The organism is Paenibacillus marchantiae (genome assembly GCF_028771845.1).
GTDB classification, from domain to species: Bacteria; Bacillota; Bacilli; order Paenibacillales; family Paenibacillaceae; genus Paenibacillus; species Paenibacillus marchantiae.
The window spans coordinates 3,575,631-3,690,973 of sequence record NZ_CP118270.1 but is presented as its reverse complement, the minus strand read 5'-3'; the positions used below and the strand labels follow the sequence as shown (position 1 = coordinate 3,690,973).

General features: G+C 45.6%; 112 protein-coding genes (1 of these 112 only partly in view). 2 read left to right on the top strand and 110 right to left on the bottom strand.

The window, feature by feature from the left end; translation table 11 throughout:
• Positions 1–132: 132 nt before the first annotated feature.
• From PTQ21_RS16915 to PTQ21_RS16420, 100 genes are all read right to left on the bottom strand, one after another.
• A complete protein-coding gene (locus tag PTQ21_RS16915; RefSeq protein WP_064639032.1) occupies positions 133–702 on the bottom strand; it encodes a cysteine hydrolase family protein in 570 nt (189 codons plus the stop codon).
• A 64-nt stretch (positions 703–766) separates the two neighbouring features.
• A complete protein-coding gene (locus tag PTQ21_RS16910) occupies positions 767–1,570 on the bottom strand; it encodes an NUDIX hydrolase (protein ID WP_062326181.1) in 804 nt (267 codons plus the stop codon).
• A 58-nt stretch (positions 1,571–1,628) separates the two neighbouring features.
• The gene (locus PTQ21_RS16905) at positions 1,629–2,054 is read right to left on the bottom strand and encodes a PaaI family thioesterase (protein ID WP_274566425.1); all 426 of its coding nucleotides are present in this window, start codon (positions 2,052–2,054) and stop codon (positions 1,629–1,631) included.
• Positions 2,055–2,299: 245 nt separating this feature from the next.
• A complete protein-coding gene (locus tag PTQ21_RS16900) occupies positions 2,300–2,764 on the bottom strand; it encodes a YlbF/YmcA family competence regulator (RefSeq protein ID WP_371129216.1) in 465 nt (154 codons plus the stop codon).
• Positions 2,765–3,017: 253 nt separating this feature from the next.
• Complete coding sequence (gene miaB / locus PTQ21_RS16895) at positions 3,018–4,574, bottom strand: tRNA (N6-isopentenyl adenosine(37)-C2)-methylthiotransferase MiaB (RefSeq protein ID WP_072732421.1); 1,557 nt, start codon at positions 4,572–4,574, stop codon at positions 3,018–3,020.
• 308 nt (positions 4,575–4,882) lie between these two features.
• On the bottom strand, positions 4,883–5,455 hold the full coding sequence (gene pduL / locus PTQ21_RS16890) for a phosphate propanoyltransferase (protein WP_053783855.1): 573 nt from the start codon (positions 5,453–5,455) through the stop codon (positions 4,883–4,885).
• Between the two features lie 233 nt (positions 5,456–5,688).
• Positions 5,689–6,654 (bottom strand): dipeptidase, encoded by a 966-nt coding sequence (locus tag PTQ21_RS16885; RefSeq protein WP_063566356.1) that lies wholly within the window; start codon positions 6,652–6,654, stop codon positions 5,689–5,691.
• A gap of 92 nt (positions 6,655–6,746) precedes the next feature.
• Positions 6,747–7,007 (bottom strand): stage V sporulation protein S, encoded by a 261-nt coding sequence (locus PTQ21_RS16880; RefSeq protein ID WP_019005392.1) that lies wholly within the window; start codon positions 7,005–7,007, stop codon positions 6,747–6,749.
• A 117-nt stretch (positions 7,008–7,124) separates the two neighbouring features.
• Positions 7,125–7,919 (bottom strand): TIGR00282 family metallophosphoesterase, encoded by a 795-nt coding sequence (locus PTQ21_RS16875; RefSeq protein WP_274566424.1) that lies wholly within the window; start codon positions 7,917–7,919, stop codon positions 7,125–7,127.
• A gap of 161 nt (positions 7,920–8,080) precedes the next feature.
• Entirely contained in the window at positions 8,081–9,622 is a 1,542-nt protein-coding gene (rny, locus tag PTQ21_RS16870) for a ribonuclease Y (protein WP_062326115.1), read from the bottom strand.
• A 310-nt stretch (positions 9,623–9,932) separates the two neighbouring features.
• Entirely contained in the window at positions 9,933–10,670 is a 738-nt protein-coding gene (locus PTQ21_RS16865) for a regulatory protein RecX (protein ID WP_079694665.1), read from the bottom strand.
• A 353-nt stretch (positions 10,671–11,023) separates the two neighbouring features.
• Positions 11,024–12,088, bottom strand: coding sequence for a recombinase RecA (gene recA / locus PTQ21_RS16860; protein WP_053783851.1), 1,065 nt, complete (start codon positions 12,086–12,088; stop codon positions 11,024–11,026).
• 239 nt (positions 12,089–12,327) lie between these two features.
• On the bottom strand, positions 12,328–13,584 hold the full coding sequence (locus tag PTQ21_RS16855) for a competence/damage-inducible protein A (RefSeq protein ID WP_274566422.1): 1,257 nt from the start codon (positions 13,582–13,584) through the stop codon (positions 12,328–12,330).
• Positions 13,585–13,691: 107 nt separating this feature from the next.
• The gene (pgsA, locus tag PTQ21_RS16850; RefSeq protein WP_063566359.1) at positions 13,692–14,279 is read right to left on the bottom strand and encodes a CDP-diacylglycerol--glycerol-3-phosphate 3-phosphatidyltransferase; all 588 of its coding nucleotides are present in this window, start codon (positions 14,277–14,279) and stop codon (positions 13,692–13,694) included.
• A 323-nt stretch (positions 14,280–14,602) separates the two neighbouring features.
• Positions 14,603–15,094: a YajQ family cyclic di-GMP-binding protein gene (locus PTQ21_RS16845; RefSeq protein ID WP_017689115.1), complete on the bottom strand. Its 492-nt coding sequence runs from the start codon at positions 15,092–15,094 to the stop codon at positions 14,603–14,605.
• A 153-nt stretch (positions 15,095–15,247) separates the two neighbouring features.
• A complete protein-coding gene (locus PTQ21_RS16840; RefSeq protein ID WP_157258470.1) occupies positions 15,248–15,418 on the bottom strand; it encodes a hypothetical protein in 171 nt (56 codons plus the stop codon).
• 67 nt (positions 15,419–15,485) lie between these two features.
• Positions 15,486–16,526: a helix-turn-helix domain-containing protein gene (locus tag PTQ21_RS16835; RefSeq protein WP_274566420.1), complete on the bottom strand. Its 1,041-nt coding sequence runs from the start codon at positions 16,524–16,526 to the stop codon at positions 15,486–15,488.
• A 66-nt stretch (positions 16,527–16,592) separates the two neighbouring features.
• Positions 16,593–17,360 carry a DUF3388 domain-containing protein gene (locus PTQ21_RS16830; protein ID WP_024630282.1) on the bottom strand — a complete coding sequence of 256 codons (768 nt, stop codon included), beginning with the start codon at positions 17,358–17,360 and terminating at the stop codon, positions 16,593–16,595.
• A 197-nt stretch (positions 17,361–17,557) separates the two neighbouring features.
• Positions 17,558–17,821, bottom strand: a complete 264-nt coding sequence (locus PTQ21_RS16825) for a DUF3243 domain-containing protein (RefSeq protein WP_063566361.1) — start codon at positions 17,819–17,821, stop codon at positions 17,558–17,560.
• A gap of 177 nt (positions 17,822–17,998) precedes the next feature.
• Positions 17,999–18,769 carry an elongation factor P 5-aminopentanone reductase gene (gene ymfI / locus PTQ21_RS16820; RefSeq protein ID WP_063566362.1) on the bottom strand — a complete coding sequence of 257 codons (771 nt, stop codon included), beginning with the start codon at positions 18,767–18,769 and terminating at the stop codon, positions 17,999–18,001.
• A gap of 1 nt (position 18,770) precedes the next feature.
• On the bottom strand, positions 18,771–20,051 hold the full coding sequence (gene yfmH / locus PTQ21_RS16815) for an EF-P 5-aminopentanol modification-associated protein YfmH (protein ID WP_274566417.1): 1,281 nt from the start codon (positions 20,049–20,051) through the stop codon (positions 18,771–18,773).
• A 3-nt stretch (positions 20,052–20,054) separates the two neighbouring features.
• Positions 20,055–21,335 (bottom strand): EF-P 5-aminopentanol modification-associated protein YfmF, encoded by a 1,281-nt coding sequence (gene yfmF, locus PTQ21_RS16810; RefSeq protein WP_274566416.1) that lies wholly within the window; start codon positions 21,333–21,335, stop codon positions 20,055–20,057.
• A 126-nt stretch (positions 21,336–21,461) separates the two neighbouring features.
• On the bottom strand, positions 21,462–22,292 hold the full coding sequence (sleB, locus tag PTQ21_RS16805; protein WP_274566414.1) for a spore cortex-lytic enzyme: 831 nt from the start codon (positions 22,290–22,292) through the stop codon (positions 21,462–21,464).
• A 187-nt stretch (positions 22,293–22,479) separates the two neighbouring features.
• Positions 22,480–25,194, bottom strand: coding sequence for an FtsK/SpoIIIE family DNA translocase (locus tag PTQ21_RS16800; RefSeq protein ID WP_274566412.1), 2,715 nt, complete (start codon positions 25,192–25,194; stop codon positions 22,480–22,482).
• Between the two features lie 90 nt (positions 25,195–25,284).
• On the bottom strand, positions 25,285–25,515 hold the full coding sequence (locus tag PTQ21_RS16795) for a YlzJ-like family protein (protein WP_063566367.1): 231 nt from the start codon (positions 25,513–25,515) through the stop codon (positions 25,285–25,287).
• A complete protein-coding gene (locus PTQ21_RS16790) occupies positions 25,512–26,285 on the bottom strand; it encodes a ClpP family protease (RefSeq protein WP_371121193.1) in 774 nt (257 codons plus the stop codon). The genes PTQ21_RS16795 and PTQ21_RS16790 overlap by 4 nt, the downstream gene beginning before the upstream one ends.
• A 215-nt stretch (positions 26,286–26,500) precedes the next feature.
• Positions 26,501–28,180 carry a ribonuclease J gene (locus PTQ21_RS16785; RefSeq protein ID WP_063566368.1) on the bottom strand — a complete coding sequence of 560 codons (1,680 nt, stop codon included), beginning with the start codon at positions 28,178–28,180 and terminating at the stop codon, positions 26,501–26,503.
• Between the two features lie 478 nt (positions 28,181–28,658).
• On the bottom strand, positions 28,659–29,534 hold the full coding sequence (dapA, locus tag PTQ21_RS16780; RefSeq protein WP_072732416.1) for a 4-hydroxy-tetrahydrodipicolinate synthase: 876 nt from the start codon (positions 29,532–29,534) through the stop codon (positions 28,659–28,661).
• 47 nt (positions 29,535–29,581) lie between these two features.
• Complete coding sequence (gene dapG, locus PTQ21_RS16775) at positions 29,582–30,799, bottom strand: aspartate kinase (protein ID WP_063566369.1); 1,218 nt, start codon at positions 30,797–30,799, stop codon at positions 29,582–29,584.
• Between the two features lie 421 nt (positions 30,800–31,220).
• Positions 31,221–31,817, bottom strand: a complete 597-nt coding sequence (locus PTQ21_RS16770) for a dipicolinate synthase subunit B (protein WP_024630269.1) — start codon at positions 31,815–31,817, stop codon at positions 31,221–31,223.
• Complete coding sequence (dpsA, locus tag PTQ21_RS16765) at positions 31,814–32,713, bottom strand: dipicolinate synthase subunit DpsA (protein ID WP_274566409.1); 900 nt, start codon at positions 32,711–32,713, stop codon at positions 31,814–31,816. The genes PTQ21_RS16770 and dpsA overlap by 4 nt, the downstream gene beginning before the upstream one ends.
• A 229-nt stretch (positions 32,714–32,942) precedes the next feature.
• Entirely contained in the window at positions 32,943–33,389 is a 447-nt protein-coding gene (gene dut, locus PTQ21_RS16760; protein WP_170867769.1) for a dUTP diphosphatase, read from the bottom strand.
• Entirely contained in the window at positions 33,349–34,632 is a 1,284-nt protein-coding gene (locus PTQ21_RS16755; protein ID WP_072732415.1) for a M16 family metallopeptidase, read from the bottom strand. Before PTQ21_RS16755 ends, dut begins: the two co-directional genes overlap by 41 nt.
• Positions 34,633–34,730: 98 nt before the next feature.
• Positions 34,731–35,726, bottom strand: coding sequence for a polysaccharide deacetylase family protein (locus PTQ21_RS16750; RefSeq protein ID WP_072732414.1), 996 nt, complete (start codon positions 35,724–35,726; stop codon positions 34,731–34,733).
• Positions 35,727–35,948: 222 nt separating this feature from the next.
• A complete protein-coding gene (gene pnp, locus PTQ21_RS16745; protein WP_063566373.1) occupies positions 35,949–38,051 on the bottom strand; it encodes a polyribonucleotide nucleotidyltransferase in 2,103 nt (700 codons plus the stop codon).
• A 252-nt stretch (positions 38,052–38,303) separates the two neighbouring features.
• Positions 38,304–38,573, bottom strand: coding sequence for a 30S ribosomal protein S15 (gene rpsO / locus PTQ21_RS16740; RefSeq protein ID WP_056700672.1), 270 nt, complete (start codon positions 38,571–38,573; stop codon positions 38,304–38,306).
• Positions 38,574–38,732: 159 nt separating this feature from the next.
• A complete protein-coding gene (locus PTQ21_RS16735; protein WP_063566432.1) occupies positions 38,733–39,671 on the bottom strand; it encodes a bifunctional riboflavin kinase/FAD synthetase in 939 nt (312 codons plus the stop codon).
• 66 nt (positions 39,672–39,737) lie between these two features.
• A complete protein-coding gene (gene truB / locus PTQ21_RS16730; protein WP_063566374.1) occupies positions 39,738–40,661 on the bottom strand; it encodes a tRNA pseudouridine(55) synthase TruB in 924 nt (307 codons plus the stop codon).
• A complete protein-coding gene (locus PTQ21_RS16725) occupies positions 40,655–41,632 on the bottom strand; it encodes a DHH family phosphoesterase (RefSeq protein ID WP_064639046.1) in 978 nt (325 codons plus the stop codon). Before PTQ21_RS16725 ends, truB begins: the two co-directional genes overlap by 7 nt.
• Positions 41,633–41,651: 19 nt before the next feature.
• Complete coding sequence (gene rbfA, locus PTQ21_RS16720) at positions 41,652–42,011, bottom strand: 30S ribosome-binding factor RbfA (protein WP_063566376.1); 360 nt, start codon at positions 42,009–42,011, stop codon at positions 41,652–41,654.
• A 25-nt stretch (positions 42,012–42,036) separates the two neighbouring features.
• Complete coding sequence (infB, locus tag PTQ21_RS16715; RefSeq protein WP_063566377.1) at positions 42,037–44,622, bottom strand: translation initiation factor IF-2; 2,586 nt, start codon at positions 44,620–44,622, stop codon at positions 42,037–42,039.
• The gene (locus PTQ21_RS16710; protein ID WP_029880929.1) at positions 44,615–44,944 is read right to left on the bottom strand and encodes a YlxQ family RNA-binding protein; all 330 of its coding nucleotides are present in this window, start codon (positions 44,942–44,944) and stop codon (positions 44,615–44,617) included. Before PTQ21_RS16710 ends, infB begins: the two co-directional genes overlap by 8 nt.
• Positions 44,934–45,242 carry an RNase P modulator RnpM gene (gene rnpM / locus PTQ21_RS16705; RefSeq protein WP_053783828.1) on the bottom strand — a complete coding sequence of 103 codons (309 nt, stop codon included), beginning with the start codon at positions 45,240–45,242 and terminating at the stop codon, positions 44,934–44,936. Before rnpM ends, PTQ21_RS16710 begins: the two co-directional genes overlap by 11 nt.
• A gap of 26 nt (positions 45,243–45,268) precedes the next feature.
• Positions 45,269–46,366 carry a transcription termination factor NusA gene (nusA, locus tag PTQ21_RS16700; protein WP_063566378.1) on the bottom strand — a complete coding sequence of 366 codons (1,098 nt, stop codon included), beginning with the start codon at positions 46,364–46,366 and terminating at the stop codon, positions 45,269–45,271.
• A gap of 123 nt (positions 46,367–46,489) precedes the next feature.
• The gene (rimP, locus tag PTQ21_RS16695) at positions 46,490–46,951 is read right to left on the bottom strand and encodes a ribosome maturation factor RimP (RefSeq protein ID WP_062326086.1); all 462 of its coding nucleotides are present in this window, start codon (positions 46,949–46,951) and stop codon (positions 46,490–46,492) included.
• 259 nt (positions 46,952–47,210) lie between these two features.
• The gene (locus PTQ21_RS16690; RefSeq protein ID WP_274566403.1) at positions 47,211–51,530 is read right to left on the bottom strand and encodes a PolC-type DNA polymerase III; all 4,320 of its coding nucleotides are present in this window, start codon (positions 51,528–51,530) and stop codon (positions 47,211–47,213) included.
• Between the two features lie 152 nt (positions 51,531–51,682).
• Positions 51,683–53,137, bottom strand: coding sequence for a proline--tRNA ligase (proS, locus tag PTQ21_RS16685; RefSeq protein WP_090949120.1), 1,455 nt, complete (start codon positions 53,135–53,137; stop codon positions 51,683–51,685).
• 62 nt (positions 53,138–53,199) lie between these two features.
• Positions 53,200–54,471, bottom strand: coding sequence for an RIP metalloprotease RseP (gene rseP, locus PTQ21_RS16680; RefSeq protein ID WP_063566381.1), 1,272 nt, complete (start codon positions 54,469–54,471; stop codon positions 53,200–53,202).
• Between the two features lie 113 nt (positions 54,472–54,584).
• Positions 54,585–55,724, bottom strand: coding sequence for a 1-deoxy-D-xylulose-5-phosphate reductoisomerase (locus tag PTQ21_RS16675; protein WP_090805422.1), 1,140 nt, complete (start codon positions 55,722–55,724; stop codon positions 54,585–54,587).
• A 67-nt stretch (positions 55,725–55,791) separates the two neighbouring features.
• The gene (locus PTQ21_RS16670) at positions 55,792–56,586 is read right to left on the bottom strand and encodes a phosphatidate cytidylyltransferase (RefSeq protein ID WP_274566400.1); all 795 of its coding nucleotides are present in this window, start codon (positions 56,584–56,586) and stop codon (positions 55,792–55,794) included.
• A 16-nt stretch (positions 56,587–56,602) separates the two neighbouring features.
• Positions 56,603–57,370 (bottom strand): undecaprenyl pyrophosphate synthase, encoded by a 768-nt coding sequence (locus PTQ21_RS16665; RefSeq protein WP_063566384.1) that lies wholly within the window; start codon positions 57,368–57,370, stop codon positions 56,603–56,605.
• Between the two features lie 89 nt (positions 57,371–57,459).
• Positions 57,460–58,014 carry a ribosome recycling factor gene (gene frr / locus PTQ21_RS16660; protein WP_063566385.1) on the bottom strand — a complete coding sequence of 185 codons (555 nt, stop codon included), beginning with the start codon at positions 58,012–58,014 and terminating at the stop codon, positions 57,460–57,462.
• Entirely contained in the window at positions 58,014–58,742 is a 729-nt protein-coding gene (gene pyrH / locus PTQ21_RS16655) for a UMP kinase (protein ID WP_024630245.1), read from the bottom strand. Before pyrH ends, frr begins: the two co-directional genes overlap by 1 nt.
• Positions 58,743–58,974: 232 nt before the next feature.
• Positions 58,975–59,625 carry a translation elongation factor Ts gene (tsf, locus tag PTQ21_RS16650; protein WP_017689154.1) on the bottom strand — a complete coding sequence of 217 codons (651 nt, stop codon included), beginning with the start codon at positions 59,623–59,625 and terminating at the stop codon, positions 58,975–58,977.
• 115 nt (positions 59,626–59,740) lie between these two features.
• Positions 59,741–60,439: a 30S ribosomal protein S2 gene (gene rpsB, locus PTQ21_RS16645; protein ID WP_017689155.1), complete on the bottom strand. Its 699-nt coding sequence runs from the start codon at positions 60,437–60,439 to the stop codon at positions 59,741–59,743.
• Positions 60,440–60,680: 241 nt separating this feature from the next.
• The gene (locus tag PTQ21_RS16640; RefSeq protein ID WP_072732411.1) at positions 60,681–61,313 is read right to left on the bottom strand and encodes an endolytic transglycosylase MltG; all 633 of its coding nucleotides are present in this window, start codon (positions 61,311–61,313) and stop codon (positions 60,681–60,683) included.
• Between the two features lie 3 nt (positions 61,314–61,316).
• Positions 61,317–61,889, bottom strand: a complete 573-nt coding sequence (locus PTQ21_RS16635; RefSeq protein WP_063566387.1) for a DUF6115 domain-containing protein — start codon at positions 61,887–61,889, stop codon at positions 61,317–61,319.
• A 66-nt stretch (positions 61,890–61,955) separates the two neighbouring features.
• Positions 61,956–62,270 (bottom strand): hypothetical protein, encoded by a 315-nt coding sequence (locus PTQ21_RS16630; protein ID WP_072732410.1) that lies wholly within the window; start codon positions 62,268–62,270, stop codon positions 61,956–61,958.
• Positions 62,271–62,322: 52 nt separating this feature from the next.
• A complete protein-coding gene (locus tag PTQ21_RS16625; RefSeq protein ID WP_274566398.1) occupies positions 62,323–63,732 on the bottom strand; it encodes a flagellar assembly protein A in 1,410 nt (469 codons plus the stop codon).
• Between the two features lie 74 nt (positions 63,733–63,806).
• Complete coding sequence (locus PTQ21_RS16620) at positions 63,807–64,595, bottom strand: FliA/WhiG family RNA polymerase sigma factor (protein ID WP_072732409.1); 789 nt, start codon at positions 64,593–64,595, stop codon at positions 63,807–63,809.
• A 15-nt stretch (positions 64,596–64,610) separates the two neighbouring features.
• Positions 64,611–65,054: a hypothetical protein gene (locus tag PTQ21_RS16615; RefSeq protein ID WP_064639054.1), complete on the bottom strand. Its 444-nt coding sequence runs from the start codon at positions 65,052–65,054 to the stop codon at positions 64,611–64,613.
• A gap of 3 nt (positions 65,055–65,057) precedes the next feature.
• Positions 65,058–65,555, bottom strand: a complete 498-nt coding sequence (locus tag PTQ21_RS16610) for a chemotaxis protein CheD (RefSeq protein WP_063566391.1) — start codon at positions 65,553–65,555, stop codon at positions 65,058–65,060.
• On the bottom strand, positions 65,548–66,141 hold the full coding sequence (locus PTQ21_RS16605; RefSeq protein WP_090807429.1) for a chemotaxis protein CheC: 594 nt from the start codon (positions 66,139–66,141) through the stop codon (positions 65,548–65,550). Before PTQ21_RS16605 ends, PTQ21_RS16610 begins: the two co-directional genes overlap by 8 nt.
• A gap of 37 nt (positions 66,142–66,178) precedes the next feature.
• Positions 66,179–66,640 carry a chemotaxis protein CheW gene (locus PTQ21_RS16600; protein ID WP_063566392.1) on the bottom strand — a complete coding sequence of 154 codons (462 nt, stop codon included), beginning with the start codon at positions 66,638–66,640 and terminating at the stop codon, positions 66,179–66,181.
• 42 nt (positions 66,641–66,682) lie between these two features.
• Positions 66,683–68,758, bottom strand: coding sequence for a chemotaxis protein CheA (locus tag PTQ21_RS16595; protein ID WP_063566393.1), 2,076 nt, complete (start codon positions 68,756–68,758; stop codon positions 66,683–66,685).
• Positions 68,759–68,790: 32 nt separating this feature from the next.
• Complete coding sequence (locus PTQ21_RS16590; RefSeq protein WP_274566395.1) at positions 68,791–70,227, bottom strand: protein-glutamate methylesterase/protein-glutamine glutaminase; 1,437 nt, start codon at positions 70,225–70,227, stop codon at positions 68,791–68,793.
• A gap of 33 nt (positions 70,228–70,260) precedes the next feature.
• Positions 70,261–71,148 carry a MinD/ParA family protein gene (locus PTQ21_RS16585; protein ID WP_269055956.1) on the bottom strand — a complete coding sequence of 296 codons (888 nt, stop codon included), beginning with the start codon at positions 71,146–71,148 and terminating at the stop codon, positions 70,261–70,263.
• Positions 71,145–72,500: a flagellar biosynthesis GTPase FlhF gene (gene flhF / locus PTQ21_RS16580; RefSeq protein ID WP_072732406.1), complete on the bottom strand. Its 1,356-nt coding sequence runs from the start codon at positions 72,498–72,500 to the stop codon at positions 71,145–71,147. Before flhF ends, PTQ21_RS16585 begins: the two co-directional genes overlap by 4 nt.
• Positions 72,497–74,530: a flagellar biosynthesis protein FlhA gene (gene flhA / locus PTQ21_RS16575; protein WP_063566397.1), complete on the bottom strand. Its 2,034-nt coding sequence runs from the start codon at positions 74,528–74,530 to the stop codon at positions 72,497–72,499. The genes flhF and flhA overlap by 4 nt, the downstream gene beginning before the upstream one ends.
• Positions 74,531–74,555: 25 nt before the next feature.
• Positions 74,556–75,638, bottom strand: a complete 1,083-nt coding sequence (flhB, locus tag PTQ21_RS16570; protein WP_063566398.1) for a flagellar biosynthesis protein FlhB — start codon at positions 75,636–75,638, stop codon at positions 74,556–74,558.
• 23 nt (positions 75,639–75,661) lie between these two features.
• Positions 75,662–76,450: a flagellar biosynthetic protein FliR gene (gene fliR / locus PTQ21_RS16565; RefSeq protein WP_063566399.1), complete on the bottom strand. Its 789-nt coding sequence runs from the start codon at positions 76,448–76,450 to the stop codon at positions 75,662–75,664.
• Between the two features lie 10 nt (positions 76,451–76,460).
• Entirely contained in the window at positions 76,461–76,730 is a 270-nt protein-coding gene (fliQ, locus tag PTQ21_RS16560) for a flagellar biosynthesis protein FliQ (RefSeq protein ID WP_024630226.1), read from the bottom strand.
• Between the two features lie 25 nt (positions 76,731–76,755).
• Entirely contained in the window at positions 76,756–77,511 is a 756-nt protein-coding gene (gene fliP / locus PTQ21_RS16555; protein ID WP_063566400.1) for a flagellar type III secretion system pore protein FliP, read from the bottom strand.
• Positions 77,508–78,047: a flagellar biosynthetic protein FliO gene (locus PTQ21_RS16550; protein WP_371121409.1), complete on the bottom strand. Its 540-nt coding sequence runs from the start codon at positions 78,045–78,047 to the stop codon at positions 77,508–77,510. The genes fliP and PTQ21_RS16550 overlap by 4 nt, the downstream gene beginning before the upstream one ends.
• An 8-nt stretch (positions 78,048–78,055) precedes the next feature.
• Positions 78,056–78,421 (bottom strand): response regulator, encoded by a 366-nt coding sequence (locus PTQ21_RS16545; protein WP_017689175.1) that lies wholly within the window; start codon positions 78,419–78,421, stop codon positions 78,056–78,058.
• 28 nt (positions 78,422–78,449) lie between these two features.
• Positions 78,450–79,712: a flagellar motor switch phosphatase FliY gene (gene fliY / locus PTQ21_RS16540; RefSeq protein ID WP_063566402.1), complete on the bottom strand. Its 1,263-nt coding sequence runs from the start codon at positions 79,710–79,712 to the stop codon at positions 78,450–78,452.
• Positions 79,702–80,700 (bottom strand): flagellar motor switch protein FliM, encoded by a 999-nt coding sequence (gene fliM, locus PTQ21_RS16535; protein ID WP_024630222.1) that lies wholly within the window; start codon positions 80,698–80,700, stop codon positions 79,702–79,704. The genes fliY and fliM overlap by 11 nt, the downstream gene beginning before the upstream one ends.
• A gap of 39 nt (positions 80,701–80,739) precedes the next feature.
• Positions 80,740–81,201, bottom strand: coding sequence for a flagellar basal body-associated FliL family protein (locus tag PTQ21_RS16530; protein WP_090805404.1), 462 nt, complete (start codon positions 81,199–81,201; stop codon positions 80,740–80,742).
• On the bottom strand, positions 81,201–81,422 hold the full coding sequence (locus PTQ21_RS16525; protein WP_024630220.1) for a flagellar FlbD family protein: 222 nt from the start codon (positions 81,420–81,422) through the stop codon (positions 81,201–81,203). Before PTQ21_RS16525 ends, PTQ21_RS16530 begins: the two co-directional genes overlap by 1 nt.
• 66 nt (positions 81,423–81,488) lie before the next feature.
• On the bottom strand, positions 81,489–82,304 hold the full coding sequence (gene flgG / locus PTQ21_RS16520) for a flagellar basal body rod protein FlgG (protein ID WP_072732401.1): 816 nt from the start codon (positions 82,302–82,304) through the stop codon (positions 81,489–81,491).
• A gap of 82 nt (positions 82,305–82,386) precedes the next feature.
• Positions 82,387–82,770, bottom strand: a complete 384-nt coding sequence (locus PTQ21_RS16515) for a TIGR02530 family flagellar biosynthesis protein (RefSeq protein ID WP_063566405.1) — start codon at positions 82,768–82,770, stop codon at positions 82,387–82,389.
• On the bottom strand, positions 82,767–83,312 hold the full coding sequence (locus tag PTQ21_RS16510; protein ID WP_063566406.1) for a flagellar hook capping FlgD N-terminal domain-containing protein: 546 nt from the start codon (positions 83,310–83,312) through the stop codon (positions 82,767–82,769). The genes PTQ21_RS16515 and PTQ21_RS16510 overlap by 4 nt, the downstream gene beginning before the upstream one ends.
• Before the next feature lie 19 nt (positions 83,313–83,331).
• Complete coding sequence (locus PTQ21_RS16505) at positions 83,332–84,705, bottom strand: flagellar hook-length control protein FliK (RefSeq protein ID WP_274566389.1); 1,374 nt, start codon at positions 84,703–84,705, stop codon at positions 83,332–83,334.
• 42 nt (positions 84,706–84,747) lie between these two features.
• The gene (locus PTQ21_RS16500; protein ID WP_072732399.1) at positions 84,748–85,683 is read right to left on the bottom strand and encodes a MotE family protein; all 936 of its coding nucleotides are present in this window, start codon (positions 85,681–85,683) and stop codon (positions 84,748–84,750) included.
• 42 nt (positions 85,684–85,725) lie between these two features.
• Positions 85,726–86,178: a flagellar export protein FliJ gene (gene fliJ, locus PTQ21_RS16495; RefSeq protein ID WP_064639068.1), complete on the bottom strand. Its 453-nt coding sequence runs from the start codon at positions 86,176–86,178 to the stop codon at positions 85,726–85,728.
• Between the two features lie 11 nt (positions 86,179–86,189).
• Entirely contained in the window at positions 86,190–87,509 is a 1,320-nt protein-coding gene (fliI, locus tag PTQ21_RS16490) for a flagellar protein export ATPase FliI (RefSeq protein WP_053783794.1), read from the bottom strand.
• Complete coding sequence (locus PTQ21_RS16485) at positions 87,496–88,356, bottom strand: FliH/SctL family protein (protein ID WP_274566387.1); 861 nt, start codon at positions 88,354–88,356, stop codon at positions 87,496–87,498. Before PTQ21_RS16485 ends, fliI begins: the two co-directional genes overlap by 14 nt.
• The gene (gene fliG / locus PTQ21_RS16480; RefSeq protein ID WP_063566412.1) at positions 88,349–89,365 is read right to left on the bottom strand and encodes a flagellar motor switch protein FliG; all 1,017 of its coding nucleotides are present in this window, start codon (positions 89,363–89,365) and stop codon (positions 88,349–88,351) included. Before fliG ends, PTQ21_RS16485 begins: the two co-directional genes overlap by 8 nt.
• Positions 89,366–89,376: 11 nt before the next feature.
• Positions 89,377–90,960 carry a flagellar basal-body MS-ring/collar protein FliF gene (gene fliF, locus PTQ21_RS16475; RefSeq protein ID WP_274566385.1) on the bottom strand — a complete coding sequence of 528 codons (1,584 nt, stop codon included), beginning with the start codon at positions 90,958–90,960 and terminating at the stop codon, positions 89,377–89,379.
• A gap of 137 nt (positions 90,961–91,097) precedes the next feature.
• Positions 91,098–91,409 carry a flagellar hook-basal body complex protein FliE gene (fliE, locus tag PTQ21_RS16470; RefSeq protein ID WP_024630209.1) on the bottom strand — a complete coding sequence of 104 codons (312 nt, stop codon included), beginning with the start codon at positions 91,407–91,409 and terminating at the stop codon, positions 91,098–91,100.
• 65 nt (positions 91,410–91,474) lie between these two features.
• The gene (gene flgC / locus PTQ21_RS16465) at positions 91,475–91,927 is read right to left on the bottom strand and encodes a flagellar basal body rod protein FlgC (RefSeq protein ID WP_063566414.1); all 453 of its coding nucleotides are present in this window, start codon (positions 91,925–91,927) and stop codon (positions 91,475–91,477) included.
• Positions 91,928–91,932: 5 nt separating this feature from the next.
• Positions 91,933–92,340: a flagellar basal body rod protein FlgB gene (flgB, locus tag PTQ21_RS16460; RefSeq protein WP_053783790.1), complete on the bottom strand. Its 408-nt coding sequence runs from the start codon at positions 92,338–92,340 to the stop codon at positions 91,933–91,935.
• Between the two features lie 989 nt (positions 92,341–93,329).
• Complete coding sequence (hslU, locus tag PTQ21_RS16455) at positions 93,330–94,730, bottom strand: ATP-dependent protease ATPase subunit HslU (RefSeq protein WP_063566415.1); 1,401 nt, start codon at positions 94,728–94,730, stop codon at positions 93,330–93,332.
• 137 nt (positions 94,731–94,867) lie between these two features.
• On the bottom strand, positions 94,868–95,410 hold the full coding sequence (gene hslV / locus PTQ21_RS16450; RefSeq protein ID WP_024630205.1) for an ATP-dependent protease subunit HslV: 543 nt from the start codon (positions 95,408–95,410) through the stop codon (positions 94,868–94,870).
• 26 nt (positions 95,411–95,436) lie between these two features.
• Positions 95,437–96,780: an FADH(2)-oxidizing methylenetetrahydrofolate--tRNA-(uracil(54)-C(5))-methyltransferase TrmFO gene (trmFO, locus tag PTQ21_RS16445; protein ID WP_420800333.1), complete on the bottom strand. Its 1,344-nt coding sequence runs from the start codon at positions 96,778–96,780 to the stop codon at positions 95,437–95,439.
• 23 nt (positions 96,781–96,803) lie between these two features.
• Complete coding sequence (topA, locus tag PTQ21_RS16440; protein WP_064639074.1) at positions 96,804–98,894, bottom strand: type I DNA topoisomerase; 2,091 nt, start codon at positions 98,892–98,894, stop codon at positions 96,804–96,806.
• Between the two features lie 120 nt (positions 98,895–99,014).
• Positions 99,015–100,145 (bottom strand): DNA-processing protein DprA, encoded by a 1,131-nt coding sequence (gene dprA / locus PTQ21_RS16435; RefSeq protein ID WP_063566418.1) that lies wholly within the window; start codon positions 100,143–100,145, stop codon positions 99,015–99,017.
• Positions 100,146–100,392: 247 nt separating this feature from the next.
• Positions 100,393–101,322: a succinate--CoA ligase subunit alpha gene (sucD, locus tag PTQ21_RS16430; protein WP_063566419.1), complete on the bottom strand. Its 930-nt coding sequence runs from the start codon at positions 101,320–101,322 to the stop codon at positions 100,393–100,395.
• A 79-nt stretch (positions 101,323–101,401) separates the two neighbouring features.
• Positions 101,402–102,562, bottom strand: a complete 1,161-nt coding sequence (sucC, locus tag PTQ21_RS16425; RefSeq protein WP_053783785.1) for an ADP-forming succinate--CoA ligase subunit beta — start codon at positions 102,560–102,562, stop codon at positions 101,402–101,404.
• A gap of 251 nt (positions 102,563–102,813) precedes the next feature.
• Positions 102,814–103,269: a MarR family winged helix-turn-helix transcriptional regulator gene (locus PTQ21_RS16420; protein ID WP_063566420.1), complete on the bottom strand. Its 456-nt coding sequence runs from the start codon at positions 103,267–103,269 to the stop codon at positions 102,814–102,816.
• Positions 103,270–103,795: 526 nt separating this feature from the next.
• On the opposite strand from PTQ21_RS16420, the gene PTQ21_RS16415 reads away from it, so the two are divergent.
• Positions 103,796–105,400 carry a YifB family Mg chelatase-like AAA ATPase gene (locus PTQ21_RS16415; protein ID WP_274566380.1) on the top strand — a complete coding sequence of 535 codons (1,605 nt, stop codon included), beginning with the start codon at positions 103,796–103,798 and terminating at the stop codon, positions 105,398–105,400.
• A 221-nt stretch (positions 105,401–105,621) separates the two neighbouring features.
• On the opposite strand, the gene PTQ21_RS16410 is transcribed toward PTQ21_RS16415, so the two are convergent.
• From PTQ21_RS16410 to rplS, 10 genes are all read right to left on the bottom strand, one after another.
• Complete coding sequence (locus PTQ21_RS16410; protein ID WP_090805383.1) at positions 105,622–106,173, bottom strand: nitroreductase family protein; 552 nt, start codon at positions 106,171–106,173, stop codon at positions 105,622–105,624.
• Between the two features lie 270 nt (positions 106,174–106,443).
• Entirely contained in the window at positions 106,444–107,664 is a 1,221-nt protein-coding gene (locus PTQ21_RS16405; protein ID WP_274566379.1) for a carboxypeptidase-like regulatory domain-containing protein, read from the bottom strand.
• A gap of 66 nt (positions 107,665–107,730) precedes the next feature.
• Positions 107,731–107,892, bottom strand: coding sequence for a paeninodin family lasso peptide (locus tag PTQ21_RS16400; RefSeq protein WP_256337823.1), 162 nt, complete (start codon positions 107,890–107,892; stop codon positions 107,731–107,733).
• A 495-nt stretch (positions 107,893–108,387) separates the two neighbouring features.
• A complete protein-coding gene (locus PTQ21_RS16395; protein WP_079694696.1) occupies positions 108,388–108,786 on the bottom strand; it encodes a YraN family protein in 399 nt (132 codons plus the stop codon).
• A complete protein-coding gene (locus tag PTQ21_RS16390) occupies positions 108,780–109,088 on the bottom strand; it encodes an EscU/YscU/HrcU family type III secretion system export apparatus switch protein (RefSeq protein ID WP_063566425.1) in 309 nt (102 codons plus the stop codon). Before PTQ21_RS16390 ends, PTQ21_RS16395 begins: the two co-directional genes overlap by 7 nt.
• A complete protein-coding gene (locus tag PTQ21_RS16385) occupies positions 109,085–111,130 on the bottom strand; it encodes a TrbL/VirB6 family protein (protein WP_274566378.1) in 2,046 nt (681 codons plus the stop codon). The genes PTQ21_RS16390 and PTQ21_RS16385 overlap by 4 nt, the downstream gene beginning before the upstream one ends.
• A gap of 31 nt (positions 111,131–111,161) precedes the next feature.
• Complete coding sequence (locus PTQ21_RS16380; protein WP_240321378.1) at positions 111,162–111,791, bottom strand: ribonuclease HII; 630 nt, start codon at positions 111,789–111,791, stop codon at positions 111,162–111,164.
• Positions 111,792–112,288: 497 nt separating this feature from the next.
• Positions 112,289–113,152, bottom strand: a complete 864-nt coding sequence (ylqF, locus tag PTQ21_RS16375) for a ribosome biogenesis GTPase YlqF (RefSeq protein ID WP_063564655.1) — start codon at positions 113,150–113,152, stop codon at positions 112,289–112,291.
• A 166-nt stretch (positions 113,153–113,318) separates the two neighbouring features.
• Positions 113,319–113,939: a signal peptidase I gene (lepB, locus tag PTQ21_RS16370; protein WP_063564656.1), complete on the bottom strand. Its 621-nt coding sequence runs from the start codon at positions 113,937–113,939 to the stop codon at positions 113,319–113,321.
• A gap of 256 nt (positions 113,940–114,195) precedes the next feature.
• Positions 114,196–114,537, bottom strand: a complete 342-nt coding sequence (gene rplS, locus PTQ21_RS16365; RefSeq protein WP_024630190.1) for a 50S ribosomal protein L19 — start codon at positions 114,535–114,537, stop codon at positions 114,196–114,198.
• 515 nt (positions 114,538–115,052) lie between these two features.
• Between rplS and PTQ21_RS16360 the strand changes: the two genes are divergently transcribed.
• On the top strand, positions 115,053–115,343 hold the beginning of the coding sequence (locus tag PTQ21_RS16360) for a polysaccharide deacetylase family protein (protein ID WP_274566377.1). It continues 675 nt past the right edge of the window; 291 of the gene's 966 nt are visible here — the first part of the coding sequence; it begins with the start codon at positions 115,053–115,055; the stop codon falls past the right edge of the window.

Sequence of the window (115,343 nt, the reverse complement as noted above, 5' to 3'; positions counted from 1 at the left end):
CATTGCTCATGATTCATGATTCTGGTTACGTACCATTGCATAAGTCTCCGGTTTATTCCTATTCACCATATTCCCCAGCAACATAACACTTGTTCAACCAACAGAATATGATGGATATGATCACAGGTTCAGTTACAGGTTCAAGCCTGCGAGAACGGTATCGCTCGCTTTGACCACCTGGGCCCCAAGACTGGAACGAAAATGTCCAAGCGCCCAATCATGTCCCGCTTGATTGAAGCTCGCCACGGCGTCTTCATATACCGTTATGTGAAAACCTTTATTATAAGCATCCACTGCCGTGTGCAGTACGCAAATATCCGTACATACACCGATCAGTGCAATGTCTGTTATTCCACGTTCACGCAGGCGCAACTCCAGATCTGTACCGCAGAATGCGCTGTATCTTGTTTTATCCATCCATCGAATCTGAGATTCCCGTTCTTCCATAACCTGGGCTAGACGACCATAAAGCTGTCTTCCCTCCGTACCTCTAATGTTATGGGGAGGAAAAAGAGCAGTTTCCGGATGGTAAGGATCATTCTCTTCATGCAAGTCCACGGCCATAACAACCTCATGCTTGTTATTGCAATAAGCCTCCGTTATAGCTGCGATCGTCTCCTCAATCTCCACAGCAGGCTGGCCTACAGGCAACGAACCTGTCACAAAATCACGTGTAAAATCGATTACAATCAGTGCTTTCATCGTCCACACTCCCTTTTTGAGAATAGGTTGATCCTGATTCAATCCATCATGATTCGCTTGCGAATTAAGTATAGATGGAAAGACGAGGTACAAGCTCCGTAAAACGGTATAGCTGGGCCGGACGCTGTGAATATTGATTGGAGCTTAGCAGGTTGCCCTCCTCATCCCGAACCTCTTCCACAATGCCTTTGCGGCTACGTGTAGAAGTGATCTTCCGAATGAAATTCGGTTCTTCAAAGTCAGGTACAACACTCTGAATTACTTGGTATAACTCGCTTAGTGTAAAATCACGAGGCAGGAACTGTCGTGCAATCGTCGTTTCCAGCATTTGCTGTTGAATACGCCGGTACGCATCTTCTATAATCGTCCGGTGATCAAAGGCAAGCTCGAGCTCTTGCAAAGCTTCCTGAATCGTAAATAATCCAACATCCTCAGCATCATCTGCAGCCTGACGGTGTTCCAACATCCATTCCTCTACCAGTGCAAAAAAAGCATGTGAGATAATCCATCCTCTGGGGTCACGCCCAGGCTGACTATATACATTCAAATACTCCAGATGTCCGCCGTCCACACCTGTCTCTTCCATCAACTCGCGCTTTGCAGCACCATAGATGGATTCATTTTCCTGACAAAATCCACCGGGCAACGCCCATCTTCCCGCAAAAGGCCAACCTTTGCGTTTGATCAGCATGACCTTCAACTCCCGGATTGGGAGTGTCTTGGTTACCGTCTTGCGTTCCCGCTTGGTCAAGGTAAACATGACGATATCCGCAGGAACACCATCGGGTGTACGATATTTCTTGGAACTATAGGCACGTGCTGCCTGTTCATCGCTTTCAGCATTGAATTGTTCGTAGTTTTCGCTCATGGGCACCACCGACTATTCTCATTTTGATATTTTCATTATGACATAATAATATCTTTTGTCAACCTTGAGATTCCGTGTTTTGCGCTTTTACTCGCGCTATACGGAATGTAGCTGTTGCCATACATCCCAACGTTCCAGATGCATCCCGGACCTCAGATTGTGCCGTCACACTACGCCCCGCTTGATGAAGGATCGTTGATGTCACGATTAATTCCCCTTGTTTCATAGGTGCCAAGAAATGAACATTCAGATTGGTGGTCACACAACTGTCTACTGCCATTGCCGCTGTAGCTACCATGCCCATCGCCTGATCCATCAGGGACGTCAGCACTCCACCATGAATAATCCCCATGGAGTTGGTGTGATGTTCGCCCGCTGTCAGCGCGATCTGTACTTCTTCTCCGTCACCTTTAATAAACCGACAACCGAGAAAGCCCCAAAATTTTCCATTTCCTTCTGCAACCATTTTGTCCAAAATACCCATATTGATTTCCCCTTTAGTGCACTTTAAGTATAAAGCCCATGATGTATGTTGTTGATGATTTTACCAGCATTGGTTCTTTTCGTAGTTGATCTAAAGTGCTTCGTTATTATATTAAGCCTGCTCTTACGGAACAGGTCTTATCCAGTGAAGTTGTCTTGATCAGGCCACCACACAAAATAACCCCACCACGTGGAGTCTGAGATGATCAAAAAAGGCGCGGACTGCGTCCGCACCCTTCCGTTCACTTACCCGCAGCTGGTCGGAGGTGAATCCGTACCTGCCTCCACGTTCACTTTCTCGGAGACGGTATCCCGAATTACAGAAATAACAAGCTGAAGCAAATAATTGATATCGCTTTGACTTTGCTGGAATTCCGTAACGAGTGGAATGCCGTCCAACTCTGCCTGCAGATCCTCAATTTCCTGTTCAATTTTGCTGACCATGTCTGCATTTTTGAAGCTTTCAAAAGCAACGATTTCCTTTTGTTTCTTCTTAATCGTTGCAATCAATTGTTGGATGCGCTCATGATCGCGAATTTTGGACTCAGCCTGTTGGAACTGTTTAACTTCCTCGCTCGTTCCAAGCATATCAGCCAATTCTTTGGCTTTTCCCATAATGTCGTCGCGTATAACCAGATCGCGCGTATCGTAGGTAGGCATTCCATAAGGGTTGTACTGCACTTCTTCCTGCGCCACTCGAAATCGCTCCATTCTATGAGATGATATAAGATGAACTACTCGATGTTGCACTAAGCTTAGTTAACTGCTTGAGTGACCGCTGCGGTTACGGATCGTTCTTTCGATCGCTGTTGTCTCCAAATTTTTCTGATTGTAATAGTCTGTGGATAAAATTTGGAGACAAAGGCGAACGCTTCGCTTCTATAGAATCGATTCCGTCACCTTCGCTACGCTGGACCGTAACCCGCCAAGTGCAAAAAGACATTCATCTTATTAGGTTTGTGTATTACTGATTGGCGGCTACTGGCTCTGAGAGCAGGTTGCCCCGAATATAGAAAGTCATTGGATCGGTGATTTCTACATGTACAAAAGTACCGATCAATTCTTTAGGTCCTTCAAAGTGCACCAGCTTGTTGCTGCGTGTACGTCCTGCCAGAACATTGGAATTCCGTTTGCTCTCACCTTCGACCAGCACTTCAACAACCTTGCCGCGCTGCTTTTCATTGCTGCTATGGCTGTATGCGTTGATCGTCTCGTTCAAGCGTTTCAAACGTTCCTTCTTCACGTCCATCGGCACGTTATCCTCCATCACCGCAGCAGGTGTACCTTCACGCGGAGAGTAGATGAATGTGTAGGCAAAATCGTAGCCAACTTCCTTGACCAGTGACAGCGTATCTTCGAACTGCTCTTCCGTCTCCCCCGGGAAACCAACGATAATATCAGTGGTTAACACGACATCTGGAATTGCAGTTTTAATTTTGTCAGCAAGCTTCAGGTAGTGTTCCCGACTGTACTTGCGGCTCATACGTTTCAGCACTTCCGTGCTACCAGACTGCACAGGCAGATGGATATGTTCCACCAGGTTCCCGCCCTTCGCAAGCACCTCAATCAGATGATCATCGAAGTCACGTGGATGACTGGTTGTAAACCGAACCCGTGGAATATCGATTTTGCGGATATCATCCATCAGGTCACCGAAGCTATACTTCAGATCCGTGAAGTCTTTGCCATAAGCATTAACGTTCTGGCCGAGCAGCGTGATTTCCTTGAAGCCTTGTCTTGCCAGTTCACGAACTTCGGCAATAACATCTTCTGGACGTCGACTGCGCTCTTTCCCCCGTGTGAACGGGACGATGCAATATGTACAGAACTTGTCGCAACCATACATAATGTTCACCCAGCCGCGCATGCCCTCACGTTTTTTCGGTAGGTTCTCAATGATGTCGCCTTCCTTGGACCATACCTCAACAACCATTTCTTTACTGAACAGCGCTTCTTGAATCAGGTGTGGCAGCCGATGTACGTTGTGTGTACCAAAAATCATATCCACAAAACCATGCTTCTGCATGATCCGGTTCACGACGCCTTCTTCCTGCGACATACAGCCACACACACCCAGTAACAAACCTGGACGTTCGGTTTTCAGGGTTTTCAGATGGCCCAGCTCACCAAACACTTTATCTTCCGCATTTTCTCGAATCGCACATGTGTTTAACAGAATGATATCTGCCTCTTTGCGATCCTCGGTAGCCTGATAGCCCATCGATTCAAGCAATCCTTTGATGGTCTCCGAATCATGTTCGTTCATCTGGCATCCATACGTATATACGATATAGTGTTTGCCTTCCCCCACGTTTTTCAGTTCATCGGGTACGGCTGTTTCGTAAAGCACCTGAACGTCTTCCTTGCCCCGTTGTTTCTCCTGACGATGATTAGGTTCGGATTTGATGTTAATCTCCCGGCCCCGGATTCTTATCTTTTTGCTGAATTCATCTTGCGAAATTACTTTGGCATCGGAGAAATCAAAATATTGGGAGTAATCCTTTTTTGAGTCTTTAGCCATTTCCTTCGGTCACTCCTTACAGCCTCTATTAATAAAAAATCGTTATTTCATCTTGTTTCACGTGATTTGCACGCTTTATACATCAAAAGAGCATTACAGCAAATTATAACATGAATTGGGCTGTAGTTCCACATCCAAAGCCGCTACCCCTTCGCCTATCCCGAAATCTGCGCAGGTCTGCTAAACAGCCCGAAAATACACAAAAACCTGAGCTATCCTCAGGTCGAATGTAGCGACGCTGTGGATTTACTCAGGTTTATACGTTCATTCAAACCGCCAAGATCACGGCTGAAGATTGTTCCATGTGATTAGTCGATGATTTCAGCAGTATCGCCGTTACGAGCGCCAGCTGCATTAGCTTCATCCGTATCAATATGCATGTCCAGTGCAAAGGAATCCGATACACGAGCCAGTACATTTTCCAGTACCAGACCACGATCTCCACCCAGACGAACTTTCAGCAATTGTTTGTCCTCAATGCCCCATTTAGCAGCATCAGAAGTATGGAAGTGGATGTGACGAGCAGCAACGATAACACCTTTATCGATCGTAACTTCGCCAGCAGGTCCTTTAATCGTAATACCTGGAGTACCTTCGATGCTTCCGGATTCACGAACAGGTGCCTTAACACCAATAGCGAAAGAATCTGTCATCGAGATTTCCAGTTGTGTTTCCGGACGAACAGGTCCAAGGATACGCACTTTATCAAACTGTCCTTTCGAACCAATAACCGCTACTGTTTCGTTAGCAGCATATTGTCCTGGTTGGGACAGAGGTTTAAACTCGGTCAATTCGTAGCCTTTACCAAACAAAATTTCAACGTGCTCTTGAGATACATGAATGTGACGGGCAGATACGCCCACAGGTACTGTTTTGCTCATTGTGAATTTCACTCCTTGTTTATCTATGGCCTGTAGCCAGGCTCTTAACAATCCTATGGTATTATACCCCTTTTTGAAGTGAAATGAAAACGAACTGCTGAAAATTCATGAAATACACTTATTTTGCAATCATTAATCCCCTGCATTTGGTAAATCCATCTGAACATGGACGGATACTCCTTCCAGCTCGTTTTCTTCAGCGACCATCGGTATCATGATTTACCATGTTCCACCTACAAATTTTCCCTTGGCAAGTTTTCTCCTAAATAACTCATCGCATTGCCCCACATCCAACCGTGAACGAGTGATTCGTCGTAGTGCTTGAGCAGCGTATTTATCAACTTCGGATACTGCCCGGTATGTTCAAGGTCATGGATATACGTAGCAATTCCGTCAAAATCAGACCCCATCATCAGATGATGCTCCCCACCCAGAGAACATATCTGCTCAATATGAGGCAATAGATCTTCAATACATACTTCGCCTTCCTGCTTCACAAACCACGGTACAAACGTCAGCCCAATACGCCCTTCCCGGGCAATAATGGCCCGTATCTGATCATCCTTCAGATTACGCACATGCGGGCATATGGCATAACTGTTGGAATGCGAAGCGATAAAAGGACGTTCACTAAGGTCAGCAAGCTCCCAGAAGCCTTTCTCGGTCAGATGTGATACATCCAGCAGCATGCCGATTTGGTTACACAGTTGAACCAGCTCTCTGCCCTTCTCCGTAAGTCCCGCCCCACGTTTCTCCAGTACACCATCAGCTGCCCAATTGGCATAGTTCCAGGTAAGGCCAACGATCCGCACACCCATTTGATAACATAACTCCAGATAAAAGAGATTGCCCTCCAGTCCATCGACACCTTCAAGTGTAAGTAGTCCCCATGGTCTGTCCGTTTTCCCGATCTGCGTAAGCTGTTCTCGCCATAACAATGTATTTGTGCCTTCAGCTCGTTCTTTGGTTATCTCCACTCGCTTGCGGTAGGTGTCCAACTGGCCCATCACATGTTCAAACTTTCCTCTGCCAAGCACTTCGGGCAAATAGATTGCAAAGGCCTGCAAACCAATGTTACCTTCTCTCATACGTTCCAGATTCACATCCAGCTGTGAAGCATTTTCAAATGAATGGCTAGGGTTCATCAGCATTTTACTCAAAGCATCACAATGAAAATCGGCTACTCGGCAGTTGTGCATCACAATCTCTCCTTCTAAACGGTTATGTTATGGAATAAAACGCAAAAAAACCTGTCTACTTCGTAAACAGGTTCAATGCATAAACGCATGTATTATCTGGGCTCCACAATCAGCTTAATGGCCGTTCGGTCCTCGCCGTCGATCACAATGTCTGTAAAAGCTGGAATACAAATCAAGTCAACTCCACTTGGTGCCACAAATCCCCGGGCTATCGCTACCGCTTTAATGGCTTGGTTCAGTGCTCCCGCTCCAATTGCCTGCAGTTCAGCATTTCCACGTTCACGAAGAACACCTGCAAGAGCGCCGGCTACGGAATTGGGATTGGACTTTGCTGAAACTTTTAATACTTCCATGGTAAGTACCTCCCTGGGAATGTTGAATGTTTGTTTCCACTTACTAGATGTTATTCGCGGGAGGCAAAAAAATTCCTTCTTTTTAGACGGGTTTCCCTGCAAATTGGGACAATACCCCTATTCCATACGCCACTCGTCCTCCATCAGACGAATTTTCTCAATGCGTGTTGCAGCACCTGTGGCTTCATCGATCTCCACAAATACACCGTGGAAATGCCATTTGCCATCATCCACAACAAATCGTACCGGAAGCTGAGTGTAGAACTTGCGAAGCACCGCTTCACGCTCCATGCCCAATATGCCATCACGCGGCCCTACCATACCGGCATCGGTTAAATAAGCTGTTCCTCCTGGCAAAATACGATCATCGTTGCTCTGCACATGTGTATGTGTACCTACGACCAGCGACGCACGTCCATCCAGATGCCAGCCCATAGCAATCTTCTCAGACGTTGCTTCAGCATGCATATCAACCAGAATACATTTGTGGTCTTGACGCAGTTCATCCACAATTTCATCGGCAACGCGGAATGGACAATCCAGAGCAGGCAGGAATGTCCGGCCTTGCAGGTTGACAATCGCCAGCTCCTTGCCTTCTCCTTTGACTACGGTGTATCCTCTGCCTGGTGTTCCCGGCGGGAAGTTCGCAGGACGAATCATACGTGGCTCATCATCTATAAAATCAAATATGTCCTTATTGTCCCAGGTATGGTTACCAAGGGTGATACCATGCACACCCCAGTTAAAAAATTCATTCGCAATTGCGCCGGTAATGCCCCGGCCTGCCGCTGCATTTTCACCATTTACTATGACTAGATGTGGCTTATACTTCGTTTTGAGGTAGGGAAGGTTTTCCTTCAATGCCTTACGCCCCACGTTCCCCACAATATCACCAATAAACAAAACTTTCATTTTACTGCCTCCTTAATCCCTACCAAGCGCAGCCTACTTCAAAGCATCCGAAACTTCGCAGGACCTCTATCTCTTGCTCACCATTTTTTTTATTAAACGCCTTTTAACAAGCTATCAAAAGGAAAAGTGGCCCACTACTGCGGCCACTTTTCCGTAATGCTCTATTTTGCGTATTCAACCGCACGGGTTTCCCGGATGACGGTGACTTTGATGTGACCCGGATAATCAAGTTCGTTCTCGATCATCTTCGTGATGTCACGCGCGAGGCGGAAGGCTTCAGCATCGTCGATTTTCTCAGGCTGTACCATAACGCGAACTTCGCGTCCGGCCTGGATGGCATACGATTTCTCGACACCTTCGAACGATTCCGAAATCTCTTCCAGCTTCTCCAGTCGTTTGATATACGTTTCCAGCGTTTCGCGGCGTGCGCCTGGTCTTGCTGCGGAGAGCGCATCTGCTGCGCCAACCAACATGGCAATAACCGAAGTCGCTTCGCAATCCCCGTGATGGGACGCGATACTGTTGATTACAACCGGATGTTCTTTGTATTTCTTCGCTAGTTCCACGCCGATTTCGACGTGTGATCCTTCCACTTCGTGATCCAGCGCTTTACCGATGTCATGCAATAGACCTGCACGTCTTGCTAAGGTTACGTCTTCTCCGAGTTCGCCAGCCATCAATCCAGCCAGATAAGCGACTTCCATGGAATGTTTTAAGACGTTTTGACCGTAGCTTGTACGGAACTTCAACCGGCCCAGAATTTTAATCAAGTCCGGATGCAGACCATGCACGCCCACTTCAAAGGTAGCTTGCTCACCGTATTCACGGATACGCTCATCCACTTCTTTGCGGGATTTCTCCACCATCTCTTCAATCCGTGCCGGGTGAATACGTCCATCAGCCACCAGTTTTTCGAGGGCAGTACGGGCGATTTCACGGCGAATCGGGTCAAAGCCCGACAGAATAACAGCTTCTGGCGTATCATCGATAATGAGGTCAATCCCTGTAAGGGTTTCAAGCGCACGGATGTTACGTCCTTCACGACCGATAATCCGGCCTTTCATTTCTTCATTTGGCAAAGTAACAACGGATACCGTTGTCTCCGCTACGTGATCAGCCGCACAACGTTGGATGGCGAGTGTAATAATCTCGCGGGACTTTTTGTCCGCTTCCTCCTTCGCTTGCTGTTCAATGTCCTTGATCATTTGAGCCGTCTCATGACGAACTTCCTGTTCTACGTTGGACAGTATGATACTGCGTGCGTCTTCCATAGTGAGGTTGGATATGCGCTCCAGCTCCGTCACCTGGTTTTTGTAGATCATCTCGATCTGCTGCTGTGTCTCATCAATTCGTTTCTCTTTGTTAGCCACTTGCTCTTCTTTACGTTCGAGTGATTCCAATTTTTTATCCAGCGACTCTTCTTTTTGCAACAATCGTCTTTCTTGTCGTTGAATTTCGTTCCGACGTTCACGAGTGTCTTTTTCAGCTTCGGCGCGAATGCGATGGATTTCGTCCTTCGCTTCCAGCACCGTTTCTTTCTTCAGTGCCTCTGCCTCTTTCTTCGCGTTCTCCACGATTTGCACGGCAGCTTGTTCCGCACTGGAGATTTTAGCCTCTGCAAGAGATTTGCGAATAAAATACCCTACTCCGAACCCAATAACGAGCGCGGCCACAACGAGAACGATCGTGATTACGATGTCCATACTGTTCACCTCCTCGTTGGTTCCTCCAAGGCACTCCTTGGGTCAATTTGTTGTTTTCAAGCCTTACATATTTTTGGGAATAACGAATACTCACGGCGATCCCCCGCCGATTTTCATTTCAAGTGTACATGTCTCCACGCACTATCCGCCGTCTCCGACGAACCCATAATCATGAATGGTATAAATCTTTAAAAACAGAAACCGCTTTTTTGGAAGGAAAAAGGGTTGTCCATTTCTTACAGACTCATGTCCATTTTAGTATTTGACGAAAGAAATTGTCAAGAGAATGCAGTATAGTGAGTCCAGTCTGCTAATCCCATAACAACGCTTCGTCTTCTTCGGGGTCTTTAACCTCGTCTTCTTCAATTAAACAATTCACGACCCGACGCACCATATCCATGGAAAAACCTCGTCGCATCAAGAAGGGAAGCGTTTTACGTTTCTTCTCCTGGATGTCTCCTTTGACCTGATTCCATTTTTTGCGTCCGGCGGTTAGAGCCGTCTCAAATTCCGCATCTGTACTTACACCTTCCAGCGCTTCAGCAATCAGATCATTGGCAATGCCCTTCTGACGCAGCTCTTGCCTTATCCACAGTTTTCCCTTCCGCTGGCCCTCCATACGCTGACGAGTCCATTCCTTCGCAAACAGTTCGTCATCGACCAAATTCTCCCGCTCAAGCCGATCCAGGGCCTCTTCAATCAACGGTGCAGCAAACTCTTTCTGACGAAGCTTCTGACTTAATTCGTGGCGTGTCCGAGGTTTATGCTCCAGATATCGCAAAGACTGCACATACGTCCGCTGTCGCTCGTCAGCTACGATGATATCTTCCAAGTCTTTTTTCAGAAACGTATTTCCCCGGGTCATACGATATTTAATCATTACATCTTCAAGCACCGTAATTGAATATAAACCAAAGGTAATTCGGTAACGAGCTTCCCTGCTCTTCGTTCGTTCAACTCGTGTAATGGTAAGTTCTTCGTTATCCGGGAATTGGGAGATTCCCTCCAGCTCGGCTTCTTCATATAAATCATCTTCATGTTGATCCATTTCAGTCTCCCCTTCCATGCCATTTTGTGTGTCTGAACTGCACGGCCTAACTGACAAGTGCATAGCAAAATAAAAGACTTCCTCGAATACATCTCCGACGGAGATAACACAGCTACACTGAATACGTTTAGCGTAACTTCACAGAGACATCAGACGCTAATACAAAAGGCCGGAAACAATATCCGGCCTCTCCCTAATAGTAAACGTGCCAACAGCCTCTGCCCATTCGGACAGAGGCTGTTGGACAGCGCGAGCGCACACACCATACCCCAAGCTAGATCGAGCAAGCTCAATCAGACAAGCTTTGGGAGTTCAGAGGGCAAGGCCCTCTAGGGCCCTTCCTACAAGGGAGGTTACTCGTTAATTTCAAATAGTTCTTGTTCTTCTGCTGCTTCTTTTTGTTGCTCTTCGCTAGTTGGCGCAGGAACTGCAGTAGTCAAGTTACTGGCTACACGAATTTTTTGTTCAATGATTTCAGCAATATCTTTATGCTCTTTCATGAACTGCTTCGCGTTCTCACGGCCTTGTCCTAAACGCTCGCCTTCGTATGAGTACCATGCACCACTTTTATTGACGATGTCCAGCTCAGTACCAATGTCAATGATACTGCCTTCTCTCGAAATACCCTCACCGTACATGATATCCACTTCCGCTTGTTTAAACGGAGGTGCTACTTTGTTTTTCACCACTTTAATACGTGTACGGTTACCAATCATGTCATTTCCTGATTTGATACTCTCAATACGGCGTACATCCAGACGTACCGTGGAATAAAATTTCAGGGCACGACCACCAGGTGTTGTTTCTGGGTTACCAAACATAACCCCGACTTTTTCACGAAGTTGGTTGATAAAGATCGCGATCGTTTTGGATTTACTGATTGCACCAGACAGTTTACGCAGTGCCTGAGACATCAGACGCGCTTGCAAACCGACATGGGAATCACCCATTTCGCCTTCGATTTCTGCTTTCGGTACCAATGCAGCCACAGAGTCAATAACGACAATGTCCACAGCACCACTACGTACAAGAGCTTCTGCAATTTCAAGCCCTTGCTCACCCGTATCTGGCTGAGACAGAAGCAATTCGTCAATGTTAACACCCAGTTTACTGGCGTATTGTGGGTCAAGAGCATGCTCGGCATCGATAAATGCAGCTTGTCCACCCACTCTTTGTACTTCAGCGATAGCATGCAATGCTACGGTTGTTTTACCAGAAGATTCAGGTCCATATATTTCAACAATACGGCCTTTAGGCAAGCCGCCTGTTCCTAATGCAATATCCAAAGCCAAGGAACCGCTGGGTATAATTTCCACATTCATGTGAGTCGACTCACCCAGTTTCATGATGGATCCTTTACCAAATTGCTTCTCTATTTGACGGAGCGCCATATCAAGCGCGGCACGACGGTCTGACAATAAGCTCACACCCTTTACTGTTTATAAGATAATGATACCTTGTTTTAACACGTTTGCCAAGCTTTTTTTCGAACATACATTCGTTTTTTTTGTAAAGGCCGAGGCGCCTCTTCCTCAAGGAAACTTTCCATTAAACAGAAAAAAGAACCGTAAACAAGGCTGTAAAGCCTGATTTTACGGTTCTTCCGTCTTCCTTTATTATACTTGCTTGCCTTGGCAAATGCAATCCGAGCTCTTAACTAGTCCATCTCCACAAGCTTGCGCCACAAACGGTAAAGAATCGCTTTCGCTGAACGAATCCGAACCGTCTCCCGATTGCCATTAATGCGCAGTTCATCAATTTCTGTCTCTTTACCACGCTCTGCCAGAGCGATGAAGACAAGACCTGGCGGTTTGCGTTCGGAATAACCAGGTCCCGCTACACCTGTCACTGACAGACCGAAGTCGGCATCCCCAATCATTCGAATCTGCTCTGCCAGCACTTTGGCCACTTCCGGACTCACTGCGCCCGGTGCATCTTCACCTTCCAGATAGGAATGCGGCACATGGAGCAGCTTCTCTTTAATTTCATTGGAGTAACATACAATTCCGCCCTTAAGCATCGACGCACTGCCAGGAACTGATGTCAGACTTTGCATGACGAGCCCTCCTGTGCAGCTCTCAGCCGCGCTAAGAGTCAGACCCATATCAGACATCATCGTTACAATTGTGTACTCTATAGGCACATCCTCGTTCGCGTAGAGATGCTCTGGCAATCGTTCCCGAATCTGAACTTCCATTGCATCCAGCTTCAGCTTTGCCTCATTCTCACTTGGAGCCTTTGTAGATACACGTACCGTAACTTCTCCCTCACTTGCATAAGGAGCAATGGTAGGATCTGTCTGTGTATCAATCAGATCAAGGAGTCGGTCTTCCAATGCCGATTCGCCAATTCCTGCAAACTTCAGCATTTTCGAGTAGATCGGCATTTCTTCTGTCAGTACATGCTGGAACAACCAAGGCTTAACTTCCTGTTCAAACATAGGAATTAGCTCTTTCGGTGGTCCAGGCATCACTACATAATGCTTGCCATTGTCAGAAATCGCATTTCCTGCGGCAAGGCCTGTTTGGTTCGCCAGCGGTGTCCCGCCTTCTATAACGATTGCCTGACGACGATTGTTTTCGGTCATGTCTACATTACGATCTCGGAAGAAGCTCTCGATCTTGTCCATGGCCATTCGATCTATATGCAGCTTGCGGTTCAAGACCGCCGCGATCGCATCCTTGGTCAGGTCATCCTGTGTAGGACCTATGCCCCCAGAAAATAAAATGACGTCTGCACGACCCTGAGCGATGCGAATAGCGTCACTAAGTCGATTTAGATTATCACCAACCACCGTTTGGAAATATACATCAATCCCGATTGCAGCCAATTCACGGGATAGATATCGAGCATTGGTATTCACAATTTGTCCAAGCAACAATTCTGTGCCAACTGCAATGATTTCTGCCTTCATTCAGCATCCTCCTGTACACGTGGTGAGTGATCAAAGGGCAATAGGATAATTTCCTATTGCCCTTCGTACAAATGATTTCTTCATACTTACCCATTTAACCTCAAACGTTACGCTTTCGATAAATGAAGCAAATTTTTGTTTTTGATAAAGTAATCAATGCCTGACCAAATCGTAATAATCGCTGCAGCCCAAACGGCAATAACGTCCATGTGAATACCCGTGAATGAGAACGGGAAATTATTCAACAACAGCAGTACAATCGCCACAATTTGCACGACGGTTTTCAGTTTGCCCCAGGCACTTGCCGCAACAACCGAACCATCCAATAACGCAATCTGACGCAAGCCGGTAACCGCAAACTCACGACTAATAATGACCACAGCAATCCAGGAATCCAACTTGCCCATTTCCACAAGAGAAATTAGCACCGCAGTAACCAACAACTTGTCAGCCAGCGGATCAAGCAATTTCCCCAGGTTGGTGACCATATTATTTTTCCGCGCCAGATAGCCGTCAATTCCATCCGTGCTTGCTGCAATGATAAAAATGACAGCAGCAATCAACTGATTATACGGGAGCGATAAGCTTCCCAATTGCAACGGCTCTGGATAGAACGGAAAATCTACGAGCAGGAACACCATCAAAAAAGGGATTAAGCAAATTCGTGCAAGCGTAATCCGGTTGGGTAAATTCACAAGACGCCCTCCCTCTTATCCTCCATTACTCCAAACATTCATCTTAATCCCGTATTCATCATCCGGAACATGAAATTTACAGTTTCACTGTCAATCAGCACTAAAAGTGCTCTCACTATGTAAAAACGCAAAAAATAAAGTCAACCGTTCAAACGCAAAACCGTTTTAAACGTTCCGGTGACTTTCAGAAGATGTACTGCTTTTCACAAAGTCAGCAAACGATGATGACTGGGCTTTGATGCTTATCTGCCAGCAATGCACACTTAGTATAATATACGCCAATTGCAGTGTCAAAAAACACGTCTAGCTACAAAAAGGAGATATTATTTGAAATTTGTATATTGCAGGTCCAGAGGCAAATTGGCACCGTTCAATAACTGCATAACTGCCTGCAAATCATTCTTACTTTTACCTGTTACCCGGAGCTGATCTCCCTGAATCTGACTCTTCACTTTCATCTTGGAGTCACGAATCAGAATATTAATTTTTTTAGCGATATCCTGATCAATCCCCTGCTTGAAATTCAAACGCTGGCGGACTGTACCTGAAGAAGCTGGTTCTACTTTTGCATAATCAATGTTTTTTAAAGGTAAACCCCGCTTAGCCATCTTGGATTGCAGTACATCGATAACAGCCTTGAGTTTGGTCTCATCATCAGATACGATCGTTAACGCATCCTTATCCAGTTTCAGACTGCTCTTGCTGCCCTTGAAGTCATAACGCGTGCCAATTTCTTTTTCCGTTTGTGTAACGGCATTTGTCAATTCCTGCAAGTCCATTTTGGACACGATATCAAATGAATTTTCTGAACTCAAACCAGTCACCCTTTCAGTTAATCATATGTTCTGTAACATTATAGAGGATACGCCAAGCAAAAGTCTAATTTTATGAGGTTTTTCAAAATAAAAAAGCATTTTTGGCTGCCACTTGAGGTGGTTGCCAAAAATGCTTACCGTGCGGCTGCCATTCTAATAACGGCTGCGATTAGGCTGTCTGAACATGTCAAGCACACCCAGAAGTACATGTGCAAGTCCAAAACCCAAAATACCGTAACCCCAAGCAGTTGGGGTCAAGTAATAACCCAGGAGGCTGACAATGATCCCCAAACCTGTTACGATCCAGCTGACTGTCACAGCCATCCACCTCACTTCACCAAAAGTTGACTGCAAGTTAAGACAAGGTTAGTGTCTCCCGCAGAAACTTTGGTTATTCGCCGTTAGTGCCGGTGCTTCCTTCGGTAGTGCTTCCTGTTTCATTCGTTGTAGTGCCTTCAGTACCTGCGGAGGACGTATCCTCACCAAGTCTTAACCGAATGCGGTTTGTCGCTTTCCCGTCTGTCACAACCTGCCCTGCAACCTCAATTGTGGTCGCTGCAGCGTAACCGGACTTAATGTACATTCCTGCACTGTCCAATTCAAAAGTATAACTGTCTCCTTCAGCGGTGTTGCCGTACTCTAACTTTTCTCCACTAGAGTTCTCGCCCTTGTATACTTCCAGCCAACTATGCCCCGTTGCTTTAATTGTAACGGTCACAGGCTGCCCTGCACTGCCGTTTACTTTGAAGTTCGTAATATTGCCTGATTTTCCGTCTTCAGCAACAGTTACAGAAGATGGCGTATTATCCGTTGGGTTCTCTTCATTTTCACCCGTCGTTTGCCCATCCGTCTGTCCGTCAGGCTGCCCCTCTGCTGTTCCGCCACCGTTACCGCCTGCTTCGCCTTCATTCGTTTCTCCGCTACCTGATTCATTCGCTGGAGGATTGGAAGCTTGACCATTATCTGTAGGCTCATCCGGTTTATCTTGAGGTTGCTGCTGGCTGTCTGTGATCTTCGTCTGATCCAGCCCTTGTGTATCCGAATCATCCCTGTTCATCACTACATACACGTACAACAGCACAAGAATTAATACCGGAAAAGTCCACATCAGCGCAACAGACATCCAGCGGTTACTGCGCTCTACCGGGCGGCTTGAACGCTTTTGAATAACCGGCTCCATGGTTGCTTCCGTTTCTTCTGCAGGTACATCTTTCTTATGTCCCTCCAGCAGCTCATCAGGATTTAGTCCCACCGTTTCCGCATAGGTTTTGATAAATGCACGCACATAGAAGCTACCAGGCAGCACTTTGTAGTCTCCTGCCTCTATTGCCTCCAAATACCTCTTGCGAATTTTAGTCATTTCCTGTACATCGTCAAGACTCATCCCTTTTTGCAGCCGGGCCTCTCTTAACTGCTGACCCAGTTCAGACATGCCATCTCCTCCTTATGTTTATCTCTATGGTTGTTGCTTATCTATTTCATGATCCCGTACGGAGCGTTACAGTTCGTCGGTGTAGCTGGCCGTAAACGTATCATAAATAATTTCTTCATTCGGATTGTTGCGCAGTTCAATAATAATGTCAAAATCATTAAAATCATATTCAGACTCCTGCACAAAAATATCCGGATGTTCAATAACCTTGGTGCTTGGCATCGTCATGATGTCCTGTAACAGATTATAATGCCGTTCGCTTGAACGAATCGTACTGACAATTCCGTCAATGATAAACACATTGTTTGGATTCAATTCGTCCTCGGACATCTGGCTTCTTATGGTCTGACGAAGAAGTGTGGAGGAAACAAACGTCCAGCGCTTCATCGCACATACGCTGCCTGCAATAATGGATTCTGTTTTACCTACACGCGGCATTCCACGCAAACCAATGACTTGATTGCCTTCCCTCTTAAATACTTCACCCAAAAAGTCCACAAGTAACCCAAGTTCGTCCCGCGTAAAACGAAATGTTTTGCGATCATCCGAATCACGATCAATATAACGACCATGACGCACAGCCAGAATATCTACCAGTTTCGGTTGACGCAAAGCAGACACAGTTATGCTGTTCACTTTGCCAAGCATTTCACCCAGCAGACGGATCTTCTCGTCATCGTCCGATTCCAGCAGCATCCCCCGGGTTTTGCCTTCTACACCGTTGATGGTCAATATATTTACTTCAAGCATCCCCAGCATAGAGGCAATATCCCCTAAAAGGCCAGGTCTGTTCTTATGTATTTTATACTCCATATACCATTGTTTAGATTCCATTTAAACACCCCGTAAAGCATTATTCCACATTATTCGACAGTAACAGAACGCGTCCATTGGACGACAATCTGAGATATCTTCTAAAAATGGGTCACGTTAATGATATATAAAAAGAAAATGAATTACAAGAACAGGTCTGTAATCAATGTGTAATCATTAGAGAAAAGCCCCCTTGCGGGAGCTCTCCATCTGTAATCTTATGCGTTTTGTTTGGCCAATTTGACCATCAGGCACGCAATCGTACGACGTTCATCCTCGTCGCCGACTTCCCATAGTTCTTTCAATGCCCGGTTGGAAGGGTTCGCCGGATCTACTTTCTCATCCAGGAAGTCACCGATTTCATACGCAAGTTTGTTGATGGTTTCTTCATTCATTCCCATCTTCTCTGCTTGCTGTACGCGGTCACCCAAAAACTTCTTCCAAGTGTCAAAACTCGTGAGCACCGTTTTTTCTGTTGACATGATAAATCCTCCTTTGCTTGACGCATGAGATTTAAAATCAACAGTTGTAATATGTGCTTCCCGGACATTTTATATACGAGCATTTTTGAATTAATTGAAGATCATCTACAAATCATTAATTTCCATCAAGGCAATACCTACGAAGTTAAAACAAAATTGAATTCGCGCACCCATATATTACGTGAGCCAGCCACCATTTGGACTTATAATCTGCCCATTAATATAGCCGGACTCGGGAAGTGCAAGGAAGTAGACCAGTGAGGAGATTTCATCTGGCTGGGCGAGTCTTCCTGCCGGAATTTCCTCTTCCAGCATTTTTAGTTCATCCTGATCCAGATGGTTCAACATGGATGTTTGAACCGCGCCTGGAGCTACAGCATTCACCGTTACGCCAGATGGAGCCAACTCTTTGGCGAGAGCTTTGGTGAATGCATTTACACCACCTTTGGTTGTAGAATACAACACCTCACAAGAGGCACCCGACAGTCCCCAGATAGACGAAACGTTAATGATTCGACCGTATCTTTGGGAGATCATGTGAGGCATCATTTCCTGTGTACACAAGAACGTGCCTTTCAGGTTGATCGCCATCACTTCATCCCAGATTTCTTCCGTAACATCGGCCAGCATTCCATAATGAGATATCCCTGCATTGTTCACCAGAATATCCGGCATCAGCCCATGTGATTCCAGCTTCTCACGCATACGTTCAATTTGCTCCCGACTGCGAAGATCAGCAGACACCGTCATAACTTTACCACTGCCTTGTTCCATGCACCTTCTCGCAGCTTCATTAGCTGCTTCATGCGATTTCATATAGTGAATCACTACATTCATGCCCACCTTGGCAAAACGCTCTGCGATGGCCGCTCCAATGCCTCCGCTCGCGCCCGTTACAAGTACCGTCATTTCTCCAATTGGCTTCAATTGTCCTGTTCCCCTCTCCATATTAAGGACTCACGACAAGCGATATCGCCAGTTGATCCCAACGAATATGCTCTTTCAATCTGCGGTTTACCTCTTCCAGTGTAAGCGATTCATACAACGGGAGCATGTTGAAAAAATCACCACCACGGAATTGCTGCCGCGTGAATTCATTTGCAATGTTTTCTGGTGAATTGAGCATACGCAAATATCCACCTATTTTCTTTTTGCGTGCGCGCTCAAAATCGGTTGCATCAAAGCCTTTTTCCACAATAGCATCGACTTCTTCACGGATACGCGCAAGCAGTTGATCAGGGTCTTTGGTGTCCCCGCCAATAGCAGAAAAAGCGTATTGCGGCGAACTGTTATATTCATGTCCAAAGCTGTCCGAAATTAGGTCTTCATCATACAATTTTTGAAATAGCGAGGTACTGGAACCAAATAACAGATCCATCATTAGTTTGGTTGTCATACCCCGGCGCAGCAGGTCTTCTCCAGTTAGTCCCACATCGGTTTCCTTAAAGCCAAACAAACATTTGGGCAGGGAAACGGCCAACTTGGATTCACGTCTGGCTTCCCCCACTTTCTCAGGTTCCGGTTCAAATATCCGCTCGATTTTCCCTTGAGGTTTATAATTTTTCTTTGCCTGGTTCGAACGAACCATATCAATCACTTCCTGCGGGTCTACTCCACCCACGACAAACAGAAGCATGTTGCTTGGATGATAAAAAGAGTTGTAACACGTGTACAACGTTTCTTTGGTTATGGTGCCAATGGATTCAACGGTTCCGGCGATATCAATATGCACGGGATGTTTCTGATACATCGCCTCGATCAGGCCAAAATAAACGCGCCAATCTGGATTATCCGCATACATATTAATTTCCTGTGCGATGATCCCTTTTTCCTTTTCTACATTCTGATCGGTGAAGTAAGGATTTTGCACAAAATCAACTAATGTTTGTATATTTTCATTGACATGTTCCGTCGCCGAAAACAAATAAACAGTCTGATCGAAACTGGTAAAAGCATTGGCAGAAGCTCCATGAGAAGCAAATGTGGCAAAAATATCACCTGTCGGTTCTTCAAACATTTTGTGTTCCAGAAAATGAGCAATACCGTCCGGAACCTTTACTTCTTCCTGTCCTTCAACCTTAAAATGATTGTCGACCGAACCGTATTTGGTTGCAAAAGTGGCATAAGTTTTTTGGAAACCTGGTTTAGGCAAAATATAAACATGCAGCCCGTTATCCATCACTTCGTAATACAGCGTTTCCTGCAAACGATCGTATGTTATGCTCTCCACCGACTATTCCCCCTTCTCATCACGCAAGAAATAAATCGTATCCAGACGGAATTTCTCTGCCGCCTCACGAACATTTTCTTTGCTGATCTGTTCTACCTGGGCCAGCAGTTCCTCGGCGGTCCGCTCTTTGCCGGATAACTGTCGATTGAAATCATAAGCAATTAGCTCAAACGCAGAATCCTGCATTTCCTTGAGCAGATTACGGATCATCGCTTTGGTCTGAGACATTTCCAGGTCAGTGATATTCCCGTTCTTCATTTCATCCAGCTGCTGCTTGATAATCATAACGGCTTTTTCGTAATTGGGGATTTCGATCCCCGATTGGATCGTTGCAATACCCTTATGTCCGTCATAACGCGATGAGGCATAGTACGCCAGACTTTCTTTTTCACGAACATTAACAAACAGCTTGGAATGAGGATATCCTCCGAGAATGCCGTTATACATCAATGCTGCCGCATACTGAGGGTCACCATATGTGATAGACGTGCGAAGCCCCATATTGAGCTTACCCTGATTAACATTAAGCCGTTCTACAACGGTTTCCACTTCTTTATCTCCACGAATAGCTTCCTGTGTATGATAGTCGGAAGAGGTGGCACGTTCTACATTGAAATAACGCTGTACCAGATTCTCTACCTCTTCCAGTGTGGTGTCGCCCACCACATACAAGTCCATACTTGCCTGCTGTAACCATTCCTGATACGAAGCTGTCAATGTATCTGGATCAATGCCCGGCAAATCCTTTCGCTCACCAAGCGGGTGCAAGCGGTAAGGTTCGTTTTTACACATCTCCTCAATACTACGTTCCGCAGCATATCGCATTTTGTCATTGACGATGGACTCCAGCATTTTGCGAACAGTCTCCCGCTCAGCTTGAACATAAGAGGTTCGGAAATGTCCATCCTCCTGTGCAGGGCGTGTGAGCACCTCTCCCAAAAAAGCAAAAGAACGATCCAACAGCTGCTCGTCCCCACCAACAAAGGAATCATTGATGGTGTCCATACGGAACTGTACGATCTGGTAATCGCCACGTTTATAGACATCAAAACCAAAACCCGCTCCATACATATGTTCCAATTGTTCACGAAATTGCGTTGTTTCCGGATAGGATTCGGTCCCACGCCGAAGTACGAAAGGTGTTAAGGCTACTTTGGTAACCGTATCTTCCTGCAGGGGAACCCCTGCGTAAAGTGAGATCGCAAATGTCTTAAAACGTTTCGTAGGAAGAACATGTATGCGGAATTCTTTCCGGTTTCCTCGTTCAAATCCTGATGTATTCAAATGTCAAAACCCCTTTACGGCGTCATTTATCGTGCAAGAAGTGAAGCTTAAACGTAACAACCATTTTAACCCATTCAAAAGGCAAGAAGCAACCGAAGTCACGCCTTCTGGTTGCTTCCAAGATCATCACATACAGAATATATGCTGCCCGATTGTTTTTACCTGAGGACGTGTCCATATCCATTTGGATGTAGCTGTCTTCGGATTAAAATAATAGAGGCATCCACCGGATGGGTCCCAACCATTCATCGCCTGTTCAACTGCTTTTTTAGCTTGTGCATTCGGTTCAAGATAAATCTGTCCGTCTGCAACGGCAGTAAACGCACCCGGCTGGAAAATTACTCCTGACGGTGTGTTCGGGAAACTCGGTGATTTCACGCGATTCAGGATAACTGCCGCTACTGCAACTTGACCTTCAAATGGCTCTCCGCGAGATTCACCATATACGGCGTTAGCCATAATTTTGATTTCGTTTTCCGACAACCCCATGGAATTGGCTGAGCCCATATTGTCCTGCTCTTTATCCGCAGTATTGTTATTTTTCCCACTATCTCCTGAAGTTTGATCTTTGTGCAACGGTGTTTCTGTTGGCGACCATTGTTTTGAAGCATTGTAAAGTTTCAGCTTGGTTTTGGCTCCAACGACACCATCTACCTTCATGCCGAATTCCGATTGAAACCATTTTACCGATTTCAATGTAGTGCTGCCGAAATTACTGTCAATTTTACCATTGTAAAATCCCAAATACTTCAGTCGGCCTTGAAGCTCGTATACATCCTGACCGTAACTTCCATATTTCACAGCATTGGTGCTAAAGGTGGGTATCGACTTCTCTTCGACTTGCGGGGTACTTGGGTTTGGACTTTCGGTTGCTGTATTCCCAGGAAGCAAATAACGAATTCCCAATGCGGACATCAGCAAAATAGCAGTGAAAAGCCATATGTTCATTTTTCGCATCGACTGTGCTCTACCTTTCTCTTGTGGGATTAACAGAATCGCTAAGGTTATTATGACAAGCATACTTCGTTCCTATGCACCAAATCCTCCGATCATTGGACATCATGGCAAATCTTCAGTCAAATGGCATGCAAAAAGCCCTCAACCAATAAGGTTAAGGGCTTGGATCGTTTACACATGCTGTGTATTACGAGCTTATTTTATTCTGTTGATACTGTTCCAGTGAGATCAATACTTCCCTTGGTTTACTGCCCTCGTAAGGACCAATTACACCTCGGGCCTCCATGGAGTCAATCAAACGTGCTGCGCGGGTATAACCCACTCGCATTCGGCGCTGCAGTAGAGAAACGGAAGCTTGCTTCGCCTCCAAAATAATCTGCACTGCTTGTTCATATAACTCATCCTGCACTTCATCTGCTGCCTGAACGGAATCGTCCACCTCTGGCACAATGGATTCGTCATACTGCGCTTCACCTTGACCACGCACGTAATTCACGATATTTTCAACTTCCTCATCACTCATGAAAGCTCCTTGTACACGAACCGGCTTCGAAGCCCCCATTGGCATGAACAGCATATCTCCCCGACCCAACAACTTCTCGGCCCCACCCATATCCAGAATGGTTCGAGAATCCACTTGAGAGGATACACCAAAGGCAATCCGGGACGGAATGTTGGCTTTGATTACACCAGTGATAACATCCACAGAAGGGCGCTGTGTGGCAATGATCAGATGGATACCCGCTGCACGCGCCATCTGAGCCAATCGAGCAATCGCATCTTCCACGTCACCGGCGGCAACCATCATGAGGTCAGCCAGCTCGTCCACGATAACAACGATGTAAGGCAAAACCGCCGCTGGGTTGTCTTTCATCAGATTGTTATAACCTTCAACGTTACGTGTACCGGATTTGGAGAACAACTCATATCTTTTCTCCATCTCAACAACGATCTTTTTGAGAGCAAGTGAAGCCCTTTTAGGATCCGTTACGACTGGCGCCATCAGATGCGGAATTCCGTTATATACGTTTAGCTCGACCATTTTGGGATCGACCATCAAAAATTTCACTTCATCCGGCTTCGCTTTGTACAGGATGCTCGTAATAATACCATTGATACATACGGATTTACCTGAACCCGTCGCACCAGCCACCAGCAAATGGGGCATACGAGCCAGATTACCGATGATCGTCTGTCCTGAGATATCTCGTCCAAATGCAATGGTCACTTTGGATTCAGCTTCCTGGAATGTGGCTGTTTCCATAACCTCCCGCATTGTTACTACGGATACCTCTCCATTAGGTACTTCAATACCGATAGCGGATTTACCAGGAATGGGTGCTTCCATTCGGATATCTTTTGCCGCCAGGGCTAAAGCAATATCGTCTGTCAGACTTACAATTCTGCTAACCTTCACACCAATATCCGGTTGGATCTCATACCGTGTAACAGCAGGTCCTCTGACTACTTCAAGTACTTTGGCACGAACACCGAAGCTTTCCAGCGTTGCTTCCAGCTTGCGTGCAGTCTGCATATAATCCTTTTGGTCGCCACCCTTACCTCCATTGTTCGGCTTGGAAAGAAGCCTGAATGACGGAAGTTTATAAGGTTTCGGAGGTGGTGGTGGAGGCTTAACTGGCTGCACTTCCTGCCCCTCCGTATCTGAAACAACCGAACCTTGAGCCCCATTGCTCAACGTAGACCCAACGTCTGAACTACCCTCAACAGCATCCGTCGCTCCAGGCCACTCATTGTTATCCACAAGTTCATCTGAGATCTTGATTGGGATCCCTTCTCCCTGCATGTTAGCCGTTAGATCATCTGGGAAAGGATACGCATCATCCAGATCATCATCTTTACCCGCATCCTCGGATCTGACATGCTCAAAGAAGTCACGGATGATTGGAGCCGAATTAGGTCTTGATTGCACAGGAACTGCTGCGGGATCCATAACATCGGATGCGATGATTGGCTCGTCATGCCATGAATCTGCAGGCGTTTCCTGCTCGGCTCGGTAGACGATATGTTCCGTATCTAAAGAATCATCCTCGGCCACTCCACGCTCAGCCTTCGTCCGTTCCCGATCAGAACCCCATTTTCCAAAGAGTTGGAAAAATATTGGTGCTTTTCGTTTCGGTAGTTGCTGATCCTGCATATCATCGTCATCATCTTCCTCGTCGTCCACTGGAACAGGCACCACTTTGCGAACATTCCCGCTTTTCTTGCCCGCAGAGCTTGAAGTGGCACGTGCTGCTGGTCTAGCTTCCAGCTTTTTGTACATCGCACTTCCTGCATCCCATATCTTGGTTCTGAAAATGCGAATCAGATCGACATAAGAAAGATTGGTAATTAGCATGAAACTGATAACGAACATCACGATCATAATCAATCGTGCTCCCAAGCTGCCAAACAACCACAAGAACAAGGCAAACTGCGCCGCTCCTATATAACCGCCGCTAATGTCCTTATTGAGCATCGAATCCCGTTCGCCTGGCGCAGCAGGCGTGAGTAACTCGGTTTGCATATCATTATGTATCTGTGTAAGTACAGCACCAGGCTCAAGGGCTCCAACCGGTATAAGCTTCTGGTGCATAGCAGAGACGGTACTCATCAGGGTTAAAGCAAACACCAGCAATACGAGCCCTGTCTTGCGCGTTGTCCAGCCACTTGGCCATTTTCGATGAATCATCACCATTAAGCCATAATAAATCCCTATAAGCGGAATCGCAAAATAGAACTTGCCAAGCATCAATCCAAACATCTTGGAAAGCGAGCGCCCTACGGTTGCTTCACCCGACAAGGCAATGACAGCAAGGGTAATAAGCACAATGCCGTAAATTTCATATTTTAAAACGCCGCTAAATGCTGCGCCCTTTTTTTTCCTCTTTTTTCTTCTGGCCAAAATCAGGTCACCCCCAGAAGAATATTATACCATACAAATATAATCCGTACATATGTTCTTTTTCTGCTCAATTTGTCTTATTTGGTCACGTTATGTTGGTCCCGGGTTACCCGAAAGTGGAACGATCGATCCGGGCATATTGGCGGGATTCAGATAAGCTTCCAAGGGGCATTCAAGTAAACGTACAATGACAGCTTCATTTTCATTAACAGGTCTGACCTGCATCAATAATCCGTTCATCTTGATCTCCCGGGTGTCTTCTCCCTCATTCCACATCCCTGACCACAACAGTTCAGGTGGCATCACTGTGTAGAGTGTCATTGGGTATAACCCCCTGCCTGCAGCGTCTGTCTTTTGTCTCCTATGAGCTGATTCAATTGAGCAATGGCCTGGCCGATCCCGCCTACGGCATCCATCAATCCATATTTAACCGCATCTGCGCTACCCACAGCTGTTCCGATATCGCGGTTGAGTTCACCTGTCTTAAACATCAGTTCCTTAAACATTTCTTCAGAGATATTGGAGTGCGACGTAACAAATCTTACGACACGTTCCTGCATCTTCTCCATGTACTCAAACGTCTGAGGCACGCCTATCACGAGTCCATTCATACGGATCGGATGAATGGTCATTGTTGCACTACCCGCGATCAGGGAATAGGTTGAAGCAACTGCGATTGGAACCCCGATGCTGTGCCCTCCTCCAATGACGACAGTAACCGTAGGTTTGCTGAGTGAAGCAATCATTTCAGCAATAGCCAAGCCCGCCTCCACATCTCCTCCTACCGTGTTTAAAATGATCAGAATTCCTTCGATTCGCTGATTCTGCTCTGCTGCAACCAGCTGAGGAATGAGGTGTTCATACTTTGTTGTTTTGTTTTGCGGAGGTAAAATTAAATGCCCTTCCACCTGACCGATAATGGTCATACAGAAAATGTTCGATTCAGCTGCAGGTGATTGCGTCTGTCCAAATTGCTGAATAGCCTCCGTTACAGGTGACATCGCCTTTTCCTCTTGTGCAGGCACTTCCGGTGTCTCGGTACCCGGTTGTTCCGATTTGGGTGTTTGCTTGTTTTTCATATATTCGCTCATTCGATTACTCCCCTTCTCCAGAAACATGTAATGTATTTCCTTAGTATGGGGAATGTTCCAGTTGACTTATACCCGATTACTCATCAATTTCTCCATAATCTGGTGTAAGGCCAGAAAAAAACAAAAAAAGCCCCTTCTCTACGAGGAACCGTCCAATATTACTCGTAGAGAAGGGGCGACTGTGTGCCTGAATTTATGTTTTTGTTTGATTTATTTTAAACTTCCATAATGATTGGCAAAATCATCGGTCTACGACGAGTTTGCTCATACAAGAAGCGTCCGAGTGCATCTTTAACATTCGTTTTGAGTGAAGCCCATTCGTTAACGTTCTCACTCATCAACTTCTGCAATGTGCTGCTGACGATGCGATTCGCTTCATCAAGCAGTCCTTCCGATTCGCGTACATAGACAAATCCACGGGAGATGATGTCCGGACCGGAAACAATTTTGCCATCCTGTTTGCTCAGTGTTACCACGACAACCAGAATGCCATCCTGTGACAGCAATTTACGGTCACGCAATACGATGTTACCTACATCGCCTACACCCAAGCCGTCGATCAACACGTTACCTGCAGTAACTTTACCTGCCTTGCGTGCTGCTCCACCTTGAATTTCAACAACTTCACCAATATCCGTAATGAAAATGTTGTCTGGTTCAATACCTACAGATTCAGCCAGTACCGCGTGGCGGCGCTGCATACGGAATTCACCGTGAATCGGCAGGAAATATTTTGGTTTCATCAGGTTAAGCATCAGCTTGAGCTCTTCCTGGCTACCGTGACCGGATACGTGAACGCCACTGTTTGCACCGCTGTAATGCACGTTGGCACCCAGACGGAACAGTTCGTCAATCGTACGGCCTACATATTTCTCATTACCTGGAACTGGAGTTGCAGCAATAATTACTGTATCACCAGGCAAAATATCTACTTTACGATGAGTGGAACGAGCCATCCGTGTCAATGCTGACATCGGCTCGCCTTGGCTACCTGTGCAGAGAATTACTACACGGTCTGCAGCCATTTTGCCTACTTCTTCCGGCTCAATAATCATGCCGTCTGGAATCTCAAGGTAACCCAGTTCAGAAGCAATACCCACCACATTTACCATACTGCGTCCAATAACTGCGACTTTACGTCCAGTTACTTCAGCTGCATTGATAACCTGTTGAATCCGGTGTACGTTGGAAGCAAATGTTGCTACAACGACACGTTGGCTTGCTTTGCGGAAGATATCTTCCAGAACGATACCCACATTTTTCTCCGAAGGTGTAAATCCAGGTTTCTCTGCGTTGGTACTATCGGACAAGAGGGCAAGTACGCCATTGGTTCCGATCTGTGCCATACGCTGGAGATCTGCATATTGACCATTGACTGGAGTGTGGTCAAATTTGAAGTCACCTGTATGAACAACAGCGCCTTCCGGTGTTTCGACACATACGCCGACGGAATCCGGAATACTATGGTTAGTAGCAAAGAACGTTGCTTTCAATACAGAGCCGAGTTGAATCTCGGAATCCGCATCAATCAAGATGCGTTTTGTTTCACCCAGCAAATTGGCTTCTTTCAGCTTGTTCTCCACAAGTCCGAGAGTAAGCTTTGTTCCGTATACCGGAACATTCAAATGTTTCAGAACATATGGCAGACCACCGATATGATCCTCATGTCCGTGAGTCAAAATAATACCTCTTACTTTGTCACGGTTTTCAGTTAGATAAGAGATGTCAGGAATGACAATGTCGATTCCAAGCATATCTTCTTCCGGGAATTTAAGACCAGCATCTACGACTACAATGTCGTTCGCGTATTGGATGACGTACATATTTTTACCAATCTCGCCTACGCCGCCCAAAGCAAAAATCATCAGTTTATCGTTGTTATTTTTCTTAGACAAATGAATCTAAACCTCCTATGGTAGTTGGACGTCGTACCTTATTATTTTATTGTAAGTTAAGAAAAGCAGTCCATCACACCCATGCCCGTTAAATAGGGATGAATGCAAAAGAGCACCTTTATTCACGATATTTGGAAGAAGTTCTTCGAAGTTATTCCCCTTCACCAACAAGATGGATTTTGAAATGATCCTTCTTAGCCGTTCCTTCCTTTTTCACCACAAAGCTACACCAAGAAACGATGTCGCTTTCAATTTCAAAAAAATACCGCACCCAGTCACTTGACATCATTATACATGATTAAAAACAAAAAAAACAAGTCACTCTCTCGTTAACCTCTACGTTTGCCTCCAGTTGTGAAAAGAAACCTAACAATCATCGTCAAAAAAAAGAACCGCCTCCTCTTAAATGAGGAACGGTTCTTCTGCAATTTCTATGGGTTTATAAAAGTTAACAAATCAGTTCAATATCGTATTATTGCTAGTTGAACAAGGCACGAATAAAACCTTGCTCATCCTCTGTTGCGGCTATAAGCGGAAGGCGAACAGATCCGACGTTCAGACCGCGCAATGTCAAAGCGTATTTCACCGCTACAGGGTTCGGTAAAGGCTGCGGGCACTCGAATAGACCTTTGAACACCGGAAACAGCTTCTGATGTATCTGAGCCGCCTGTACAGGTGCACCACCGAAGTATGAATCAATCATTTGTTTCATCTCAGCGCCTACCACATGGCTAGCAACACTAACGATCCCGTAAGCACCTACAGCAATGGCTGGCAAGCCAGAAGCATCGTCACCGGAATACACCCTGAAATGTCCCGGTGCACTCGCAGCAATCTGCGTGACTTGCTCCAACGATACACATTCCTTCGTAGCTACAATGTTTGGAATCTGTGCCAAACGAAGCGTTGTTGCAGCCGAAAGGCTGGCTGCTGTACGTCCAGGAACGTTATACAACATAATCGGCAGTTTCGTCGCGTTCGCGATCGCTTCAAAGTGTCTAAACATTCCCTCTTGACTTGGTTTGTTGTAATAAGGAACAACCAGCAAAACACCATCTACACCAGCACGTTCAGCGTCCTGTGTCAGATGGATTGAATGAGCGGTGTTATTGCTACCCGTTCCAGCAATGATTTTGCACCGTCCAGCCGCATGTTTTACTGCGAATTCGAATAGTTCTACTTTTTCTTTGTCGCTAAGCGTGGGAGATTCTCCAGTTGTTCCTGAAATAACAAGCGTCTCTGACTTTTGATCTTCAATCAAATAGTCTATCAGACGTGCAGTTTCCTCCCAATGGATCCCCCCTTGTTCGTTGAACGGAGTGACCATTGCTGTAATCAATCTTCCAAAGTCCAATTCGATTCCTCCTTCAAAACAGGTCCGGCTCCGCTGACTTCAAAGTACTACAAGTGAAGTTCGAATGAGGCGTGAAGCGCCCTCAGAGCTTGAACCATATCTTCTTTTTTCACAAGTACCCAAATCGTTGTATTGGAATCTGCAGATTGCAGGATCTGGATGTCCGCCAGTGTCAAGGATTCCACGATCCGTGCCATAATGCCTGGCACTCCGTTGATCCCTCCGCCGATGACGGAAACTTTGGCACATCCGGAAAGACTTTGCGGTTTAAGACCAATTTCCTGCAGTACCTGTATAGCTTTCTCGGAATCACTATCGAAAACGGTATAGACAACTCCCAGGGGGGTAACATTAATAAAATCTACGCTAATCGAATTTTCAGCCATCGTTTTGAACACTTTTAGCTGCAAACGATCTGCACCGCCCGGCACTTCCACCGTTATTTGCGTAACATTACTTACATAGGCAATCCCTGTTACATATCGGTCCACAATGCCTGTCTGCACATCCTGGAATCCTTCTGGATGCGTTACCAGCGTCCCTTCACTATCTGCAAAGGTAGACCGTACACGCACTGGAATCTGGGATTGCATTGCAATCTCGACTGCACGCGGATGAATTACCTTGGCTCCTTGATGGGCCATATTACATATCTCGGCATAACTCACAACAGTCAACGGACGAGCGTCCTCCACGATACGTGGATCTGCTGTCAGTATCCCATTTACATCTGTGTATATGTCCACCATCTCAGCGTGTAAAGCTGCACCAAGAGCTGTGGCTGACGTATCACTTCCTCCACGACCAAGGGTCGTAAAGTCACCATTCTCGGTCTGCCCCTGGAACCCTGTAACAATGACAACACGCCCACTCTGTAGCTGCTCCAGCACACGAACAGGACGGACATCCAAAATTCGGGCATTCCCGAAATTGTCGTCCGTCACAAAACCTGCTTGTGCACCGGTCAGCACTGTAGTTGGAATGCCTTCATGTTCGAGCAGACTGCTCAAAGTCGTCGCAGAAATAATTTCACCACAGCACAGCAGTAAATCCTTTTCGCGTGCGGAGAGTGCATTTCCGTTCTGTGCAGCCCAGTCCAGTAACGTATCAGTCGCATAAGGCTCACCGCGGCGACCCATCGCTGACACAACAATGACCAGACTCAATCCTGCTTCAAGTTCACGTTTAACATGACGGAGCACATGCTCTCTCGCCTGAACGGTAGAGAGAGATGTACCTCCGAATTTCTGTACCATGATGCGCATCTTTATTCCTCCATTTGTGTACGCAAGAAGACTGGACACGGGTCAATCAACAAATGGATCACCCTAGGGAGCGTTCCGATGCGATAATTTCAGCATTTTATACGGCATTTCATGCCGCTCCTCATCAAAGATTAGTGAAACAATCCCATATGAAGGCCGCGGTTGTTATCGAGATCATGACGCACACGTTCCCCGTGCACTGATCCCGCTTGCCTAACCTTATCGTTGCAAGCAGGAATTCCCTTTTAATGAAAGGAACGTGGACACAGGTAGCTGTTTATACCAGCATAACGTCCCTCATGATTTTCTTTGTCTCTCGAACCATCTTCATTTCTTCAAGCGAATAACCGTTATCCCCGTAACTAAGTCTGTACAGAACCATGTCTATAACAAACTAATGTTACGGCGGACCCAAGAACTATCAAGCCTGTGCAGAGCGCTGCACAATCATTGGCTGTAACTGTTTGCCTTCAAGCGCACTCCAGCATGCCTCCGGAATAAGCTCCATTTTGGCCACTAACGAGTTCGGTTTTTTCACTGGATCATCCTGCCCAAATGGCACAAAATACAAATATTTGGCCACCAGCAGTTTGGCGATGTTCGCAGCATTCAACCCAAGGCCGTCATTCGTGGAAATGGCGAGTACCAGCGGACGCTGATTTCGCATCTGAGCTTTGGCTGCCATTAAAACCGGACTGTCCGTCATCGCGTTAGCCAGCTTACTCGTCGTGTTGCCTGTGCATGGAGCAATTACGAGCACATCGAGCAACTTGGAAGGACCTAACGGCTCTGCCTCAACAATTGTAGAAATGATATCATTCCCCGTTATATCTTTCAACTGTTTTTGCCAATTTTGCGCGGTCCCAAAGCGTGTATCCGTAGTCAGAACCGAATTGGAAATAATCGGGACAACATTGGCACCTTCGGCTACGAAGCGGCTAATCACCGGCATAACCTCTTCAAACGTACAATGAGAACCTGTAATTGCGTAACCTACCGTTTTTCCCTGCCAGTTCATTGTTCAACCTCCCGTGCGTTTTGTTCTTCCAAAAGCAAACGGATTAAGACGTCGGCAATAATGCCGCCAGCCGTTTTGGGAGCAACAATGCCGGGGAGGCCAGGCGCAAGTAGCGCTTTGATACCGCGTTTTTCAGCATATCTGAAATCACAGCCGCCAGGAGCGGATGCGAGGTCGATAATGACTGCTTTTTGCGGCATTTTGGACAGGATTTGTGCTGTGATTATCATAGTCGGTATCGTATTAAAAAGCAAGTCAACTTCCCCGGTTTGAGCGGCCAAATCCGTTGTCCTGAAAGGCTTCCAGCCCATTATGGCTGCTCGAGCAGCATCCTCTTCGCGCCTGATTCCCACCCGTACATTTGCCCCAAGTCCCTGAAGCGTTTTGGCCATTGTGAAACCTGTTCGACCCAATCCAAGCACAATGCATTCCGAGCCGTGGATCGTGAAGTCCGTCTCCCGAATCGCCATGGCAATGGCGCCTTCAGCTGTCGGAATGGAGTTGTAGAGCGCGATGTCATCACGATCGAGTACTTCAACAAGCCGTAGACCATTTTCCCGGCACAAATCACGTAAAAAAGGCTTCGCCATACCTGTGAACACAATACAATGCTCCGGCAATGCCGCAACATGTTCCTTTTTCAGAAAAATCGGTGTATCACTGAACGAAGTGCTCACTTTCCCCTGATCATCACACCCGACCACAGGAAGCACCAGCACATCTGCCGAAGCAAATACATCGTCCTCCAATTCCTGGTGTTCGATACCCGGAATGGAACGCTCCAGCTTGTCGAAGCCCACCACACTTACCGTAGCATCCAGCTCTGCGCATTTTTGAATGACTTCAAGCTGCCGCGCATCTCCGCCCAGGACTATAATCCGGACACCGGTCAGCATCGGGACGTCACTCCTTTCACCACATGTATGCCTTATCGTATGCAGTGGCCCACAGGGGGGTGAAACATTAAAATTGAAGCATGCAAAGAAAAAAATTATCTCTATAGTTCAAAAAAAAAAAAAAGAGCCGCCCCCTCGGGGACGACTCTTCGAGAACATGCTCAGTAAATTAAACTGTGAAGCTCTTATTACAGAAGATGCTCTTATTTACAGCTTGGTTTCGAATCCTTTATTTCCCGGTATGACCGAATCCGCCTTCTCCACGTACAGTTTCCGACAGTTCAGCTACCTCTGTTAATTCAACTGCTGGAACCGTTTGAAAGACGATTTGGGCAATACGCTCCCCACGTACAATCGTGAATGGCTCCTGACCCAGATTGATCAGAAGGACCTTAACTTCCCCGCGATAATCGGCATCAATGGTGCCCGGTGTGTTCAGACACGTAATCCCATGTTTGAAAGCCAGACCGCTACGAGGGCGAACCTGTGCCTCCAATCCAGCTGGCATAGCCATCGCGAGTCCCGTAGGAATCAACGTACGCTGTCCCGGCTGCAATACAACCTCTTCTTGTAATGCCGCAACTACATCAAAGCCGGAGGCCAGCTCTGACATTTTTTGAGGCAACTTAATATCTTCATTGCCCGGTAACTTTTGAATTTGAACGTAATGCAACAAAATCATCCCTTCTTAATCCAGCGATCGTACGATCCGAAGCACCGACCATAGCGAGCGCAAATGGCTCGGCAAACATCAGGTCCAGCACAGCATCGACATCGTCCATCGTTACTTCTTCAATTTTGGCAATCATTTCGTCCAGCGTGTGGTGTCTGCCCAGCATCAGCTCGTTTTTGCCCAGACGGTTCATGCGGCTGCCCGTGCTTTCCAAACTGAGGATCAAACTGCCTTTCAGCTGTTCTTTTCCTTTGCGCAGCTCATCTTCTGACAATCCATTTACAGCCAGATCGTTCAGAACTTCTTTGGTCAGATCCAGAACTTCTTTCGTCTGTTTCGGCGCTGTACCTGCATAGATGGTGAAGAGTCCACTATCCGCATGGGAACTATGATACGAATAAACGGAATAAGCAAGGCCGCGCTTCTCCCGAATTTCCTGGAACAGTCTGGAGCTCATACCTCCGCCAATCGCATTATTCAGCACGACCATCGCGAACTGAAGCGGATCTCCGATCTTACATCCCGGGAACGAGATACAGATATGATTCTGTTCCGTTTTCTTTTTGTGAAAGAGTTGTCCGCTCTGGAATGCAGGCAGCGTGACTTGTTCAGATACACCATTGACATCAAAAGCACCAAAATGCTTTTCCATCAAATCGATCACACTGTCATCAATATTCCCTGCAATACTAATAACGGTATTCTCAATCGTATAGTGCTCCTTCATATATGCACGCAGATGGCTGGAGTCCATCGCCTTGAGACGCTCTTCAGTACCCAGAATTGGGTAAGCGAGCGGATGCTCACCATAGGCGGCCAAAGCCATAAGATCATGCACCATGTCATCCGGCGTATCCTCATACATCGATATTTCTTCCAGAATGACGTTTTTCTCCTTAAGCAGTTCACCATCATCCATTTTAGAGCGGAAGAACATATCGGATAACACATCGACAGCTATTGGCAGATGTTCATCCAATACTTTGGCGTAATAACAAGTGTATTCTTTCGAAGTGAACGCATTCACGTTACCACCAATGGCATCGAATTGCTCCGCAATCGCTTTGGCATCATAACGATCCGTTCCTTTGAACAGCATGTGCTCAATAAAGTGTGACACTCCGTTGCTTGCAGGCTGCTCATTGCGAGAACCTGTCTTGACCCATATTCCAAATGACACGGAACGACAGGTCGGAATCTGTTCCATGACAACTCTGAGGCCATTGCCCAGCTGAATTTTTTTCACGGTTGGCCCTCCTACATCTCTATAATTGCCTGGATTTCAACGCGAAATTGAAATCGACATTTGGTTCCAACTGTTTGATAGTAACAAAAAAACATCATTCACTCAACCGCTGATCCCTTCACGCGCTCGGATGACAACGTTTCGCTAACGGTTCCAAGCGTCAAACCCTTGGCCCGTATGGAATCAATCATTCCTTTTAAAGCTCCTGAAGAAGCAGCCGTGGGGTGCATCAGAATTAATGTACCGGCTTCTACGTTTTTGGCGATCTTGGCTACAACAGAAGCAGAACTTGGTTTGCGCCAATCCACCGTATCCAGTGTCCAAAGTACCGTTTGAAGTCCCATGCCGGAAGCAATGTCGACTGTTTGTTGATTAAAATCACCGGAAGGTGGAGCAAACCAGTGGTTCTCCACACCCAATTTTTCTTTGAGCAGGTCCTGGGTTTTACTGATTTCCAGCTTGGCTCGCTCCGTACTCAACCGACTCATATTCGGATGTGAGTATGCATGATTTGATAACTCATGTCCACGCTTTTGGATCTCTTTAGCCAGTTCTTCGTTTTTGCTCAACCAGCTTCCATCCAGAAAAAAAGTAGCTTTGACTTTTTCGGCGTCAAGCGTATCTAGTATCGGGATAATGAATTCATTGCCCCACGCTACATTAATCATGAAAGACACCATTGGTTTCTCGGCATTCCCCCGGTAAATCGGGTGTGCACCCAAATCTTTAAGCTGGATTTCAGGTACAGTCTGCCGATAGACATACGCTATCTTAGTATTCAGCGTCCCACCAAGTGCTTTGCGATACGTGGCTTCCACATCAATTTCTATTCCGTTATACCCGGGTATCGCTTTCCAGACCCGATCCACTCTGGCATTTACCGGAGCGATTTTCGTTTCGGCCGCTTTATCCCGGATCGCCGACAACAGCTGATCTTCTCCGGTTGCCTCTTTGAACATATCAAATGCATTTTGCGTGCCTGGCCCATCACGGATTTCCGTAATGTATGTACGTACACTGCCCACTTGTCCGACCAGTATGACAGCTGCCATACCTACCAGAACAGCCGCCAGCTTTTTGGATTGGTTTCTCACAGCTCCATCCTCCCGCCGTCTTTGTCCCCATCATATGAGGACAAGTGCAAGAATATGAATAAAACAAGCTGTTCATGTAAAGTATCTTCAAAGCTGGATTCAGAGGCCTTATGGGTAGACAAACGATTTCATAAAGGTATTTAAACGTTAAAAAAAGAGCCAGAAATTCACATTCTGTCTCTTCATTCAATCTATCTTTTCAAAAAAACGATGGCACGCAGCCTATGATTGAGCTGGAGCTTCGGCAGTCAATACGGCTTTGCGGGACAAGTTGATACGGCCTTGTGGGTCAATTTCCGTTACTTTTACCGTAATGGAATCACCAATGGCAACAACATCTTCCACTTTAGCGACACGCTCTGTGGACAATTGTGAGATGTGTACCAGACCTTCTTTGTTCGGCAGCACTTCAACAAATGCACCAAACTTCTCAACACGTTTTACTTTACCTACATAAATCTCGCCGACAAGTACTTCACGTACGATGCCTTCGATAATCGATTTGGCTTTATCATTCATCTCTTGGTTGGAAGAAGCGATAAAGACACGTCCATCTTGCTCAATATCAATTTTAACACCGGTTTCCTCGATGATTTTATTGATAATTTTACCACCTGCACCGATAACATCACGGATTTTGTCCGGATTGATATGCATGGTTGTAATTTTAGGTGCATATTGTGACAACTGCTCACGTGGAGTTTTCATCACTTCGGTCATTTTGCTCAAGATGTGCATACGACCTTCTTTGGCTTGAGCCAATGCTTCGGACAAAATTTGACGATCAATACCATCAATTTTGATATCCATTTGAATAGCTGTTACACCATCAGGTGTTCCTGCTACTTTGAAGTCCATGTCACCGAGGTGATCTTCCATACCTTGAATATCACTCAGGATGGATACATGATCTCCGTCTTTGATAAGACCCATAGCTACACCCGCAACTGGAGCTTTGATTGGTACACCTGCATCCATCATAGCCAATGTGCTGGCACAGATACTTGCCTGGGAAGTTGAACCATTGGATTCCAATACTTCGGATACCAGACGAATTGTGTATGGAAAGTCTGTTTCGGAAGGAATTACTTTGGAAAGAGCACGCTCACCCAGAGCACCATGTCCGATTTCGCGACGGCCTGGAGCACGCAATGGACGAGCTTCACCTACGCTGAACGGCGGGAAGTTGTAGTGATGCATGAAACGTTTCGTTTCTTCAAGACTGATTCCGTCCAAAATTTGAACATCACCCAGTGCACCAAGTGTACAAATGCTGAGCGCCTGTGTTTGACCACGAGTGAACAGACCTGAACCGTGAGTACGTGGCAGCAGGGAAGTATCACATTCAATTGGACGGATCTCAGCGAGTCCACGTCCATCCGGACGAACTTTATCATGTGTGATAAGGCGGCGCACTTCTTCTTTGACGATATCGTGCAGCACTTCTTTCACATCTTTGAGCAGTTCTGGAGTCTCAATATACTTCTCTTCGAAGTGAGCAACGGTTTCGTCATTCACAAGATCGATTGCATCCTGACGCGCATGTTTTTCAGCAATTTTAACAGCTTCAACCAGACGAGCACTGGCGAACTCACGTACACTGCTGTTAACTTCAGCATTAACGGCATGCAATTTCACAGCCATTTTTTCTTTACCAGCCACTTGTACGAGTTGTTCGATGACTGCAACAATGTTCTTGATCTCGTCATGTCCGAACATGATTGCTTCCAGCATTACTTCTTCCGGAACTTCGTTCGCTTCCGCTTCAACCATCATGATGGCATCTTTGGTTCCTGCTACAACGAGTTCAATCTCACTTACCTCTAGCTGTGCAATCGTTGGGTTGATGATGAACTCACCATTAATACGTCCAACTTTTACACCACCAATCGGTCCGCTAAATGGGACATCCGAAATGCTCAGTGCAGCCGATGTACCGATCATGGCAGCAATTTGCGGTTCGCAGTCCTGATCCACACTCATAACGATATTCAGAACTTGTACATCATTACGGAAACCTTCCGGGAACAAAGGACGAATCGGACGGTCTGTCAAACGGCTCGAAAGAATCGCTTTCTCACTTGGTCTGCCTTCACGTTTAATAAATCCACCTGGGATTTTACCTACGGCATACAATCTTTCTTCATAGTTTACCGTTAATGGGAAAAAGTCCAGATCTTTAGGCTCACTTGATGCTGTCACGGTACACAATACAACGGTATCCCCGTACGTTACCTTAACGGCAGCATTAGCCTGCTTGGCCAAACGCCCTGTTTCAAGCGTAAGCGTTCTTCCACCAAGCTGCATTTCAACACGCTGTTCCATGAAATCCCTCCTTTTATTCGTTCCTAACACAATGGATTCTGCATTTTCACAGTATTTCCTGCTTGTCCTGCATTCATTAACTCCACAGCAACATGCTCACTTGCAAAACAAAAGCTCCTTGCGGAGCCATCAGCTACAAATATATGGCAACATGTTCATCTACAAAACAACCCGGCTGTAAGCTCCGCTTGTCCTTTTAGACAAAGGAATGACGGATAACAGCCAGGTTGATTTTGAAAACATGTACGATAATTAACGACGCAATCCGAGTTTTTCGATCAGTGCGCTGTAACGTTTAACATCTTTGTTTTTCACGTAAGCCAAAAGCTTACGACGTTGACCTACCATTTTCAAAAGTCCACGACGTGAGTGGTGGTCTTTCTTGTGTGTACGCAAGTGGTCTGTCAAACTTCTGATGTTTTCCGTAAGGATAGCAACTTGCACCTCAGGTGATCCAGTATCGGACTCATGAGTTTTGTGCTCGTCGATCAGTTGTTGTTTACGTTCTTGAGTCAATGCCATCCTATTCACCTCCTTCATTATAATCGCCATTAGCCTCGTCACCGCCGGTGAGAGCAAGTAACCAAGCCAAGGTTATGTGTTGTCTCAAACGACAACGTAGTACATTATATCATAGTTGCCCAGACAAAGTAAATGTAAACATGTATTTTGTCCTGAGCTTTACGATAATAGGCGGGCGGCGGTTAATGCATCTTCACGAATCTGACTGATCAAAGCATCAATCGAGTCAAATTTTCGCTCTGCACGAATGTAGTGAACGAGATCAACCTTTAATTCCTGGTCATATATCTGCCCATCAAAATCAAGCAAGTGCACCTCAAACGTAGGTTTCATCCCGTTTTCGTGAAAGGTAGGTTTCACACCAAGGTTCATGACGCCACGCAGTTCCTGCTCCCCATACTGCACACGAACAGCGTAAACACCTTTCGCTGGCGTAACATAATGATCCGTAAGTTCAAGGTTAGCGGTAGGGAAACCAATGGTCCGCCCACGCTTCTCTCCATGAATTACGATTCCCCTGATGCTGTAAGGTCGTCCGAGCCATTGACTGGCTTCGTCCATTTCTCCACGCTTCAACAGGCCACGAATGAGAGAACTGCTTACCTTCTCACCATTTAACAGGAATGGAGGCACAGTCTCGACTGTCATTTCGCCTTCTCCCAATGTGCGAAGAAGCTGCTCATCCCCTGCTCCCTTGTGACCGAAGCGGAAGTCAAAACCAACTACCGCTGTTCGAGTCTGAAGCGGAAGCAGCAGATCATGTGCGAATTGCTGCGGCGTCAACCTTGAGAACTCCTCATTGAATTCGACCACGTAGAGCACGTCTACACCCATCCCTGCCAGGATGTCTTCTTTATCTCTCAAGGGAGTTAGATAACCCTCGTAATCCCCTTTGCGCATAACTTCCTTCGGATGAGGATGAAAGGTCATCACCGCTGCCTGCATGCCCGTTTCGCGTGCAATGCGGACAGCTGACAAAATGACACTTGCATGTCCGAGATGCAGCCCGTCAAATTGACCGATCGCGAGCACTTGGGGATGTGTGCCCTGAACAGCCGATTGTAACGTCTGCGGATAGGTTAGCATTACGGTTTTCACAATCATTCACCTGCATTTCACTTGATAGGCCAGGCTTGAGTACCACCACTCAAACCAGGAACCTCTTTATTCCGGCAAAAAAACTTTAACAGCTCTCACCGTTGCTTTCAATTCATCCCGCTCAAATATCCCCAGAAACGTCCCATCCTGATCATATAACCGCAGTAGACCAGGTTGTTCTGCAGGCGGTTCGAGCAAACGCGCCGATAATTTCTGGCCCTGAAGTGCTCCCTTGGTCTGATCCGCACCCACCGTATGAGCCGGAATGGAAGAGATGGCTTCATCAACCGGAATCAACACCTCGGCTAACGTTCCATCGATCATGCGTTGTTCCACTTCTTCAAAATGAAGGCAATGATCAGCAGAAATCCCAGCCGATATCGTACGCTCCAGGTGTAGCATGGTGGACGGATATCCCAATTTTTTGCCGATATCCACGCATAACGTTCGAATGTATGTCCCTTTGGAACATAAAGCACGGAACGATATATCCGTAGTGTCGCCTTGATTCTCAATTCCTGTCAATTCCAGCTCATAGATCGTAACTTCCCGACTCTTGCGCTCTACCGTTTTTCCTTCACGAGCTAACTCGTAAAGACGTTTCCCATCCACTTTGACTGCAGAATACATAGGTGGAACCTGTGAGATGGTGCCCAGGAATTGCTCCAGCACCTGCTCAACCTGCTCCTGTGTCACCTTAACAGCCGTCTCCGACCGCTCAATAACTTCACCTGTCATATCCTCCGTGTCAGTAGACAGACCCAGTCGTAGCGTTGCCAGGTATTCCTTGGGAAGCTCCTGCATGTACTCCACCACACGTGTTGCACGTCCTAGGCAAAGCGGTAGTACGCCAGTAACTTGCGGGTCCAAAGTGCCTGTATGACCAATACGTTTCATTTTGAGAATGCGACGCATTTTGGCCACAACATCATGAGAAGTAAATCCCGCTGGTTTATACACCGGAAGTACACCTTCAAATGGTTTTACCATTGAGCATTCACCTGCTTCAGCACTAGTTCCACGATATCTTTCAACTTGCCCTCTACGCGACATCCAGCTGCGAGTACATGTCCGCCTCCACCAAAGTTCTGTGCAAGCGAGGCAACATCAACTTTACCAGCTGACCGGAGAGATACTTTCACCGCATTATCATTGATTACTTTAAAAAAGATGCCCACTTCCACACCTTGAATGTTACGTGGGTAATTGACTACCCCTTCAAGATCTTCATTAGCTGCACCACAAGCAATCATGTCTTCAGGTGTAATGACCACCCAGGCAATCTTGCCATCGTCAGTCATTTGCAGGCTTGAGAGTGCCTGGTTCAATATACGGACTTGTGGGAGCGTAACCTGCTCAAGCAAAATCTGTGCAAGATAAGGTCCATCCACACCATGTTCAAGCAATTTGGATGCAGTGGTCATCACATTAGGACTCGTATTCGCATAGCGGAATCCACCTGTATCTGTTAGCAATCCTGTATAGACTGCTGTAGCCACATCTTTATTCCACTTCACTGGGAAAAGATTGAGGAAATCAAACAGAATTTCAGCCGTTGCTGCTGCGTCTGGCTTAATGATGTTTACTGTTCCATACGCGTCATTGGTCGGATGATGATCAATATTTAAAATGACAGCATCTTCTTCGAAATAATGACGAGTCAGGCCTACCCTGGAAAAGTCTGCACAATCCACACAGATAATCGCCTTATATTTCCGCGCCGGTGGTTGTTCGGTCATGTTCACGATCTTGCCAGCTTCCCACAGAAAATTCATGCGTTGTGGAATTTCACCTTCATTAATCATCGTGAATGTCTTGCCCAGACATGACAGCAGCCAGCCCACCGTTACCGTCGAGCTGACTGCGTCACCGTCCGGCTGTACATGCGACACGACCAGGTAATCATCATGCTCCAGCAGAAATTGCTTTCCGTCCTGAAGCGCCTGTTCATAAGTGTGCATTGCCGTCTCCTTTATTCTGTTACTGGGATTCGTTCTTGTCGGTACCGATATCACCAAGCAGCTTCTCAATTCGGCTGCCATATGCAATAGATTCGTCAATCTTGAATATCAACTCGGGAACATGTCGAAAACGGATACGCTTGCCCAGTTCTGAACGCAAAAATCCATTTGCTTTTGCCAGCGCTTTAAGCGAATTATCCTTTTGTTCCTGTTCACCGAAGACACTCAGATAAACTTTGGCTTGCGACAAGTCGCCTGTCACTTCGACTCCCGTTACGGTAATAAAGCCGATACGAGGATCTTTCAGTTCAGACTGGATAAGCAGACTTAATTCTTTCTTGATCTGCTCGCCCACTCTACCTGTACGAATCTTAGCCATTGTTGTTCACCTCATGCTTCCTTGCTTATCGTTGTACTGTCTCCATAATGAAGGCTTCGATAACGTCGCCTTCTTTGAGATCATTGTATTTATCCAGCGTGATACCGCACTCGTAACCTTGGGCTACTTCTTTGGCATCATCTTTATAACGTTTCAGGGAATCCAGCTTGCCTTCGTAAAGGACGATGCCATCACGAATCAGACGTGCTTCCGCGGAACGCGTAATTTTACCGGAGGTAACCATACATCCAGCAATGGTACCGACTTTACTAATGGAGAACGTGCTACGAACTTCAGCATGACCGATTACTTTTTCTTTGTAAATCGGATCAAGCATACCTTTCATCGCTTGTTCAATTTCTTCGATAACGCTGTAGATAACGCGATGCAGACGAATGTCTACTTGCTCTTGATCTGCAGTCGCTTTCGCCTGATTATCAGGACGAACGTTGAAACCAATCACGATGGCATTGGATGCTGCAGCCAAAATGATGTCAGACTCTGTGATTGCACCAGCGCCGCTATGAATGATTTTCACGCGTACACCTTCAACTTCGATCTTCGCAAGGGAACCTTTCAATGCTTCAACCGAACCTTGTACGTCACCTTTGATGATTACGTTCAGATCTTTGATTTCACCGTCTTTGATGTGTTGGAACAGATCATCCAATGTCACACGTGTATTTGTACCCAAATCGGATTCACGTTGTGTAATGGCACGTTTGTCGGCGATAGAACGCGCTTTACGCTCATCTTCAAACACCATAAACGGATCTCCCGCACCTGGAACTTCAGTCAGACCAGTAATTTCTACAGGTGTTGAAGGTCCAGCTTCTTTTAAACGGCGACCTTTGTCATTTACCATCGCACGTACGCGACCGAAGCAGTTACCTGCAACAAAAGCATCTCCGACTTTCAGTGTACCGTGCTGTACGAGAATACGGGCAACTGGGCCACGTCCTTTATCCAGCTCGGCTTCGATCACTGTACCACGGGCACGTTTGTCCGGGTTTGCTTTGTACTCATTCACTTCTGCAACGAGCAGGATCATTTCAAGCAGACCTTCTAGACCGATTCTTTGTTTCGCCGAAACGTTAACAAAGATGGTGTCGCCGCCCCACTCTTCCGGAACGAGTTCATAGTTGGTCAATTCTTGTTTTACTTTATCCGCATCTGCACCCGGCTTGTCAATTTTGTTGACAGCTACGATAATTGGCAGCCCAGCAGCTTTGGCATGGTTAATCGCCTCAACGGTTTGTGGCATAACACCATCATCTGCAGCTACAACAATAATTGTAATATCCGTAACCTGTGCTCCACGTGCACGCATAGCAGTAAACGCTTCGTGACCTGGTGTATCTAGGAACGTAATTTTTTTGTTGTTAATTTCAACTTGATAAGCACCGATATGCTGCGTGATACCGCCTGCTTCTCCGCCCGTTACATTCGTTGAACGAATCGCATCAAGCAATGTTGTTTTACCATGGTCAACGTGACCCATGATCGTAACTACCGGAGGACGAGACTGCAAATCAGCAGGATCATCATTCTCTTCAAGTGTTTCGAAGCGGTCATCTTCAAGGACAATTTTCACTTCAACCTCAACACCGAACTCTCCAGCAAGCAGCAGGATTGTTTCGATATCAAGCTCTTGGTTAATCGTTGCCATTACACCCATCGCAATGAGTTTTTTGATAACTTCGGAAGCATCTTTATGGAGCAACTTCGCTGTTTCACCAACAGTCATGTCACCACGTACGATGATTTTCTTAGGTGTGTTATCAATTTTCTCACGTTGTTGGTACTGTTGTTGATTTCTATTGCGATTGTTCTTACCGCCACGATTACCGCGGAAGTTGCCGCCACGGTTATCGTCATAACGACGTCCACCGCCACCGCTGTTCGAACGGTTGCCGCTATTATTGTTGCTGTTGCCGGAATTACCTTGGCCGCCTCTGCGTTGGCCTTGTCCTGAGCTCTGTCCTTGGCCACCAGTACGGTTGCCGCCAGTGCCAGTGTTGCCACTGCTAGTCGGTCCTGCGCTTCTTGTTTGACCGCCACCGCTATTCGATGGACGTTGACCTGTACTTTGCGGACGGGATGCTGTACTGCTTTGTCCACCTTGAGCTGGTCTTGGACGATTACTTGATTGTCCTCCTTGGCTTGAGCCTTGGGAAGAGTTCGTTCTGTTGCGGCTGTCTTGGCCGCTAGGTCTTTGGGAGCCATTGTTATTGTTGGAATTTGGTCTATTGTTCATACCTACCTGCTTTTCCTGTTGTATTTTTGTTTGTACGGGACTACCGGATGGGTTACTGCTATTCGGCGTGTTCACTCCGCCGGCCGGCTTGTTGCTGTCCACTGTTTTGTCACTGCGCACTGACGAAGTAGCAACGGATTTTGCTTCGTTACTTTGTTTGGAAGCGGCAGTGGATTTTATATCTTTAAAAAATTGTTCCACCTTACCGACTGAACCATTCTCCATGACACTCATATGATTGTTTACGGGAATATCCAGCTTTTTAAGAATGGTTATAATTTCTTTACTACTCATATTGAGGGACTTCGCATATTCATAAACTCGCAATTTATCCTTGTTTTCCTGTTTACTCAATATACTCCACCTCCGACATTATACCGACTTGCTTGGAGATCATTTTTGCAAACCCTCGATCCGTTACTGCAAGAACAACCCGCGTTTCTTTACCGATACTTGAACCCAGACTATCCCGGTCAAATCCGATCACCAGTGGAACTTTATATGTCCCGCATTTGTCGCGAAATTTCTTTTGTGTATTGGCCGAGGCGTCACCCGCAACAATAACCATTTTAGCTTCGGAAGAACGGATCGCTTTAAGTACAATTTCTTCACCTGTCACAAGTTTGCCTGCACGCATGGAGAGTCCCAGATAAGACAATGTTTTATTATTCATCATGTTCACGCTCCTGTGCTGCTATGAATTCGTCCTCTACCGCAACGAAATCAGCTGCCAATTGCTCATAAATTTCCGGTGAGACTTTGCCCTTTAGCGCCCGATCCAAAGACCGGTTTTTGAGTGCAAGCTTAAAACAGGACTCTTTGCCGCATAAATAAGCACCACGTCCGGACTTTTTGCCAGTCAAATCGATCAGCACTTCATCCTCTGGCGTTTTAACGATACGGATCAGCTGCTTTTTGGGCATCATTTCCTGACACGCCACACATTTGCGCAGCGGTACTTTTTTAGTTTTCATACGTTAGCGCCCCCCCGTGCTTTACTTTAGTCGACGGAGACGGAATCTTGGTGCATTTCCGAAGAAGAATCTTTCTCTCTGCCGAATTCCTGTTCCGCCTGGCTCTCGCTCTTAATGTCGATTTTCCAGCCGGTCAGTTTGGCTGCCAATCGGGCATTTTGGCCTTTAATCCCAATGGCGAGGGACAGCTGATAGTCAGGAACAATAACCCGAGCCATCTTTTCTTCCTCGAATACTTGAACTTCCAATACTTTGGAAGGACTAAGTGCATTAGCCACATATTCGTCTACCTGATCGGAGAAACGAACGATGTCAATTTTTTCACCGCGCAGCTCACCCACAATGGTCTGCACGCGGATTCCCTTAGGACCTACACATGATCCAACCGGATCAACTTCCTCATTGCGGGAATGAACAGCAATCTTGGAGCGGAAGCCCGCTTCACGTGCGACGGAGCGAATCTCAACCACACCATCGAAAATTTCAGGTACTTCCAGTTCAAAGAGACGTTTCAACAAGCCCGGATGTGTACGGGACAAAATGATTTGCGGCCCTTTGGTCGTATTCTCGACCTTGGTGATGTAAGCTTTAATACGGTCACCATGAACAAACTTCTCGTTCGGCATCAATTCGGTCAGCGGCAATGCCGCTTCGATTTTGCCCAGATCGATGTAGATATTGCGCAAATCCTGACGCTGCACCACTCCCGTAACGATATCTTCTTCCTTATCAACGAAAGCGTTGTAGATCAGGCCGCGTTCGGCTTCACGAATCCGCTGGGTCACTACCTGTTTGGCAGTTTGTGCGGCGATACGTCCGAAATCACGCGGCGTAACTTCAATCTCCGCAATATCTTCCAGCTGGAAGTGTGGGTTGATCTCGCGTGCAGCAGGCAATGAAATTTCGGTACGTGAATCCAGGACTTCTTCCACGATCAATTTGCGGGCATACACCCGGATAACACCCGTATTGCGGTTCATGTCAACACGCACATTCTGGGCGGTGTTGAAATTACGCTTGTAGCTGGAGATGAGTGCTGCCTCGATCGCTTCAAACAGCACGTCCTTGCTGATCCCTTTTTCCCGCTCCAATTCATTCATTGCTTCAATAAAATCCATACTCATGAATGTTGATCCCCCTTTCAAACATGGCATCTCATACGTAAAACGGCGAAAGGCTCTAGACTCATGAGCACCTTGCCGTTATCGTGAGATGTGTCTTTTTTCATTAATAAGTGAACAAGGCACTTAAAACAGAATGGCCAGGCGCGCACTCGCAACCTTGTCATAAAGAATGGCATGCTGTTTCTTGCCTGCTTCGATCACAAGTTCCCCGTCATCAAAGGAAAGCAGCTTGCCTTCAAATTCCTTTATTCCATTTACCGGCTCGTAGGTTGTAACAAATACATTTTTACCTACGGATTTGGCAACGTCCTCTGGTTTTTTCAGTGGACGCTCCGCACCGGGAGAAGACACTTCAAGGAAATAGATGGTCGGAATCGGATCGTTCTCATCCAGCTTGGCGCTTAGCTTTTCGCTGATCAAGACACAATCATCGATGTCGATGCCACCCTCTTTGTCGACATACACCCGTAAAAACCAGTTGCTGCCTTCTTTGACGTATTCGATGTCAACCAGCTCGAAGCCTTGTTCGTTCAAGTAGGGTTGGATCATTTCTTCCACGGTAGATTTAATGTTCGTTGTGCTCAAAACCGATAACCTCCAACTTAGGTTACACCAGCAAATAATGACTGGCAATTTCTTCATTACCCAAGATTCTTGTATACCAAAGACTAAAGAGTGGGTTTCCCCACTCTTTAGAAATTCGTACTATCTCGTTCACTTCAAAAATTATAACATAGTCTGGTAATAGTGACAAGTAAGCGATCACTCAGCCATTTTAACTACTAATGAAGAAAAATTTACGTAATCACATCAAAGACCATAAATGGGTACTCAAAATGTCATTTTAGAACAAGGATAATTGATTGCTTTCCGGCAAACCGCGGAAGCATCCCATGCTCGTCAGCAATTCAACAATTGTTTTACTTGCTTTGGACTTCTGCTGGAAATCTTCAATCGAAAGGAATTCTCCATGCTCTCTTGCCGCAGCGATATTGCGTGCAGCATTATCCCCGATTCCTCCCAGGGCCGAAAACGGAGGAATAAGTGAATTTCCGTCAACAATAAACTTCGTCGCTTCCGAACGATACAGATCAATCGGCTTGAGCGAGAATCCACGTGCTGCCATTTCCAAAGCCATCTCAAGGACAGGCAGCATATTTTTTTCTTTTGGCGGTGCCTGGAAACCTAATTGTTCAATCTCTACGATCTTCCGATAGATAGGCTCATAGCCCTGACATACCAGTTCAATATCAAACTCATCCGCACGAACTGTGAAGTATGTCGCGTAGTATTCAATTGGGTGATACAGCTTAAAGAAAGCTGTACGTACTGCAGAGATAACGTAAGCGGCTGCGTGGGCCTTTGGAAACATGTACTGGATTTTAAGACAGGAATCAATGTACCATTGCGGCACTTTGCAATTTTTCATCTCATCAATCCATTCTTGCGGCAAACCACGTCCCTTACGCACACTCTCCGTAATTTTAAAGGCAAGACTGGCGTCCATGCCTGCTTTATAGATCAGGAACAACATGATATCATCCCGGCAACCAATCACCGTTTTGATGTTACAAGTTCCATTTTTAATTAGATCTTGTGCGTTACCAAGCCATACCCCCGTACCATGAGACAATCCAGAGATCTGGAGTAGATCGGCAAAAGACGAAGGCTGGGATTCGATAAGCATCTGACGTACAAACTTCGTCCCCATCTCTGGTACACCAAAAGTGGCAACTGGTGAACGAATCTGCTCTGGCGTAACGCCGAGTGCCTCGGTAGAGTTGAACATGCTCATAACCTTAGGATCATTCATCGGAATGGTCGTTGGATCGATACCTGTCAAATCCTGCAGCATCCGCATCATGGTTGGATCATCGTGCCCCAGAATATCGAGTTTTAGTAAATTCTCTTCAAAGGCGTGATAGTCAAAGTGTGTTGTTTTCCACTCCGCATTAACGTCATCCGCCGGGAATTGTACAGGCGTTACATCTTCCACTTCAATATAATCCGGTACAACAACAATACCACCGGGATGCTGTCCTGTACTACGTTTAACCCCGGTACAACCGGAGGCCAAACGGTTAAGTTCTGCTCCGCGCCATTTCTTATGATGTTCTTCCTCATATTTCTTGGCAAAACCAAATGCTGTTTTCTCAGCTACCGTACCAATTGTGCCCGCACGGAACACACTCTTTTCGCTGAAAAGCACCTTCGTATAGTTGTGGGCATGCGGTTGATAATCACCCGAGAAGTTCAAGTCAATATCGGGAACCTTGTCCCCTTTAAAGCCAAGGAAAGTCTCAAACGGAATATCCTGCCCTTCGCCTTTTAACCGGCCTCCACAATCAGGGCATTCTTTCTCAGGAAGGTCAAATCCACTCGGCACACTGCCGTCGAGGAACCACTCACTGTGCTTACACTCCGGATTCACACAAATATAGTGTGCTGGCAACGGATTAACCTCGGAAATGCCTAGGAAAGTAGCAACTACAGACGAACCAACCGATCCCCGGGAGCCGACTAGGTAGCCGTCCTGATTCGATTTTTTAACCAAACGTTCTGAGATCAGATAGTTGGCAGAAAAACCGTATTTGATGATTGGATTCAATTCTTTCTCCAGTCGTGCCACAATGACTTCCGGTAGTTCCTCACCATAAATCGACTTGGCAGTATTATAGCAGGTATTACGGATTTCATCGTCCGCACCTTCCAGAATCGGGGTGAACAGCTTGTCCGGGAACAACTTGATTTCCTCGAACCGATCCGCCAATTCAACCGTATTCGTAACAACGACTTCGTAGGCTTTATCTTGGCCCAGGTACTGGAACTCTTCCAGCATTTCATCCGTCGTTCTTAGGTGAGCATCGGGTTTACGTTGATCTTTGAGTGGGCTGAACCCTGTAATTCCGTGAATGGTGATATCCCGATATAGCTTATCGCGCGGCTCCAGATAATGCACGTTACCTGTGGCTATTACCGGTTTCCCCAATTTTTGACCAATGTCAACAACTTTACGAACAGCGAGCTTCAATTCCTCTGGTGTAGCCACCAGCCCTTTGTCCACCAAATGCATATACATTGTCAGAGGCTGGATTTCCAGAATGTCATAGAAATGCGCTATCTCTTCCGCCTCTTCAAGCGATTTGTTTAGCACAGCCTCGAAAAACTCACCTTTTTCACAACCGGATAAAATAATGAGACCTTCACGCAAATTGATCAGCTTCGACTTTGGAATACAAGGCACCCGTTTGAAATGCTCCGTATGGGAAAGTGATACCAGTTTATAAAGATTCTTTTTACCAACATCATTCAAAGCATAGATGCCGCAATGGAATGGACGCGTGTTAGAGAGATCAACTCCGACATAATCGTTAAGCCGATCAAGCATGGTCAGGCCTTTCATCTGGGCGGCATCATTAACCAATCCATTCAGTATACCTGCGAGCGCAATCGTATCATCAATCGCCCGGTGATGACTTTCCAGTGCTACTTTATATTTATCCGCCAGCGTATTCAGACGGTGGTTCTTCATTTTTGGATATAACAACCGTGCCAATTCCAACGTATCGAGGACAGGGTTCAGAAGCTCAGGCATACCAAGCTGTTTCAGCGAAGCCTGAATAAAGCCCATATCGAATCGCGCATTATGCGCAACCAATACGCCATCTCCGGCAAACTTCACAAAATCACGGATAACCGGTTCTAGCTCAGGTGCATCCTTCACCATTTCATCGTTAATGTTAGTCAACTGCTGAATGTTATATGGGATGCGCTCATGCGGATTTACAAACGTAGCAAAGCGGTCAATTTCTTTACCGTCCTCTACCTTCACAGCCGCAATTTCGATAATCTTGTTCTGGGTTACAGACAGACCTGTGGTCTCAATATCAAAGACGATATATGTCGCTGATTTGAGTTCCAATGGCTGTGGTGCCAGTACAACAGCAACTGAATCATTCACCACATTGGCCTCAAGGCCGTAGATCATTTTAATTCCGTTTTTCTTGGCCGCTTTGGATGCCTCCGGATACACCTGCACACCGCCATGATCACTTACGGCGATAGCCTTGTGTCCCCATTCCGCTGCAGTCTTTACGTATTTGTCGATCGAAGTTACGGCATCCATTGTACTCATTGTGGAGTGCAAATGGAACTCAACCCGTTTCTCTGCTGCATTATCCTTACGGGATGGTGGTGCCTTTACTTCTACCAAGTCTGAAGGAATCATGGCAAGTTCCGGAATTTGCATAAACCGGTCGTATTCTACACGGCCACGCACTTTCACCCATTTTCCATTGGCTAGTAGGCTCAGGATTTTGACATCCTCTTTTGTTTTGGCAAACATCTTCATTTGCATGGAATCTGTGAAATCCGTCAGATAAAAAGTAAACAAGGTATTCCCGTTCCGCAATTCCTTGCGATCCAGACCGAAGACCGTTCCTTGCAACGTAACCTTTTTCTCTTCATCTTGAATTTCCTGCATAGGTACAGGTGGTTCCTTGATCTCATATCCCATCTGTAAGCGAACATCGCCCTGTTCTTCCTCTTCAGGCATTTCGGAGTCCACTTCACTCATCATCTGTTCGATAACTTGAAGCTCTTCTTCCCGCTTCTTGAGTTGGAATTGTTCCATTGCCTCTTTGTTGCTTTCAACCTCACCAACCAGCAATTTGACCCGCAAGGGAAGTTGAAAATACTTGTCGTAAAAAGTAGTTATAGCCTGATCGATCTGCTTCTTCTTCGCGAGCTCCATCGACATGGCATCACTCATAGTCAATTGCAGCAGATCCGCTTCACATTCGAACTTGGTACGATTCATCCAACCATTAACAGATGGAATCTCCCGTGTAACCCACTCAAGAAACAAGTTCCAATACTCACTGACAATATCACTAATCTCGACCTGCTGACTATATTTGAAACCAAACGTAATCTTGGAAATATGATTCATTTTCTCCTGGATGTGCAGGCAAAATGTTCGATAGATTGGAGCAGGAACCAAGGTATCCTTTGCAATCACAATAGTCCAGTCGCGGTTGCTACGGCTTGTCTCCACCCGTTCAATCCATCCATCCAAAAAGTAGGGCTCTATTAGGCCAGCTGGAAGCTCCGTCTGTTTCATCAACAACTCAAATCGTTTTCTCTTCTCCTCGAATCCACTCATCGTGTTCCTCCTTGTACCCCCTTAAAACAGGAAAAGCTTCTGTATTCAAAAATGTCCCCGATCCGAACCCGCACCGACTCATTTTATCCGACAGAAGCTCTCCATTCCTTACTCTTACGGTGAATAAGTGCCGTTAGTCAGGTTATCCTGACTTAATACGCTCTTGCAAACACTACCGTGTGTTTCGCTTGTTCACCACAAGCCAAGCACGTATGCTTTTCTTCCCCAGGCTGGAACGGAATGTTCCGGCTTGTTGCACCTGTTACTTCTCTTACTTTATCTTCGCAAGCTTCTGAACCGCACCAGCCAGCCAGTGTGAACCCGCGTTTGTTCTGCATCAGTTCCTTCATCTCATCAAGCGTATCTACAGAGTAGAAGTTGTCCGACATAAACGTGCGAGCACGTTGCAGCATATCGGCTTGCACTTGAGTCAGCATAGTCTGGATTTCTTCCACCAGATTTGCTTGTTCAACGACTTTCTTCTCTCCCGTAATCCGGGAAACGAGAACACACACACCGTTCTCCATATCACGCGGGCCAATTTCGAGACGAATCGGAACACCACGCATCTCATATTCGTTGAATTTCCAGCCTGGACGAACATCACTGCGATCATCCATTTTCACACGAATTCCCGCTTGTTTCAGTTCAGCGAACAACTCGTCCGCACGGCCTACAACGGCATCACGTGTTTTTGGCGGTCCAATTGGAATCATGACCACTTGTGTTGGTGCAACTTTAGGAGGAAGAACCAGACCACGGTCATCCCCGTGAACCATGATTAACGCACCGATCAGACGTGTGCTTGTTCCCCATGAAGTGGTGTGAGCCAGTTCCAACACATTGTTGCGGCTAAGATACTGGATCTCAAATGCTTTTGCAAAATTCGTACCCATATAATGAGAAGTTCCGGCTTGTACCGCACGTCCATCCTTCATCATCGCTTCGATGGAGAAGGTGTCTACAGCACCTGCAAATTTCTCGGATTTTGTTTTCTGACCTGTAATGACGGGAATCGCCAGATATTCTTCCACAACTTCGCGGTAGATTTCAAGCATTTTCATCGTCTCTTCACGTGCTTCTTCTTCTGTCTCATGCGCCGTATGGCCCTCTTGCCACAAGAACTCGGTTGTGCGAAGGAAAGGCAGTGTTCTCTTCTCCCAGCGAACCACGTTCGCCCATTGGTTGATCAGCACCGGCAAGTCACGATACGACTTAATCCACTTGGAGTACATGTGACCAATGATGGTTTCCGAGGTTGGGCGGATCGCCAGACGCTCTTCCAGCTTTTCTCCGCCGGCTTCCGTTACCCAAGGCAATTCGGGATTGAAGCCTTCAACATGTTCTTTTTCTTTTTGGAAAAAGCTCTCGGGAATGAACATAGGGAAGTAGGCATTACGATGACCCGTTTCACGGAAACGACGGTCCATCTCATCCTTGATATGCTCCCAGATTTCGAAACCGTCTGGTTTGAAAACAATACAACCGCGTACGGGTGAATAGTCCATGAGATCAGCTTTTTTAATAACATCAATGTACCAGCGTGAGAAATCCTCGCCCTGAGGTGTAATTTCAGTCACGAACTGTTTATCATTTTCCTTTGACATAAGACTCCAGCGTCCTCCCATAACGACTATCTCTGAATAGTCAGAGCGTAGTCAAACCATAATTATCCGTTAATTAATCGTAATATATCATTGTATGTTACTGCTAGCATCAGTACAAACAACATCGCGAAGCCGACAAAATGAACCATGCCTTCCCGGTTGGGGTCAACAGGTCTGCCTCGCAGACCTTCAATTCCGAGGAATACAAGACGGCTTCCGTCTAGCGCAGGAATCGGCAACAGGTTGAAAATACCGAGGTACAGACTCAGAATAGCTGCCCATCTCGTCAACTGTTCAATACCCTGCTTCGCAATTTGGCCTGTTACTTCAAAAGTACGCACAGGACCACCAATATCATCCATGTTAAACTGATTGATCAAATGTTTGAAGCCTTCAAAGATTACTCTGGTTGTATCGACCATCGCTATCCCTGACACTTTAAAGGTTTCTACAAATCCAACAGATCGGGTTGGCAGTGTTGGCACAATTCCGACCTTACCGCCTTCTTGACCTTCTACTGCACGAGGTGTGATCGTTATATTAAACGTTTCATTCCCCCGACGCAGTGTCCATTCCATCGGTTTGTCTTTGGAATCGGCAATCATCGTCACCATTTTTTGCGAATCCGTACCAATAGCAGTACCATTGATCGTCTCAATGATATCTCCCTTTTGCAAATTCGCCTGGTAGGCAGCTCCACCTTCAAGCACTTCACCAATTTCCAGATTTTTCGGATTTTCAACTGGAACCCCAGCCATTTGTGCATAGACTGCAAATAAAACAAATGCCAGGATGAAATTCATGAGTGGTCCGGCAAAAATCGCCATTGCCCGCTGACCCACCGTTTTACTGCCAAATTGGCGATCTTTCGGTGCAATCTGGGTTTGTTTTCCACGACTAACCAACATCGCTTGCGGATGTATCCGGTACTGCTGAATTTCACCATCCACATCGAGTTGCAATTTCAATGCATTCTCCATATCAATAGAGATCACTTCACCACGAATTACATTTTTGCGATTATCCAATTGATCGAGGTAGATCATTTTGACTTGGTCATCAGCCGACCTTACTGCAATGGTCTGACCTTCTTGAATTTCTACCAGTTCCGGGTCTTCCCCAGCCATACGTGCATATCCGCCAAAAGGCAGCAAACGCAGTGTGAACTGGGTCTCGTTTCTTTTATATGAGAACAATTTGGGACCAAAACCGATCGCAAATTCCCGTACAAGAATACCGGCGCGTTTGGCAAAATAATAATGTCCCCATTCATGAACCGTCACGATGACAAAGAACATGAGCACCGTTAGAAATACCACTTGTATGGTTTCCAATCCCTATCCATCCTCCTTCACGGCACGAACCGCAGTCTGTCCCTTTAGATTATCATTATTCTCTGATGCCGCACAAGAGAATCACTTCTTCCATTTTATCTTGAAAAAAGAGATTACAGACTGAACGCAAGTTGACGGCTCTCCTGATCACATCTTGCGATTTCCTCTAGATCAGGCCCGTCCACATTGCGGTGTGCTTCCAGCACAGAAGCAATAATATCCTCTATTTTAAGGAACGAAATCTCTTTACGCAAGAAACGCGCTACGGCAACCTCGTTGGCTGCATTAAACGCCGTTGTTGCGGTTCCCCCCATTTTACCACACTCGTATGCCATTCTTAAACAAGGGAACCGTTCCATATCCATCTCACGGAAATGCAGCTTGCCCACTTGCGTTAGGGAGAGACGTTGTGAAGGCGATGGTAAGCGGTCTGGATAGGTCAGTGCATACTGAATGGGAACGCGCATGTCCGGATTGCCAAGCTGCGCAATAATGCTCGTATCATTAAACTCCACGTAGGAATGAATGATGCTCTCCGGGTGAAGCAATACATCAATCTGATCATAACTTAGTCCAAAAAGCCAATGCGCTTCAATAACTTCCAGACCTTTATTCACCATCGTTGCAGAGTCTATCGTGATCTTCGATCCCATGGACCAATTCGGATGTTTGAGTGCATCTTCTACAGTAACTTCCTTTAGCTGTTCACGAGTCAAATCACGGAATGATCCTCCAGAGGCCGTAAGTGTAATTCCCATCACACGTTCACGAGGTTCACCATTCAAGCATTGGAAGATAGCCGAGTGCTCACTATCCACAGGCAGAATCGGTACCCCTTTCGCAGCCGCTCTGGCAGTAACAATATGTCCTGCTGTAATTAGCGTCTCTTTGTTAGCCAGTCCGATCTGTTTGCCTGCATCAATAGCAGCCAGGGTCGACTCAAGCCCAACACTCCCCATTACAGCAGTAACAACCGTATCTGCATCCGTTCCGGCAGCAACTTCAACCAGTCCTTCTTTGCCATAAAAAAGCTGTGTTTCGACAGGTAAGTGCGGTGCCACGGTCTCTGCTAACTCTTTTGAGCCAACTGATACCTTTTTGGGTCGATAACGCTTTGCTTGCTCAATCAGCAGCTCTATATTGCTACCAGCAGCCAGTCCCTCTACTTGAAAGCGTTCGGGATGCATATCGACTACATCCAGTGTCTGAGTTCCAATGGAACCGGTTGACCCGAGAATCGCAATTTTTTTCATGCTGCACCTCATCTTTATTTATCCAATGCCTATGACGAATAGTTCGTCATATGGCTTGTGCTCATTTTTAATAGGGCAGAAGCATTAGTATATGTACGAATGGAAAAACGACAATCCAGCTGTCGCATCGATCCAGAATACCGCCATGCCCCGGGAGCAAAGTGCCGGAATCTTTGATGTTATACACACGTTTGTAAGCAGATTGAATCAGATCTCCCATTTGTCCTACAACCGCGCATGCAATTCCAATCCATACCGCTCTTTGCCAAGACAACAAGCCGTCTGACACCAATGCAAAAACAACAGAAGTGACTACCGCGATCACAACACCACCCAGTGCACCTTCCACCGTTTTGTTAGGACTGATCGACGGCCAAAGTTTGTTCTTCCCGATAAGTTTCCCTACAAAATATGCACCTGCATCACTTGCCCATATGGAGCCCAGAAGCAGAAACGTCCAGAACAACCCATGATGCAAATGTCTCGATTCCGCGATGTAATAAAAACCGATCCCAATATACATTACTCCAAGAAAGAGCATGGCAATAGTGTTTACAGGAATCTTGTTTTTAGTTACCACAGAGGCCGTCATTAATACAAGCATCACAAGCCATCCGATCTGGAATAACGTTAGTGGTCTGGCTTCCCAAACCATTTCCCAAGGAAACACAATCGCAAAGATACCTGCATAACCGATTAGGGCTACACCTGAAAAAGGCTGTACCCCGGTCATTTTTACAAATTCATAATAACCGATGAGAGCCATAAGCAGTACCAAGCCATGGTACCAGGGTCCGCCCAGCATGCAAAAACCCAAAAACAATACACCTGCTATGATTCCTGTCTTTAATCGCTGTTTCAACGGCTTCATCCTCCATCTATTTCAAACCGCCGTAACGCCTTGTTCTGCGCTGATATTCGGCTACTGCTTCAAGCAAATGCTTTTTGCCAAATTCGGGCCAGTATATATCCGTAAACCATAATTCGCTATATGCAAGCTGCCAAAGCATGAAATTGCTTAATCTCAACTCTCCGCTCGTCCGGATCAGCAAATCCGGATCAGGCATATCTCCAGTGAGCATATGTCTGTCAATGAGTTCAGGCGTAATGTCGTCTGCCGATAGTTCCCCCGACTTTACCTGCAGAGCGATCTGTTTGACACAGTCCGTCATTTCGCGACGACTTCCGTAGTTCATTGCAAAATTCAAAACAAGCCCTGTGTTATGTTCCGTAAGACGAATAGCTTCACGCAAAGCATTAATAGTATGGGAAGGCAAGTGCTCCTCCTGGCCCATCATACGGATGCGTACATTTTTTTCTATAAGCTCATCCAGCTCTATCGCCAAAAATTCTTGCGGAAGCCGCATCAGAAAATCCACTTCTTCTTTTGGACGCGTCCAGTTTTCTGTCGAAAAAGCGTACATCGTCAGATATTTGATGCCCAGTTCATCCGCCGCGATGGTCGCACGTTTGACCGCCTTCATCCCATTCTGGTGGCCAGCTATTCGTGGGAGACCCAAACGTTTCGCCCATCGTCCATTGCCGTCCATAATGATGGCGACGTGCTGCGGAATATTATCCTCGGATATAGTCAGCGTTTCCTGCTTGTCAGCCCCATTCCACCACGACCGAACCCGTTTGATCATTCCTGTTCCTCCAAAATCCCTGAAGTTTCTTCACCTGAAGCTTGGAAAAAGAGACAAAACCCCACCGTATTGGAGGGGCTGCGCTTGTCTTACACTTCCATGATTTCTTTTTCTTTGGCAGCGAGTACCTTATCGACTTCAGCAATAAACTTGTCGGTCGATTTTTGGATATCGTCCTGATGTCTCCGGGATTCATCCTCGGAAATGTCTGACTTCTCCATTTTCTTAATGTCATCATTCGCATCACGGCGAATGTTACGAATCGCTACTTTACCTTCTTCACCGAACTTCTTCGTCAGCTTCACAAGTTCCGCTCTGCGTTCTTCCGTCAATGCCGGAATAGACAAACGGATCATGCTACCATCATTGGCTGGAGTAAGACCCAGATCCGATTTCATGATGGCACGCTCGATATCACCCATGGAAGATTTGTCCCAAGGTTGAATCATCAGTGTACGGGAATCCGGAGTACTGATATTAGCGAGTTGATTCAATGGCGTCATAGCCCCATAATACTCTACCTGAACTCGGTCCAGAAGAGCTGGAGTTGCGCGGCCTGCACGCAAAGTAGCCAGGTCACGACGCAATGCTTGAATTGCTTTTTCCATACGCTCTTCGGCATGTTGTTTAACCGCTTGTGGCATTAATCTACACTCCCTTTAACGATTGTTCCGATACGTTCACCCAGAACAACACGCTTGATGTTACCTTGTTCCGTAATGGCAAATACGATCAACGGGATGTTGTTGTCCTTACAAAGCGAGGATGCCGTCGAATCCATTACACCAAGGTCTTTGTTAAGAATATCCATGTAAGTCAACTGATCAAATTTCACAGCTGTACTGTCCTTAAACGGATCTGCTGAGTATACACCATCGACTTTATTTTTGGCCATCAAGATGACTTCTGCTTCGATCTCTGCTGCGCGCAGTGCTGCTGTTGTATCGGTGGAGAAGAACGGGTTACCTGTACCTGCTGCAAAAATAACAACCCGGCCTTTCTCCAGATGACGAATAGCTCTACGACGAATATAAGGCTCTGCAATTTGTTGCATGGCAATCGATGTCTGTACGCGTGTAGGCACTTCAATCTGTTCCAGTGCATCTTGCAGGGCGAGCGAGTTCATAACCGTCGCCAGCATCCCCATATAATCGGCAGTTGCTCTATCGATGCCGTTTTCGCTACCGGCAATTCCGCGCCAGATGTTTCCGCCGCCGCATACGATAGCAACCTGTACACCTAATTCAACTACTTCTTTTACTTGCTGGGCAATCGACGAGATCGTCTCTGCATCAATACCGTAGCCATTTTGACCGGAAAGAGACTCTCCGCTGACCTTTAAGACAACACGTTTAAATACTGGCTGTTCCAATTATTCACCCTCCACTTTGAATTGAACACGCTCGATGTTCAACCAACAAAACTCCTCGCGCATGGCCTCCTGCTTAAAAAGAAAGGAACACAGTTGTGTTCCGCTCTTTTAGGAAAAACGTTTAACCGGTAAGGCACTGTTTTCCTGAGATATAAGGGAGTTTACGCTTCGAAGTTTCATCATTCTTATATCTTCGAAAATCAATCCTGCTTGCCGGTTTAGTAAAACCGTCTCATTTGTTTACTTGGGACATTACTTCTTCTACGAAGTTGTCTACTTTTTTCTCAAGACCTTCACCCAGTTCGTAACGAACGAAACGACGGATGGAGATATTTTCACCAATTTGGCTGATTTTTTCGTTCAGCAATTGGGAGATCGTTTTGTCTGGATCTTTAACGAAAGTTTGCTCCATCAGGCAGTACTCTTCGTAGTATTTACCGATACGGCCTTCAACCATTTTTTCAATGATTTTCTCTGGTTTGCCTTCATTAAGAGCTTGAGCTTTCAGGATTTCTTTTTCTTTTTCCAGCTCATCTGTAGGAACTTCTTCGCGTTTAACGAATTTAGGATTAGCTGCAGCGATTTGCATAGCTACATCTTTAACGAAATCCTTAAATTGATCCGTTTTACCAACGAAGTCAGTTTCACAGTTAACTTCAACCAAGACACCAATGCGTCCACCAGCGTGGATGTAAGATTCTACAACGCCTTCAGTTGCTGCACGGCCTGCTTTGCTTGCTGCTGCAGAAAGACCTTTCTCACGCAACAATTCAGCTGCTTTTGTTACATCACCGTTTGCTTCTTCCAGTGCTTTTTTACAATCGAGCATACCAGCGCCCGTTCTTTCGCGAAGTTCTTTTACTGCACTCGCATTAACTGCCATTATAAATTCCCTCCAACATTAAGTATTGTACGTACACTCTAAAAAAAGGGCAGTGAGAGGTTATCCACCTGCCAACCACCCTTTTCATTTAGTTTATAACATATGTTCGAATCTATTAAGCGGAAGTTTCTTCGCCTTGGTTAGCTTCGATTACTGCGTCAGCCATTTTACCTGTCAGCAATTTAACAGCGCGGATCGCGTCGTCATTACCTGGGATAACATAATCGATCTCGTCCGGATCGCAGTTAGTATCAACGATACCTACAATTGGGATACCCAATTTGCGAGCTTCCGCAACAGCGATACGCTCTTTGCGTGGATCGATGATGAACAGGGCGCTTGGCAGGCCTTTCATATTTTTAATACCGCCCAAGAATTTCTCCAGACGATCTTTTTCTTTGCGAAGCAAGATTACTTCTTTTTTAGGCAATACAGCGAATGTACCGTCTTCTTCCCAAGCTTCCAACTGTTTCAAACGATCAATACGTTTTTGAATAGTTTGGAAGTTAGTCAGGGTACCGCCGAGCCAGCGTTGGTTAATGTAGAATTGACCAGCACGTTCAGCTTCTTCTTTAACGGAATCTTGAGCTTGTTTCTTAGTACCCACGAAAAGAATTTTACCATTCTCTCCTGCGATTCCTTTAACGAAATTGTAAGCCTCTTCGACTTTTTTCACCGTTTTTTGCAAATCGATGATGTAAATTCCGTTTCTTTCAGTGAAGATATAACGATCCATTTTTGGGTTCCAACGACGAGTTTGGTGACCGAAGTGTACCCCAGCTTCGAGAAGCTGCTTCATGGAGATTACTGCCATCTTCACACACCTCCTAATATGGTTTTTATTGTGTCCTCCGCCGGCATCATTTTTCGCCAAGACTCTCCATCAGGAAAGCACCCTCAACAAAATTAGCACATGCGTGTGTTTTAACACCGTTATCTAATATAGCATAACTGATTGCCTGATGCAACAGTCTTTCAAAGCAAATTTCCGTTCCTTCATGGCGACACAAAACTTGTCATTATTTATACAAAAAAACCGCCCTGCCTGAGCGCACTCAGTTTGACGGTTCTTTTGTAATCTTGGCAATAATAGATTTGAAACTTTCGCCTTTTTCCAAGTCATAGGTCCCGACTTGTATTTTGGTATTAATTCGCTCTGCTCTGCCAGCCTTAATAAAAGCTTGTGCACTATCTACAATACCGGCTTTCTCCAAATTCCCCGCCACAATGGCCAGACTGTTTCCTGAACGTACTTTGAAAGATACGGTAGCCGCAACTTCGGGACTGTTAGGAGTTGACGGCTCGATCGTCTCTGGCTGAGTGACTTCGTTCTGTTTGTCGCTTTCATTGTTGACAGGTTGCTTTGGATTGTCGGGTTGCTCCGGTTTCACAGCAGAATCTGTGGCTTCAGGTGCCGTTGCCGTTTTTCCCTGTAGTTCACTGCTTTCCTGTTTCTTCTTATTTACCCACTCAGCCTCTGTATACAGCTCATCATCAGAAGCTATAAGCTTCATATCCATGCTCTTGGCGGCCGATTCCAGCTGTTCCTTCGTCAGGTTGGCTGTAGCCAGCTCGGGGTCGAGACTACTCTCAGACAATGCGTTTTGTCCAACCGTTGCCAGCTGCAGCAATACCGCACCAACAATCATGCCACTTCCAAGTCCAATCCATAAGGAGCGCTTGTCCATCTGTTAGCTCTCCTCCCGTTCTGCCAGCTGCAAAATCAGCTGTACTTCTCCACGTTGTATGCCCGTCTGCTTGGCAATAGCATCCACTGACTTTCCTTCGGCATATAAATTAAACAACTCTGCATATCGGTCCTTAATGGATTCACGTAGAGGCGTAGATTCTTGTTCAGAGGTCTGCTCTTCTGCTTCTGACACCTGTTGGGCCGAATCTGCTCGCACACTGTCTACAAGCGCTTGAGCTTGCAATCCGCTTGTGCTATGTACCGGAATTATATTGGAGGATGCGTCTGCTTCTGTCGTTTTACTTTCTTCCAGTTGATCCAGCCTCCGCTGTAATTCCTGAAGCTGTGATTGCATACGCTGATCTGCCGCCGTCGCCTCACCCTTCATTTCAGCAACACGCTGAATGAGAGCATCATTGTCGTTTTCTATCTCAGCCATATAATGTTCAAGCGTAGATTCCATCTCTTGCACCAGGTGATGCCCAGGCTCCTGCACTTTGTTTTTCTTGGGCATGATAAGCGCATATGCAATTGCGCAGGCTCCTAATATGACAATAATGATCCATGGTGACAAATTGGGTTCTCTCCTTTTAATGCAGCCATCGGTGCTCAAGACTACATGTGAGTCACATGTCATCCATTACAACGACAGGTCAATATGTTTTCCTTTGTATGGATGCTCGGCAGGTTTGACAGTTTCCAGCGCTGAAGTAGCTTCAGGTTCGTTGGAGCCGCTCTGCTGCTCTTTGTTTCTAGATTGACCATCGTGTACATCTGTGTGCGCTGTTTCATCCAGCGCCTCGCTTCGTTGCCTTGCTTCATTTGCTTCTTTGGCCGTTTGTTCCGCTAGCAGGGTCTGGTCAATGACCGGTCTCTGCTGGGCTTCATTCTGATAACGCCCCGCCTCACTTGTTCTAGGTACGGCAATCTGCAATTCAACCGCTTTGAAACTCATACGCTCACCTCACGGTATCGAATGGATTTCTTCATGTGCTTGAATGCTGTACTTAAACGAATGGAACCATCGTTATATCCCCATCGTGATAATAAAAAGATATTCGACTTACCGGATCTTTAATAAATTTGGTGTATCTGCCGATAACTATTCTAGAGCCTCCATAAATCATCTTATGAATATCAACGCGAGCCCTGCTTGTATCTTCAAGAACCTTCTCAATTTCAAAGATACGTGTTTTGGTTTCCTCGCTAAGACGAAGGGCAGATTTTTGTGTAGCACTCAGTTTGATTCGCATGGACATTCTATCCGGGCTCAGTTGGCCTGCAGCAGCTAACTGATCCAATAATGTCAAAGCTTTTTTCGTTTTATCCAAAGCATCCATCTGCTCTCTGACTTCCTTACGCAAGTCACTCAACTCATTACGGAGCTTAGGCAATACCCCTACTTCAATGGAAGTCACAGTAGACATACTGTTGCCGACGACGCGTGCTGAGACGTTTTCTCCAGCCTGGATCGACCCGCCAACGATAAGTCCTTTGGTGCCTTCACAGATTACCGCATGACCTGCACGAATCGTGGAATGCATAATACTTTGGGATACCAGGACATTTTCAGCCGCATCGACGTTGCCTTCTTGAATAAAGGTACATTTCACATTATGTCCTGCTTGTATAAGCCCTTTGTTATAACCAATAATACCGCCGGTAATTTCGACAGAGCCACCTGCTTCCAGCTCCGCTCCCTCGACACCTCCGACGACACGTATATCCCCTGCCGCTTTTACTTTAAATCCGGTAAGCACATTGCCGCGAATGACAACTTTACCCACAAAATCGATGTTACCGGTGTTATAATCCACATCGCCATTGACCTCGTATACCGGAAACACATTCAATTTGTTGCCGTCTGTTTTGGTAACCAATCCATCCAGGGCGGCATACATAGCAGATCCATCAGGGTTAACGACAACATTTTTCCCCACTTTGAAGCGTGCTTCTTTCCCTGGACGAAATGGTATTTCTTCACCTGTTACAGCCCTTCCCACCGTGCCGTCCACAGGAGGAATTCGTTCGGCAATGATTTGACCTGTTCGAACATTGTTTAAGCGAGTCACTTCTTTGTAATCGACTGTTCCGTTCTCTGCTTCCAAAGGTCGCCGTTCATTGGAATCGTCCATGCCCACTAGCACTTTAATAAAGCCATTCGTTCCCGGTACTGGTTTAATACCTTCGGCAATCTTGTATTGATCCTTCACATAAGTCTCAGGATGACTCACAAAAACAAGCAACGCTTCGCGCAGCACACCATACTTAATACCCTGACTCGCTATAAATTTTTCGAGTTCATCCGGTGTACAGGTAAAACCTTCTTCCTGTTTGGAAAATTCAAGGTAGGCCGTACTTTTATCATCTGATAAAACAATGCTCAAACACTGTTCCAAAACAGTCTGCTGTGTCAATGCATTTCTTCCCCCTTTAGACTTTCCACTCCCCAATATCCAATGTTAAAGCTCTCTATTCATATATTACTATATTAATCTTTACGCATAAGCAAGTCTTTCTGTTTATCCAATGTTCCACGTAACCGTAAGATGGCCTTTGAGTGCAGCTGCGAGATACGTGACGGAGAAAGAGACATTACCTCAGCAATCTCGCTAAGAGAAAGATCTTCATAATATAAAAGTGAAACAACCGTTCTCTCTTTGACAGTCAATTTTTCAAGCCCTTGCACTAAAGCTTCTTTTAAGTAGAATTCATTTACTTTATAATCCGGGTTTTTGGCTTTTTCATCGACCATTAATGAAAGTCGAGTCTCAGACTCTTCTTCACGAATCGGGTCTTCCAGAGAGCAAAGCGACATAACAGCCACTTCCTGAAGCATATGTTGAAAGTCTTTCGTAGACACGTCGAGATATTGACTCATTTCTTCGTCACTAACAGAGCGCAAATATGTCTGCTCTAGTTGCTGGTAAGCATCTTCAATCCGCTTCGCTTTCTCACGCACAGAACGAGGAACCCAATCTCCCTGACGCAAACCATCAAGGATTGCACCGCGCACCCGCCAGGATGCGTACGTCTCAAATTGAAGACCACGTTCATAGTCAAATTTCTCCAACGCATCAATCAATCCCATAACTCCATTGCTCTCCAGATCATCTTTCGGGACATTTTTGGGCAGACCAACAGCCAAACGCCCGGATACATAGTTTACAATATGAAGATATTTTTCGATCAAACTTTTCTTGGCTTCAAGATCGCCTTGTTCTTTCCACTTTTCCCACAAGTCAGCATGGTTCAAATGTGAAGCTTTACGCTCGTTCAATTGCTTTCACCCTCCTTATTTGTCTGTCAGGTGACGAACGGCCTGCGCCAACTCCTCCGGATCTTTGGTCCGGACAAGTTTAGGCGGATCCAAAGGGGCAAATCCCGTTGGAGCTTTCGTCTCAGATGGTGGAAGGTTCTCCCCAGAGGAGGCGTTCTGTCCATGTTTGAGCAAGTCGTTCAGCTCTTGTCCATCGTCTTCGAGTTTAATGTCCACCTGTGAACCTCTTAGTTCTTGAGCGCCCGGTGAATCATAACCATACCCATTCCCCTCTGATGAAGGGTTCAGCAGCAATCCCAGTCCCCAGCGTAAACCATAAGCAAGGACAAACCAGGCTACAAAGCCGATCAACCCGCGTATTAAGCTGGTCATCAACACATTGCTGCTGTATGCTACAAAAAAGGTCAGAATAAATCCGACTATGCCTGCTCCAAGATTAATACGGTAGTTTCCTATCATGTCTTATAGTTCCTTTACACCCATTTGGACACTTCGAATAGTCAAAAGTCCAGTTTCACAGTCCATTTCAATCGTTCGTCCGTAATTCCCACCGGTATCTTCGGCAAGAAGTGGAATCCCAAGCTTTTCTAACCATTCCCGACAAGAATCCGCATTCCTCGGTCCGATACGCATTGTATCTCCTGCCCCCGCGAAGGCAAACATCTGAGACCCTCCAGCCATTTTGGACACAATACGTGAACGAGATGCACCGAGTTGTATCATTCTTTGTAACAATTCCGGCAATGCCGTATCCGCATATTTGGCTTTGTTCAACGTTCCTTCACGAGCTATCTCTGAAGTGGGGAGCATGACATGCGCCATTCCGGCAAGCTTCAAATGCGGATCATACATCGTTAATCCCACACAAGAGCCCAAGCCAGTCGTACGGATTACGCCGGGTAGATGAGCAATGTTCAAATCCGCCATACCGACTTTAACGACGCTTTTGTCCTCAATCATGATCCAGTGGCACCCCTAGAGATTCAAATATCTTAGCAAATGAAGGCGGATCCGGAATCAGGAAAAATTGACCCTCTACCTGATCTTCACCTTCAAAGAAAGAAGTGTCAATCAATAATGCATCGTCGCCCATTTCACCAAACTGCAACAGACCATAACTCAAAATGGCACCTGCCATATCAATAGCAAGTCCGGGAACGGTCGGATACATAGATAGTTTCGTGAAATCTGCCAAAGAAGAAAGGTATGAACCGGCCAATATATTCCCGATTTCGGATAGAGCCGACTGTTCCATTTCCGTGAATGCAAGACCTTCCTTCAAATCAAAACCAGCAAGCCGGTTCAGCAGCATTTTGGCAGCCTCAGGTGCCATCATAAAGAACAGATTGCCTGGTGCTTCGCCTTCAACACGAAGAAATACAGTAACAACTATACGTTCATCTCCGCCCACTTTTTCAGCAACTTCTTCAAAAGGAAGCATCTGTACTGTAGGCACACCCATGTCAATCGGTCTATTGAGAAGCTGAGACAACGCCGTTGCGGCGTTGCCTGCTCCAATGTTACCGACCTCTTTGAGCACATCCATTTGGAATCCCTCAAATCGGTTGAACAGTTCCACGGTGTTAGCCCTCAATACTTTCCAGCTGTACAACCTCGCTTTTATTTAATACTTCGTTTAGGTTAAGCATAATCAACAAGCGCGCATCCTCCAGCTTGGCTACACCGCGCAGGTATCTTGCTTTAACTCCACCAACCACTTCAGGCGGACTATCAATAGCGTCACGCTTGATGTCAATAACATCATTGGCAGAGTCAACGATAAAGCCAACTTGCATATCGTCCACACCTACAATGACAATACGAGTTTGATCGGTGTATTCTGTTTCTGGCAAAGAGAATCGACCACGTAGATCAATGACGGGAATAACAACACCACGTAAGTTAATAACTCCTTTTACAAAAGAGAAGGTCTTAGGTACACGGGTAATAGGCATCATACGCTCAATCGTCTGAACCTTGTCTACTTCAATACCGTACTCTTCGGAACCTAATTTAAAGACAATGACTTTCAACTCTTCTTCCATGGAAAAAACCTCCCTATTAAATGTAAGACTTATCTTGTGTGCTTATTTAATAAATGCATTAGGGTCAAGAATCAGAGCTACTTGACCATCTCCCAGAATCGTTGCACCAGAGATCCCTTCAATGGAAGGAAGATAAGTACCCATCGATTTAAGAACAATCTCACTCTGCCCAATAAATTCTTCAACGGCTACAGCTGCAAGACGTTCACCTTTGCGAATGACCACGATCTCAGTTTCTTGTTCGTTCGCATCATTGAAATCAGGCACTCCGAAAACTTCGCTCAATGACAGGTACGGAATTAGAGACTCACGGAACGTAATCATTTTATTGCCATGAATATTACGAACCTGTTCGCGTTGTACAATGGCTGTCTCTACAATGGAAGACAAAGGAACGGCGTATTTCTCGGATCCAAGTCGAACAAGCATCGCAGCGATAATGGACAGGGTCAATGGTAACTGAACAGAGAAGTTGGTGCCTTTACCCGGTGTCGAATGAATGGTTACATTACCACCAAGAGAAGTGATTTTGGATTTCACAACATCCAATCCTACTCCACGGCCGGAGATATCCGAGATTTTATCAGCGGTACTGAAGCCTGGTGCAAACAATAACTGGTTCACTTCATCATCGCTCATCTTGGCACCTTGTTCTTCGGTAACAACCCCACGTTTGACCGCTGTTCTCAAAAGGTTATCGCGGTAAATGCCTTTACCATCATCTTCGATTTCAATAAATACATGATTTCCGCTGTGGAAAGCCCGAAGATTAACTGTTCCCAATTCAGGTTTACCAGCTGCCACACGCTCTGCGATCGATTCAACACCATGGTCAACTGCATTACGCAGCAAATGCACCAGCGGATCGCCGATCTCATCAATTACCGTCCGATCAAGTTCCGTTTCGGCACCCGTAATGACCAGATCGATCTTTTTGTCGAGTGTTTTAGCCAGGTCACGAATCATACGCGGGAAACGGTTGAATACCGTATCCACAGGAACCATCCGCAATTTCAGTACAATATTTTGCAAATCTGTACTGACTCTGCTCAGATGAGCTACCGTATCCGATAAATCATTATTACCCGTCTCGCTGGCCAACTGCTCCAGTCGTGAACGATCGATCAGTAACTCGCTGAACAAGTTCATCAGTACATCCAGACGTTCTATATCCACACGGATGGTACGTGAAGGTGTAGCAGCTTGTTTTGGTGCAGCTGTTTTGGTGGCTACTGGTTTCTTTGGTTCTTCTTTCGATGAAGAACTCGGTTCCGATGATGCTTCTACTGGAGCAGGAACAGGTGCAGCTTCCACTTCAGCTGTTGCCGCTGCCTGATTTGTCATCTGCTGAAGAGTCTCTTGATCCAGCTGAATGACTTTGGCACTCTCAATTTCTGAGATGCTCATAATACCTTTTTCAAGTTCCTGCGCCTCTTTGGTCGTTATGTAATACAACGAGAAACTGCGCTCAAACTTCTCTTGCTCAATATCCTGAACTGTTGGGAACGATTTAACAACCTCACCCGAGCGTTCTAATAGATCAAAGACCATATAAGCACGTACGCCCTTCAGCTGGCTCTGCTCGCTGACAAGAACTTCAACATAGAGCACACGGTGGCCTTCGGCTATGGACTGATCCAATACGGAGTACTGGAATTCGTCCAGTTCAACCGCACTTGGTGTTGCTGTACTTGGTGATTGGTTTACTGCGGCTACGGGAGCAGTACCTCCCGTCCATTCACCACTCTCAATGGCTTGGAGAGAAGCTACGATGGAGGAAACATCCGCTTTACCCTCTCCGCCTTCGGTAATATCCTGAACCATTGTTTCCAAAGCATCCAAACTCTTGAACAGGGTATCAAAAATGAAATCCTGCATTTTCAACTTTTCGTTGCGCACCAGATCCAGCACATTTTCCATTTTGTGCGTCAATGATGCCAAATCCTCAAAACCCATTGTAGCAGCCATACCCTTCAACGTATGAGCAGAGCGGAATATGACCTGAACAATTCCCAGATCCTCCGGACTGCCTTCGAGTTGAAGCATATTTTCGTTAAGGGACTGCAGATGATCATTAGACTCATCAATAAACATAGATAAATATTGATTCATGTCCATTGTGAGGCACCTCCTCCATGAGTTAACTCCGTTTATTTCACAGCTTGAACAAGTTTAGGCGCAATCTCCTGCAATGGCAGAAGATGACGCACGCATTGCAGCTCTACAGCAGAACGCGGCATACCATACACAACACAAGTTTCTTCATTCTCTGCAAAGGTTGAAGTGACACCCGCTTCATACAATTTTTTCATCATACGAGCGCCATCACTGCCCATCCCTGTCAGTAAAACCAGATGTCTTTGCAATGACGTGTACGGCAGCAGCGACTCAAACATTGTATCGACTGAAGGCCTGTGTCCATTGACTGGTTCTTCCTCTGTCAGCTTTATGGTGAACCTTCCATCTGCAGTTTTGTTGACTTTGACATGAAAGCCGCCAGGAGCAATATAGGCCGTTCCTTTTCGTAGAACCATGCCTTCCTCAGCTTCAACCACATGCAGTTCACTGAACGTATTCAATCGCTGGGCAAGGGATCGGGTAAAGTTGGGCGGCATATGCTGAACAATAATGACTGGAGCAGGTAAATCACCTGGCAGTTGTTCCAGCAAAGTTTTGAGGGCTCTCGGTCCCCCAGTTGAACAACCAATAGCCACAAGTTTGTTAAATGATCCTTCCGGTCCTCCTGCTCCCTTATGAGACGGAATTACCTTGGCAATATCTTTGGATGGTTCAGCTGAAGCTGCAGCTGTCTCCTGTTCTGCCAATCGAGAAGACAAACGGTTTTCCTTGGGAGATTGCGTTGGCTTGTTTGCCTTAGCTATTCTGTCAGTACTGGCATTCGAAGCTCGATTTGAATCTCGCAAAGGCTCCAACTTTTTGTCCAGATGTCCCGTATTCTGCTTCGTCAGTGGAACAGTAGGTTGCTTCGGTTTTGCTCGTAAGGAATCAGTTTGTCCACTGCCAAATCGTGCTCCTGGCTGGGCAGGTTCTATTTTTTTCTTCAAAGCACCTTTTCGGTCTTGTAAAGGAGGTGGATCAACCTGAACTCGCTGGGACTGTTGCAGCAGTTTGCTCTGTGCTTCATCCCGTTTCTTCATCGATGCTTCACGATCGGCTTTTCGCTTGATTTCATCCATAGCTGCTCGCATCCGCTCAACCAATGCTTTACCTACTTGGGCAATATCCTGATCATGCACAATCGATGGCTTACGAATGAAGTCAAACGCACCGGCCTCGAGCGCCATGATGGTCTCTTTCATGCCTTGTTCATTGATACCCGAGAGCATAATCACCGGGACGAAAGATTGCTTCATGATCGATTTTAATGCGTCCAATCCATTCATTTCAGGCATCTCAACGTCCATTGTGATGACATCGGGCTTCAAATCTATTGCTTTTTGAATAGCTTCCTTACCATTTGATGCTGTTGCCGTAACCTTAAACTCCGAATCTGCTTCAATTAAATCTGAAACAATTTTACGCATAAAAGCGGAATCATCGACAACCAATACTTGATACACCGCCATGTTGTTTCCACCCCTGTTTCCTTTATTCAGAAATCATGTTGTCCGCTTCAGCCACTTTTTCATAAATCCTCTGATTCCTGTCAAGGTTTCGGATCCCGGAGCAGCAGGTGCAGCCAAATAGTGATGTGCGAGTTTCTCTATATCCCTGGAAGCTTTTGCATTCGGATATGCCAGACTGTATGGCACTTGCCTTTTAACTGCCTTTACAACCTGAGCATCTTCGGAAATATATCCAAGCAGCGGGATATCGATCTGTAAAAATCTCTTTGCCACTCCAGCTATTTTATCCGCCACCCGTTCCGCCTCTTGCTGGTCTTCAGCCCGGTTAACGATCATCCGAAAGGGTGTGGCATTTTCCTGGCCATGCATAACTTTAACTAAAGCATAAGCATCGGTTATTGAAGTCGGTTCAGGTGTGGTGATGATCAGACATTCATCGGCTGCACCGATGAATTTCATATTTTCTCTGGAAAGTCCTGCTCCTGTATCAAAAATGACATAGTCCATCTCCTGTGCAATCTCTTCAACTTGTCCAGCAAAAAACTCCAGATCTCGATCTGACAATGAGAACAATTCTTTCATCCCCGAACCTCCGGCGATATAAGGCAACCCGCTTGCACCAAGCTGTATGATTTCCTGTATGGATTTCTGTCGGTATAACAGATGGTACAGATTATAAGGAGAAGAGGTTCCCATTAGGACATCGATATTAGCCATCCCTATATCTGCATCAAACACCAATACCTTTTGCCCCATTGCCTGTAAGCTCAGTGCAAAGTTAAGTGTAAAGTTGGATTTACCAACCCCTCCCTTTCCACTGGCAACGGTTATGATTTTGGAGGAGCGTGAGTCACGTCCTCTTCCCTCCACTCCGTTAGGCATGGAGACCATACTTCTGAGTGAGGCTGCCTGGTCCTTCATCGTACAAGCTCTCCTAACAATTGTTTGGTCAGCGAATCCGCATCAGGCTTGAGTAGATCATCCGGCACATTTTGTCCGTTAGCCACATAAGCAAGTTTAAGTGGAAAACGATGCAGCAGGTTAAACATCGGGCCACAGCTTCCGGTCTCATCCATCTTCGTAAAAATGACCTTATCCAGCCCATATTTGCTGAAATGCTCCGTTATTTGAACCATATCGGCACTTTTGGAAGTCATGCTCAAAACCAAAAAAGTTTCACTATTTTCCACAGGCGCGAGTAGGCTTTGCAGTTCTGAAACAAGCAACTCATTTCTGTAGTTTCTTCCGGCTGTATCCATGAAGATTAGATCACATTCCTCAAGACGGGAGATTGCACGTTGTGTATCACCTGGGGACTGTACGACCTCTAGCGGGACATTTAAAATGGATGCGTACGTTCTAAGTTGTTCTACCGCTGAGATACGATAAGTATCCGAAGTGATGAACCCTACCTTTCGCTGATAGTTGAACATCTGTTCAGCAGCCAGTTTGGCAATGGTCGTTGTTTTACCAACTCCAGTTGGCCCAGCTACATATACAATGCGTGTAGTTGGCAAAATACCCACGTCGATACGTTTCTCCAAAAAATGTGATATTTCCAGTTGCACTGCTTGAACGGCTTCTGCTTCATCTAATTCTTTTTCAGAGAGCTTCGTCTGAACAACGTCAAACCAAGATTCCCATACTTCTGGCCAAATGTCTTGCTCCATCAACCTTTCTCGAAGAGCGTGGAACTCCTCTGGTAACGGATCTGCCGTTGCTCCTTGCTTAGACAACTTGGTCATCATCAATTTGAGCTCCTGCAATTCAGACATCAGTTGGCCCTGCTGCGGATCGTTCGCCTGCTCCTGCTGCCCACTGGCAGATGTTAAACCCGAAAAATCCGCCCCTTGCGGTCGCGGTTTATGCTCGATACTCAAAGAAGATCTGCCGTTGCTCATGTCTGAACCGAGTTTACTCGATTCAGACACAGCTGTGGCATCCGTAGTTTTCTCTTGCACATTTTTTTCAGCGATACTGGCAGCCGCTTCGTCAGAAGCAACGACAAACGAACGAGCCGTTTGTCGATATGCCTCAGGTACAAATGCGCGAGGTACCGGTGTAAATTGGTTTTGCACTTGCTTTGTTGCCTGTTTTTTTTCTTCCTTATCCACTGCTGCTACAACTTCGATCCTTTTCTTACGGAACATCCCCAGCACACCGCCTACCTTGATTTCCTTGGTGGACAGAATGACGGCATCACTTCCCAGGTCTTTGCGAATTTGAAGCATAGCTTCGGGCATGGTCTCAACGACGTATTGTTTTACTCTCATAAGTTCACCACCCCGACACTTTGGATTTCAACATTCGGCTCCAACTCACTATAGGAAAGAACTGGTATATCCTGCATGGTGCGTTCAATCACCTGACGCAGATACATACGAATGGTTGGAGAAGTTAATACAACAGGCTGCTGGCCCGACTGGATCAATCGATTAACTTGTTCAGTCAACTTTTGATATACACTTTGTGTTGAAGCTGGATCTAATGCAAGGTAACTGCCTTGATCCGATTGCTGTACACTCTCAGCAATTTTCTTCTCTAGACCAGGTCCAACAGTTATTACTCTGAGCGTCTCCCCTTTTTGGGAGAATTGCTGGGTAATCTGACGAGATAGGGATTGTCTCACGTATTCCGTCAGCACATCCGGGTCTTTGGTATACGTTCCGTAGTCCGCCAGTGTCTCGAAGATTGTAACCATATCACGAATGGAAACTTTCTCACGCAACAACTTGGCGAGTACTTTCTGTACATCTCCGATGGACAGGACGGATGGGATGAGTTCATCCACCAGCGCAGCATAATTCTCTCTGAGATTATCCACAAGTGCTTTCGTTTCTTGTCTGCCAAGTAACTCATGCGCATGCTTCTTAATCAATTCAGTCAGATGTGTGGCTACTACTGAAGGAGGATCTACAACTGTATATCCTGCAAGTTCAGCTCTGTCTTTGGTTACTTCATCTATCCATAAGGCTGGAAGGCCAAAAGCTGGCTCTGTCGTTTCAATCCCTGTAACAGATTCTTCTTCATAACCCGGACTCATGGCCAGGTAATGATTCAACAACAGTTCTCCGCCGCCAACAACATTACCCTTAATTTTGATGACATATTCATTCGGTCTTAATTGGATATTATCCCGAATCCGGATAACCGGAACGACTAACCCCAGTTCAAGAGCACATTGCCTACGAATCATAATGATCCGATCCAATAAGTCTCCGCCCTGCTGGTTGTCTGCCAGAGGAATCAAACCGTAACCAAATTCAAACTCAATAGGGTCAACCTGAAGAAGGTTGATTACACTCTCCGGACTTCTAACTTCTTCAATCTGCTGCTCCTCTTCCATTTGCTCCTCTGCCTCTTGCTTCTGATTCAGATTATTCTGCATCCTCCATCCAGCAAAAGCCAGCAAACCTGCAAGCGGCAACGTTGTAATAATATGAATCGGTGTGAAAAAACCGAGCATTGCTATTACAAAAGCTACAATATAAAGGAGCGTCGGGTATGTAAACAATTGTCCCGTAATGTCATCGGCCAAATTCCCTTCCGATGATGCTCTAGTTACAATAAGACCTGCTGCTGTAGATATCAGGAGTGCAGGAATCTGGCTTACCAGTCCATCCCCGATCGTTAACACAGAGTAGGTAGACAGTGATTCTGCAAAATCGAGACCATGAACCGTCATTCCGATGATAAATCCACCAATGAGATTAATCAGGAGAATAATGATGCTCGCAATAGCGTCTCCTTTTACAAATTTACTCGCTCCATCCATGGCGCCGTAGAAGTCAGCTTCGCGTTCAATTTTGGAACGACGTTCACGTGCTTGCTGCTCGTTGATCAGACCAGCATTCAAATCTGCGTCAATACTCATCTGTTTACCAGGCATCGCATCGAGGGTGAATCGTGCTGCGACTTCAGCTACACGCTCTGATCCCTTCGTAATAACGATAAATTGAACCACGACGAGAATCAGAAACACAATGAATCCAATTGCGATCTGTCCACCAGCTATCCAGCTACCAAAGGTAGCGACTACCGAACCTGCGTCTCCTTCTCCCAGAATCAGTTTCGTTGTCGATATATTGAGTGCTAATCGAAACAACGTCGTGATCAGCAACAATGCAGGAAAGATGGAAAATTGCAGTGCCTCTTTGCTGTTCATTGCAACAAGCAATATCATCAGTGCAATTGAGATATTGATGACAAGCAACATATCCAACAACCAGGTTGGGATCGGGAGAATCATCATCAACACGATGCCGATGATACCCGCAAGGACAGCTATATCTTTTGTTTTCAATGAATGTACGGCCTCCGATCCCTTGTTATTTCGTTCTGCCCTTTAATTTATATACATAAGCCAGCACTTCGGCTACCGCTTGAAACAAATCAGCCGGTATGGCGTCACCAATCTCGGCTCTCTGGAACAATGCCCGTGCCAGCGGCTTGTTTTCCATTGTAATGACACCGTGCTCTTTGGCAATTTCCTTAATACGTAAGGCGACGTAATCCTGACCTTTAGCTATAATCTGCGGCGCTTCCATCTCCGAGCCTTCATACTTAAGCGCAACGGCAAAGTGAGTTGGGTTGGTGATAATCACATCCGCTTTGGGAACTTCCTGCATCATACGCTGAACAGCCATACGACGCTGACGCTCCCTGATTTTCCCCTTGATCAGTGGGTCACCTTCCATTTTTTTGTATTCGTCCTTGATGTCTTGCTTGGACATCCGAATGTTTTTCTCATAATCATACTTCTGATACATGTAATCGAATACTGCAAGTACCAGGAGTGCTACGGCAATTTTAATTCCCAAGTTTAAGGTAATCGAAGCAGCAAAATGAAGAATAGCATCCAGTGAAAAATGTGATAGTGAAGCAATATCTGATTGGTAACTTGTGATTGTACTGTAAACGAGAAAACCGATAATTGACATTTTTAGAATCGATTTAGCGAATTCCACCAAAGAGCGGAGAGAAAAAATATTTTTGAACCCTTTGATCGGATCCAACTTCTCAAGTTTTGGCTTCAAACCTTCCCCTACAAGAAGAAAACCAACCTGCATGTAATTAACGATTAACGCAACAAGTACCGCACCTAGCAAAGCAGGAGCAAGCAACAGCATTATCTCGATACCATATCGCATCATCAGAGCGACAACATTCTCCCCGGTGATCTCCATACTGAGTCGATTTATGAAGATGTCCGTAAACAGTCGAACTATTCGTTCTTTATAAAAGTTACTGAACATCATCATGATCAAAAACGTGAATAGGAGAATGGATGCGCCGGACAGCTCCATACTTTTGACAACCTGTCCTTTTTTTCGCGTATCCTGTCTTTTTTTCGGGGTAGCCTTCTCTGTTTTTTCCCCCGCAAACATCTGGAGGTCGAGTTGATATTTCATTCGAATCTTGTCCTCCGTTTCACTCAGCCCGGCCTCTGTCCAATGGTCCCAAGCAAGTTTTCCATGGATCTGAACATTACTTCGAACAATTGACTAAACACAAAGGCAAAACTGGGAACCAGCAAAAGCAAAATAGCAAGCCCTACGAGTACTTTCAGTGGCATTCCGACGGCAAATACGTTAAATTGAGGAGCCGTCTTCGCCAAGAATCCCAATCCTACATCTGTCAAAAACAGAGCAACTACAATCGGCGCAGACATCTGAAAAGCCAACATAAATGATTGACCTAAGGTACGCACCAAAAATTCAGCAATACTTCCATCTGCCAATCGTAGAAAGAATACATTCGACAACGGAATCCAGCGATAACTGTATACAATGGCATCGAGCAGATAATGATGTCCGTTCATTGTCAGAAAGAGCAATACCGCAAAAGCATATTTGAAGTTACCTGTAAGTGGTGCAGAAGCGCCTGTCATTGGATCATATACGTTGGCCATACCAAAACCAATCTGAAGATCAATAAAGGTTCCTGCGGTCTGTATAGCCGTCATTAACAGATAAGCAACAAAGCCTAAGAGCAAGCCAATCAATATCTCTCGGATAACCAGCAGGATATAACTCAGATCTGTAGGTACAACCTGGTCTATGCCGTATACCATATACACCGTAAAGGTTACGAATGCCGATAAACCAATTTTAAGAGAATTCGGCACATTCCGAGCCGAGAAGACCGGCGCAGTTACAAAAAATGATGCTATTCGACAAAACATAAGCAGAGCGACAGGAAAACTTTGCAACAATGTCTCCATCTGCAACAGCCTACCCTATGTATCTGTATAAATTATCGAGAATGTTATACGTGAAATCGACCAGTATATTCAATATCCAAGGACCAAACAAAAGTACTGCCAGAAGTACAGCAATGATTTTAGGCACAAAGGCCAGGGTTTGCTCCTGAATTTGAGTGGTTGCCTGAAACACACTGATAATGAGTCCTACAACCAGAGCTAGAATAAGCATGGGTGCGCTGGCCAGCAGTGAAGTATAGACCGCTTTCCCGGCCAGACCGATAATAAACTCCGAAGTCATGACCGTCCTCCTTTAATATGCCGGCTCAAGTGTTAAAACTCAGCAACAGTGACTTCACGACCAGATACCAGCCATCGACAAGTACAAATAACAGTATTTTGAAAGGTAATGAGATCATGACAGGTGGAAGCATCATCATCCCCATAGCCATGAGTGTACTCGCAACTACAATGTCTATAACCAAGAATGGAATAAAGATCATGAATCCCATCTGGAATGCTGTCTTCAACTCACTGATTGCATATGCCGGTACCATCACAGTAATCGGAATATCCTGGTATGTGCTTGGCTTTTCCGTTTGATTGTACTTCATAAACAGCAATAGGTCTTTCTCCCTAGTGTGGGAGAACATAAACTTCTTCATGGGATCCGCAGCTTTTTCCAACGCTTCGGTTTGTGTGATGTCTCCCTTGAGATAGGGCTGAAGCGCTACCTGATTGATGGACGACAACGTCGGTGACATGATGAAAAGTGTCAGAAAAAGTGCTAAACCGACCAGCACCTGATTGGGTGGCATTTGCTGCGTACCCAAGGATGTCCGCACAAAACCGAGAACGATAACAATCCGTGTAAAACTGGTCATCAGTACCAGCAAGGCTGGTGCGATACTAAGTACTGTGATCAACAGGATAATGGACAGTGAACTCGTACTTGGTGTACCCCCATCCCCGTTACCAATTTGAATATCAATATTCGGAATCGGTTCGGCAAAGGCAACAGTGACCGAGGCCAGACTGATGAGTCCTATGAAAAAACACGCCAACCAAATCTTTTTCTTCATGAATCCCTCGACCGATCTGTAGTATTGTCTTCTTCCAGGACCTTCTCCATCTTCTCTTTACGGTTAGGCATCTGCCGAAGTTTAGATTCAAACAGTTCGTGAAAAGAGGTTGTATCCTCGAGTTCCATTTCCCGTGGCGGTTCATCTTTGCGCAAGCGGGCTGCCAGCTTTGCAATGAGAGGCGAAAGGCTTCCCTGTTGAGCTGAAGCATCCCGTTCAAATGAATCAATGATTCGCTGTGCCTCTTCAAGATCCGAAACCTTATCCACCAGCTGTATGTCATCACCCACACCGAGTAGATAAACACTACCGCCAATTTCTATAATTTGCAGCGACTTGTTTGGTCCCAGTCCGACCCCACCCAAAATACGAATTGTGCCGTTCCGGAACCATCGCTGATTCCGTTTGTTCAGAAAACGAATCAGATAGACTATAAGAACCAGAATGACGGCCAGGACAACAATCACCCATACAAGCTGAAAATAATAATTGACTCCCGTGCCCACATCATCTGGAATCTTATCCTGAGCCATCATCATGTCTCTTAAACGCCCAGCGTTTTGCTGATTGCTTCGATAACGCGGTCAGATTGGAACGGTTTCACGATGAAATCTTTAGCTCCAGCTTGGATTGCATCAATAACCATCGCTTGTTGACCCATCGCAGAGCACATAATCACTTTTGCGTTAGCATCAATTTTTTTGATTTCTTTCAAAGCTGCAATACCATCCATCTCAGGCATGGTAATATCCATTGTGATCAGATCAGGACGAAGCTCCTTAAACTTCTCAATTGCTTGTGATCCATCCTGTGCTTCGCCAACGACCTCGTATCCGTTTTTGGACAAAATGTCCCGGATCATCATTCTCATAAATGCAGCGTCGTCCACGACTAAAATTCGGTTTGCCATCTTGATTCAAGTCCTCCCTAAATTGTGCTTATTGTAATTTCTGAATTCGGTCCCATTGGCTTACGATATCTATAACACGAACACCAAAGTTTTCGTCAATTACGACAACCTCACCTTTGGCAATCAACTTGTTATTCACCAAAATATCGACAGGTTCACCGGCCAGCTTGTCCAGCTCGACAATTGAACCTTGTGACAGTTCTAAAATATCCTTAATTTGCTTCTGGGTCCTTCCTAATTCTACGGTGACTTTAAGGGGAATGTCCATCAATAAATTCAAATTGTTTTCGTCTACCTGGCCGAACGCCCCATTTTGCAAATTGGCGAATTGAACCGGTTGTACGTTTACATTCCTATTCGGCACACCGCCGTAATGCTGCGGTACACCATAAGGTTGCTGCGGAGGCATGCCATACGGCTGCTGTGGCGGCATTCCTTGCGGCATCCCCATTGGAGCCTGTCCATAGCCATTATAATCTTGAACAGGCGGCTGTTGTGCCTGTGGCGGTACCTGTTGCTGAACCGGAGGTTGCTCAGGGGCAACCGGTACTGCTGCCGGTACTGGCTCTGGAGTAGACGCAACTGGTGCACTAGCAGTAGACTCTTGAGCCCCTCCAATCAACATCTCTACCATTTCTTTGGCAAAATGCACTGGAAGCAGCTGCATAAGATTGGAATCAATCAGGTCACCAATCAACAGACGGAATGATACCTGGATCAACGTCTCATCTTCTGGAAGATTGCTGACTCCCTCACCACTTTCCATATTGAGAATATCAATTCCCGGAGGAGAAATATTCACGAAACGGTTAAAGATTGTGGACATGGAAGTAGCAGACGAACCCATCATCTGATTCATCGCTTCCTGTACTGCACTGATATGGATTTCATTTAGTTCTTCATCAACCGGATTTCCTTCGCCGCCAAGCATCAGATCAGCTATGACTTGAGCATCCCGTTTTTTGATGACTAGCGAGTTGATCCCTTCAAATCCATCCACATAATTCACATGTACTGCAACGTGAGGTTTAGGAAAGGCTTCATCAAACTGTGTCCGACTGATGATGGACACCTTAGGTGTTGTAATATCTACTTTTAGGCCCAATAGCGTGGACAAAGCTGTCGCCGCACTACCAAAAGTAATGTTACCAATTTCCCCCAAGGCATCCTGTTCCAGCTCGGTCAAAAAATCATCAACTGTTTTCTCAGCCGGTTCCGAACTGTTCATCGATTCCGATTGTCTGAGCAAAGCATCGATTTCTTCTTGGGATAAATAATCCTTACTCGTCAAATTCTTCAACTCCTTCGGTGACAATCTTGTCTATTTGCACAGCCACACGATCCTTGATCGTTCCCGGGCTACCCATGTACTTCAGCCTGTCTCCAACTTTAATGGACAATCCCTCATCAACGGGTTTGTTCAACGTAATGACATCGCCAACCGACAGACCCAAAAATTCAGCAATCGAAATTCTGGATTCTCCCAACTCCGCAACAACGGGTAATTTGGCTTTGTTCACACGCTCTTTGAGAGCATCATATTCTTCCGGAGCTCTCGTCTTTTTCTCCGAAACAAACCACTGATGAGTCGACAACCGGGACATAATAGGTTCAAGAACGACATGCGGGATACACAAATTGATCATGCCTGTGGTGTCACCGATTTTGGTACTCAGTGAGATCAAAGCAATGGTCTCATTGGGAGATACAATCTGCATAAATTGCGGATTGGTCTCCAGCGCTTCCATCCTTGGAGAAATATCCAACACCGTCTTCCATGCTTCCTGCAAACTCTCAAACGCACGGCTGAAAATCCGCTCCATAATCGTCGTCTCAATTTCCGTCATCGATGCGATCTTTGTCGGTGCATTTCCTGTTCCGCCAAGCAGACGATCCAGCATTGCATAACCCACGTTGGGATGAACCTCCATCACCATCCGTCCCTGTAATGGCTCCGCCTCAAATATGTTCAATATCGTCATCTTCGGAATAGAACGGATAAACTCGTCATAAGGCAACTGTTCAACCTGAACGACATTGATCTGAACGAACGTCCGCAGTTGGGCTGAAAAATAAGTGGTGAGAAAGCGTGCAAAGTTTTCGTGAATACGGGTCAAGCTTCGAATATGATCTTTAGAAAAACGAACTGCCCGCTTAAAATCGTACGATCTAATTTTCTTTTGAGTTTCTTCCTTTTTCAATTCCTCGGCATCCATCTCACCAGAGGAAAGGGCAGCTAATAGGGCGTCAATCTCATTTTGTGATAATACATCCACCATGTTCTCACCCCCTTACAGATTTACAGCGTGTCCTGTTCATTACATTGGCGCCATCACAAAAGCAGAAAAACTAGTGCTGGCCAGCTTACCTTCTGGCAAAGCTTCATTAATAAGCTCGGTCAATTTTTTATTAAATTGAATGCGACCTTTCGCTGTTGCCAGCTCATCCGACTTGGTATCCGCAAAAGTCTGGATGATAATAGGCTTCACTGTAATTTCCTTGATTTTCTCAAAATCTTCTTTAGCCTTTTTGTCGGACAATTTGAAAGAAAAACTTACAACTACAACATGGTCTATATCAGCCAAATTGGTTTTAATTTCTCCAAGCTCTGAGGAAACTGCAACAATCTCATCCGCAGTCATCTTCTTCTCTGCAGCAGCGGCTGCCGTATGTGTATCATTCTTATTTCCGTTCTGTCCTGTCATAAATACAAACACAACCACCACAATCAGTGTTATAGCTAGCAAGCTTGTTGCAAGCCATGGCAACATCTTTTTCATCAGGACTCCTCCGTTTGCTGCACTTTAATAGTGGCTGCCTGAACCCCGATTTCACGGTTGTAATCTTTAATTTTGGAAATAACCTCATCGGCCTTCTCAAGCACAATAAGTCTCTTTCCGGTTACCAGAGTAATATACGTGTCTGGTGTCTCTTCCACAATTTCAACCATCAGCGCATTTAACCACATGGGAGAACCATTTAACCGCGTAACCGAAATCATGCTAAGCCCCCTCGATCAGAGTGGAGGAGCAAGCCCCCCCACGCATTAAAAATTGCTAATCAGTTATTAACGTTTCAGGTTAACAACTTCCTGAAGCACTTCATCGGACGTTGTAATAATACGTGAGTTCGCCTGGAATCCACGTTGAGCCACGATCATCTCTGTGAATTCACCTGTTAGATCTACGTTGGACATTTCAAGTTGTCCTGCAATAACGGAGCCTGTACCAAATTCAGTACTATTTGCAGTGACAATTTCGAATTCCCCGTCAGCATTGGCATTTGCAGTAATACGATACAAGTTACCACCGATTTTTTCTAGACCTTCTGGATTTGTTACTTTCCCTATGCCCAGTTGTGCTCCAGCTTCAGTTGTTCCATCATCCATCGTCTGGTTGATAATTCCATCTTGACCAATAGTGAAAGAAACTACTGCTTCATCCAAAGTGATAGGTTCTCCACCACTATCAACAACGAACAGACCATCGGATGTCACGAGGTTACGGTTAGCATCCACATGGAAATCTCCTGCACGGGTCAAAAAAGGAACTTCTTGTTCCCCGCCTAGGGTCACCAGGAAGAAACCATCACCATTTAGACGCAGGTCAGTTGGATTATTAGTTGTCATTGGGCTGCCCGCAAGATGCAGCGTATCAATCGATCCTACCGATACACCCAAACCAATCTGCTTTGCATTTACACCACCGTTATCATCTCCAGGCGCTGTTACCCCCGCCGTTGTTTGGCTCATAATATCTTTGAACATAACACGGCTACCTTTAAAACCAACCGTGTTCACGTTCGCAATATTATTACCGATAACATCAAGTTTCGTTTGAAAACCCCGCATCCCGGAAACGCCTGAGTACATTGATTTCAACATTTTTTAAAAATCCTCCCAGCCTTAATTTGGTTACCGCGTCAGTCGGTCAGCGGCATTCCGGCTCCCGAGAAGGGCCAGCCGGTCAAGAAATGATTACAGCACTGTCAATCTGGGTGAATACATTATCCTTCATGCTTTCACTATCCATGGCTGTAACGACAGTACGATTTTTGACATTAACGATAAAAGCCATATCTTTCATCAAAATCAAGGATTCCTTGGCTCCTTTGGCAGCAGCCTTATCCAGTGCAGTTCCAATCTGCTGCATCTGCTCAGTCTTGAGTTCAATACCGCGCTGTTCCAACCTTTTGGCAGCATGATTACTCAATTTCAGGAGGTTGTCTTCCAATACCTGTGCAAAAGGGCGTTCAGGTACATTAGACGTTTCTCCTGCTTTGGAGCGATTATGCAAATTCGGTGTAATTGGACCTGTATACAGTTGGCCTACTGTTATCCGATCACTCATAACGTGTTTCCGTTATCTTCAGGCTGTGCTGATGGTTCTTGTTCATTGGTTTCGTTCGTTTCAGCTGAATCTTCAGCGTTCTGAACAGGATTTTCATTTTCCTCAGCCTGTGTTGGATTGGTTACCTGAATAATTTCATCCAGCTTAATTTCGTCTTTGCCCACTTTTGCGTACTGAACACCATCTCGTACGATAATAGAATCCACAATACCTTGACGGAGTGTTCCGTTATCCTCTTTATTAGAAGAAAGCCAACTGATCTCGCGGCCAATCATGCCAGACACTGTCCCAAGAGACTGATTCAAAGTCTTGAGCTGAGACGAGATATTCACCAGTTGTTCTACCGAACTGAACTGAGCCATCTGAGCGATAAATTCCTTATCTTCCATTGGCTGCATCGGATCCTGATTTTGTAGCTGAGTGATCAATATTTTAAGAAACTGATCCTTGCCCAGCTCTTTTGTTGCAGCGCTTGTTGTAGCTTTATTCGCTGCCGAATAGTTAGGCCAGGTATTATTGGTAGAAATCGCTTCATTAGCCATATTTTCACCTCATTTCTATTTAAGCTTCTGCTGTAAACGTGTCTCTCCGCAGGTCGTTGCCTTCCTCATGTTCACTACGCCAGTTGCGCAATTCTTCCTGGAGAGTTGCTGTAGTTACAGCATCATCCGATTGTTCTTCACGTTCGCGTGAGCGACGTTGCTGCTGAGAATTGCTTCCTGGCTGGCGTCCCCCATCCTGGTACATTTGTGAACCAAGTGAGCTGTTCTGAGTAACTTCAAGTCGTTCCACTTGAATGCCTTGAGCTTGAAGCGAGCTACGCAGTTGCATCATTTGCTGTTCCAGCATGTCTTTCGCCATCGTATGCTCAGTCATAAACCGTGCAACCAATTGTCCGTTTTGCAAAGTAATTTGTACATCCAGCTTACCTAGATGCTCCGGACGTAGTGAGATAGTTGCCTCTGAAAAACCCTTTTGCTGCACGATATCCAGCTTGTTCACAACAAATTGTGTCATCTCTTTTGCAAACTGGGATGCTGGCATGACAGGTTCAGCCGGTTTACCCGCTGATGTACCTGATGAACGTAAGGACAACTCTCCTGCCGTAATGATACTTGAATGGTCCACTTCTCCTACTTCATTCGCTGTAGGTGCTGAATCCGTTTCAACTGAAACTTTAGGTCCAGTATTTGAAGCGGCCGCAACAAGAACTTGTGATGCCACTGAGTCTTGCTTGGACGTTTGATTTGTTGGAGCCACTTGCACAGACTGATCCTTAGCCACTGCTAATGTATCCAGAATGGATTTAAGTTCAGTCCACCCTTTGTTAAGACTGGTGTCAACGCCAGCATCTTGCAACTGATTTTGAAGAGATTGAAGCAGGTGCTTAAATTCTGGAGCGTTCTTGACAACAGTACTATCAGACTCATTCATACTCGCAATTAACTGTGTGAGTACATCCTGTAATACAAAGCGCACTGCTGCTGGATGTTCCGCCAGATCAATTGCTGATGCTGCATTACCCGCTTCACTTGTAGGCTCATCAGAACCTTCGGCTTGAGTACCAGGATTAGCATCTAATTGAGCATACATCTGCTGAATCAGACTTTGTAAATCCCCTAGTAGTGACGGATCATTTTCCAAAGCTTCATGTAGCGAATCCAAATCTGCGAATAACGAACTCAAGATATCGGTGATCGATGTTTGTTCTCCATCTTCACTAGCTGCAAAGGTAAACATAAGCGGATTCGCTGTTAAGCTCCCTGCTGCAGACGAGCTATTCTCCCCCGTTGCACCACCATTCAATGATTGGGCAAGAGTTTGTAGAAAATCACCGCTACCAGCAGTTGCACCTTTGGAACCAGTTCCAGCTGTCTGAGCTGCTCCTGTTGTCTTGGCGGATGATGTGGATGTCATTTGATATACAATCGACATTTGTTTTCACCTCCTCTCCTTAATAAACAGACGCTACTACTCTTACTTGTTACCCATTAATTTATTTAATATTTTTGCAGTTTCAACTGAATTTTCAGTCGACATATTTTCAAGCAATTGAGACCGTGTAGCATCATCTACAGAATTTAAAATGGTCAAGGTTTTGTCCGGACTCAGCTTATAAGTTTCGAGTAACAGCTTGGCTCCACTAGAGGCCGACATGGAAGCAAACGTTTGACTAAGCTGATTTTTATCCAAATTTTTGGAGTTAGTCGTAGATGCTGTAGATGTCGTTGCAGTTTCTTTCTTTAAGCGGGATTGCAGTGCATCCAGGGCCAGATCACCGGATGGTTTTGCATCCTTCATCATCATCGTGACATCAGCCGCTGTTTTTGGGTCCATTTTTTCCAGCACCTTGGTTCGTGCAGCCGATTGCATCGCACTCAGAAGCAGCACCATCTCTTCATTCGTCATATTTTGCAAAATCGGTGCGGCCTTACTGGGACTCATGTCCGCATACATCTTAGCCAAATCTTTAATTTGTTTCTGATAATCAGACTCGGTCTCTGGATTCCGCACAGCGGTTTCAACCGCTTTTTCCGCATCATCCAATTTCTTTTGCAAATCACTTGCTTTTTTCGCCTCTGTGGTCGTGGCATCCTTCGCTGCTTTAAGCTCTGTTTCTTTCTCGCTTACTTGTGCCTTCAGCTTATCTATTGTCGCTTCTGCACTCTCGACCTGCTGCTCGCTCTTCTCCAGTTTCTTTTTCTCCGGATCTAGCACAGGATCAGGCACCCAGTCCTTTACGATAGGAATTTTGTTAGCTACTCCAAGCAGGTTGTTGCGAATATCTACATTAAATAGAGTGAGCAAAACACCCAACAAAACCACAGTGAACACAATTGGGATTGAAATCATCAGAAACTTTTCCCAACCGCCGCTCGACTCTTTTTCCATATCTGTGTCTTTAACAGCCATTGTTCTTTCCTCCTTCACGAGACAACTTCGCGTCCGGCCACATCAATTCGCGCGTCCGGCTTTGGCAGCGAAGCGTACAGTAGCCATCTCGTCCAGATCGTTCTGTTCCCGGAGGAGCATCTCCTGCTGAAATTTGATTTTGGCCTTGTCTCTCGCCCCAAGCCATACTTTTTCGTCCATCATTTTGCCGTTCAGAAACGTCTGATTCCGTTGCACATTGACCTCAGCATGTCTGACATCACTACTTTTGCGTGAAATGCACTCGTCAAGGTGATGGACATAACGCTGCATCTCCTGCAAGCTGGATACGGAAGCCGTACTTTCCGTAGTGGATTGAATGACATCAATCAGTTCCTTTTTATCATTCAATAGTTGTAAAAGATGCTCTTCCTCAGTCTGAAGTTTCCCGATCGCTGTGGATAACATCCACTCCGCTTGCGTTTTTTCATTGCTTTTCAGGTCAACAACCTTCTGGAAATGATATCGAAATTTCATCGTTTACCCATTCATCTCCTTGCAAATTCAAGAATCAAACGTTCCTGCACTTCACTCAGCGTTACTTTTTCATCGACTTTCTGCCTTGTAAAATTCCAGATGCTATCAATCTGGTCTATCGATTCATCAATGGCAGCATTTGAACCTCTTTGATAAGCCCCAATGTTAATTAAATCCTCTGATTCCTTGTACACAGCCATCAGTCTCTTCATATTATTAACGGCTTCCAGCTGCTCTTCAGGAGCAATATCCTTCATAACCCGACTAATGCTCGCAAGCACATCAATGGCAGGGAAATGACCTTTGTTTGCGATGGACCGATTCAGTACAATATGACCATCCAAAATACCTCTCACCGCATCTGCAATCGGTTCGTTCATATCATCCCCGTCGACAAGGACGGTGTAAAAAGCAGTAATCGAACCTGTGGGTCCAGTCCCCGCTCGCTCAAGCAACTTGGGTAAACTCGCAAAAACAGAAGGAGTGTATCCTCTCATTGCAGGAGGTTCTCCCACGGCAAGTCCCACTTCCCTCTGTGCCATGGCATAACGTGTAACGGAGTCCATCATCAACATGACATTCATGCCTCTGTCTCTGAAATACTCCGCAATCGTAGTTGCGATGACCGCGCCCTTGATTCGAATCAGAGCAGGTTGATCAGAGGTAGCGACAATAACGACAGATCGTTCCAGTCCTTCCGGACCCAGATCCCGTTCAATAAAGTCACGAACCTCACGGCCCCGCTCGCCTACCAAAGCAATTACATTGACGTCTGCTGCTGTATTGCGGGCGATCATACCCATAAGCGTACTTTTACCAACACCTGATCCGGCAAATATGCCGACCCTCTGTCCTTTGCCAACCGTCAACAGACCGTCAATGGCTCTCACACCTACACTCATCGTTTCGAGTACCCGTGGTCGGTCCATCGGATTCACTGGCGTATTGGATGTGGAGTACATCGGCATTCTGGAGGGTAACAAGGAACCGTCCAAAGGTTGTCCCAATCCATCTAACACTTTACCAAGCAATTCTGATCCAACCTGAACCCCAAGTGGTTTACCCGTTCCGACCACATCACACCCAGGACCAATGGATTGAAGTTCACCAAGTGGCATGAGCAAAACTTTGTTATCCCGAAACCCGACAACCTCTGCCTGAAGTGGCTTGGCAGATTTTCCAGGGTAGATGTAACATACATCACCAATGCTGGCATCCGGACCTTCCGACTCAACCATAAGACCAATGACCTGAGTGACCTTACCGTTAATGCGAACGGGATCAAATTGCTTAAGATGTTCCATGTATCGCTGTGAGCTAAGAATCTTCATGTTGATTTTTTCGCCCCTCATCCTCAAGTGCTATGCGGATCAGTTCTTTTTTAATTTCAGCGAGCTGGGTATCAATTCTGGCATCTACGCTTCCAAACGACGACCGTATAACACAACCCTTATCTTTTACCGTAGCATCAGGCAAAATCTGCAATTCTGCCTGAGAGTCAATTGCCATAGCCAACTCTTCACGTGCAGCCTGCACAAAAGTAAATTGATCAGGTGCCACACATAAGGTGATCATCCCCTGTTCACGTTTGCGAGACAAACTCTGACGAATTAGTTCAAGCGTGTGTTCTGGTTCAACCGAAAGTTGTTTGTCAATCACCTTCTCAGCGATACCACAGGCGAGATCCACAAGGAAAGGCTCTGCTTCCTGAATAATCTGATCTTTGGCAACGTAAGCTTCTTCAAGCACCCCGCGTGCTTCCTTCATCATCTCTTCGATCTTCACCTGGAGATCCAGTTCAGCCTGTACTTTGCCTTCTTCAAAACCCTGCTGGAAACCTTGTGAACGAAGCGCTTCAGTCAGATGTTCATCCTGCTGACGCTGCTCCTGCCACCAGCTATCTATCTGTTCACGGGCTTCTTGAAGCAATCGCTCCGCTTCCTCCGAAGCATCACGTACCTGCTTTTCTGCAAACTCCTTGGCATCCTCCAGCATCTCCGCGGTAAGACGTTGTGTTTCTTCGTCCACGCGTGCCTGAAGCATCTCAGCTTCAGAACCTTCAGCACGTTCACCATCTAACTCCGCATCATACTCCAGTCCACCATAATGATGATGATTTTCGAGTCGTTTGCGGTCATCAACCGGTACATACTGGAAAGATTTAATCAAATTAGACAATGATATCATCTCCTCCACCGCGAGCGATAATGATCTCACCAGCTTCTTCCAATCTACGGATCGTTCCTACGATACGGGTCTGAGCTTCCTCAACATCACGCAACCGAACCGGTCCCATGAATTCCATTTCTTCCTTGAACGTCTCGGACATCCGTTTCGACATATTTCGGAATATAGCATCCCGTACTTCTTCGCTTGCCACTTTGAGTGCCAACTGCAAATCTGCGTTGTCGATATCCCGGATAATACGCTGGATCGAACGATCGTCCACATTGACGATATCTTCGAATACAAACATGCGTTTTTTGATTTCTTCTGCAAGTTCCGGATCTTGAATTTCCAACGAGTCGAGAATAGTACGTTCCGTACCACGGTCGACGCCGTTCAAAATCTGAACGATGGATTCGATACCACCCGCATTTGTATAATCCTGCGTAACAGTAGAAGATAATTTCTGTTCGAGCACCCGTTCCACTTGAGAAATGACTTCTGGAGACGTACTGTCCATAACAGCAACTCTGCGTGCTACATCGGCTTGCTTCTCTTGTGGTAACGAGGACAAGATTGCTGCTGCCTGCTCAAATTGCAGATACGATAATACCAGAGCAATCGTTTGCGGACTTTCGTTCTGAATGAAGTTCAATATTTGGTTCGGATCCGCCTTACGCGCAAAGTCAAAGGGTCTAACTTGCAGCGTAGCCGTCAAACGGTTAATAACTTCAAGTGCTTTTTGCGACCCGAGTGCTTTCTCCAGAATTTCTCTCGCGTACGTAATACCGCCCTGTGAGATATATTCCTGTGCCAAACAGATCTGGTGAAACTCAGACATAATCATATCTTTTTCAGAAGCATCCACTTTGCGAACATTGGCAATTTCCAACGTCAGTTGTTCGATTTCCTCGTCCCGCAAATGTTTGAAGATTTGCGCGGATACTTCCGGACCTAATGTAATCAACAAAATTGCTGCTTTTTGTCTTCCAGTCAGACCTTGACTGCTTGCCTTCGCCAATGCGTTCACCTCTATTCGTCAGCCAGCCACGTACGCAGCAGATTGACGAATTCGTCTGGCTTTTTCTTTGCCAAACTCTCCAATTGTTTGCGCACTTGACTTTCGTTCGTTACACTGTCCAACGTAATGGACGGAAACTCTGTTGCTACTGGAAGAGGAATGTCCTCTTCTTCTATTTCGTTTTGTTTGCGACGACGGCGCACTAACAAAATAACAACCGTTGCAATCAATGCTGCCACCAGTGCTCCTATGCCCCACATCATTCCGGTGGAAAGCTTGAAGCCTGTATTTGTTGCCGCAGCAGTCTGGAAACCTTGAGACATTACCGAAACTTTTTTGGCCAAGTCTGCGTCACTTATTACAGTGCCTGAGTCCGCCAATGATGCACGAACAATGTTAACCAAGATATTTTCAATTGCATCCTGAACCGGTGCTTGTATTTCTGTTTGTCCTGCCGGTGGTTCAACCGCGACGTTAATGGTTAAATCTTTTACAGTGTATGGACTGGAAACGATATCTTTAACAATTCGGTTGACATCGTAGTTTTTGGTGCTGGATGTTTCCTCCGAGGTTGAGTTGCCTGATGCATCCGATGATGGATAACCCGGAACTTCCTCTTGACCTGTGCCAGCAACACCGCCTGTTGGATTGCTTGCCCCAGTGTAACTCTTTTGAATCTCTTGCACACTAATCTCGATGCCTTTCATATTATCTACATCGACTGGTGTGACCAGGTTTTCTTTCCGCGTTTCCTTGTCAAAATTAAGCTTGGAAGCAACCAGAACATTGACGTTCTCGTCACCCACAATCTGCGAAAGAAATTGTTTCACATTATTGCGAACATCATTTTCGAATTTCTTCTGTAACGCCATGTTTTCTTGGACTTCAGAAGATAATCCCCCGCTACCACCTCGGGCCGTAGGAATCAGTTCCGCTTCATCCGTGTTCGTAATCGTTATGTTTTCTATAGGTAGATTGGGAATGGCTGTTTTGACCAAATTAAAATATCCATCTACCGCAGCCTGATTGGGGTGATAACCCGGTTTAAACTGCAGGGCCACTGATGCTGATGCTTTATCCTGCTCTTCTAGGCCAGCAAAGATATTATCTTTTGGCATATTGACCAGTACTTTAGCATCCTGTATGCCTTGCATCCGTTGAAGCAACTGCTCCACTTCTCCGTTCAATGCGTTGTTATACTTCACATCGAACTCTTTATCCGTCATCCCGATTGGAGATGATGACTCCTCAAATGACTTATATCCTAATGAACCATTCTGAATAATTCCTTGTGATCCGATATTCACTTTTGCAATAGCAACATCCGTGCTCGGTACAGATATGGTCTTACCGTCTGCACTTAATTTGTATGGAATACTGGAGGAATCAAGATAACTAATGACGCCTGCAGAGTCACTTGCATTCAAATCCGTGAAAGCAACTTCATATTCCGTCTTTGACAATTGCATGGTTAGTACAACTGCAGCCAAAATTAAAAACAGGAAGGTGGAAATAAATAATACTTTTTGCTTTTTGCTAAAACTATTCCAATACTGGGATGCTTTATCCCTGTATTGGGCAATTCTCTCATTCACTCTGTCACCCCATCCGAAACTTTGCTTGGTCTGTCCCTCCGCAATCTCTATAGGTTCTAAAGTTTAACGGTCAGGAGCAGCATCGCAGCTGCTTGTTGTAGTAATCAGCGCTGTTGTCGAAGCGCATTTAAGCCAATTTACAATTGCGTACGCATAATCTCCTGATATGCTTCGACTACTTTGTTTCGGACTTGAGTCGTAAGTTGAAGACTCAGCAGGGCCTGTTCAGAAGCGATCATCACCTGATCAACGTTCACTTTTCCAACCAGGAATTGGTTTGACATTTCATGTGCTTGGGTCTCCTGTGCAGCTACAGACCCTAGCGCATCCTGTAGGTATGTACCGAAGCTCTGAATGGTTTCGGCTGGCGTAGATGGTTTACTTTGTGCCGTACTTTGCATCTGAAGCGGTTGAATCCCCTGTGTGCTAAACATGTTGTTCTGAATCATTAATGTCCCTCCCTTTCATTTCTGTTCTTAGGTTTTATGGAATTTTTCCACCTTTAAGCCGTTAACTAGGCTCTTCCAATCTCCAGTGCTTTGGATATCATTGCTTTGGTTGAGTTCAAAGCTGTGACGTTTGCTTCATATGAGCGTGAAGCCGAGATCATGTCCACCATTTCTTTCGCGATATCCACGTTAGGCATGTACACATACCCCTCAGCGTTGGCATCCGGATGTGTAGGGTCGTAGACCGGTTTCAGAGGTGACTGATCTTCACGAATCTCCGATACTCTAACTCCCTCTCCAGACCCACTGCTTTTCATCTGATTTTGAAGCAAGCTGTTGAAAGAAGTTTTGTTGGGTTCAAGCACAACCATCTTGCGCTTGTAAGGAACTGCCTCGCCGTTGGTTACACTCGCGCGCGTCGTCTCCGCGTTGGCAATGTTGGAAGATATGACGTCCATTCGCAAACGCTGAGCTGTTAGAGCCGATGCACTAATACTGAAACTGTTACTGATATTCACCTAAGTTATCTCCCTTCGACTCCAACACGCATCATTTTGATCTGTTCATTCACTTGCTGAATATAAGCGTTGTAACGCAGCTGGTTCTCCGCCAGAAGACTCATTTCTTTGTCTACATCGACGTTGTTCTGGTTGTTATTCATGGATGTTGACTGGTCCATATTAACTACTGGTGTAGGTATGGAAGAGGAAGGACCTATGACAAAATGCCTTGAATCCGTTACTTTCCCTTTAAGAACAGGCATGTCTCCATTCATTTGTTCTTGTAGCATTTCTTCAAAAGCAACGTCCGAACGCTTGAAATACGGGGTGTCCGCATTCGCAATATTGTCAGCAATCGTTCGTTGTCTAATGTTGGAGGCATCGAGTGCACCTTGTAACCTTTGAAAACTAATATCATTCAAAAGATTCATAATCGCCCTCCTCTCTTTAGAAATTATGGAAATAGATTCAATCTTTTTCCGTCAGGATGCTTATGTTTTTTCGACAAAAAACATTCGCTTTTACACGGTTTTCTAGGACTTAAGTAGAATTAACTCTGATGTTGTCGTATAACATAAGTTTCTTCGAGATTGGGATATATTACAATAAGAAAAAAGCCCTATCTTTTCTGAAAGACAGAGCTTTTTGTGTATTTTCTGCAAATTATGAATTTTTTCGTAAATGTTGGGGCCCAAAACAAAAATAAGCTTAAGTGCTCGATATGAGCTCTTAAACATTCTTAAAATTTATACTATGCTTCTATACGATTCAGTACATCATAATAATACAAACAAGGAATCCATCGAAAAGCTTCAAACGATCTCCTATTAGAAAAATTTACCGATATAATAAGCTTTTTTATAATTTCCCTTAGAGACTTTTCTATTCTATGAAATTGCTAATTGACAAAATATCCATTTCGAATTATTTGTTTCAGCTTAATATCTAAAACACTTTTTTAACATTTAAACAGAGCTAGCTTATTTAAATTTCACAAGAATATTTTGTCACATCCGCAATACCATCTCATTCACTTTTTGCGCATTTATGCAATTTTTTATCAAGCTTCTGATTAAACCGATAACCAGACTTGGAAAAACAAAATCCTTTTATTGGAATTTATAGAATTATCAAATATGTGTTGTAAGCACGTCTTTAGGGTTTAATTACATTTTCTCTGCGGCACAAGTCCTAGATTATCTTCCATCTTATACAACTCCATCTTTTTTATCGGTTACAATACGGCATTATATTAGGATAAAACAAAAATAAACGGCATACATCTGGATCGAATAAAGTCTTCTACAGTCAGAACCAGGACCAAATATCCTATTTCCGTGTAGTTGTTTGATCTTTATTCATCCATTGTATACCGTCATTCAACCTACAATCACACCATGAACAGAGCTCTACACCTGTGTTACAAGATATATTGACTTAAATCACGATCAAGTGCAATGTCATTCAATTTCTCACGTACATATTCCGGAGTGATTACCATACGCTCCAGCGTAAGTTCTGGCGCTTCAAAAGACAGATCCTCAAGAAGTTTCTCCAGAATAGTATGCAAACGCCGTGCACCGATATTTTCCGTATTCTGATTCACGTTCTCAGCCAGCTTGGCAATCTCACGAATGGCATCATCCGAGAATTCAATCTCAATATTCTCTGTACGCAGCAAATCCACATACTGCTTGGTTAACGCATTTTTAGGTTCCGTAAGGATTGATACAAATTCATCAAGCGTCAGGCTGTTCAGTTCCACCCGGATCGGGAAACGCCCCTGGAGCTCTGGAATAAGATCCGAGGGTTTGGCTACGTGAAAAGCACCAGCTGCCATAAACAGGATATAATCCGTTTTGACAGGGCCATACTTCGTCATTACCGTAGATCCTTCCACGATTGGCAGAATGTCACGCTGTACGCCTTCACGGGATACATCGGGGCCGCTACCGCGTCCCTGACTGGCAACTTTATCAATTTCGTCAATGAATATGATACCTGTCTGTTCCGCCCTGCGAATGGACTCCTGAGTAACATCATCCATATCAATCAACTTGCCCGCTTCTTCCTGAATCAATACTTTACGAGCTTCCTTAATCGCCAGTTTACGTTTTTTGGTACGACGTGGCAATAAACTACCAAACATCTCCTGCATGTTCATCCCCATCTGATCATTTCCTTGACCAGCGAACATGTCCATCATGTTTGGCGTGGTATCTTCCACATCAATCTCGATAACGTCATCTTCCAGCTTGCCAGATAACAAATCAAATTTGATTTTACGTCGCCGTTCAGCTACTCCCGTATCCGGTTCCTGCTCATCGGTTTCTGGCGTGTTGTTGCCATTATTGCCAAAAATCATTTCGAACGGATTCCGCTGATTTTTGGATTTGGATTGTGAAGGGGCCAAAATATGTACGATCCGCTCATTGGCAGCCTCTTCCGCTTTGTCCTTAACCTTTTCTGTGCGTTCCAGCTTGACCATCCGCAGCGATGTTTCAATCAGATCACGAATCATAGATTCCACATCACGGCCAACATAGCCCACTTCCGTGAACTTCGTAGCTTCCACCTTTACGAATGGAGCTCCTACCAACTTAGCCAGTCGGCGTGCAATCTCTGTTTTACCAACACCAGTAGGTCCAATCATCAGAATATTTTTAGGTACAATATCATCTTGGGTATTTTCGGGCAAAAGGCTACGGCGATAACGATTGCGAAGGGCGACCGCTACCGATTTTTTAGCCTGTTTTTGACCTACAATGTACTTATCAAGCTCTGCAACGATTTGTCTTGGCGTTAACGCTTGAGTATCCATATAGCTTCCCTCCTACCAGTATGTGAACCTTGTTTATGAGATAGAACGTTATAAACTTACCTACAAGAACAAAGAATCTCCACGAAGTAACTGGAGCCGATTTAATCATCATGCCCCATAACGGGAGATTGCTTTTCTTACAACTCTTCAACAATTATATTATTGTTGGTATATACGCATAACTCTGAAGCAATCTGGAGTGATTCACGAGCAATGTCTTTTGCTTCCAGATCCACTGCATGACGTTTTAACGCACGTGCAGCAGATAACGCGAAGTTTCCTCCCGAGCCAATAGCGATAACATCATCATCCGGCTCGATTATTTCGCCACCACCAGAAATCAGCAGCATACCTGTCTTATCCATAACAATAAGGAGTGCTTCCAGTTTGCGCAAAATCCGATCCTGGCGCCAATCCTTGGCAAGTTCTACCGCTGCACGCTGCAGATTACCATGATGTTCCTCCAGCTTGCCTTCGAATTTCTCAAACAAGGTAATGGCATCCGCCACGGAACCGGCAAAACCGGCGACAACCTGTCCACGATACAAACGTCTTACCTTTTTGGCTGTATTTTTCATCACAACACTTTGCCCCATGGTCACCTGACCATCACCGGCAATGGCTGCTTTGCCATTATGACGAACTGCACAGATCGTTGTAGCATGAAATGACATATCCATGATATCAGCCTCCTCCCACGATTAATTTACACGCGTTCCGGAACGGTTAGACCTTCTGCTGCTGCAAAACGGGCAATACCGTCCAATGCACGCTGCGCAAGTGCTTCATTCTTTTCCTTTTTGTTGCGTATTTTAGTTTCCAGCTTCGGCAGCAATCCGAAGTTTGCGTTCATTGGCTGGAAGTGTTTGAAATCAGCTGTTGTAATATATTGTGCCATACTGCCCAGCGTGGTCTCCACCGGCAATACCACCAGTTCCTGTCCAAGCGCTGCTTTGGCTGCATTCATACCCGCGATCAAACCGGATGCCGCAGATTCTACATAACCTTCTACTCCCGTCATTTGACCTGCAAAGAACAGGTTCGGACGCTCTTTGAACTGATACGTTGGACGAAGCAGTTTGGGAGAATTGATAAATGTATTACGATGCATAACGCCATAACGGACGAATTCCGCATTTTCAAGTCCAGGGATCAAAGAAAAGACACGCTTTTGTTCTCCCCACTTCAGATGCGTCTGGAATCCGACCAGATTGTACAGCGTTCCTGCTGCATTGTCCTGTCTAAGCTGAACAACAGCATGAGGCAGTTCTCCAGTATGCGGATTGACGAGTCCTACAGGTTTCATCGGACCAAACAAAGCCGTTTGTTTACCACGTTTCATCATGACTTCAATTGGCATACAGCCTTCGAAGTAAATTTCTTTCTCAAACTCTTTCAGTTGAGCAACTTCCGCTGTGATTAACGCTTCATAGAATACATCGAATTCCTCTTCTGTCATCGGACAGTTCAAGTACGCTGCTTCGCCTTTGTCATAACGTGAAGCCAGATAAACTTTATTCATATCAATGGAATCTTTTTCGATAATTGGCGCAGCCGCATCATAGAAGTAGAAGTATTCTTCACCCATAAGAGCCTTGATTTGCTCTGACAATGCTGGTGAAGTCAAAGGCCCCGTTGCAACAACAACGATTCCGTCTTGCGGCAAAGAAGTCAGCTCTTCATTAACTACTTCGATGAGTGGATGCTGATGAAGTGTAGATGTGATCTCGCCTGAGAATCCGTCCCGGTCCACAGCAAGTGCTCCACCTGCTGGAACAGCATGACGGTCTGCTGCACCCAATACCAGAGAATTAAGCATTCTCATTTCTTCCTTCAATACACCAACTGCGTTAGTCAACCCATTCGCACGAAGCGAGTTGCTGCATACCAGTTCTGCAAATTTATCTGTATGGTGAGCCGGTGTTTTCACAACCGGTCTCATCTCGTATAGTTTTACGCGCACACCGCGACTTGCGATCTGCCAAGCTGCTTCTGTTCCTGCCAACCCGGCACCGATAACGGTTACTTGTTGTTCATTCGTCAAAATCATTTACCCCCATTATGCTAATCCGCTCAATCTTCTTCCGGTTCCTCTACCGGCTCTTGATGATCACATGAAGTACACTGTAATCGTGTTCCCTGTTTGTTCCGTTTCTCAATCATTAGTGATCCACAACTTGGACATGGTTTCGCTGACGGTCTATCCCATGATACAAAATCACATTCAGGATATTTGTCGCAACCATAAAAAATACGTCCCTTTTTACTGCGGCGTTCAACAACATGCCCTTCCTTACACTTCGGACAGGTTACACCGATATCCTTGATGATCGGTTTGGTATTCCGGCAATCTGGAAATCCGGAACATGCGAGAAACTTGCCGAAACGACCCAGCTTATAAACGAGCGGTTTGCCGCACTTCTCACATATTTCATCCGATACTTCATCTTCAATCTCGATTTCTTTCATTTCTTCTTCTGCAAACTCAAGCCGTTTCTCAAAAGATTCGTAGAATTCTGCGAGTACTTTGACCCAATCCTCCGACCCTTCCTCCACATGGTCAAGATCACCTTCCATGTTGGCGGTAAACTCCACATTCAGGATCTCCGGGAAGAACTCCTCCATCTGTTCGATGACCAGTTCGCCCAGTTCCGTTGGCATGAATTTCTTCTCTTCAATAGCAACATATCCGCGCTTCTGAATGGTCTCCAGCGTTGGCGCATATGTACTCGGACGCCCTATGCCCAGCTCCTCAAGTGTTTTAACCAACCTTGCTTCCGTATAACGTGGTGGCGGCTGTGTAAAGTGCTGTTTCGGCTCGATCTCCCGATTCTCCAGCACATCTCCATTTTTCAGCGGAGGCAGCAGACGATCTTCTTCCGTTGTACCGTCATCGTTACCTTCTACATACACCTTCATGAATCCCTGGAAACGAACCTTCGAACCCGCTGCCCGGAAAATCGTATCTCCTGCAGCAATGTCCACGGAGAGTGTATCCAGAACGGCAGATGACATCTGGCTCGCTATAAAACGTTCCCAAACCAATTTGTACAACCGGAATTGATCACGACTCATAAACGATTTAATGGAATCCGGATCACGCAAAATCGACGTTGGACGAATCGCTTCATGCGCGTCTTGAGCATTGGCTGCTTTTTTGGAATAGTTTCTAGGCGTCTCTGGTGCAAATGGCTCACCATACTTGCCAATAATGTATTCCTTGGCTTCTTCCTGAGCCGATGCTGCAATTCGGGTAGAGTCCGTACGCATATACGTAATGAGACCGACTGTGCCTTCTTTTCCGAGGTCTACGCCTTCATACAGCTGTTGGGCGACAGACATCGTTTTGGAAGCTCTAAAATTCAATTTACGTGCGGCTTCCTGCTGCAAGGAACTCGTTGTAAACGGAGCAGAAGGGTTACGGCTGCGTTCCTTCTCTTTAACTTCTTTGACTGTAAAAGAAGCGCCCTCGATCTGTTTTAAAATGGCCTGCACTTCTGCCTCACTACCAAGTTCGGTTTTGGTACCGTTTAACTGATGGAACTTGGCTTCAAACGGATTTCCGTCCGCTGTCAGTTTGGCAGTAATGCTCCAGTACTCTTCCGGTTCAAAATCATTAATTTCATTTTCACGATCCAAAATGATTTTGACGGCCACAGACTGAACGCGGCCAGCGGACAATCCTTTTTTGACTTTCTTCCATAATAACGGACTAATTTTATATCCTACAAGCCGATCCAGAATACGTCTGGCCTGCTGCGCATTAACCAGATCCATATTGATCTTACGCGGCGTTTTGAACGCATCTTTGACAGCCTGTTTCGTAATTTCATTAAATACTACTCGGCAATCCGCAGTTTCATCCAGTTCAAGTGCATGGGCCAAATGCCAAGCAATAGCCTCACCTTCGCGATCCGGGTCAGCTGCGAGATACACTTTTTTCACTTTCTTTCGTGCATCCTTCAGTTCTTTCAAAATTGAACCTTTACCGCGGATCGTAATATATTTCGGATTAAAATCATTCTCTACCTCAACGCCGATCTGACTCTTTGGCAAATCGCGTACATGCCCCATCGAAGCTTTTACGATGAACTTGCTGCCTAAATATTTGCCGATCGTCTTCGCCTTTGAGGGCGACTCCACGATTACGAGTGCATCCGCCATAGGTTCATCCTCCTCTCAGTCATGAAACTGCTGCTTGTTTTTATGATTCATACTTCATTAGCAGCAGGACTAACTTCCGCTAATAATCTATTTTCACATGCTGCCTTGATCGCAGCATCGTCATACCCTCGCGTATTTGGTTCCAGGTAATTGGCTAATCTGCTTTTTTATGATTAAAGATAACAGAACTGAATGCAAATGTCCAAAATCCCAGTTGAGCTGTTCCACAAGTTGATCCAGTGATTGCTCTTCCTGCTCTAGCAGATAAATAACACGTTGTTCATCTGAAGATAGTTTTACGACAGGGAATATTCCTTGATTGGAAGTTTCACTGCTTTCCGCCGAACGTCCTCTATTGTAAGGAAGTTGCTCCGCTTTTGGCAAGTCCAATCGAAACTCTTCCAATAAATCTGTGGCACAGGTCACCAATTTTGCCCCCTGACGAATCAGATTGTGCGAGCCTCGGCTTTTGGGAGATGTAATGGGACCTGGGACTGCAAACACGTCTCTTCCCGCTTCGAGTGCAGCATCTGCTGTAATGAGTGATCCACTTCGGATATCAGCCTCAACGACTAGCGTACCGAGAGTTAACCCTGCAATGATCCGATTACGTTCCGGGAATAATCCCTGACGCGCACGTGTACCCGGAGGATATTCTGATAAAAGCAGCCCTGTTTCGGCAATTCGTTCGGCAAGACTTGTATTTTCCGGTGGATAGATGTTATCAATTCCTGTCCCAAATACCGCAATGGTTTTGCCGTTTGCACGAAGAGTTGCATCGTGGCACACACTATCTATTCCTCTGGCAAGCCCGCTTACAATGGTCAGCCCTGCCTTGCATAGTTGCTCTGCCAGCTTTTCACCAATTTTACGTCCGTATACAGTAGGCATACGTGTTCCTACCATTGCAATGGATTGAGCGTGCAACAGATTCATATCTCCTCGACCGTACATTACCCAGGGTGGCTGAACGGTTTCCTTCATTAATATGGGGTAGTCTTGATCCAGATAGGTAACGATCTCAATTCCCTGTTTATATACACCCTCTTGTCTCTGCTCAATCCAGTCGATATTGAATTGCTTGGTTAGACGCACAGCCTGATCCTTGCGTAAACCCGCGGCAATCCAATCTCCTTCTTTATAATCTAGAAAATCCGTCAATTGATGTTGTCCTGATAGCAGTTTCGAGATTGTTTTCTTACCAATACCATCCGTTTCATGCAGTCCAACCAAAATCCATCTCTCTTCCATAATCAGAAACCTCCCATAGCGGGAAGAAAATCTTCCCTCATATTGTGTGTTAAGTGACAACGGATTGCAAGCGTTTACTCTTACAGGCAGACAACAGCTCCCTTTTACACCCCGTAAAAAAACGCAAAAAAGCAACCCTTCGCCCTGTTCAGGACAAAAGGTTGCTTACCTTTTCCGTATTATCAATAGTCGGCTCACCAGAAAAATAATTTCCCTGCACCGTTTCTTCTATTATAACGAAAAAGAATTAATGTGTCGTGCACAAATCCAGAATTCCGCGTTCTTCAAGTACGCTCACAAGAGTCGAGCCCATTTCAGCTGGCGTCGGAGCAACTTTGATTCCGCAAGATTCCAGTTTTGCAATTTTTTCTTTGGCTGTACCTTTACCGCCAGAGATAATAGCACCCGCATGACCCATACGTTTGCCTGGAGGCGCCGTAACACCACCGATGAAGCCAACTACCGGTTTGGTCATGTTATCGCGTACCCACTCTGCAGCATCTTCTTCAGCCGTACCACCGATTTCACCAATCATGATAACAGCACGTGTCTGCGGATCTTCATTGAACCGTTTCAGGATATCAATGAACTCGGATCCTTTAACCGGGTCACCACCGATTCCCACAGCAGAAGATTGTCCAATTCCACGCGCAGACAATTGATGAACGGCTTCATAGGTGAGTGTTCCACTACGGGAAACCACGCCAACGTGACCAGGCATATGAATATAACCTGGCATGATGCCGATTTTGCATTCACCTGGTGTAATAACGCCCGGACAGTTTGGTCCGATCAGAACGGTATCTTTTCCTTCCATGAAGCGGTCAACCTTGACCATATCAAGTACCGGAATACCTTCTGTAATACAGATCACGAGATCCAGCTCTGCGTCAACAGCTTCCATGATGGAATCCGCTGCAAATGCCGGAGGAACGTAGATGACGCTCGCTGTTGCGCCAGTAGCTTCCTTCGCTTCCTGTACTGTATTAAACACCGGCAGACTGACTACTTTGCCATCTTCCAGCGTGATATCAACATTGGTTCCGCCTTTACCCGGTGTAACGCCACCTACCATCTGGGTTCCGTAGTCCAATGCGCCCTTCGTGTGGAACATTCCCGTTGAACCCGTAATGCCTTGCGTAATGACTTTTGTATTTTTATCAATCAAAATACTCACGTTGCTTCACATCCTTACGGTTATTTTTCAAGTGCCGGACAGCTCCGGAACTAAGGCAGCAATTTGCCCAGGAATGAACTTATTTTACGAGGGCAACAATTTTCTGTGCACCATCGGCCATGGAATCAGCAGGGACGATATTCAGGCCGGATTCACCCAAAATACGTTTACCAAGCTCCACGTTAGTTCCTTCAAGACGAACAACCAGCGGTTTAGTCAGGCCAAGCTGCTTCGCGGCTTCAACAACACCATTGGCAATGACATCACAACGCATAATTCCGCCAAAAATGTTAACGAAGATACCCGCCACTTTGGCGTCAGACAAAATGATTTTGAAAGCTTCGGTCACTTTCTCTGTTGTAGCACCGCCCCCAACATCGAGGAAGTTAGCCGGGTCGCCGCCATAGTATTTGATGATATCCATCGTCGCCATCGCAAGTCCCGCACCATTGACCATACAGCCGATGTTGCCATCAAGTGCTATGTAGCTCAGGTCGTATTTGGAAGCTTCGATTTCTTTTTCGTCTTCTTCATCCAGATCACGCAATTCCAAAATGTCTTTGTGACGGAACAAGGCGTTGGAATCAAAATTCAATTTTGCATCCAGCGCGATAACGTTTCCATCTCCTGTAACAACGAGTGGATTGATCTCGGCAATGGAGCAATCTTTTTCGACAAATGCTTTGTACAATGCAAGCATAAACTTAACCGCTTTGTTCACCAACTCATTCGGAATACGAATGCTGTACGCCAGTTTACGTGCTTGGAACACTTGCAATCCAATTGCAGGGTCAATAATTTCTTTGAAAATTTTCTCAGGTGTAGCTTCAGCTACTTCTTCGATCTCTGTACCGCCTTCTTCGGAAGCCATCATTACGACGCGGCCTGTGGCACGGTCCACAACAACACCCACATAATACTCTTTGCGGATATCGCATCCTTCTTCAATCAGAAGACGCTTCACTTCTTTACCTTCAGGTCCAGTCTGGTGTGTTACCAATACTTTTCCCAAAATTTCGGATGCGTAAGCACGAACTTCGTCGATACTTTTCGCTACTTTCACACCGCCGGCTTTCCCCCGGCCACCTGCATGAATTTGCGCTTTGACTACAGTCACTGGACTGCCCAGTGCCTCTGCGGCCGCAACCGCTTCATCGACTGTATAAGCAACCTTTCCGTTTGGAACGGTGACTCCATACTGTTTCAGTACTTCTTTTCCTTGATATTCATGGATATTCATTCTCGAATCCTCCTATCAACATGACTGCAACAAGGCGGGTTGGTAGACTAACAAAAGACAAATGTTGACTATTTTCACTTAAACCCAATTCATTGTAACATGTTTTTAAAACGCTTTCCTTAAAAAAGTAATGGTTAATAGACAGTATTTTGATATGGGTATGATCCCATATTGTGAATGCTTGGATATTAATGGAAAAAACCTTAGCTAATAAGCCAAGGTTTTTTTAATAGTATTACTAATGATGCATTTTATTTTCTGGCTACTTTGGTATTGGTCTGATGGACTTTCTCCAGAAGGCCTTTGAACTGTCCCAGTAGAGATTCAAACTCTGAACTGTTCAGACATGCATCTTCCTGAATCGCTTCAGGTATAGACAAGGCTTTATGGCGAAGTTCCCGCCCAGCGTCTGTAAGGGTAATCAATACTTTCCGTTCGTCCTGAGCTGAACGTTCACGATGAATAAGTCCTGCTGACTGCAAACGTTTCAGAAGAGGCGTCAAAGTCCCTGAATCGAGGTAAAGTGCCTCTCCGATTTCCTTAACCGTACATTCTTCACGTTCCCACAATACCATCAAGACCAAGTATTGAGAATAAGTTACACCAAGCACCTCAAGGTAGGGCTGGTACATCTTCGTAATTTCACGTGAACAAGCGTATATGGCAAAGCATAATTGGTTATCCAGCTTCAAACTTTCATTCTGCATATAACTGTCTCACCTACCTATTGTGCATTCTATATACCTTAATAATAGAGGCTTACAACTGTTATATCCGCTATAATTCGGCGAATTATAAGGAGCCCTTCATCTATCTTATCATAAATTAGAAGAAAAACAGAATAATTGAGCACAAATGATTTTACTTTTCAATTTAATAGTGTTAAATTGAATTGTATAAAATATAATTTGGGGTATATACGATCGAAATCATATGACAACGTAACAAAAAACTATTGATATGTTAATATAGCTCAACCAGCATCTACATCCTTTTTCACTAAAGCGCGACATTGATTCAGAACTGAACATTCTATACTTCTGCTAGAAACTTCATGCGGAAACTGTAAACAATTCAGGAGTCAGGGATAGATATACAGCAGCTATGACAATGACGGGTTGACGCCCTGATTTCTTTTATATAAAATGCTTGTTAGAAGCTGAGGAAGCACCTTAATTCGTAGACTGGCCTGTATTATGCGCGCCAAGGACGAAGTGAGGTGTTTCTTTTATTATGTATGGAAAACTGCATAGTGCCTGTTTATATGGAATTGACGGCGTTTTAATTGAAGTGGAAACAGATTTGTCGAACGGGCTACCCCAGACGTCTATTATCGGATTGCCGGATTCGGCTATTCGTGAAGCGGTTGAACGTGTTCGTGCCGCCATAAAAAACTGTGGTTACCAGTATCCGTTGCAACGGATTACGATCAATCTGGCCCCCGCTGATCTGCGCAAGGAAGGATCTTCTTTCGATCTTGCCATCGCTATTGGTTTACTTACAACAAGTGGTCAGCTAGTGCTTCCTGTGCAGGAACGGACATTGGTGGTGGGTGAGCTGGCATTGGACGGTTCAGTGAGATCTGTTCCTGGCATTTTGTCCATGGTGGATTTGGCGAAACGGCTAGGCTTTACCTCCGTTCTTCTGCCAGCCGATAATCTGGAAGAGGCTTCGCTAATTCGGGGTATCCAGATATATGGTATTCGTCATTTGCAAGATATCGTTCCTGAACAGGAAACGAATTCAAAGAACAAGGAAGGAATGCTACAGAATACGGGGCCTGTTGTTTTAAAAGATTACGCCCATCTGTCTGCTCTGAATCCCAATGTCGGTAATATTGAGCGCCATGAGCGTCCAATGCGATCTCCATCGTTGGACGATGATTATAGTGATGTACTGGGACAGCATCATGTAAAGCGTGCACTCATGATTGCCGCAGCAGGCATGCACAATATTTTGCTCGTCGGACCACCAGGAACAGGGAAAACGATGTTAATTAAACGGCTGCCTACGATTCTCCCACCATTGTCCGAAGACGAAGCGCTGGAAGTAACTAAAGTGCTAAGTGCCGCAGGCAAGCTTAAAGATACCTCGAATGGTCTCATCGCAGACAGACCCTTTCGCTCTCCACATCATACGATCTCCACTTCAGGTCTAATTGGAGGCGGCGGCATCCCCAAACCGGGTGAAGTAAGTCTTGCCCACCGGGGTATATTGTTTCTGGATGAGCTGCCTGAGTTTCAGCGGCAAGTCCTAGAAGTGTTAAGACAACCATTGGAGGATCGTAAAGTCACCATTAGTCGGGCGAGAGCTGCTTTCACATTTCCAGCACAATTTATGCTCGCCTGTTCTATGAATCCTTGTCCTTGCGGTTATCTCTCTGCCCAATCGGAGGATCAAAGATGTATATGCAGTCCTGCCCGTGTTGCCGCCTACCGTGCCAAAATCTCGGGACCGCTGCTAGATCGCATCGACCTTCAGGTCGAAGTTCCTCCCCCGAGCGAGTGGCGCAAGGCTGGCGCTTCTCCTTCATCTGCGGAAATGCAGGCCAAAGTCATTCATGCTCATCATATTCAGGCCGCAAGATATGCTAATAGTTCAGTTCGCTGGAATAGTCAGTTATCAGGAACTCTTCTGCGCCGAACGATCAGTCTGCCTGAAGAAGCAGACCAACTGCTCCAGCAGACACTGCAAGCACTGAACCTGAGCATGCGTGCACATGATCGAATTATTAAGATGGCCCAGACGATCGCAGACTTGGACCATGAAGGCGTCATTTTGACAGCTCATGTGGCTGAGGCGATACAGTATCGTCAACTGGATTTGAATTTATTTTGAGCGAGAGTCATCCAGGCGATAAATGCTATAAGGGGAAATACGTGCCTTCACCATTCAACATTATGATAGGTTCAAACGAGATATCTGTAGATTTCAAACTTAAGGTTATATAAATTAACAAGTCAAATACCCCTGCATAAATTTCCTCTGTATAGGAGGGATATGTGCAGGGGTTTTTCATAGAACATCTTCTTTTGAATAAGTGGCGAACAAGATATCAATTATTCAAATATAGTCAGCTTATCCTTGGCTGGTGTACGTTCTTTGGCAGAAGGAATAACATCTGGATACCCCATGTAAACCATGCCGATAATTTTTTCCCCAGCCTGAACGCCAAGGGACTTACGGAATTTTGGTCCGTACAAGAAAGGCTTGGTTACCCAGAACGTACCAATGTCTTCACTCCATGCAGCGAGTAGAAAGTTCTGTACCAATGCACTCACTGCAGCAAAATCTTCATCCCAGATATTCTGGCGCGGATCTTCTTCCATAACGACAAGCATGACGGAAGGGACCTGTTTGATATTGGCAGAGAACTTGTTATCCTCTCCCATCTCTGCATCAATAGCGTCTGCCAGCTTGTTCAGTCCACTTCCGCTAAACAATAAAAACCGCCACGGCTCACGCAATTTATGATTGGGTGCCCATACGGCTGTATCCAACAAATCAATAATCTGCTGTGTGGGGACAGCTTCTTTTTTAAACTTTTTGACGGTACGACGATTTTGAATGGCTTCTCTTACAACGTTACCCGTTTGGGTAGATTTACTCATGACCATGCCTCCCAGATTATAAAAAATTATCCATGACCGCAGTTCAAGCCTGCGATGCGAATCAACTCATTTATGAAAAATCAAACGGTGCAGCAAAACTGGATTACCCTCTTGATTATACACTGATCGGTTCATTGGATTCAAAGGAATGTGGATAACATTATCTCGTTCTAGTTATTTAGGATGCAAAAAGACGACTTCGACTCTTCCCCAGCGGAGGAATTCTTAGAGTCAACGTCGCCTTTTTTTTCATTATAGATAGCTATTTAATCAATACGGGTATGATCCTGCTCCTTCATACTTCCCATTCAAAAAATCCATTTTGTTTATCTTTTCCTGATTCCCGGCGACATCCGTACTGAAATACTCCACTGTTTTGACTTCAGGAGCATAGATTTTTATTGGTCCGGTAAACGTGATCCATTGCCCACCATTGATTCTGTACTGGGTCATTTTCAAGCCAGATCCGTCAACTTCGTCCGTTGCCTTTAACTTAAAATTAAATCCATTAATATATTGTTTTCCGTTGGATACCTCTGTTAGAGGAATTAAAGCATATTTGGTTACAGGAGGGGTTTTGTCTACATTACTCTTGAGAATAAAATCAAAAGTATTTTTAGGTCCTTTGACCAAAGTTACCCTAATCGTTTGCTTGATATAACCATCCGCTTCAACAGAGATTATGCTTATTCCCGGAGACAGTCGATCCATTGAATACTTGCCTTGTTTGTCTGTTATCATCTTAAGATTATTAATAGATACCGTGGCCCCAGCCACTGGCCTCCCCTGTTCATCTTGCACCAAGCCACTCACCTTGGCGGCCTCTTGAAGTGTTATGTTCAACTTCTCTGTAACACCGGTATATAGAAAAAGATATTTTGTGTAAGGAACATACCCATCTGCATCAACCGAAACCACAATATCAGGGGCGTAATAAGGATTAATACCTGTAATTGCGTAGTTTCCATCCTTGTCCGTCTTCACAGACTGGCTGACAGTTGTTGCTTTAATGACAGCACCCACAACTGGTTTTCCTGATTGATCAGTAACTTTGCCTACAACTGTTGCTGGTTCATAGAGGGAAAAATTAAATGCCCTTGTTTCTCCCGGAATCAAATAATAGCTAATATAATTTTTGTCGGTGTCCAAGTACCCCTTGGCAACCAGACTAATCTTGATGCGTATGCCTTCACTTAACGTTGTTTCAAAATTGTACTCTCCCTTGGAATTGGTTTTAATTGTTTTGGTTGCTATTTCGCTGTTTTCGAATGTGTACATCTTAATATTTACATTTACATCTTTCACCGGAAAACCATCCATATCAGTAATTTTTCCATAAATTTTTGAAGTTTGAGCAAGATTATTAACTTGCCCCTCCGCAGAAACATTTTTGGATGCAGCATATGTCGTTCCAGAATACAGCAGACCACACACCCCGAAAAATATTAAAAACACACTTAAACGAATCATCCATTTCCATTGAATACTCATGACAATCGTTCACCTCATCCAAATATAGTAGTAAGTCCGGTGACCCTATGAACTCGTTTTATCTATCTAACTGACCAACATTTCGAGCTTCCAAAATTCCCCGCCCCATACATATTGCCAAATTCCTTCACCACCGTTCATGGTTTCGCTAATATCCAGCACTTCCAATTGCGGTGTCACCCACTCCTGTTTCATTTTCTTTGCCGCAGCAGATTGAATTTCTTTCATAGTTCACACCTCTTTTTCATATTTACTTTTCTCATTCTATTATAAACGATACATTTTGTATCTATTTATTTTAAGTGCTCCAGTCTTTTTGTCGACTAGCAACAGTGTTAGAAAACACAGCAAGGCTTCATTGTTTATGGAATAGAAAGAACTTGTAAAAGGGCATACATGGTAAGGAGAAAGAGTGCACATTTTAACAGGCAACTCATTTTCGTATACTGAATTCAAACATATCGTTTGAGCTCTTATTTAGAGAATTATTAATTAGATGTAGTCCATTAACGATCGGAAAAAGGAAATATTAACTCCAAATATAATTTTAATTACCTGCACTTATAGATACGAATTGTATCATTTTTACTGCATGTGAAATAGCTATTTCCTTAATTTCTTTCTATCCTATAACCTGCCAAAAAAATAACCCACAAGAGAGTCACTTTTTCAAGTGTCTTTCTTGTGGGTTAACACATCAGAAGAATCGCGTATAGTAGGAACTCAAAATGCATTAATGATATGATCGACCGAAACGGCTTCGCCTGCTTTATCCAACATGACTGCGATCACATCAAAACGAATTTGATGATTTGTCTCTCCCGTCATTTGCAAATATACAGATGCAGTTGCACGTACCTGCTGCATTTTACGAATATCTACCGACTCCTGGGGTGTTCCATACAGTCCAGTTCCACTTCTACTGCGGACTTCAATAAAAATAATCATGCCTTCATGGGAAGCAACGATATCAATCTCTCCGCTTCGGCAGCGCCAATTGCGCTTCAAAATGCGATAATCATGCTCACGAAGCCAGTCGCAAGCAGCTTCTTCACCCAATCGCCCTTTTTGCTGACGTGTCAGTTTTGAAGCTGGACCCTGTTCTGATCTGTGCTCTACCATGATTCCTCTTCCTCTCGTCCAGAAGCCAGACGGTCAGCACGATAAATGTAGGTCAACACTTCGGCCACCAGTTGATACAGTTCCGACGGGATCTGTTCATCCAAATCCAGTTTGGAAAGCACTTCGACAAGTGCAGCATCCTCCTGAACAGGCACACCATTTTCCTTGGCTTTATCCAGAATGGCTTCTGCCACTTTGCCACGGCCTTTGGCTACGACCACTGGTGCTTCGCTCTCACCAGGTACATATTTTAAAGCAACGGCCTTTTTGGACATCAGGTCCGGTTGCGAATCCTCTTTCATACCCGCATGTCCACCCCTTTGTATCGTTCAGGACTGTAGTCCGAGGCATTCATTTTCCGTTCGGCACCCGGTTCCTGGCCAACAGGCCAGGGTTCCGCCTTGAAAGTCAGCAACTGATAACCCAGCTTGTCCAGCGCCTTATGGATCTCATCGCGTCCACTTTCAAGGAGCGATCCCATTCCTTCGCCGTTATTAAGTACACGCAAACTGACGATATTATTAACAACATGCACATCCACCAGCGTTGGACCAAGACTTTTCATGTCTAGATCAAACCAAAGGCGGCAGTTGGATGCATCCAATTCACCGCGTTGCCCACGGCGTGATTGAATCTGAACGGAAGCCGTCTCTTCTCCGTCAGGACCGGTAATGGGGATAAACCAGTGCATCTGGGCAAAGGTAGCACTGCGATCTGTTGTTAGCAATAACTGCTGACCTGTTAGAAATTGCACAGCCTGTCCGGCGGCATCTTTGAGCGTCGCAGGTGCACCCTCGCTGCTGGCAAGCTGCAGCAGCAAGCCCTTTAGCGTGTCCGCGGTTCCCGGACTCGCCACATCCCCCACGCGCGCCTGCGCAGCCGCGCCGTGCACTGCCTGCTGCTCGTGCTCCGCACCGAGCAGCTTCAACACGCGCCCCACCCACGGGTCCCCCTCGTGGGTGACAGGCGCCGCCGCAGCTCCCGCAGGTGTTGCGGCACTACCGCCAGCCGGCAGCGCATCCGCGCCGGCTGGCAAAGGCTGCGGCACGCCTCCGGCAGCCGCAGCCGCCTGGCCGCCCTGCGATGCAGGGGCGGCCTGTGTCGCCGCACCCGGCCGTGCCGGTGCGGCTGTGGACGCGCTGCGCAGCGCGTCCAGCAGCGCCAGCAGCTTGGGTGCCAGCTGCGCTGCCGATGGAGCTGCTGGCGCCGCCTGCCCTGCTGCGGAAGCGGTAGGCCCCGCAGCAGCAGGCGTTTCAGCGCGGCCGTCGGTTCGCCCGGCCGCGCCACCCTCAGGCTGGCCCGCTATCACTCGGCCAGCAGCAACCTCCACAGCCGCCCCCGTCGCGCCCGGGCGGCTCCCAGCAACGCCCGCGTCAGCTGCACGCGGGCTCTCACCAGGTATTCCAGTTCCTGCCGGAATACCTGTACCCACCATGCCAGCAGTTCCAACATGGCTGGCCCCTGCTTTAAGCCCAGCATTCTCTGCATTTCCTGCACCAGTCTGTCCATTGCCTTTAACCGCGCCACCAGCAGTATCCACAGATCCATCTGCCATTTGAGCATCACCAGCGACTGCACCAGGCACAAGTTGCGCGGACAATCCGGTTGCCCCTCCTACCTGACGGTTACTGCCTGACGCAGCTACCGTTTCTCCCGCCAGCTCTCCGTTTAACGGTACAGGCGCTCCAGCCATAATGTTATTCTTAACCGTAGCTGCCTGTTCACCAGTCGGCAGCGTTTTACCCGCGGTTTGTGTCAGCATGGACTCCAGCTGTTCAGCCAAGCCCTTCAACAACTGATGTAGTGGCGGGCCAAAAACAGCTTGATGTAGACCCTTTACCGTTTCCGCTGTAACCGGAAGACCACGCTGAAAAGCAATACCTGTTGCCTGCACCCATTCTTCAACAGGCACCTGTGCAGGTTTGGTTGTCATCATATTTTGAACCATGGCTACATTATCCTTGGTCAAAGGTAATCCGCTTCGCTGCATAGCTAACAGCAGTTCCCGATTCCCCTTGGTATCCGGCAAACCTACCTCCTGAAGCAAATTGTTCAAAGATGCCTGTGGCAGTTCTGCCAATGTACCCGTCAGCGGTTTCATTACCGTTACGCCATTTTCACCTGGAGGCTGGACCTGAAGCAGTGTTGTTTCACCTGGCCGAAGCGGAGTTTCTAATTTTGCACGCACCTGTACACCCTGAATCTGAAGAACCGCATCTGCTCCATCATCGGATACACTAACCACAGAACCCCTTACAACCTGACCTTCCTTTAACTCCAGTGGCTTGGCATTTCCCGGTTTACTATCTCCCAGCAGCCCACGAATCACGGAACTTATATTCATACCCTTACCCCTCCCTCCGTGAATGGTTTAATTAAAATAAAGTGTGCTGTTCTCCGAGCAGATTGCCGAGAAAACTGCGACGATGCATGGGTGTAGCACCACGAGCCATAATTTGTTCACGATGAAATTTCGTTGCATATCCCTTATGTATCGATAAACCATATTCCGGATATAACGTATCCCAATCCTCCTTGCAAAGCCTATCCCGGGTAACCTTCGCAATAATGGATGCTGCCGCAATGGATTGACTGTTTGCATCGCCTTTTATAATGGACAACTGCGGTATATTCACATCTACCTTTTCGGCATCTACCAACAGGTAGTCAGGCACGCCCTCAAGTGCTTCTACCGCACGTTTCATGGCAAGCCTTGCAGCCTGTTTAATATTCAATTGATCAATCGTTTCCGCATCTGCATAACCGATTCCCACTGACAACGCCTTTTCCATTATAATGTCATATAATGCATCGCGCTTTTTCTCCGTTAATTTCTTGGAATCATTAACCCCTTCCAGAATCAGATCACGAGGTAAAATAACGGCTGCCGCTACTACATCTCCAAATAAACAACCGCGTCCCACTTCATCAATTCCGGCAATACTTTCAAATCCACTTTCCCAATATTCACGCTCATAAATCAGCAGATCTTTGGACTCCACCATTTCTTTTTTCTTCTTTTTCGGTTCAACCAGGGCATCCAGTTGCGTCAATTCAATTAACTCATTCATTTCATTCATTACGGTGTCATCTCCTCTGCCCACTCTTGCTTCAACACATCACTTTTATATCATTTTATTATATAGACGTAGATTCCCGAATTTTGTTGTATCAGATCCTATTAAATAAGAAATAAGATTCTGTAAAGCGAAATAAGATTCTGTAAAGCATATATGATAATACGATGATGAGATATTATTTTATCGGTATCTGATCGCTTAAATTGAAGATATTCAGCATTGAGCAGGCTAAATCTTCATCACTCATCATAGCATGATTTAAGAGACCCAGATATACGTTCAATACAATCCCATAAAGTGCAATTTTCTAGAATCACCTTCCAGATCAATCAAAGTTCCTTTATTTTAAATTCCAGTATGGCAAAAAGCGACCGCTCCCGGTAATCCGGTAACGGCCGCTTCTTTCGGCAGTTGTCTCTTATTTAATAAGGAGCTTCCATAGAGAAACGTCCCATTTTGCCCGCACGCAATTCACGCAGAAATGCTCGCGATGCCTTTTCCAAATCGATACGCCCACCACTTACCACACAACCACGTATACGACCAACCTGTTCCATAATCGCAACAACGCTGTCCGAATCATCCGCATCCTTGGAGAACTCCTGAAGACCATAGCGTTCTTCAAGAGAATCCCAGTAATAACGCATTAGATAACTGATGCCAAAAAAGGCGATGTCTTCTGCATTCAGAATCTCTTCCTTAATTGCACCTGTTACCGCAAGACGATAACCCACGTTTTGATCTTCAAATTTCGGCCAAAGAATACCTGGGGTATCCAGCAGTTCCATTTCTTTACCAACTTTGATCCACTGTTGTCCCTTCGTCACACCAGGACGATCTCCCGTTGCCGCAATGTTCCGTCCAGCTAGTCGGTTAATTAGCGTGGATTTACCCACGTTTGGAATACCAACAATCAGTCCACGAACCGCTCTCGGGTTAATCCCTTTAGCTATTTGACGATCAATTTTTTCTTTAAGGAGAAGCTTCGCTTGCGTTGGGATGTCTTTCACGTTGGTACCTGTTGAAGCATCTACAGGGAAAGCAGTGATTCCCTCTTTTTTGAAATATTCAATCCATTCTTGCGTCACTTTCGCATCCGCCAAGTCGGACTTATTCAACAAAATCATCCGGGGTTTGCCCTGTAAAATCTCGTCAATCATCGGGTTGCGGCTGGAGACAGGCAGACGGGCATCCAGCAGTTCGATGACCACGTCAATCAGCTTTAACTTATCCTGAATCTGGCGTCTGGCTCGGGTCATATGACCTGGAAACCATTGAATCGTCACCTTGTCTTCACCTCATTATTTGTTGATATACAAGCTTTTTCTACGACATGCACACCGCATCATTTCGCTGGAAAAACAATCTTAGATTTCTATTATCCCCAGATTAGTTCTGCCCTCTACGTTTTGGTGTACACTTTATATTTTGCTTATATATCCTGCATTCATATTAATGGTTAATCCATTTGATATCGCCGATCGGCCAGAAAATCACATCTGCACGACCTACAATATCCGTCAGTGACACATAACCGATCATACGGCTATCTGTACTGTTCGGACGGTTGTCCCCCATTACAAAAACATGACCTTCAGGTACTTTCCCATCCGGGAATTGCTCATTAGGGAAGTCCTTCACGTTATAGGTTCCACCGTTCGCTTCAGCAGCATCAATTGCTCCCTGAATGTAAGTCTCATCGACTTTTTTACCATTGACGAGAACTGTATCGTCCTGAACCTCAACGGTATCACCAGCGACAGCAATGACACGTTTAATGAAATCACGGCCTTCGGTTGGAACGTGGAATACGATTACTTCTCCGCGCTGTGGTTCTCTAATATCATATAAAATTTCATTGACGATCACACGTTCACCTGTATGAAAATTCGGCTGCATGGAAGGCCCGTCCACAACAAACGGTTTGAACAGTAACCACCGAATCAAAATGACAAGTACTAGTGCGATCACGATGGCTTTGAGCCATTCGAAAATTTCATTTTTGGCTTTTTTGGATCGACTGCCTTTCTCTTCGGCAGTATTGCCCTGGTCCTGTTGAACTTCCTGTTCCATTAATGATCTTCCTCTCTTCACAGTACATGTTATAGCAGTTTTTACACATCATCAGTTATGTAATCTTACACGCAAGCATTACCAGTACATTTAATCCACAATTCAAATGTCCCTCAATAACTGATTTCACAAGCCTCCCGGACTATTCGCGCGTGTGCCGCCATACCATTTTACTCGGAAGTGCACCTCCGGTTCAACTTTTCCCGGACAAAAACGAAAAGGGCTTGTCTCCAAGCCCTCCCCGGTATCCGTTATATTAACGAATTTCTTTAATTCTCGCTGCTTTACCGCGTAGTTCACGAAGATAATAAAGCTTCGCACGACGCACTTTACCACGGCGAGCCACTTCGATTCTATCGATTTTAGGGGAATGAAGCGGGAAAGCTCTTTCCACACCTACACCGTAAGAAATTTTACGAACTGTAAAAGTCTCACTGATTCCACCACCACGGCGTTTAATCACAACACCTTCGAACAATTGGATACGCTCACGAGTTCCCTCGATTACCTTAACGTGCACTTTCAAAGTGTCACCAGGACGAAAACTCGGAATATCCTTACGAAGTTGTTCTTGTGTAATCGCTTGAACGATATTCATCTATGACTCCCTCCTTCCGTACAGGCGTTCATACTTCTTCCAGAGAACACCTTGTCTCCTTCATTATCCATAGAGGACCGCCGTATTCCACATAACAGACTTATTGTATCACGCACCATAACAAAACACAAGGAAAAATAAACAAATTGCTGACAGAACTCTTTGGTTCTTCAATGCCCTTTAATCCTTATTAATTTCCTTTACTCCAATTAGACGTTATCCGTTATACGTTCATCTTAAATACGTCCTGAATTTTATTATAGTCTCATTACAATTCCATTAAAATACACCTGTCCATGCGCTTTTCTACACAATTCCTTTATTCACATAAAAGCTTCAGCCCCTTGGATTGTCATAATTAGTATTCTTGAATAAGTCAAGCATTAGACGGAAAAAATACTGTAACTTTCTGTCAAGAAAGATCGTCTATGATATAGCTTGTTGGATTACGTGCTGATGCATCTAAATGTAATTCCACGCAGAAATGAAATGGCAAAAGGAGAACCAAACGAATTATGAAATACTTCAAAAAAATTGCTCTTGCTGCACTCGCATTACTCACTTGTACCATTACAATATATGCGTATGCGGTAACTCATCCTACCAATGCAATGTCTCACAAAGCATGCACGTCCTGGGATATGGTCAAACGTAAGGCATTTCTAATGTCTCACTCCGATTATTCCAGCAAACCTGCACTTGATCTGGCTACCTTTCACATCGCACAAGGTTCAGCTACTGAAGTACCTGTACTGATGTATCATTACATACAGCCCAAAATTAATAATCATGAAACAAACAACAAA

Excerpts from the sequence above, each read along its gene's own strand:
- PTQ21_RS16915 (WP_064639032.1), bottom strand. The coding sequence starts at position 702 with ATGAAAGCACTGATTGTAATCGATTTTACACGTGATTTTGTGACAGGT.
- PTQ21_RS16910 (WP_062326181.1), bottom strand. The coding sequence starts at position 1,570 with ATGAGCGAAAACTACGAACAATTCAATGCTGAAAGCGATGAACAGGCA.
- PTQ21_RS16905 (WP_274566425.1), bottom strand. The coding sequence starts at position 2,054 with ATGGGTATTTTGGACAAAATGGTTGCAGAAGGAAATGGAAAATTTTGG.
- PTQ21_RS16900 (WP_371129216.1), bottom strand. The coding sequence starts at position 2,764 with ATGGAGCGATTTCGAGTGGCGCAGGAAGAAGTGCAGTACAACCCTTAT.
- miaB (WP_072732421.1), bottom strand. The coding sequence starts at position 4,574 with ATGGCTAAAGACTCAAAAAAGGATTACTCCCAATATTTTGATTTCTCC.
- pduL (WP_053783855.1), bottom strand. The coding sequence starts at position 5,455 with ATGAGCAAAACAGTACCTGTGGGCGTATCTGCCCGTCACATTCATGTA.
- PTQ21_RS16885 (WP_063566356.1), bottom strand. The coding sequence starts at position 6,654 with ATGCACAACTGCCGAGTAGCCGATTTTCATTGTGATGCTTTGAGTAAA.
- PTQ21_RS16880 (WP_019005392.1), bottom strand. The coding sequence starts at position 7,007 with ATGGAAGTATTAAAAGTTTCAGCAAAGTCCAATCCCAATTCCGTAGCC.
- PTQ21_RS16875 (WP_274566424.1), bottom strand. The coding sequence starts at position 7,919 with ATGAAAGTTTTGTTTATTGGTGATATTGTGGGGAACGTGGGGCGTAAG.
- rny (WP_062326115.1), bottom strand. The coding sequence starts at position 9,622 with ATGGACATCGTAATCACGATCGTTCTCGTTGTGGCCGCGCTCGTTATT.
- PTQ21_RS16865 (WP_079694665.1), bottom strand. The coding sequence starts at position 10,670 with ATGGATCAACATGAAGATGATTTATATGAAGAAGCCGAGCTGGAGGGA.
- PTQ21_RS16855 (WP_274566422.1), bottom strand. The coding sequence starts at position 13,584 with ATGAAGGCAGAAATCATTGCAGTTGGCACAGAATTGTTGCTTGGACAA.
- PTQ21_RS16840 (WP_157258470.1), bottom strand. The coding sequence starts at position 15,418 with ATGGCTGTGACAGTCAGCTGGATCGTAACAGGTTTGGGGATCATTGTC.
- PTQ21_RS16835 (WP_274566420.1), bottom strand. The coding sequence starts at position 16,526 with ATGTCTGAACTGGGTCAGCAGTTAAGAGAGGCCCGGCTGCAAAAAGGG.
- PTQ21_RS16830 (WP_024630282.1), bottom strand. The coding sequence starts at position 17,360 with ATGGAATCTAAACAATGGTATATGGAGTATAAAATACATAAGAACAGA.
- PTQ21_RS16825 (WP_063566361.1), bottom strand. The coding sequence starts at position 17,821 with ATGTCAACAGAAAAAACGGTGCTCACGAGTTTTGACACTTGGAAGAAG.
- ymfI (WP_063566362.1), bottom strand. The coding sequence starts at position 18,769 with ATGGAGAGGGGAACAGGACAATTGAAGCCAATTGGAGAAATGACGGTA.
- sleB (WP_274566414.1), bottom strand. The coding sequence starts at position 22,292 with ATGCGAAAAATGAACATATGGCTTTTCACTGCTATTTTGCTGATGTCC.
- PTQ21_RS16795 (WP_063566367.1), bottom strand. The coding sequence starts at position 25,515 with ATGACACTCTACACAGTGATGCCACCTGAACTGTTGTGGTCAGGGATG.
- PTQ21_RS16790 (WP_371121193.1), bottom strand. The coding sequence starts at position 26,285 with ATGAGCGAATATATGAAAAACAAGCAAACACCCAAATCGGAACAACCG.
- dapG (WP_063566369.1), bottom strand. The coding sequence starts at position 30,799 with ATGCGCATCATGGTACAGAAATTCGGAGGTACATCTCTCTCTACCGTT.
- PTQ21_RS16770 (WP_024630269.1), bottom strand. The coding sequence starts at position 31,817 with ATGAACTGGCAGGGAAAAACGGTAGGTTACGCAATTACAGGTTCTCAT.
- dpsA (WP_274566409.1), bottom strand. The coding sequence starts at position 32,713 with ATGCTGACCGGTGTCCGGATTATAGTCCTGGGCGGAGATGCGCGGCAG.
- pnp (WP_063566373.1), bottom strand. The coding sequence starts at position 38,051 with ATGGAACAGCGTGTTGAAATGCAGCTTGGTGGAAGAACGCTTACGCTT.
- rpsO (WP_056700672.1), bottom strand. The coding sequence starts at position 38,573 with ATGGCATTGACTCAAGAACGTAAACAACAACTGATCGACGAGCACAAA.
- truB (WP_063566374.1), bottom strand. The coding sequence starts at position 40,661 with ATGGTAAAACCATTTGAAGGTGTACTTCCGGTGTATAAACCAGCGGGA.
- PTQ21_RS16725 (WP_064639046.1), bottom strand. The coding sequence starts at position 41,632 with ATGCACACTTATGAACAGGCGCTTCAGGACGGAAAGCAATTTCTGCTG.
- rbfA (WP_063566376.1), bottom strand. The coding sequence starts at position 42,011 with ATGGCTAAGATTCGTACAGGTAGAGTGGGCGAGCAGATCAAGAAAGAA.
- PTQ21_RS16710 (WP_029880929.1), bottom strand. The coding sequence starts at position 44,944 with ATGATGAATAATAAAACATTGTCTTATCTGGGACTCTCCATGCGTGCA.
- rnpM (WP_053783828.1), bottom strand. The coding sequence starts at position 45,242 with ATGAAAACTAAAAAAGTACCGCTGCGCAAATGTGTGGCGTGTCAGGAA.
- nusA (WP_063566378.1), bottom strand. The coding sequence starts at position 46,366 with ATGAGTATGGATTTTATTGAAGCAATGAATGAATTGGAGCGGGAAAAA.
- PTQ21_RS16690 (WP_274566403.1), bottom strand. The coding sequence starts at position 51,530 with ATGAGTGGATTCGAGGAGAAGAGAAAACGATTTGAGTTGTTGATGAAA.
- proS (WP_090949120.1), bottom strand. The coding sequence starts at position 53,137 with ATGTCAAAGGAAAATGATAAACAGTTCGTGACTGAAATTACACCTCAG.
- PTQ21_RS16675 (WP_090805422.1), bottom strand. The coding sequence starts at position 55,724 with ATGAAAAAAATTGCGATTCTCGGGTCAACCGGTTCCATTGGAACTCAG.
- PTQ21_RS16665 (WP_063566384.1), bottom strand. The coding sequence starts at position 57,370 with ATGATCAAACGGGTTCGGTCGTGGTGGAATGGGGCTGACAAGCAGGAA.
- frr (WP_063566385.1), bottom strand. The coding sequence starts at position 58,014 with ATGCCACAAGCGGTTAAACAACATGCCGAAGAGCGTATGGAAAAAGCA.
- tsf (WP_017689154.1), bottom strand. The coding sequence starts at position 59,625 with ATGGCAGTTAATGCGAGTGCAGTAAAAGAACTTCGCGAAAGAACGGGC.
- rpsB (WP_017689155.1), bottom strand. The coding sequence starts at position 60,439 with ATGGCAGTAATCTCCATGAAGCAGCTTCTCGAAGCTGGGGTACACTTC.
- PTQ21_RS16640 (WP_072732411.1), bottom strand. The coding sequence starts at position 61,313 with ATGGACAAGCGCTCCTTATGGATTGGACTTGGAAGTGGCATGATTGTT.
- PTQ21_RS16630 (WP_072732410.1), bottom strand. The coding sequence starts at position 62,270 with ATGAGTTTCAAAGCGGTTGAATTGCAGATTGCCGTACCTAGAACAAGT.
- PTQ21_RS16615 (WP_064639054.1), bottom strand. The coding sequence starts at position 65,054 with ATGATAGGAAACTACCGTATTAATCTTGGAGCAGGCATAGTCGGATTT.
- PTQ21_RS16610 (WP_063566391.1), bottom strand. The coding sequence starts at position 65,555 with ATGATTGAGGACAAAAGCGTCGTTAAAGTCGGTATGGCGGATTTGAAC.
- PTQ21_RS16605 (WP_090807429.1), bottom strand. The coding sequence starts at position 66,141 with ATGGATGTGCTCAAAGAGGTCGGTAACATTGGAGCAGGCAACGCCGCA.
- PTQ21_RS16600 (WP_063566392.1), bottom strand. The coding sequence starts at position 66,640 with ATGGAAGAAGAGTTGAAAGTCATTGTCTTTAAATTAGGTTCCGAAGAG.
- PTQ21_RS16595 (WP_063566393.1), bottom strand. The coding sequence starts at position 68,758 with ATGGACATGAATCAATATTTATCTATGTTTATTGATGAGTCTAATGAT.
- PTQ21_RS16590 (WP_274566395.1), bottom strand. The coding sequence starts at position 70,227 with ATGGCGGTGTATCAAGTATTGGTTGTCGATGATTCCGCTTTTATGCGT.
- PTQ21_RS16585 (WP_269055956.1), bottom strand. The coding sequence starts at position 71,148 with ATGAAGGACCAGGCAGCCTCACTCAGAAGTATGGTCTCCATGCCTAAC.
- flhF (WP_072732406.1), bottom strand. The coding sequence starts at position 72,500 with ATGAGAGTAAAACAATACGTCGTTGAGACCATGCCCGAAGCTATGCTT.
- flhB (WP_063566398.1), bottom strand. The coding sequence starts at position 75,638 with ATGAAATATCAACTCGACCTCCAGATGTTTGCGGGGGAAAAAACAGAG.
- fliR (WP_063566399.1), bottom strand. The coding sequence starts at position 76,450 with ATGGAGACATTGTTGCAAAGTTTTCCTGTCGCTCTGCTTATGTTTTGT.
- fliQ (WP_024630226.1), bottom strand. The coding sequence starts at position 76,730 with ATGACTTCGGAGTTTATTATCGGTCTGGCCGGGAAAGCGGTCTATACT.
- fliP (WP_063566400.1), bottom strand. The coding sequence starts at position 77,511 with ATGAAGAAAAAGATTTGGTTGGCGTGTTTTTTCATAGGACTCATCAGT.
- PTQ21_RS16550 (WP_371121409.1), bottom strand. The coding sequence starts at position 78,047 with ATGATGGCTCAGGATAAGATTCCAGATGATGTGGGCACGGGAGTCAAT.
- PTQ21_RS16545 (WP_017689175.1), bottom strand. The coding sequence starts at position 78,421 with ATGGCAAACCGAATTTTAGTCGTGGACGACGCTGCATTTATGAGAATG.
- fliM (WP_024630222.1), bottom strand. The coding sequence starts at position 80,700 with ATGGTGGATGTATTATCACAAAATGAGATTGACGCCCTATTAGCTGCC.
- PTQ21_RS16530 (WP_090805404.1), bottom strand. The coding sequence starts at position 81,201 with ATGAAAAAGATGTTGCCATGGCTTGCAACAAGCTTGCTAGCTATAACA.
- PTQ21_RS16525 (WP_024630220.1), bottom strand. The coding sequence starts at position 81,422 with ATGATTTCGGTTACGCGGTTAAATGGTTCTCCCATGTGGTTAAATGCG.
- flgG (WP_072732401.1), bottom strand. The coding sequence starts at position 82,304 with ATGTTGAAATCAATGTACTCAGGCGTTTCCGGGATGCGGGGTTTTCAA.
- PTQ21_RS16515 (WP_063566405.1), bottom strand. The coding sequence starts at position 82,770 with ATGAGTGATCGGATAACAGTAGGCCAACTGTATACAGGTCCAATTACA.
- PTQ21_RS16510 (WP_063566406.1), bottom strand. The coding sequence starts at position 83,312 with ATGGCTAATGAAGCGATTTCTACCAATAATACCTGGCCTAACTATTCG.
- PTQ21_RS16505 (WP_274566389.1), bottom strand. The coding sequence starts at position 84,705 with ATGTCGATTGTATATCAAATGACATCCACATCATCCGCCAAGACAACA.
- PTQ21_RS16500 (WP_072732399.1), bottom strand. The coding sequence starts at position 85,683 with ATGGCTGTTAAAGACACAGATATGGAAAAAGAGTCGAGCGGCGGTTGG.
- fliJ (WP_064639068.1), bottom strand. The coding sequence starts at position 86,178 with ATGAAATTTCGATATCATTTCCAGAAGGTTGTTGACCTGAAAAGCAAT.
- fliI (WP_053783794.1), bottom strand. The coding sequence starts at position 87,509 with ATGAAGATTCTTAGCTCACAGCGATACATGGAACATCTTAAGCAATTT.
- fliE (WP_024630209.1), bottom strand. The coding sequence starts at position 91,409 with ATGATTCAGAACAACATGTTTAGCACACAGGGGATTCAACCGCTTCAG.
- flgB (WP_053783790.1), bottom strand. The coding sequence starts at position 92,340 with ATGAATCTTTTGAATGATATTAGTTTTCAAAGGTTACAAGGTGCACTC.
- hslU (WP_063566415.1), bottom strand. The coding sequence starts at position 94,730 with ATGGATACTCAAGCGTTAACGCCAAGACAAATCGTTGCAGAGCTTGAT.
- hslV (WP_024630205.1), bottom strand. The coding sequence starts at position 95,410 with ATGGATATGTCATTTCATGCTACAACGATCTGTGCAGTTCGTCATAAT.
- trmFO (WP_420800333.1), bottom strand. The coding sequence starts at position 96,780 with ATGATTTTGACGAATGAACAACAAGTAACCGTTATCGGTGCCGGGTTG.
- topA (WP_064639074.1), bottom strand. The coding sequence starts at position 98,894 with ATGGCGGATGCACTCGTAATCGTGGAGTCGCCCTCAAAGGCGAAGACG.
- dprA (WP_063566418.1), bottom strand. The coding sequence starts at position 100,145 with ATGGAAGAGAGATGGATTTTGGTTGGACTGCATGAAACGGATGGTATT.
- sucC (WP_053783785.1), bottom strand. The coding sequence starts at position 102,562 with ATGAATATCCATGAATATCAAGGAAAAGAAGTACTGAAACAGTATGGA.
- PTQ21_RS16420 (WP_063566420.1), bottom strand. The coding sequence starts at position 103,269 with ATGCAGAATGAAAGTTTGAAGCTGGATAACCAATTATGCTTTGCCATA.
- PTQ21_RS16415 (WP_274566380.1), top strand. The coding sequence starts at position 103,796 with ATGTATGGAAAACTGCATAGTGCCTGTTTATATGGAATTGACGGCGTT.
- PTQ21_RS16410 (WP_090805383.1), bottom strand. The coding sequence starts at position 106,173 with ATGAGTAAATCTACCCAAACGGGTAACGTTGTAAGAGAAGCCATTCAA.
- PTQ21_RS16405 (WP_274566379.1), bottom strand. The coding sequence starts at position 107,664 with ATGAGTATTCAATGGAAATGGATGATTCGTTTAAGTGTGTTTTTAATA.
- PTQ21_RS16400 (WP_256337823.1), bottom strand. The coding sequence starts at position 107,892 with ATGAAAGAAATTCAATCTGCTGCGGCAAAGAAAATGAAACAGGAGTGG.
- PTQ21_RS16395 (WP_079694696.1), bottom strand. The coding sequence starts at position 108,786 with ATGGTAGAGCACAGATCAGAACAGGGTCCAGCTTCAAAACTGACACGT.
- PTQ21_RS16390 (WP_063566425.1), bottom strand. The coding sequence starts at position 109,088 with ATGAAAGAGGATTCGCAACCGGACCTGATGTCCAAAAAGGCCGTTGCT.
- PTQ21_RS16385 (WP_274566378.1), bottom strand. The coding sequence starts at position 111,130 with ATGAATATAAGTTCCGTGATTCGTGGGCTGCTGGGAGATAGTAAACCG.
- PTQ21_RS16380 (WP_240321378.1), bottom strand. The coding sequence starts at position 111,791 with ATGGTGGAGTCCAAAGATCTGCTGATTTATGAGCGTGAATATTGGGAA.
- lepB (WP_063564656.1), bottom strand. The coding sequence starts at position 113,939 with ATGGAACAGGAAGTTCAACAGGACCAGGGCAATACTGCCGAAGAGAAA.
- rplS (WP_024630190.1), bottom strand. The coding sequence starts at position 114,537 with ATGAATATCGTTCAAGCGATTACACAAGAACAACTTCGTAAGGATATT.